98 protein-coding genes, 1 tRNA gene and 2 riboswitches (2 of these 101 only partly in view) are annotated in these 113680 nt (G+C 66.3%); of the genes, 31 read left to right on the top strand and 68 right to left on the bottom strand.

The window, feature by feature from the left end; genetic code table 11:
* Both ACI1V7_RS05580 and ACI1V7_RS05575 read left to right on the top strand, forming a co-directional pair.
* Positions 1 to 400: the 3' portion of a hypothetical protein gene (locus ACI1V7_RS05580; protein ID WP_404530748.1), read on the top strand. Its footprint begins 92 nt before the window's first position; the window shows 400 of its 492 coding nt (coding positions 93-492); the start codon falls outside the window, past its left edge; the stop codon is at positions 398 to 400.
* A 762-nt stretch (positions 401 to 1162) separates the two neighbouring features.
* A complete protein-coding gene (locus ACI1V7_RS05575) occupies positions 1163 to 1768 on the top strand; it encodes a hypothetical protein (protein WP_404530747.1) in 606 nt (201 codons plus the stop codon).
* Between the two features lie 303 nt (positions 1769 to 2071).
* On the opposite strand, the gene guaA is transcribed toward ACI1V7_RS05575, so the two are convergent.
* On the bottom strand, positions 2072 to 3682 hold the full coding sequence (gene guaA, locus ACI1V7_RS05570) for a glutamine-hydrolyzing GMP synthase (RefSeq protein ID WP_404530746.1): 1611 nt from the start codon (positions 3680 to 3682) through the stop codon (positions 2072 to 2074).
* 123 nt (positions 3683 to 3805) lie between these two features.
* Entirely contained in the window at positions 3806 to 5266 is a 1461-nt protein-coding gene (gene guaB / locus ACI1V7_RS05565; RefSeq protein ID WP_404530745.1) for an IMP dehydrogenase, read from the bottom strand.
* A 164-nt stretch (positions 5267 to 5430) separates the two neighbouring features.
* On the opposite strand from guaB, the gene ACI1V7_RS05560 reads away from it, so the two are divergent.
* Positions 5431 to 5934 (top strand): DUF4124 domain-containing protein, encoded by a 504-nt coding sequence (locus tag ACI1V7_RS05560; protein ID WP_404530744.1) that lies wholly within the window; start codon positions 5431 to 5433, stop codon positions 5932 to 5934.
* Between the two features lie 165 nt (positions 5935 to 6099).
* Here the strand turns inward: ACI1V7_RS05560 and ACI1V7_RS05555 are convergent, their stop codons facing one another.
* Both ACI1V7_RS05555 and ACI1V7_RS05550 read right to left on the bottom strand, forming a co-directional pair.
* Entirely contained in the window at positions 6100 to 6399 is a 300-nt protein-coding gene (locus ACI1V7_RS05555) for an RnfH family protein (protein WP_404530743.1), read from the bottom strand.
* The gene (locus ACI1V7_RS05550; protein ID WP_404530742.1) at positions 6392 to 6823 is read right to left on the bottom strand and encodes a type II toxin-antitoxin system RatA family toxin; all 432 of its coding nucleotides are present in this window, start codon (positions 6821 to 6823) and stop codon (positions 6392 to 6394) included. The genes ACI1V7_RS05555 and ACI1V7_RS05550 overlap by 8 nt, the downstream gene beginning before the upstream one ends.
* 88 nt (positions 6824 to 6911) lie before the next feature.
* Here ACI1V7_RS05550 and smpB point away from each other — a divergent pair, with 88 nt between their 5' ends.
* Positions 6912 to 7361 carry an SsrA-binding protein SmpB gene (smpB, locus tag ACI1V7_RS05545; RefSeq protein WP_404530741.1) on the top strand — a complete coding sequence of 150 codons (450 nt, stop codon included), beginning with the start codon at positions 6912 to 6914 and terminating at the stop codon, positions 7359 to 7361.
* A 78-nt stretch (positions 7362 to 7439) separates the two neighbouring features.
* Here smpB and ACI1V7_RS05540 read toward each other — a convergent pair whose 3' ends face one another.
* The 4 genes from ACI1V7_RS05540 to ACI1V7_RS05525 form a co-directional block, all read right to left on the bottom strand.
* The gene (locus ACI1V7_RS05540; RefSeq protein WP_404530740.1) at positions 7440 to 8636 is read right to left on the bottom strand and encodes a multidrug effflux MFS transporter; all 1197 of its coding nucleotides are present in this window, start codon (positions 8634 to 8636) and stop codon (positions 7440 to 7442) included.
* 164 nt (positions 8637 to 8800) lie between these two features.
* Entirely contained in the window at positions 8801 to 9475 is a 675-nt protein-coding gene (gene lepB / locus ACI1V7_RS05535) for a signal peptidase I (RefSeq protein WP_404531548.1), read from the bottom strand.
* Between the two features lie 124 nt (positions 9476 to 9599).
* The gene (locus tag ACI1V7_RS05530; protein WP_404530739.1) at positions 9600 to 9785 is read right to left on the bottom strand and encodes a hypothetical protein; all 186 of its coding nucleotides are present in this window, start codon (positions 9783 to 9785) and stop codon (positions 9600 to 9602) included.
* Positions 9782 to 10957, bottom strand: coding sequence for a PepSY-associated TM helix domain-containing protein (locus ACI1V7_RS05525; RefSeq protein WP_404530738.1), 1176 nt, complete (start codon positions 10955 to 10957; stop codon positions 9782 to 9784). The genes ACI1V7_RS05530 and ACI1V7_RS05525 overlap by 4 nt, the downstream gene beginning before the upstream one ends.
* Before the next feature lie 121 nt (positions 10958 to 11078).
* Between ACI1V7_RS05525 and ACI1V7_RS05520 the strand changes: the two genes are divergently transcribed.
* Positions 11079 to 13292: a TonB-dependent receptor gene (locus ACI1V7_RS05520; RefSeq protein WP_404530737.1), complete on the top strand. Its 2214-nt coding sequence runs from the start codon at positions 11079 to 11081 to the stop codon at positions 13290 to 13292.
* Positions 13293 to 13400: 108 nt separating this feature from the next.
* On the opposite strand, the gene ACI1V7_RS05515 is transcribed toward ACI1V7_RS05520, so the two are convergent.
* From ACI1V7_RS05515 to ACI1V7_RS05505, 3 genes are read right to left on the bottom strand one after another with little or no spacing between them, the layout of a single operon-like run.
* Entirely contained in the window at positions 13401 to 14321 is a 921-nt protein-coding gene (locus ACI1V7_RS05515) for an SPFH domain-containing protein (protein ID WP_404530736.1), read from the bottom strand.
* Between the two features lie 44 nt (positions 14322 to 14365).
* The gene (locus tag ACI1V7_RS05510) at positions 14366 to 14779 is read right to left on the bottom strand and encodes a hypothetical protein (protein ID WP_404530735.1); all 414 of its coding nucleotides are present in this window, start codon (positions 14777 to 14779) and stop codon (positions 14366 to 14368) included.
* A 24-nt stretch (positions 14780 to 14803) separates the two neighbouring features.
* Positions 14804 to 15226: an NfeD family protein gene (locus ACI1V7_RS05505; protein WP_404530734.1), complete on the bottom strand. Its 423-nt coding sequence runs from the start codon at positions 15224 to 15226 to the stop codon at positions 14804 to 14806.
* Positions 15227 to 15578: 352 nt separating this feature from the next.
* On the opposite strand from ACI1V7_RS05505, the gene ACI1V7_RS05500 reads away from it, so the two are divergent.
* Complete coding sequence (locus ACI1V7_RS05500; RefSeq protein WP_404530733.1) at positions 15579 to 17723, top strand: hybrid sensor histidine kinase/response regulator; 2145 nt, start codon at positions 15579 to 15581, stop codon at positions 17721 to 17723.
* A gap of 28 nt (positions 17724 to 17751) precedes the next feature.
* On the opposite strand, the gene ACI1V7_RS05495 is transcribed toward ACI1V7_RS05500, so the two are convergent.
* Both ACI1V7_RS05495 and ppsA read right to left on the bottom strand, forming a co-directional pair.
* A complete protein-coding gene (locus ACI1V7_RS05495; RefSeq protein ID WP_404530732.1) occupies positions 17752 to 18090 on the bottom strand; it encodes a hypothetical protein in 339 nt (112 codons plus the stop codon).
* A 102-nt stretch (positions 18091 to 18192) separates the two neighbouring features.
* The gene (gene ppsA, locus ACI1V7_RS05490; RefSeq protein WP_404531547.1) at positions 18193 to 20547 is read right to left on the bottom strand and encodes a phosphoenolpyruvate synthase; all 2355 of its coding nucleotides are present in this window, start codon (positions 20545 to 20547) and stop codon (positions 18193 to 18195) included.
* A 398-nt stretch (positions 20548 to 20945) separates the two neighbouring features.
* Between ppsA and ppsR the strand changes: the two genes are divergently transcribed.
* On the top strand, positions 20946 to 21794 hold the full coding sequence (ppsR, locus tag ACI1V7_RS05485) for a posphoenolpyruvate synthetase regulatory kinase/phosphorylase PpsR (RefSeq protein WP_404530731.1): 849 nt from the start codon (positions 20946 to 20948) through the stop codon (positions 21792 to 21794).
* 19 nt (positions 21795 to 21813) lie between these two features.
* Here the strand turns inward: ppsR and ACI1V7_RS05480 are convergent, their stop codons facing one another.
* The 17 genes from ACI1V7_RS05480 to rpsB form a co-directional block, all read right to left on the bottom strand.
* The gene (locus ACI1V7_RS05480) at positions 21814 to 23022 is read right to left on the bottom strand and encodes an EAL domain-containing response regulator (RefSeq protein ID WP_404530730.1); all 1209 of its coding nucleotides are present in this window, start codon (positions 23020 to 23022) and stop codon (positions 21814 to 21816) included.
* A gap of 78 nt (positions 23023 to 23100) precedes the next feature.
* Positions 23101 to 23895: a TrmH family RNA methyltransferase gene (locus ACI1V7_RS05475; RefSeq protein ID WP_404530729.1), complete on the bottom strand. Its 795-nt coding sequence runs from the start codon at positions 23893 to 23895 to the stop codon at positions 23101 to 23103.
* A complete protein-coding gene (gene rnhB / locus ACI1V7_RS05470) occupies positions 23892 to 24554 on the bottom strand; it encodes a ribonuclease HII (protein WP_404530728.1) in 663 nt (220 codons plus the stop codon). Before rnhB ends, ACI1V7_RS05475 begins: the two co-directional genes overlap by 4 nt.
* Before the next feature lie 4 nt (positions 24555 to 24558).
* Positions 24559 to 25725, bottom strand: a complete 1167-nt coding sequence (gene lpxB, locus ACI1V7_RS05465; protein WP_404530727.1) for a lipid-A-disaccharide synthase — start codon at positions 25723 to 25725, stop codon at positions 24559 to 24561.
* Positions 25709 to 26497, bottom strand: coding sequence for an acyl-ACP--UDP-N-acetylglucosamine O-acyltransferase (gene lpxA / locus ACI1V7_RS05460; RefSeq protein ID WP_404530726.1), 789 nt, complete (start codon positions 26495 to 26497; stop codon positions 25709 to 25711). Before lpxA ends, lpxB begins: the two co-directional genes overlap by 17 nt.
* 1 nt (position 26498) lies before the next feature.
* On the bottom strand, positions 26499 to 26999 hold the full coding sequence (gene fabZ, locus ACI1V7_RS05455) for a 3-hydroxyacyl-ACP dehydratase FabZ (RefSeq protein ID WP_404530725.1): 501 nt from the start codon (positions 26997 to 26999) through the stop codon (positions 26499 to 26501).
* Positions 26992 to 28053, bottom strand: a complete 1062-nt coding sequence (gene lpxD, locus ACI1V7_RS05450) for a UDP-3-O-(3-hydroxymyristoyl)glucosamine N-acyltransferase (protein ID WP_404530724.1) — start codon at positions 28051 to 28053, stop codon at positions 26992 to 26994. Before lpxD ends, fabZ begins: the two co-directional genes overlap by 8 nt.
* A gap of 145 nt (positions 28054 to 28198) precedes the next feature.
* On the bottom strand, positions 28199 to 28681 hold the full coding sequence (locus tag ACI1V7_RS05445; RefSeq protein ID WP_404530723.1) for an OmpH/Skp family outer membrane protein: 483 nt from the start codon (positions 28679 to 28681) through the stop codon (positions 28199 to 28201).
* 91 nt (positions 28682 to 28772) lie between these two features.
* Positions 28773 to 31121, bottom strand: a complete 2349-nt coding sequence (gene bamA, locus ACI1V7_RS05440) for an outer membrane protein assembly factor BamA (protein WP_404530722.1) — start codon at positions 31119 to 31121, stop codon at positions 28773 to 28775.
* A gap of 90 nt (positions 31122 to 31211) precedes the next feature.
* Entirely contained in the window at positions 31212 to 32552 is a 1341-nt protein-coding gene (rseP, locus tag ACI1V7_RS05435) for an RIP metalloprotease RseP (RefSeq protein ID WP_404530721.1), read from the bottom strand.
* A gap of 1 nt (position 32553) precedes the next feature.
* Complete coding sequence (gene ispC, locus ACI1V7_RS05430; protein WP_404530720.1) at positions 32554 to 33732, bottom strand: 1-deoxy-D-xylulose-5-phosphate reductoisomerase; 1179 nt, start codon at positions 33730 to 33732, stop codon at positions 32554 to 32556.
* A gap of 10 nt (positions 33733 to 33742) precedes the next feature.
* The gene (locus tag ACI1V7_RS05425; RefSeq protein ID WP_290411044.1) at positions 33743 to 34570 is read right to left on the bottom strand and encodes a phosphatidate cytidylyltransferase; all 828 of its coding nucleotides are present in this window, start codon (positions 34568 to 34570) and stop codon (positions 33743 to 33745) included.
* 5 nt (positions 34571 to 34575) lie between these two features.
* On the bottom strand, positions 34576 to 35328 hold the full coding sequence (uppS, locus tag ACI1V7_RS05420) for a polyprenyl diphosphate synthase (protein WP_404530719.1): 753 nt from the start codon (positions 35326 to 35328) through the stop codon (positions 34576 to 34578).
* Between the two features lie 172 nt (positions 35329 to 35500).
* Positions 35501 to 36061, bottom strand: coding sequence for a ribosome recycling factor (gene frr, locus ACI1V7_RS05415; protein WP_404530718.1), 561 nt, complete (start codon positions 36059 to 36061; stop codon positions 35501 to 35503).
* Positions 36062 to 36087: 26 nt separating this feature from the next.
* Positions 36088 to 36804, bottom strand: a complete 717-nt coding sequence (gene pyrH, locus ACI1V7_RS05410) for a UMP kinase (RefSeq protein WP_314545352.1) — start codon at positions 36802 to 36804, stop codon at positions 36088 to 36090.
* A gap of 234 nt (positions 36805 to 37038) precedes the next feature.
* Positions 37039 to 37947 (bottom strand): translation elongation factor Ts, encoded by a 909-nt coding sequence (gene tsf, locus ACI1V7_RS05405; RefSeq protein ID WP_404530717.1) that lies wholly within the window; start codon positions 37945 to 37947, stop codon positions 37039 to 37041.
* Positions 37948 to 38054: 107 nt separating this feature from the next.
* A complete protein-coding gene (gene rpsB, locus ACI1V7_RS05400) occupies positions 38055 to 38801 on the bottom strand; it encodes a 30S ribosomal protein S2 (protein WP_290411048.1) in 747 nt (248 codons plus the stop codon).
* Positions 38802 to 39106: 305 nt separating this feature from the next.
* Between rpsB and map the strand changes: the two genes are divergently transcribed.
* From map to ACI1V7_RS05385, 3 genes are all read left to right on the top strand, one after another.
* Positions 39107 to 39934: a type I methionyl aminopeptidase gene (gene map, locus ACI1V7_RS05395; protein ID WP_404531546.1), complete on the top strand. Its 828-nt coding sequence runs from the start codon at positions 39107 to 39109 to the stop codon at positions 39932 to 39934.
* A 24-nt stretch (positions 39935 to 39958) separates the two neighbouring features.
* Positions 39959 to 42547: a [protein-PII] uridylyltransferase gene (locus tag ACI1V7_RS05390; RefSeq protein WP_404530714.1), complete on the top strand. Its 2589-nt coding sequence runs from the start codon at positions 39959 to 39961 to the stop codon at positions 42545 to 42547.
* Between the two features lie 128 nt (positions 42548 to 42675).
* Positions 42676 to 43422, top strand: a complete 747-nt coding sequence (locus tag ACI1V7_RS05385) for a pseudouridine synthase (protein ID WP_404530713.1) — start codon at positions 42676 to 42678, stop codon at positions 43420 to 43422.
* A 15-nt stretch (positions 43423 to 43437) separates the two neighbouring features.
* Here the strand turns inward: ACI1V7_RS05385 and ACI1V7_RS05380 are convergent, their stop codons facing one another.
* Both ACI1V7_RS05380 and ACI1V7_RS05375 read right to left on the bottom strand, forming a co-directional pair.
* Positions 43438 to 43767 (bottom strand): hypothetical protein, encoded by a 330-nt coding sequence (locus ACI1V7_RS05380; RefSeq protein WP_404530712.1) that lies wholly within the window; start codon positions 43765 to 43767, stop codon positions 43438 to 43440.
* A gap of 126 nt (positions 43768 to 43893) precedes the next feature.
* The gene (locus tag ACI1V7_RS05375; RefSeq protein WP_404530710.1) at positions 43894 to 47289 is read right to left on the bottom strand and encodes a PAS domain-containing hybrid sensor histidine kinase/response regulator; all 3396 of its coding nucleotides are present in this window, start codon (positions 47287 to 47289) and stop codon (positions 43894 to 43896) included.
* Positions 47290 to 47598: 309 nt separating this feature from the next.
* On the opposite strand from ACI1V7_RS05375, the gene ACI1V7_RS05370 reads away from it, so the two are divergent.
* From ACI1V7_RS05370 to ACI1V7_RS05350, 5 genes are all read left to right on the top strand, one after another.
* Positions 47599 to 49110 (top strand): peptide MFS transporter, encoded by a 1512-nt coding sequence (locus ACI1V7_RS05370; protein WP_404530709.1) that lies wholly within the window; start codon positions 47599 to 47601, stop codon positions 49108 to 49110.
* A 72-nt stretch (positions 49111 to 49182) separates the two neighbouring features.
* Complete coding sequence (locus ACI1V7_RS05365) at positions 49183 to 49728, top strand: GNAT family N-acetyltransferase (protein ID WP_404530707.1); 546 nt, start codon at positions 49183 to 49185, stop codon at positions 49726 to 49728.
* 111 nt (positions 49729 to 49839) lie between these two features.
* A complete protein-coding gene (locus tag ACI1V7_RS05360; RefSeq protein WP_404530706.1) occupies positions 49840 to 50709 on the top strand; it encodes a phosphate/phosphite/phosphonate ABC transporter substrate-binding protein in 870 nt (289 codons plus the stop codon).
* A 43-nt stretch (positions 50710 to 50752) separates the two neighbouring features.
* On the top strand, positions 50753 to 53521 hold the full coding sequence (locus tag ACI1V7_RS05355) for a putative bifunctional diguanylate cyclase/phosphodiesterase (protein ID WP_404530705.1): 2769 nt from the start codon (positions 50753 to 50755) through the stop codon (positions 53519 to 53521).
* Positions 53522 to 53576: 55 nt separating this feature from the next.
* The gene (locus ACI1V7_RS05350) at positions 53577 to 54788 is read left to right on the top strand and encodes a pyridoxal phosphate-dependent aminotransferase (RefSeq protein ID WP_404530704.1); all 1212 of its coding nucleotides are present in this window, start codon (positions 53577 to 53579) and stop codon (positions 54786 to 54788) included.
* Between the two features lie 120 nt (positions 54789 to 54908).
* Here ACI1V7_RS05350 and ACI1V7_RS05345 read toward each other — a convergent pair whose 3' ends face one another.
* Genes ACI1V7_RS05345 through ACI1V7_RS05335 form a run of 3 tightly spaced genes read right to left on the bottom strand, consistent with a single transcriptional unit; the run spans position 54909 to position 58124 of the window.
* Positions 54909 to 56234, bottom strand: a complete 1326-nt coding sequence (locus ACI1V7_RS05345) for a hybrid sensor histidine kinase/response regulator (protein ID WP_404530703.1) — start codon at positions 56232 to 56234, stop codon at positions 54909 to 54911.
* A 12-nt stretch (positions 56235 to 56246) separates the two neighbouring features.
* The gene (locus ACI1V7_RS05340; RefSeq protein ID WP_404530702.1) at positions 56247 to 57701 is read right to left on the bottom strand and encodes an ATPase domain-containing protein; all 1455 of its coding nucleotides are present in this window, start codon (positions 57699 to 57701) and stop codon (positions 56247 to 56249) included.
* Positions 57702 to 58124, bottom strand: coding sequence for a hypothetical protein (locus ACI1V7_RS05335; protein ID WP_404530701.1), 423 nt, complete (start codon positions 58122 to 58124; stop codon positions 57702 to 57704). It abuts the gene before it with no gap.
* A gap of 183 nt (positions 58125 to 58307) precedes the next feature.
* On the opposite strand from ACI1V7_RS05335, the gene ACI1V7_RS05330 reads away from it, so the two are divergent.
* Together ACI1V7_RS05330 and ACI1V7_RS05325 are read left to right on the top strand one after the other, a co-directional pair.
* On the top strand, positions 58308 to 59957 hold the full coding sequence (locus ACI1V7_RS05330; RefSeq protein WP_404530700.1) for a M28 family peptidase: 1650 nt from the start codon (positions 58308 to 58310) through the stop codon (positions 59955 to 59957).
* A 109-nt stretch (positions 59958 to 60066) separates the two neighbouring features.
* Positions 60067 to 61848, top strand: coding sequence for a DUF885 domain-containing protein (locus ACI1V7_RS05325; protein WP_404530699.1), 1782 nt, complete (start codon positions 60067 to 60069; stop codon positions 61846 to 61848).
* Positions 61849 to 61918: 70 nt separating this feature from the next.
* On the opposite strand, the gene ACI1V7_RS05320 is transcribed toward ACI1V7_RS05325, so the two are convergent.
* From ACI1V7_RS05320 to smc, 7 genes are all read right to left on the bottom strand, one after another.
* Entirely contained in the window at positions 61919 to 62440 is a 522-nt protein-coding gene (locus tag ACI1V7_RS05320; protein WP_404530698.1) for a hypothetical protein, read from the bottom strand.
* Entirely contained in the window at positions 62437 to 62973 is a 537-nt protein-coding gene (gene def / locus ACI1V7_RS05315; RefSeq protein WP_404530697.1) for a peptide deformylase, read from the bottom strand. Before def ends, ACI1V7_RS05320 begins: the two co-directional genes overlap by 4 nt.
* The gene (galU, locus tag ACI1V7_RS05310; RefSeq protein WP_404530696.1) at positions 62973 to 63860 is read right to left on the bottom strand and encodes a UTP--glucose-1-phosphate uridylyltransferase GalU; all 888 of its coding nucleotides are present in this window, start codon (positions 63858 to 63860) and stop codon (positions 62973 to 62975) included. The genes def and galU overlap by 1 nt, the downstream gene beginning before the upstream one ends.
* 31 nt (positions 63861 to 63891) lie before the next feature.
* Positions 63892 to 66249 carry an NAD-dependent DNA ligase LigA gene (ligA, locus tag ACI1V7_RS05305; protein WP_404530695.1) on the bottom strand — a complete coding sequence of 786 codons (2358 nt, stop codon included), beginning with the start codon at positions 66247 to 66249 and terminating at the stop codon, positions 63892 to 63894.
* 7 nt (positions 66250 to 66256) lie between these two features.
* Positions 66257 to 67486 (bottom strand): cell division protein ZipA C-terminal FtsZ-binding domain-containing protein, encoded by a 1230-nt coding sequence (locus ACI1V7_RS05300; protein WP_404530694.1) that lies wholly within the window; start codon positions 67484 to 67486, stop codon positions 66257 to 66259.
* A 395-nt stretch (positions 67487 to 67881) separates the two neighbouring features.
* A complete protein-coding gene (locus ACI1V7_RS05295; RefSeq protein ID WP_404530693.1) occupies positions 67882 to 69405 on the bottom strand; it encodes a catalase in 1524 nt (507 codons plus the stop codon).
* A 210-nt stretch (positions 69406 to 69615) separates the two neighbouring features.
* Positions 69616 to 73128: a chromosome segregation protein SMC gene (gene smc, locus ACI1V7_RS05290; RefSeq protein ID WP_404530692.1), complete on the bottom strand. Its 3513-nt coding sequence runs from the start codon at positions 73126 to 73128 to the stop codon at positions 69616 to 69618.
* On the opposite strand from smc, the gene ACI1V7_RS05285 reads away from it, so the two are divergent.
* Positions 73076 to 73405 (top strand): hypothetical protein, encoded by a 330-nt coding sequence (locus ACI1V7_RS05285; protein WP_404531575.1) that lies wholly within the window; start codon positions 73076 to 73078, stop codon positions 73403 to 73405. The genes smc and ACI1V7_RS05285 overlap by 53 nt on opposite strands.
* 43 nt (positions 73406 to 73448) lie before the next feature.
* Here the strand turns inward: ACI1V7_RS05285 and ACI1V7_RS05280 are convergent, their stop codons facing one another.
* Positions 73449 to 74117 carry a phosphatase PAP2 family protein gene (locus ACI1V7_RS05280; protein ID WP_404530691.1) on the bottom strand — a complete coding sequence of 223 codons (669 nt, stop codon included), beginning with the start codon at positions 74115 to 74117 and terminating at the stop codon, positions 73449 to 73451.
* A gap of 392 nt (positions 74118 to 74509) precedes the next feature.
* Between ACI1V7_RS05280 and ACI1V7_RS05275 the strand changes: the two genes are divergently transcribed.
* On the top strand, positions 74510 to 74821 hold the full coding sequence (locus ACI1V7_RS05275) for a hypothetical protein (protein ID WP_404530690.1): 312 nt from the start codon (positions 74510 to 74512) through the stop codon (positions 74819 to 74821).
* Positions 74822 to 75010: 189 nt separating this feature from the next.
* Here ACI1V7_RS05275 and ACI1V7_RS05270 read toward each other — a convergent pair whose 3' ends face one another.
* On the bottom strand, positions 75011 to 75568 hold the full coding sequence (locus ACI1V7_RS05270) for a ClpP family protease (protein WP_404530689.1): 558 nt from the start codon (positions 75566 to 75568) through the stop codon (positions 75011 to 75013).
* 185 nt (positions 75569 to 75753) lie between these two features.
* Positions 75754 to 75841, top strand: a riboswitch (glycine riboswitch).
* Positions 75842 to 75859: 18 nt separating this feature from the next.
* A riboswitch (glycine riboswitch) is annotated at positions 75860 to 75952 on the top strand.
* 54 nt (positions 75953 to 76006) lie between these two features.
* On the opposite strand from ACI1V7_RS05270, the gene gcvT reads away from it, so the two are divergent.
* From gcvT to gcvP, 3 genes are all read left to right on the top strand, one after another.
* Positions 76007 to 77128, top strand: coding sequence for a glycine cleavage system aminomethyltransferase GcvT (gcvT, locus tag ACI1V7_RS05265; RefSeq protein WP_404530688.1), 1122 nt, complete (start codon positions 76007 to 76009; stop codon positions 77126 to 77128).
* A 64-nt stretch (positions 77129 to 77192) separates the two neighbouring features.
* Complete coding sequence (gene gcvH, locus ACI1V7_RS05260; RefSeq protein ID WP_404530687.1) at positions 77193 to 77573, top strand: glycine cleavage system protein GcvH; 381 nt, start codon at positions 77193 to 77195, stop codon at positions 77571 to 77573.
* A 178-nt stretch (positions 77574 to 77751) separates the two neighbouring features.
* Positions 77752 to 80658 carry an aminomethyl-transferring glycine dehydrogenase gene (gene gcvP, locus ACI1V7_RS05255; protein WP_404530686.1) on the top strand — a complete coding sequence of 969 codons (2907 nt, stop codon included), beginning with the start codon at positions 77752 to 77754 and terminating at the stop codon, positions 80656 to 80658.
* A gap of 107 nt (positions 80659 to 80765) precedes the next feature.
* Here the strand turns inward: gcvP and ACI1V7_RS05250 are convergent, their stop codons facing one another.
* Positions 80766 to 82370, bottom strand: a complete 1605-nt coding sequence (locus ACI1V7_RS05250) for a methyl-accepting chemotaxis protein (RefSeq protein ID WP_404530685.1) — start codon at positions 82368 to 82370, stop codon at positions 80766 to 80768.
* Between the two features lie 201 nt (positions 82371 to 82571).
* On the opposite strand from ACI1V7_RS05250, the gene ACI1V7_RS05245 reads away from it, so the two are divergent.
* Positions 82572 to 82895 (top strand): hypothetical protein, encoded by a 324-nt coding sequence (locus ACI1V7_RS05245; RefSeq protein ID WP_404530684.1) that lies wholly within the window; start codon positions 82572 to 82574, stop codon positions 82893 to 82895.
* Between the two features lie 144 nt (positions 82896 to 83039).
* Here ACI1V7_RS05245 and ACI1V7_RS05240 read toward each other — a convergent pair whose 3' ends face one another.
* Positions 83040 to 84710 (bottom strand): peptide chain release factor 3, encoded by a 1671-nt coding sequence (locus tag ACI1V7_RS05240; protein WP_404530683.1) that lies wholly within the window; start codon positions 84708 to 84710, stop codon positions 83040 to 83042.
* A 453-nt stretch (positions 84711 to 85163) separates the two neighbouring features.
* On the opposite strand from ACI1V7_RS05240, the gene ACI1V7_RS05235 reads away from it, so the two are divergent.
* Positions 85164 to 85976 (top strand): Crp/Fnr family transcriptional regulator, encoded by an 813-nt coding sequence (locus tag ACI1V7_RS05235; RefSeq protein WP_404530682.1) that lies wholly within the window; start codon positions 85164 to 85166, stop codon positions 85974 to 85976.
* On the opposite strand, the gene ACI1V7_RS05230 is transcribed toward ACI1V7_RS05235, so the two are convergent.
* From ACI1V7_RS05230 to ACI1V7_RS05180, 11 genes are all read right to left on the bottom strand, one after another.
* The gene (locus ACI1V7_RS05230; RefSeq protein ID WP_404530681.1) at positions 85930 to 87606 is read right to left on the bottom strand and encodes a CHASE3 domain-containing protein; all 1677 of its coding nucleotides are present in this window, start codon (positions 87604 to 87606) and stop codon (positions 85930 to 85932) included. The two genes, ACI1V7_RS05235 and ACI1V7_RS05230, sit on opposite strands and share 47 nt — an antisense overlap.
* A gap of 234 nt (positions 87607 to 87840) precedes the next feature.
* Positions 87841 to 88473, bottom strand: coding sequence for a response regulator (locus ACI1V7_RS05225; protein ID WP_036228513.1), 633 nt, complete (start codon positions 88471 to 88473; stop codon positions 87841 to 87843).
* A gap of 175 nt (positions 88474 to 88648) precedes the next feature.
* Positions 88649 to 89059 (bottom strand): MerR family transcriptional regulator, encoded by a 411-nt coding sequence (locus ACI1V7_RS05220; RefSeq protein ID WP_404530680.1) that lies wholly within the window; start codon positions 89057 to 89059, stop codon positions 88649 to 88651.
* Between the two features lie 10 nt (positions 89060 to 89069).
* Positions 89070 to 89438 (bottom strand): integration host factor subunit alpha, encoded by a 369-nt coding sequence (locus ACI1V7_RS05215; protein WP_290411387.1) that lies wholly within the window; start codon positions 89436 to 89438, stop codon positions 89070 to 89072.
* A 156-nt stretch (positions 89439 to 89594) separates the two neighbouring features.
* Positions 89595 to 92018: a phenylalanine--tRNA ligase subunit beta gene (gene pheT / locus ACI1V7_RS05210; protein ID WP_404530679.1), complete on the bottom strand. Its 2424-nt coding sequence runs from the start codon at positions 92016 to 92018 to the stop codon at positions 89595 to 89597.
* Positions 92019 to 92053: 35 nt separating this feature from the next.
* Positions 92054 to 93070, bottom strand: coding sequence for a phenylalanine--tRNA ligase subunit alpha (gene pheS, locus ACI1V7_RS05205; protein ID WP_404530678.1), 1017 nt, complete (start codon positions 93068 to 93070; stop codon positions 92054 to 92056).
* A gap of 139 nt (positions 93071 to 93209) precedes the next feature.
* A complete protein-coding gene (rplT, locus tag ACI1V7_RS05200) occupies positions 93210 to 93569 on the bottom strand; it encodes a 50S ribosomal protein L20 (RefSeq protein WP_047826396.1) in 360 nt (119 codons plus the stop codon).
* 22 nt (positions 93570 to 93591) lie between these two features.
* On the bottom strand, positions 93592 to 93792 hold the full coding sequence (gene rpmI, locus ACI1V7_RS05195; RefSeq protein ID WP_036228503.1) for a 50S ribosomal protein L35: 201 nt from the start codon (positions 93790 to 93792) through the stop codon (positions 93592 to 93594).
* 317 nt (positions 93793 to 94109) lie between these two features.
* Positions 94110 to 94661 (bottom strand): translation initiation factor IF-3, encoded by a 552-nt coding sequence (gene infC, locus ACI1V7_RS05190; RefSeq protein WP_290411388.1) that lies wholly within the window; start codon positions 94659 to 94661, stop codon positions 94110 to 94112.
* Between the two features lie 26 nt (positions 94662 to 94687).
* Positions 94688 to 96598 carry a threonine--tRNA ligase gene (gene thrS / locus ACI1V7_RS05185; protein ID WP_404530677.1) on the bottom strand — a complete coding sequence of 637 codons (1911 nt, stop codon included), beginning with the start codon at positions 96596 to 96598 and terminating at the stop codon, positions 94688 to 94690.
* A gap of 263 nt (positions 96599 to 96861) precedes the next feature.
* Positions 96862 to 96938: transfer RNA gene (locus tag ACI1V7_RS05180), tRNA-Val, on the bottom strand.
* A 128-nt stretch (positions 96939 to 97066) separates the two neighbouring features.
* Here ACI1V7_RS05180 and ACI1V7_RS05175 point away from each other — a divergent pair.
* The 3 genes from ACI1V7_RS05175 to ACI1V7_RS05165 all read left to right on the top strand — a co-directional run bounded on the left by ACI1V7_RS05175 (position 97067) and on the right by ACI1V7_RS05165 (position 99371).
* Entirely contained in the window at positions 97067 to 97981 is a 915-nt protein-coding gene (locus ACI1V7_RS05175; RefSeq protein ID WP_404530676.1) for a cation diffusion facilitator family transporter, read from the top strand.
* A 181-nt stretch (positions 97982 to 98162) separates the two neighbouring features.
* Complete coding sequence (locus tag ACI1V7_RS05170) at positions 98163 to 99137, top strand: NAD(P)/FAD-dependent oxidoreductase (RefSeq protein ID WP_404530675.1); 975 nt, start codon at positions 98163 to 98165, stop codon at positions 99135 to 99137.
* Between the two features lie 42 nt (positions 99138 to 99179).
* Entirely contained in the window at positions 99180 to 99371 is a 192-nt protein-coding gene (locus tag ACI1V7_RS05165) for a hypothetical protein (RefSeq protein ID WP_404530674.1), read from the top strand.
* Positions 99372 to 99413: 42 nt separating this feature from the next.
* Here the strand turns inward: ACI1V7_RS05165 and ACI1V7_RS05160 are convergent, their stop codons facing one another.
* The 8 genes from ACI1V7_RS05160 to ACI1V7_RS05125 form a co-directional block, all read right to left on the bottom strand.
* Positions 99414 to 100217, bottom strand: coding sequence for an alpha/beta fold hydrolase (locus tag ACI1V7_RS05160; RefSeq protein WP_404530673.1), 804 nt, complete (start codon positions 100215 to 100217; stop codon positions 99414 to 99416).
* 106 nt (positions 100218 to 100323) lie between these two features.
* A complete protein-coding gene (locus ACI1V7_RS05155) occupies positions 100324 to 100959 on the bottom strand; it encodes a lipoprotein (protein WP_404530672.1) in 636 nt (211 codons plus the stop codon).
* Positions 100956 to 101885: an MlaD family protein gene (locus ACI1V7_RS05150; RefSeq protein ID WP_404530671.1), complete on the bottom strand. Its 930-nt coding sequence runs from the start codon at positions 101883 to 101885 to the stop codon at positions 100956 to 100958. Before ACI1V7_RS05150 ends, ACI1V7_RS05155 begins: the two co-directional genes overlap by 4 nt.
* Positions 101886 to 101919: 34 nt before the next feature.
* Positions 101920 to 102558, bottom strand: a complete 639-nt coding sequence (locus tag ACI1V7_RS05145; protein WP_404531545.1) for an MlaE family ABC transporter permease — start codon at positions 102556 to 102558, stop codon at positions 101920 to 101922.
* A 6-nt stretch (positions 102559 to 102564) separates the two neighbouring features.
* Entirely contained in the window at positions 102565 to 102702 is a 138-nt protein-coding gene (locus ACI1V7_RS05140; RefSeq protein WP_404530670.1) for a hypothetical protein, read from the bottom strand.
* Positions 102703 to 102847: 145 nt separating this feature from the next.
* Positions 102848 to 105094, bottom strand: coding sequence for a RelA/SpoT family protein (locus ACI1V7_RS05135; RefSeq protein ID WP_404530669.1), 2247 nt, complete (start codon positions 105092 to 105094; stop codon positions 102848 to 102850).
* A gap of 9 nt (positions 105095 to 105103) precedes the next feature.
* A complete protein-coding gene (locus tag ACI1V7_RS05130; protein WP_404530668.1) occupies positions 105104 to 105454 on the bottom strand; it encodes a RidA family protein in 351 nt (116 codons plus the stop codon).
* 62 nt (positions 105455 to 105516) lie between these two features.
* Positions 105517 to 106410: an alpha/beta fold hydrolase gene (locus ACI1V7_RS05125; protein WP_404530667.1), complete on the bottom strand. Its 894-nt coding sequence runs from the start codon at positions 106408 to 106410 to the stop codon at positions 105517 to 105519.
* A 135-nt stretch (positions 106411 to 106545) separates the two neighbouring features.
* Between ACI1V7_RS05125 and ACI1V7_RS05120 the strand changes: the two genes are divergently transcribed.
* Both ACI1V7_RS05120 and ACI1V7_RS05115 read left to right on the top strand, forming a co-directional pair.
* Positions 106546 to 107340, top strand: coding sequence for a 3-hydroxybutyrate dehydrogenase (locus ACI1V7_RS05120; protein ID WP_404530666.1), 795 nt, complete (start codon positions 106546 to 106548; stop codon positions 107338 to 107340).
* A gap of 46 nt (positions 107341 to 107386) precedes the next feature.
* On the top strand, positions 107387 to 107767 hold the full coding sequence (locus ACI1V7_RS05115; RefSeq protein WP_404530665.1) for a hypothetical protein: 381 nt from the start codon (positions 107387 to 107389) through the stop codon (positions 107765 to 107767).
* Positions 107768 to 107773: 6 nt separating this feature from the next.
* Here the strand turns inward: ACI1V7_RS05115 and ACI1V7_RS05110 are convergent, their stop codons facing one another.
* On the bottom strand, positions 107774 to 108331 hold the full coding sequence (locus ACI1V7_RS05110; protein WP_404530664.1) for a hypothetical protein: 558 nt from the start codon (positions 108329 to 108331) through the stop codon (positions 107774 to 107776).
* Positions 108332 to 108416: 85 nt separating this feature from the next.
* Between ACI1V7_RS05110 and ACI1V7_RS05105 the strand changes: the two genes are divergently transcribed.
* Positions 108417 to 109715 carry a metal-dependent hydrolase family protein gene (locus ACI1V7_RS05105; RefSeq protein ID WP_404530663.1) on the top strand — a complete coding sequence of 433 codons (1299 nt, stop codon included), beginning with the start codon at positions 108417 to 108419 and terminating at the stop codon, positions 109713 to 109715.
* A gap of 137 nt (positions 109716 to 109852) precedes the next feature.
* The gene (locus ACI1V7_RS05100) at positions 109853 to 111172 is read left to right on the top strand and encodes a dicarboxylate/amino acid:cation symporter (RefSeq protein WP_404530662.1); all 1320 of its coding nucleotides are present in this window, start codon (positions 109853 to 109855) and stop codon (positions 111170 to 111172) included.
* Between the two features lie 73 nt (positions 111173 to 111245).
* Here ACI1V7_RS05100 and ACI1V7_RS05095 read toward each other — a convergent pair whose 3' ends face one another.
* Positions 111246 to 113042, bottom strand: coding sequence for an ABCB family ABC transporter ATP-binding protein/permease (locus ACI1V7_RS05095; protein ID WP_404530661.1), 1797 nt, complete (start codon positions 113040 to 113042; stop codon positions 111246 to 111248).
* A gap of 114 nt (positions 113043 to 113156) precedes the next feature.
* Positions 113157 to 113680, bottom strand: partial view of an SIMPL domain-containing protein gene (locus ACI1V7_RS05090; RefSeq protein ID WP_404530660.1) — the 3' portion only. It continues 262 nt past the right edge of the window; only the last 524 of its 786 coding nucleotides appear in the window; the start codon falls outside the window, past its right edge; it ends in the stop codon at positions 113157 to 113159.

Here is a 113680-nt window from a genome sequence, read left to right as displayed (position 1 = left end):
GCTGGTCATCAGGCAGTTGCTTGATGCCGGAAAACTGCGCGAAAGCGCAGAGATTGCTGCTGCGTGGAACCTGTATCAAACCCAGCCAGATCAATCATTACTCCAAGTATTCATACGGTCAATGTCTAGTGCGGACAAATATAACCGGGCAAATGCGGCCTTTTATGTTCCTGCCGATGTACTAACGCCAGAGCTCGATGCAGCCTTAAAAGGTATGATCCGCACCGAGACAGAAACACTTCCGCTCGTCAACGCGATAAATAAGCTCTTGGAATGCCACGGCATTACAAGAGAGTCTGTCAGTAAAGACGAGTTTTCTGCTTTTTATCGTGGTTTACGCAGCGATGTCTCGTCTGACAAAGAAAAAACATTTCAGAAACTCGATAAAATAGCCAGCTAAGCCACTTGTTCTTAGTGCCATTAATATCGATGCCCACCGCGCCAACGTTGTAGAAGCACTCCTCGGCATCAAAATGAATGACCGAGTAGTCTCTAGTTTTTGCTGTCAAAGTAGATTAGGCAAGACAGCAGGAGTCGAAGCGATGAACCTGTTGGCGCTGTCAGAAGATGAACGACGAACGCTGCGGGATATGAATTTTTGACCCTCACTCATGGAGCGGAATGCGGGCGCAGGGGATTTTACGGTCGAGTCAAGGCTTGACGTTACACCAGACTGAATCGCCTCGGCTTTTTTTAGCGGCGGGGTCATGCTGGTTGTACTTTTCCGTCCAATGTCTCCGCCAACACACGGGATCAATCGGACGCTGGCAAACGCAGAGGTCCACGGCAATTGTCCAACCCCAGCCGAGTTGAGCGCCGATTTTTGAACCGGCACAAGTTGACCCGCCCCTGAGAGGTCGAGGCTTATGAAAAAGCCCGCCGAAGCGAGCCTTTTCAAATCACAAAAGAAGAGTTTCCAAAAAAAAATCTCACTCCCACTCGAATGTCAACAAGCGCTGTAGGCTATTGATTTTTCTTATTTTTCTTCGCTCTCACAAACTCAATTCCATCCTCGATACCATACGCGAATACCCGGCGATATTAAAGGCGAGGAAAGTTACTTCGATGAATGTGTACAATACGGATGAAGCGGGAAATACACTAGATCATACGAAAATTGACCCACAAAGCGACGCAGCCGAGGCGCTGTTGGAGTGAAAAAATGAGCATCGCATATGAGACGTTCATGAAACAGTATCATGCCACTGGCAGCGAAAAAGCCAATGGCTACAGCCGCAATGCGTTTATTGGATTGGCGCCTGAAGAAAAGGAGGAAGTTTTCCGACTACTCGTCACGGAACTTCCGTGGTCTGTCGAGTGGTTGTTCTTTTTAGACGCGGCGCGCGCTTTGCCGATCGTAACAGAAGCAGAACAGAAAGGCCGTAGCGACCCTTTCGGTGACACATATAAGCTTCAGGCCGCCATCGTCAACCACACGTGCGACCTGACTTTTCAGGAGCACATGATTAAGGATTACCCGGCCTATCACAAACGCAAAAAACCCTTAGTAGTCGATGCAATCAACAGGACGCCGACGAACAACTTTACGATCGATTTCTTTAAGAAACTCATTCTGACTGAAACGAACGAGGATGCCGTCGCGGGCGCAAGCATGTATTTTCTAGACTCCCTCAAAATGCCTAGTTTGACCCTGGACGACCGAGTGAGATATGACCGCTTGCTCAACAAGTTACGCAGTGATGACACATCTGCGAAGTTAGAGGCGATTGCAGAGTCAGAACAAGTCGCAGGATCAGCGCATAGCTAAGTATTTCAATGTACCCAGTTCGACCGCCTCACGTTTTGTTCAAAAGCGAGACGGTCGATCAGCTCAGTCTATACAACCTACGATGGTTTCGGCGGAAGTTTTGTCTGAATCGCCCAGTTTTGTTAGATACACTACGTTAGAACGCTAACTGCGAGTGTGGATTCGATAGCGATTAGCCAGCTTCGATTAGATCAACTGGCAGTCTAGAGCGAACGCAAGCTGATCCTCACCGAATCGTGTAATCTAGAAAAGCTCGCTAAAGCGAGCCTTTTCAAACTATAAAAAAATTTCCATCCTGAAACCCTACTCCCACTCAATCGTCGCCGGCGGCTTCCCCGAAATATCATAGACAACGCGATTCAACCCACGCACCTCGTTGATGATCCGGTTCGACACCCTTCCCAGCAGATCGTGCGGCAGATGCGCCCACTGCGCCGTCATGAAGTCCAGCGTTTGCACGGCGCGCAGCGCGACGACGTATTCGTAGGTGCGGCCGTCGCCCATCACGCCCACCGATTTCACCGGCAGGAACACGGCGAACGCCTGCGACGTTGCTTCGTACCAGTTGGTCGGCGCCTTGCCGGCGTCGATGCCCGGCACCATCGGGGCCACGAATGGCGTGTTGCGCAGTTCCTCGATGAAGATGGCGTCCGCTTCGCGCAGCAGGTCGGCGTATTCGCGTTTCACTTCGCCGAGGATGCGCACGCCCAGGCCCGGGCCCGGGAACGGGTGACGGTAGACCATGTCGTGCGGCAGGCCCAGGGCCACGCCCAGCTTGCGCACTTCGTCCTTGAACAGTTCGCGCAGCGGTTCCAGCAGTTTCAGGTTCAGGGTTTCCGGCAGGCCGCCCACGTTGTGGTGGCTCTTGATCGTCTGGCCCTTCTTGCCCTTGCCGGCCGATTCGATCACGTCCGGGTAGATGGTACCCTGCGCCAGCCAGCGCGCGCTGGTCAGTTGCTTGGCCTGTTCCTGGAACACTTCAACGAATTCGCGGCCGATGATCTTGCGCTTCTGTTCCGGGTCCGTCACGCCGGCCAGGTGGCCCATGAACTGGTCGGACGCGTCGATGCGCAGTACCTTGACGCCGAGGTTCTTCGAGAACATGTCCATGACCATCTTGCCCTCGTCCTTGCGCAGCAGGCCGTGGTCGACGAAGACGCAGGTCAGCTGGTCGCCGATGGCGCGGTGGATCAGGGCGGCGGCCACGCTCGAGTCGACGCCGCCGGACAAGCCGAGGATGACTTCGTCGGTGCCGACTTGCGCGCGGATCTTCTCGACGGCTTCGCCGATGTAGTCCGGCATGTTCCAGTCGCTCTTGCAGCCGCAGATCTCGTGCACGAAGCGGCCGATGATGGCTTCGCCCTGGGTCGTGTGCGTCACTTCCGGGTGGAACTGCAGCGCGTAGAAGCCGCGCTCTTCGTCGGCCATCGCGGCGACCGGGCAGGACGGGGTCGAGCCCATCAGCTTGAAGCCTTCCGGCATTTCCAGGACCTTGTCGCCGTGGCTCATCCAGACTTTCAGCATGCCGTGGCCTTCGTCGGTGATGAAGTCGTTGATGCCGTTCAGCAGCTTGGTGTGGCCGCGGGCACGCACTTCGGCGTAGCCGAATTCGCGCACTTTGCCGTTCTCGACCTTGCCGCCCAGCTGGGCCGCCATGGTCTGCATGCCGTAGCAGATGCCTAGCACGGGCACGCCCAGTTCGAACACGGCTTGCGGAGCGCGCGGGGAGTCGCCTTCGAGCGTCGAGTTGTGGCTGCCGGACAGGATCACGCCGGACGCGCCGTAGTTGCGGACGAACTCTTCGTCGATGTCGTACGGATAGACCTCGGAGAACACGCCGGCGTCGCGGACGCGGCGGGCGATCAGTTGCGTGACCTGGGAACCGAAGTCGAGGATGAGGATTTTGGAGTGCATGTATGGAGCGAAATGGAGGTTCGTCGGCGCCCGTTGGCGCCAACATGATTCACGCGTCATGGCGGGCACGGGGTGCCCACCCTACGATACGACGACGCGGCCGACCAGGCCGCGTCTCGTGGCTTACTCGGTGCGGTAGTTCGGCGCTTCTTTGGTGATCTGCACGTCGTGCACGTGCGACTCGCGCATGCCGGCCGAGGTGATCTCGACGAACTCGGCTTTCGTACGCAGTTCCTCGATGGTCGCGCAGCCGCAGTAGCCCAGCGACTGGCGCACGCCGCCGACCAGCTGATAGATGATCGCCAGCACGCTGCCCTTGTAGGCGACGCGGCCTTCGATACCTTCCGGCACGAACTTCTCGGCCTTCGACTGCGATTCCTGGAAGTAGCGGTCGGCCGAGCCTTCGGCCATCGCGCCCAGCGAACCCATGCCGCGGTAGGACTTGTACGAACGGCCCTGGTACAGGATCACTTCGCCCGGCGCCTCGTCGGTGCCGGCGAACATCGAGCCCATCATGACCGTGTGCGCGCCTGCCGCCAGTGCCTTCGAGATGTCGCCCGAGTAGCGGATGCCGCCGTCGGCGATGCAGGGCACGCCCGTGCCTTCCAGCGCTTCGGCCACGCTCGAGATCGCGTAGATCTGCGGCACGCCGACGCCGGCGACGATACGGGTGGTGCAGATCGAACCCGGGCCGATGCCGACCTTGACCGCATCCGCGCCGGCCTCGACCAGTGCGCGGGCCGCAGCTGCCGTGGCGATATTGCCGCCGATGACGTCGACTTCAGGGTAATTTTCTTTGATCCATTTCACGCGGTCCAGGATGCCTTGCGAGTGGCCGTGGGCGGTGTCGACCACCAGCACGTCCACGCCGGCCTTGACCAGCAGGTCCACGCGTTCCTTGTCCTTTTCGCCCACGCCCACTGCGGCGCCCACCAGCAGCTTGCCCTGCGCATCCTTCGATGCGTTCGGGTGTTCGTGCGACTTTAGGATGTCCTTCACGGTGATCAGGCCGCGCAGCTCGAATTCGTCGTCGACGACCAGCACGCGCTCCAGGCGGTGCTTGTTCATCAGGCGCTTCGCTTCCTCGGTACCGGCGTCTTCCTTCACGTACACCAGCTTCTCGCGCGGGGTCATCTTGGCGCGCGCCTCGGCTTCCAGGTCTTCCTCGAAACGCAGGTCGCGGTTAGTGATGATGCCGACCACCTGCTTGCCTTCCACCACGGGGAAACCGCTGATGCCGTGCTGCTGGGCCAGGGCCAGCACTTCACGGATCTTCATGTCCGGCGGGATCGTGATCGGGTCGCGCAGCACGCCGGCCTCGAAACGCTTGACGCGGGCGACTTCGCGCGCCTGGTCGGCCGGGCGCAGGTTCTTGTGGATGATGCCGATGCCACCCTCTTGCGCCATCGCGATCGCGAGGCGGGCTTCGGTGACGGTGTCCATGGCGGCGGACAGCAGCGGAATGTTCAGCGAGATATTCCGGGTCAGCTTGGTACGCAGGGACGTATTGGCCGGGAGGACGTTGGAGTAGGCCGGGACGAGCAGCACGTCATCGAACGTGAGTGCTTTCTGGAGGAGACGCATAGTTTATTTCCTATAGGCGCAAAAGCGAATTATACAGAAACTCCAGGAAAACGTCGCAACGTTGCCAAAAAAGGCCATAAATAGCAAAAAGTCACTAATTGACAGGGTCGGTCAACCATGGCGAAATCGCGTATGTGATTTAAGGAAATACCGACCCCATCTCGATGACCCCGACCACCTTCCCCAGGCTGCGTACTGGCCTCCCTCTCCTGCTCGCCTTGCTGGCGGCCCCCGCCTTTGCACAGTACTCCTGGATCGACGACAAGGGCACACGCGTGTTCGCCGACCGCCCGCCTCCGCCCGGCACGCCCGAGGCGCGCATCCTGAAACGGCCCCGTACGCTGGATGCGCTTGCACCGGCGCCTGCCGCGACTGTCCCGCCCGCCGAGCCGGCCAAGGCGGCGCCGACGCTGGCCGAGCGGGAAGCGGACTACCGCAAGCGCCAGGCACAGCAGGCCGACATGGAGAACAAGGAGCAGCTGGCCACCCAGAAGCAGGCGGTCCAGGCGGAACGCTGCAAGAGCCTGAAGCGGCGCGAGATGACGTTGACGGCGGGAACGCGCCTGTCGGAGTTCGACGAGAAAGGGCAGCGCAGCTTCGTGTCCGACGAGGAGCGGGCGCGCAGGCTGGCGGAGACGCGCAGGATGCAGGGGGCGGAGTGCCAGTGAGCCGTCTCCCATGACGTGCTCCTGCAAATGACCCGTCATTCCCGCGAAGGCGGGAATCCAAGCTCAAGCACCGAAGTCGCGCTATCCATGAGGCCTCGACATCTCGCCAATATAGGTTTCTGATGCTCGGCATGGGCTCCCGCCTGCGCGGGAGCGACGGCGCATTTACTTCGCCGCTTCTTTCTTCGCCGCCCGCTTCCTCCGCGAATCCTTGGGATCCGCCACCAGCGGCCGGTAGATCTCGATGCGGTCGCGCTCCCTCAGCACCGTGTCGAGCGTCTTCTTCTTGGCGTAGATGCCGACCGGCTGCGTCACCAGGTTGATCTCCGGATGGGCTTGCAGCACCCCGCTCTGCTCGATGGCCTGGCCGATCGTGGTGCCGGGCGCCACGTGCATCCCTTCCAGGTATTCGAACGTGCTGGACGCGTACGCCACCCAGACCTGGACGCTGCCGGCATCAGCCATACACGACCTCGGCGCGCTTGCAGAAGGAATCGACCATCGTGTTGGCGATCATGCCGAACACGGGGCCGACGATCTGTTCCAGGATGATGCTGGAGAACTCGTACTGCATGTCGAAATCGATCTTGCAGGCGTCCTCGCGCAGCGATTTGAAGCTCCAGGTCGCTTCCAGCATCTTGAAAGGACCGTCGACGAGGTGCATCTTCATCTGAGTCGGACGCTGGTTGTGGTTCGCCGTGGTGAAGCTCTGCTTCACGCCATGGAAATTGATTTGCAGGCAGGCGGTCAATTTGTCGTCGCTGCGTTCGATCACCTTGACGCCGCTGCACCAGGGCAGGAACTTGGGATAATCCTCGACCTTTGCGACCAGGTCGAACATCTGCTCGGCGCTATAGCCTAAGAAAACTGATTTGTGCACTACTGCCATTGGTCAACCGTTTGTTATGATGTTGGTAGGTTTGCCCTTGCGAGGGCGACAACCGTAGTTTAACCGACGCGCGCATTTTAGCTATTTCATGAGTATTATTGATAATAAGAAAGCCTTTTTCGACTACTTCATCGAGGACCGCTACGAGGCCGGCCTGGTGCTGGAAGGCTGGGAAGTGAAGGCGATCCGCGAGGGACGCGTGCAGATCAAGGAGGCCTATGTGGTCGTGCGCAACGGCGAGCTGTACCTGTTCGGCGCGCACATCAGCTCCCTGCCCTCGGCCTCCGCCTGGAGCCATCCGGAAGCCATCCGCACCCGCAAGCTGCTGCTGCACAAGGCCGAGATCGACAAGCTGATCGGCAAGGTGGAGCGCTCCGGCTATACGCTGGTGCCGCTGAACCTGCACTTCAAGGCCGGCCGCGTGAAGTGCGAAGTGGGCCTGGCCAAGGGCAAGAAGCAGCACGACAAGCGCGATACCGAGCGCGATCGCGATGCCAAGCGCGAGATCGAGAAGGCGATGAAGAACAACCGCCGTTGACGTGGGGCGATGGTGGGCATGTGATGCCCACCCTTTGTATCGGGCTGTAGGGTGGGCACCACGTGCCCACCATGCCAGTCAAGCCGCTACCGCCCCACGCCTCCCCGCCACGCCCGCCAGCCGGTAGGCCGCGAAGCTGGCCACCATCCCCGCCGCCACGCCGCACGCCAGCTTGAACGCGCTGCCGAACAGCAGCGGCGCCACCAGGCCCGAGATGAGCGCGAACGACATCATCTGCACGAACGCCAGCATCGACGATGCGAGTCCCCGGTTGTCCGGGAACAGCGCCAGCGCGCCGACCTGGATCGCCGGCATCGCCACCGCGAGGCCGAAGGTATAGACCATCAGCGGCAGCACCGCCCACGGCACCGCGACGCGGTCCTGCACGAACGCCGCGTAGCCCACGTTCAGCACGCAGGCCAGCGCCATCAGGCCGTAGCCGATGCGCAGCATGGTGGCCGGCGCAATGCGCGACGCGCGCTTGCCGCCCCAGGCCGAACCGATCACCATGCCGCTGATCAGGGGGATGAACATCCAGGCGAACGCCGTCTCCGGCAGGCCGAGGATGTCCATGACGAAGTTGGCGGCCGAACCGATATAGATCGACAGCCCGCCGAATGCGAGGCCGACGGCCAGCGCCAGCAGCAGGAATTGCGGATGGCCGAGCACCTTGAGGTAGTTGCGGGCGATGGCTCCGCCGTGGAAGGCATGGCGCTGCTCGCGCGGCAGGCTTTCCGGCAGCAGCTTCCACACGGCCGCCACCATCAGCGCGCCGAACAGCGCCAGGAACACGAAGGTCGAGCGCCAGCCGAACGTCACGTGCAGCCAGCCGCCCAGGATGGGGGCGATGGCCGGCGCCAGGCCGAACACCATCATCACGTGCGACATGATGCGCTGGGCGTCGGCACCCTTGAAACGGTCCTGCACGATGGCCTGCCCGATCACGGATCCGGCGCCGGCCGCGCTCCCCTGCAGCGCGCGGAACACGAGCAGCCAGCCGAACGTGGGCGCCATTGCGGCGCCGGCCGACGCCAGCGTGTACACGGCCAGCGCGGCCAGGATCACGGGACGCCGGCCGAAGGAATCGGACAGTGTCCCGTAGAACAGCATCATGAAGGCGAAGGTGAACAGGAAGACGGACAGCGTCTGCTGCACAGCGACGGGGCCGACGCCGAAGTCGCGTCCGATCGCGGGGATCGAGGGAAGGTAGGTGTCGATCGCCAACGCGCCGACCATGCTGAGGCAGGCCAGGATGGCGGTCAGTACTCGTTGCATAGGGATGCCTTTCAAAACTCGGCACTGCACCATGCAAGCGTCCGAAGCGCAGCATTTTACCGCGTCGCCCCCTGCGCATGCAGGGGCCCGATGTCGTGCTTAACGGGGACCGACCCCAGATCGGGTCCCTGCCTGCGCAGGGACGACGGCTCATGCGTACGCTCTCACTGCGGACGGTACAACGACATCCCGAAGCGCTCCGTGCGCGGCATCCAGTTGCCCTGGTAGTCGGCCGACACCAGCACACGTTCGGCACGGCCCACCAGCAGCTTGCGCGGCACCAGGCCGATGACGCGCGAGTCAGCGCTGTTGTCGCGGTTATCGCCCAGCATCAGGTACTGCCCTTGCGGGATCGTGACGGGGCCGAAAGTGCGCGGCGCCATCACGTCCGGGATCAGCTGGATGTGGCGGCGCGCGCCGTTGAACGATTCGGCCAGCTGCACGGCGCGCACGGCGGATCCGCCCACGGAATCCATCGAATGCTCGACCACGCGGTAGTCGGCGCCGCGGCCGTTGATGTAGAGGCGCTCGTTGCGCATCTCGACCACGTCGCCGGGCAGTGCGACGAGGCGCTTGATCAGGAGTTGGCCGTCGCGCGGCGAGCGGAAGGTGACGATGTCGCCGCGCTCCGGTTCGCCCACGCGCGCCAGCACGACGTCGGTGAGCGGCACCTTCAGGTCGAAGGCCACGCGGTTGACGAGCACCACGTCGCCCTCCAGCAGGTTCGGGTGCATCGACGAGGACGGGATCGGATTCCAGTCGGCCACCGCGGTGCGGAACACGCCGAACAGGACGAGAAACGCCAGAAAGCCTTTGTTATTCCGGATCAGGTTCTTCACCGCGTACTCCTTGTTGTCGTTATGGTTCAACAGGATTTATACGCGGCTTCACGTGGCCGAGGCTTAACAGAAAATTAAAGCGTCCATACATACGTTACGCAGGGTGGGCACCATGTGCCCACCGTCAGCGTGAATGCGGAGACTGCGCCGGGCGCGACCAGTACCAGCCGATCGTCAGCACGGGAATCGCCAGCGCGACGACGGACACCATGTCCCACACGCCGTCGCCCAGCAGCGCCGACAGCAGGCCCACGACCGTCACGATGCCCAGCAGGACGGGCGCCAGCCAGATCTGCCTTGCCGTCCTCATCGCGCATCCCCTTCGCGCACCAGGGCCGGGGCGCGCAGCCCGGCGGCGCGGCGCGCTTCCTTCTCCGCCTTCTGCGCCGCGCGGCCGCGCTTGACCCACAGGTACAGGCCGCTGCCCAGCACGATGATGGTGGCGACGTCCAGCAGCGCCCACAGGAATTGCATGCCGGCGCCACCGTAGTCGCCGAAGTGCAGCGGCTGCGACACCAGCAGCGCCGTCAGGTACCACGGCAGGTTGCGGCGGTCCGTGATCTGCGCATTGGTCGCGTCGACCAGCACGGGCTTGTACAGGCGCGACGTGAGGGCCTGGTCGCCGTGCATGTAGACGCCGTAGTGGTGCGGCGTGGCGAACGGCGTGCCGGGGAAGGCGACGAAGCCGACCTTCATGCCCGGCTCCGCGGCTTCCGCGCGCTTGACCGAGGTCTCCATCGACGCCAGCACGGTGGGCGTGGGCTGGCCCTGGTAGGGCTTGGTCATCTCGGCGATCTCGGTGGCCTGCCATACCTTCAGCAGCACGTCGGCCAGGGTGTTGATGACGCCCGTGCAGCCCACCACCAGCGCCCACACGAGGGTGACGATGCCCAGCAGGTTGTGCAGGTCCAGCCACTTCAGGCGCGCCGTGCGGCCATGGCGCACGGCGCCGAAGTCGAGCTTGCGCATGAACGGCGCGTACAGCACCACGCCGGAAATGATGGCGACGACGAGCAGCATGCCCATGAAGCCGAGGAACAGCTTGCCCCACAGGCCTGCGAACAGGTCGACGTGCAGGTGGAACATGACGGACATGAAACCGCCGCCCTCGATCGGCGGCTCGGCCACGTACTTGCCGGTGCGCGCGTCGACGGCCAGCGACACGAATTTCTCGTCGTTCGCATGCGCGCCCATCGTCAGGTACCAGAACGCGGGCTCTTCCGCATCCTGCGACATGTACATCATGACCTTGTCCGGATAGCGCGCCTTGCCCGCCGCGATGACGGTGTCCAGGTTCGCGCGCTGCCGCGCCTGTTCAGGCGAGACGACGGGCGCCTCGATCTCGTTGCCGAGCAGGTGGCCGATTTCGTGGTGGTAGATGAGCGGCAGGCCCGTCAGGCACAGCAGCAGCATGAAGACGGTGCAGACCAGGCTGCTCCACTTGTGGATCCAGGACCACGCGCGCAGGGTTGAATTCGACATGGAAATGCGGACAGGAGCGGGCCTACGTTGAGAACGAGACCAGATAATAATGGTTCTCATTTACGAAGGCAAGGACGGCCGCTATAATGATAATTATTCTCATCCAACAACAAGAGTTTCCATGAAGACGACAGTACGCTCCACCCTGCCCCTGACGCCGAAGTTGACACCGTGCGCCCTCGCCGCCCTGCTCATGACGAGCGGCGCCGCGTTCGCGCAATCGCAGCCGGCCGACGCCAGCCAGCCGCCAGCCGACCAGAAGATGTCGACCGTGGTCATCACCGCCTCGGCCGACGCCTCGGCGCAGGGCCTGCCGGGCGCCTACGCGGGCGGCCAGGTGGCGCGCGGCGGCCGTCTCGGCCTGCTGGGCAACGTCGACATCATGAACACCCCGTTCAACACCACCAACTACACGCTCGCGCTGATCCAGGACCAGCAGGCCCGCAGCGTGGGCGACGTCGTGCAGAACGACCCGTCGGTACGCGTGGCGCGCGGCTTCGGCAACTACCAGGAGCTGTACGTGATCCGCGGCTTCCCGGTCAACTCGGACGACCTGTCGTACAACGGCCTGTACGGCCTGCTGCCGCGCCAGTTCGTCGCCTCCGAACTGCTGGAACGCGTGGAAGTCTTCCATGGCGCGAACACCTTCGTCAACGGCGTCGGCCCGGGCGGCGGCGGCATCGGCGGCATGATCAATCTGGTGCCCAAGCGCGCCCCGAACAAGGACCTGAACCAGGTCACGCTGGGCGTCGAATCGGGCGGCCAGGGCTACGGCGCCTTCGACGTCGCGCGCCGCTTCGACGGCGGCCGTGGCGGCATCCGCATCAACGGCGTACGCCGCGACGGCGATACCTCGGTCGATCGCGAGAAGCGCGAACTGAACGTGCTGTCCATCGGCCTGGACTACCGCGGCGACAACTACCGCCTGTCGGCCGACATCGGCTTCCAGGAACACAACCTGGACGCGCCGCGTCCGAGCGTGACGCCCGGCGCCGGCCTGCCGCTGCCGAGCGCCCCGGACGCCGACAAGAACTTCGCCCAGCCATGGACGAAGTCCGACGAGCGCGACACCTTCGGTAACGTCCGCGCCGAAGTCGACCTGGGACCGGACGCCGTGGCCTGGGCCGCCGCGGGCGCGCGCAACGGCCAGGAATACAATGTGCTGGGCCAGGCCACGAACACCAACACGAGCGGCGGCCTCCTGATGACCCGCTTCGACAACTTCCGCAAGGACCAGAACCGCACCGGCGAGGTCGGCCTGCGCGGCGCGTTCACTACGGGCCCGGTCTGGCACACGATCAGCACCACGGCCTCGTGGCTGGAGCTGAAGTCGCGCAACGCCTACGCGCTGGGCGACTTCTCCGGCTGGACCTCGAACCTGTACAACCCGGTCGACGTCGCGGCCCCATCGAACACCTTCTTCACAGGTGGCTCGATGAGCAACCCGCTGCTCACGTCGAAGACGATCCTGACTAGCTATGCCGTGGCCGACACCATGTCGATGTTCGACGACCGCTTCCTGGCCACCGTCGGCATCCGCCGCCAGACCATCAAGGCCTACGGCTACGACTACAACACGGGCGCGCAGAACGCGGGCTACGACCAGAGCGCCAACACGCCGGTGCTGGGCCTCGTCTACAAGCCGCTGAAGAACGTCTCGGTCTACGCCAACTACATCGAGGCGCTGCAGCAGGGCCCGACGGCATCGGGTCCGGACGTCGTCAACCAGGGCCAGATCTTCGCCCCGTACACCTCGCGCCAGAAGGAAGTGGGCGTGAAGGTCGACAGCGGCAAGCTGGGCGCCAGCCTGTCCTTCTTCACCACCTCGCAGCCGATGGGCTTCGTGCAGGACCGCATCTTCGGCCTGAACGGCGAGCAGCGCAACCGCGGCGCCGAGCTGTCCGTGTTCGGCATCGCCGCGCCGGGCGTGCGCGTACTGGGCGGGCTGACCCTGCTCGACGCCGAACAGCGCCGCACCCAGGGCGGCATCAACGCCGGCAACGACGCGATCGGCGTGCCGGAAACGCAGCTGAACCTGGGCGCCGAGTGGGACGTCCGCCAGGTGCCGGGCCTGTCGCTGAACGCGCGCACCGTCTACACGTCGAAGCAGTACGCCGACGCCGCCAACACGCAGCGCTTGCCGTCGTGGACGCGCGTGGACCTGGGCGCCAACTACGCGACCCGCATCATGGACCGCGACGTGACCTTCCGCGCCCGCGTCGACAATGCCTTCGACCGCAACTACTGGGCCTCGACGGGCGGCTACCCGGGCTCCAGCTACCTGGTGCTGGCGGCGCCGCGCACCTTCACGGTGTCGGCGACGGTCGACTTCTGACCGATCGCCGTTGAACGCGTGGACGGCGAATCGTCCACGCGTCGATCACCCGTGCATCCACGTAGGGTGGGCACCACGTGCCCACCATTGCGCGCACACCCGCGCCGCTCACCGCTGCGACTTCACGATCTGCAAAGCACTCGCGATCAAGCCGCTCATGTCCCCCAGGTCCGCCGGCACGATGATCGAATTGTTCGTCTTGGCCAGCTTGCCGAACGCATCGACATAATGCTCCGCCACGCGCAGGTTGACGGCATCGATGCCGCCCGGCGACCGGATCGCATCCCCCACCTGGCGCAGTGCCGAGGAGCTGGCTTCGGCCAGCGCCACGATTGCTGTCGCCTCGCCCTGCGCGCGGTTGATCGCCGCCTGCTTCTCGCCTTCCGAACGGGCGATCTGCGCTTCCCGTTCGCCGCTGGCGATATTGATCGCTTCCTGGCGCCGGCCTTCCGACGCCGCAATTAATGCGCGCTTCTCGCGCTCCGCCGTGATCTGGCGTTGCATCGCATGCAGGATCTCGGCGGGCGGGGTCAGGTCCTTGATCTCGTAGCGCAGCACCTTCACGCCCCAGTTGGCGGCCGACTCGTCGATGGCGTTGACGATCGTCGTGTTGATGTGGTCGCGCTCCTCGAACGTCTTGTCCAGCTCCATCTTGCCGATGACGGAGCGCAGCGTCGTCTGGGCCAGCTGCGTGATGGCGGCGATGTAGTTCGACGAGCCGTAGGACGCGCGCATCGCGTCCGTCACCTGGAAGTACAGGATGCCGTCCACCTGCAGCTGCGTGTTGTCGCGCGTGATGCACACCTGGGGCGGCACGTCGAGCGGGATCTCCTTCAGGCTGTGCTTGTAGGCGATGCGGTCGATGAAGGGCACGACGATGTTCAGCCCCGGCGCCAGCGTTACGTGGTACTTGCCGAGGCGCTCGACGACCCAGGCATGCTGCTGCGGCACCACGTTGATCGTCTTGAAGACGAAGACCAGCGCGATGATGAAGATCACCAGGGCGAACGTACCGAACGAGAATTGCATGGACATCCCTTCTGTCATTGATGATAAAAAGCGAGCGCGCCGGCTCAGGCCAGCGCGGCGTGGATCAGCAGGCTCGCGGCCAGCGTCGCGGAGAGCAGCAGCATGAAGCCGACGGCGCGCAGCACCGCCCGCCCCTTCTGCCTCCACGGGCGGCTGCGCAGCAGGTAGTACGGCACCGCGACGGTGCCCACGCCGATCACGGCGGCATTCAGCAGCAGCGAGCGCCGGTACTGGCGCGCGTCGCTGTCCAGGCGATACCAGTAGAAGGCCAGGAAGCTGAACGACAGCTCGACGACCATGTCCGAGACGAGGTGCGACACTTGTCCCATCGTCCGCGGATCCGCGAGGCCGGCCACCAGGGCCAGCGCCAGCAGCACGCCGAGCACCTGCTTCTGCGTCAGCGCCGGCCGTACGCCGGGCATTTGCTCGTCCGTTGCCATGCCATGTGCGTGCGTCATGCTCATCCTCGCTTGCCGGGTCGATCAGTGGTCAGCCACCACCAGGCGGCTGCCATGGACTTCGACGATGCGGAAGTCGCCCGCGTGCGGCGTGGCGCCCTTTCCCAGCTCGACGTCCCACAAGGCGCCGCGGTACATGACGCGCGCGCGGCCGTTGTCCCAAGCGGGCACGGTGACGCGCTGGCCGATGTCCAGGTTGACGTTGCGGTCGCGGCTGGCGTCCTGCCTGCCCTGGCGGCCAAAGCGCGAACGGTGCAGCAGTCCCGTCGCCAGCACGCCGGCGATGCCCGCCACGATCGCCTGCACGGACAGGCCGGCCCCCGCGAGCGCGACGATGCCGCCCAGCGCCAGGCCGATGGCGATCATCAAGAGATAAAAGGTCCCGGTGAACAATTCCAGGATCACGAGCAAGCCGGCCGCAACGAGCCAGCCCATCCAGTCAGCCATGGTCGTCTCCTCCATGTAGGCGTTTCAAAAGATAAAACCCTCGCTGCCCGGCCCGGGTAACGAGGGTTCTGCGTGGGTTTCCCGTGCGTCGATGGCGATTTTATTGTTCGTAGGTGAGGTATGTCGGCCTACCCGGCCAGTCTACCGCGTCGGTACGGTGTGTCAATCTGTTAAGCCCGTTTTTTACATTCTTCTTAGCAAGATTGCTCTCCAATCATGTCCGGTGTATGGTGGCCGTTTCGTTTCGACGGCCCGCCCGTTGTTGCCGTCGCCCAGCGTGCCGGCGCAGTCCTTGCGACCCGTTACTGCGCCCTCGGGAAAGGGCGAAAGCTTACATCGGCTGGCATACACTATGAATATGAAATGGCCCATTTCCCATGATGTCGACGCTCAGTCACGACGCGATCCCGTCGGCCGGATGGAAGAGCGGATGATTGCGTTCGATTGGGAAGCGACGTCGCTGGGGGCGCCATCGACGTGGCCGTCCACGCTGAAATCCGCCGTGCGCGTCCTGCTCGATTGCCGCCTTCCCATGTACCTGGCTTGGGGACCGGACTTCACCCAGTTCTACAATGATGCCTACGTACCCATTCTCGGCGACAAAGATAACGCGGCCCTCGGCAACGATGCGCGAGTGACCTGGTCGGAAATCTGGCCGACGATCGGGCCGATGTGGGCGCAAGTACTGGAAGGGCAAGGGATCGGTTCCGAACGCTTCAAGCTGACGATCGAGCGCTACGGTTATCCGGAAGACTGCTATTTCAGCTTTTCCTACAGCCCGGTCCCCGATGAATCGGGCAAGCCCGGCGGCGTACTGGTGACATTCGCGGAAACGACGCGCGAGGTGCTGGCCGAGCGGCGCCAGGCGTTCCAGCTGAACCTGGCCGATGCGCTGCGCCGCCTGGCATCCCCGGTCGAGATCATGGAACGTGCGGCTGCGATGCTCGGCGCGCATGTCGGCGCCGGCCGGGCCGGCTACGGCGAGATCGATCCACTGCTGACGACGGTCAGCGTGGAGCGGGACTGGACCGATGGCGCGATGGAAAGCCTGGGCGGCGAGTCGCGTCCTCTCGACAGCTTCGGTCCGCGGATCATCGACGAACTGAAAGCCGGCCGTACGCTGCGCCTGCACGACATCGGCGCCGACGAGCGTTCCGTTCCCTACGCGGCCGGCTATGCGAGCATCGGCACCCGCAGCCTCCTGGTCGTCCCGCTGATGAAGAACGGCGCGATGGTCGCGATCATGTATCTGCACCATGCTAAGCCGCACTACTGGAGCGACATCGACGTGCAGATCGCCGAGGACGTCGCGCAACGGACCTGGGACGCCGTCGAACGTGCGCGCGCAGAAAACGAACTGGTGCTTGCAAGCCGCCGGAAAGACGAATTCCTCGCGATGCTCGCGCACGAGCTGCGCAACCCACTGGCGCCGATCAGTACGGCGGCGCAATTATTGGGCCGCGGTGGCCTCGATCCGACGCGCGCGCGGGAAGCCAGCAAGATCGTGGCGCGCCAGGTCAACCATATGTCCGCGTTGCTCGATGACTTGCTGGATGTCTCGCGCGTCACGCGGGGAACGATAGAAGTCGACCTGAAACCCGTCGATTTGCGCGCCGTCATCGATGCCGCAATCGAACAGGTCGGCGTGCAATTGCGCGCGAAAAGCCATCGCTTGCACGTCGATCGACAGGACGAGGCCGTCGTCGTCGATGGCGACTTCGTCCGACTCGTGCAGGTCGTCGCCAATGTCTTAAACAATGCGGCGAAGTACAGTCCCGACGGGACCGATATCGCCGTCTCGCTGGCCAGACACGGCACGAGGGCGCGCCTGGTCGTGCGCGACGAGGGCTGCGGCATCGATGCCGACCTCCTGCCCCATGTTTTCGACCTGTTCGTGCAGGGCAGCCGTACCCTGGGGCGCACCCAGGGCGGACTCGGCATCGGCCTTGCCCTGGTCAAAACGCTGGTCGAGCGGCATGGCGGGCACATCCACCTCGACAGCGCCGGTGAACATCGGGGCACCGTCGTGACGATCGAGCTTCCCTGCATCGACGATGTCGCTGTCCAGGCCGCGCCTGCGCCGCTCGAGCCGGATGCGACGAGCACGTCGTCAGCCTTGCGCGTGCTGCTCGTGGACGACAATGTCGACGCTGCGCGGTCCCTGGCCTTCCTGCTGGAAGAGCATGGACACGATGTCACCGTCGTGCACACCGGGCGCGAAGCGCTGGCCGTCGCGCCAGGGCTGCACGCCCAGGTCGTCATCCTGGATATCGGGCTGCCCGATATCGACGGCTACGACGTATTCGACCGGCTTCAGCGCGATGCACGCTGCAGCGCCGCCAAGTTCATCGCGTTGACCGGCTACGGACAAGCGGACGACGTGGCGCGTGCCATGCGCATCGGCTTCTGGCGCCATATGACCAAACCCGCGTCCACGAAGACGCTGTTCGGCTGGCTGAACGAAGCATCGGAACTGGCGCGCGCGGCGGTGCCCTGAGCAAGCAGAAAGGCGTCGACGGTCGCGCCTAGTTCGCCTTGGGCTTGGCCGGCACGCTGCAGGCGCGCCTGCAGCGCTGATACGTATCCTCGCAAGCACCCGTCCGCGACATCCTGCGACGATCATTCCCCGCCTTCTCCAGCGCGCCACCGTCGTCCGACCGCATCTGGACCTGCGCCGTGCGCGCGAACGGATTCTTTTCCGGCACGGGGGTCGGGACCAGGCTTCCGGACGGTTCACTTGCCTGCGCATCGGCACGGCATGCGTTCTTTTCGGAAGCGCACATCGATGTGCAGAGGGCTGGTTCTTCGGCAAAGCTGGCGCTCGACAAGCCGAGCAGGATCGTCACGATGGCAAGGCGTTTCATCTCATCCCCTGGAAAAGAAAAACCCCCGCGGCCCTGCGGCCACGGGGGTTGCATCAAGCATAGTCCATCAGGATGAGATGATGAACAGTTTCCGAAGCAGGCTTACAGCTTCGCCAGCTTCTGCCACGTCTCGATGACCGAATCCGGATTCAGCGACATCGACTCGATACCCTGCTGCATCAGCCACTCGGCGAAGTCCGGGTTGTCCGACGGCCCCTGGCCGCAGATGCCCACGTACTTGCCCTGCTTCTGGCAGGCCTTGATCGCCAGCGACAGCATGGCTTTCACGGCCGGGTCGCGCTCGTCGAAGTCCTTGGCCAGCAGTTCCATGCCGGAGTCGCGGTCCAGGCCCAGGGTCAGCTGGGTCAGGTCGTTCGAGCCGATCGAGAAGCCGTCGAAATATTCCAGGAACTGCTCGGCCAGGATGGCGTTCGACGGGACTTCGCACATCATGATGACGCGCAGGCCGTTTTCGCCGCGCTTCAGGCCGTACTTGGCCAGCAGCTCGATGACCTTCTCGGCCTGGCCCAGCGTGCGCACGAACGGGATCATGATCTCGACGTTGGTCAGGCCCATCTCTTCGCGCACGCGCTTCATGGCCATGCATTCCATCTCGAAGGACTCGGCGAAGTCCTCGGAGATGTAGCGGGCGGCGCCGCGGAAGCCCAGCATCGGGTTTTCCTCGTCCGGCTCGTAGCGCGAGCCGCCGATCAGCTTCTTGTACTCGTTCGACTTGAAGTCGGACAGGCGCACGATGACGGGCTTCGGCCAGAACGCGGCGGCGATGGTCGCCACGCCTTCGGCCAGCTTGTCGACGTAGAAGGCGCGCGGCGACGCGTGGCCGCGGGCCACCGATTCCACGGCCTTCTTGAGGTCGTTGTCGATGTTCGGGTACTCGAGGATGGCCTTCGGGTGCACGCCGATGTTGTTGTTGATGATGAATTCGAGGCGCGCCAGGCCCACGCCGCCGTTCGGGATCGACTGGAAGTCGAAGGCCAGTTGCGGGTTACCCACGTTCATCATGATCTTGGTGGCGATCTTCGGCAGGTCGCCACTCTTCACTTCCGAGATCTCCGTTTCCAGCAAGCCGTCATAGATCTTGCCCTCGTCGCCCTCGGCGCAGGAGACGGTGACGAAGGTACCGTCCTTCAGCGCCTCGGTGGCGTCGCCGCAGCCGACGACGGCCGGCACGCCCAGTTCACGGGCGATGATCGCCGCGTGGCAGGTGCGGCCGCCGCGGTTGGTGACGATCGCCGAGGCGCGCTTCATGACCGGTTCCCAGTTCGGGTCCGTCATGTCGGCGACCAGCACGTCGCCCGGCTGCACGCGTTCCATCTCGGACGGATCGTTGATGACGCGCACGGGGCCGGCGCCGATCTTCTGGCCGATGGCGCGGCCCGAGGTCAGCACGGTGCCGGTGCCCTTCAGCTGGAAGCGCTGCTGGGTGTCGGTGGCCTTCTGCTGCGACTTCACGGTTTCCGGACGGGCCTGCAGGATGTACAGCTTGCCGTCGCGGCCGTCCTTGCCCCACTCGATGTCCATCGGGCGGCCGTAGTGCTTCTCGATGATGACGGCATACTTGGCCAGCTCGACGACCTCGTCGTCGGTCAGCGAGTAGCGGTTGCGCAGCTCGACCGGCACGTCCACGGTCTGCACCGAGCGGCCCGCCTTGGCTTCCGGCGCGAATTCCATCTTGATCAGCTTCGAGCCGATGTTGCGGCGGATGACGGGCTTCTTGCCCTGCTCCAGCATCGGCTTGTGGACGTAGAATTCGTCCGGGTTGACGGCGCCCTGCACGACGGTCTCGCCCAGGCCGTAGCTCGAGGTGACGAAGACGACATCCTTGAAGCCCGATTCCGTGTCGATGGTGAACATGACGCCGGCGGCGCCCAGGTCGGAACGCACCATGCGCTGCACGCCGGCCGACAGCGCCACTTCGGCATGGGTGAAACCTTTATGGACGCGGTAGGAGATCGCGCGGTCGTTGTACAGCGAGGCGAACACGTGCTTCATCGCTTCCAGCACGTTGTCGATGCCGACGACGTTCAGGAAGGTTTCCTGCTGGCCCGCGAACGAAGCGTCCGGCAGGTCTTCCGCTGTCGCCGAGGAACGCACGGCGAACGACATTTCCGTGCTGCTATCGGCCACCAGGCGTTCGTAGTAGTCGCGGATTTCCTGTTCCAGGCGCGGCTGGAACGGGGTGTCGACGATCCACTGGCGGATCTCGGCGCCGGCAGAGGCCAGCGCGCGCACGTCGTCCACGTCCAGGCTTTCCAGGCGGGTGGCGATGCGATCACCGAGAGACGGACCACCGTCCGCGCTGTGGCGCAGGAAGTCGCGGAAGGCATCGGCCGTGGTGGCAAAGCCGCCCGGCACGCGCACGCCGGCCTCGGCCAGCTGGCTGATCATCTCGCCGAGCGAGGCATTCTTGCCGCCGACCGACTCGACGTCGGTCATGCGCAGTTGCTCGAACGGGGCGACGTAGACGCCGTTGCCGGCGCCGGCCGCCGTTAGATCGGCTACCTTCAATGCTGCAGTAGACAGGTTAGTCATGGTAAAACACCTTTTTGATGATGGAAATCTGTGCGGTCGGCGGTACAGCAAAAACGCCGAGAAACCGTCGCGAGCGGCAGCAGGTTTGTCCGAGAAGCGCAGCTGTACGTGATGTACAGCGAGCATCGGAGGACGAACCTGCAACGCGCAGCAGGTTTATCGGGTTTTTGGCGATTTCTTGTTATTCTTGTGAAATGCTGCACGGCACAACCTGAATCTGTTGCAGAGCATTCTACCCCGTACGCCTGATTCTGACAGCGCGGTTGCTGCAACTTTGTTATCTGATTATTGAAAAAGACACCATGACTCCAGCAAGCACCCCATCCAGTCCGAGCGCCGCGCGCACCGTGTTTTTCGTATCCGACGGTACGGGTATCACTGCGGAAACATTCGGCCATGCGGTGCTGAGCCAGTTCGAGATGCGCTTCCGCCAGATCCGCCTTCCGTTCATCGACACCGTCGAGAAGGCCTACGAGGCGGCGCGCCGCATCAACGAGGCGGCCACGGGCGACGGCCAGCGTCCCATCGTGTTCTCGACCCTCGTCAAGCACGACCTGTCGAGCATCATCCGCGCGGCGCAAGGCATGCACATGGACCTGTTCCAGACCTTCGTCGCGCCGCTGGAGCAGGAACTGGGCGTGAAATCGACGCACACGATCGGCCGCATCCACAACACGGTCGATACCGAGGAGTACAAGAACCGCATTGAGGCCATCAACTTCTCGCTGGCGCACGACGACGGCCAGTCGCACAAGAACCTGGCCGAGGCGGACGTGATCCTGGTCGGCGTCTCGCGCTCCGGCAAGACGCCGACGAGCCTTTATCTTGCAATGCAATATGGCATCAAGGCGGCCAACTACCCGCTGATCCCGGACGATTTCGAGCGCGGGCGCCTGCCCTCGGCCTTGCCTCAGTTCAAGCACAAGCTGTTCGGACTGACGATCACGCCCGAGCGCCTGTCCCAGATCCGCAACGAGCGGCGCGCCGGCAGCAAGTACGCGGCGCTGGAGAACTGCCGCTACGAGGTCAACGAGGCGGAGGCGCTGATGCGCCGCGAAGGCATCCGCTGGCTGTCGTCCACGACCAAGTCGATCGAGGAGATCTCGACCACCATCCTGCAGGAGATCAAGCCGGACCGGCGCGAGTACTGACGGTGCCGGCTGGCGGCATTTAAAAGAACTGCCGCCAGTCTTCCAGCCAGCCCGGGAAGGCGTCGGCCGCCATCGGATTGGCAATGTGGTAGCCCTGGGCGTAGGTGCAGCCGAGGGCCTGCAGGAAGTCCCAGTCCTGGCGCGTCTCGACGCCTACCGCCACCGACATGCGGTCCAGGCTGTGCGCCAGGCCCAGGCAGGATTTCAGCACGGTCCCGAGCGGGCGCTTCTTCGAGGCGCCGTCGACGAAGGAGCGGTCGATCTTGAGTTCCGAGAACGGGATCCGCGCCAGCAGCTGCAGGTTCGAGCGTCCGGTGCCGTAGTCGTCGATGGCGAGGCCGAAGCCCAGCATGCGCAGGCGCACCAGGCGCTCGATGAAGTCGGCGTCGAAGTCCAGGATCGACGATTCCGTCATCTCGAACGTCAGGTAGTCGGGCAGCACGCCGTGGCGCTGCATGCAAGACGTCACCTGGCGCAGGAAATTCGGATGCGCCAGCGTGGCCGGCGACAGGTTCAGCGAGATGGAGATCGGGATGCCCTGGTCGTGGTAGCGGCGGCAGCGCTCGACCGACGTCTCGATCATGGTCCAGTCGAGGAAATCGACGCGGCCGTTCTGTTCCAGCGCGTCGATGAAGGAACCCGGGCCCAGCACGCCATGCTCGGGGTGGCGCCAGCGCGCGAACGTCTCCAGTCCCTTCACCTGGCCCGTGGCCAGTTCGATCTTGGGCTGGAAGAAGGGTTCGAACTGGCGCTTCTGCAGGCCCAGGCCGACTTCCGCGAAGCTGAACCGGCGCACGGGCTGGCGGGCGGCGGCCGGGCGCGGCGCCTGATAATGGTCGAGCAGCGCCTTCAGTTTTGCCGTCGTGACGGGCTTGGCGATGGTGCCCAGCAGGTCGACGCCGTACGACTGCGCCAGCGTCTCGACGGAGAACAGCACGCCGGGCGGCTGGTCGCCCACCACGATCAGGCGCACGGCGGACTTCTGCGCGGCGATCGCGCGCAGCAGTTCCAGGCCGTCCATGCCGCCCAGCGCCAGGTCGATGACGGCGACGTCCACCTTGGGGGTGAAGCCGCCCTGCAGCGTGCGCAGCGCCGTCGGGCCGTCGGGCACGTCCGTCACGCGGGTGGCCCCGGCATGGCCGAGCGCCTCGATGAGGGCGCGGCGCTGGACCGGATCGGCCTCGGCGACGAGGAAATGCAGGCTGTGTAACTGCTGGGCGGTGTCCATCGGGGCGGCTCCATGATTCATGCCCGAAGCGTAACCCGGGAACGCAGCCGCGTCCATGCCTCCCGGGTCCGAGGCTCGTCAGCGGGGCGGCGACTGTTGTTGCCTGAGCTGTTCGAAGAAGCACACGGCGGCGCAGGCGGCCACGTTCAGCGACTCCACCTGGCCCGCATGCGGCACGGCGACGCGGCGCGTGGCCAGCGCCAGCAGTTCGTCGGACACGCCCTGCCCCTCGTGGCCGAGGATCCAGGCGACGGGCCCGGCCAGGTCGACGTCGTACAGCCTGTCGGCCGCATAGCCGCTGGTGGCCAGCACGGGCACCGCGGCGGCGCGCACCAGCGCGGGGAGGTCGGCGTGCTCGAAGATCTCCAGCACGAAGTGGGCGCCCATCGCCGCGCGCAGCACCTTGGGCGACCAGATCGATGCCGTGCCGGGGCTGCAATAGACTTGCCTGATCCCGGCCGCGCCGGCGCTGCGCAGGATCGAGCCAGCGTTGCCGGGATCCTGCACGCCGTCCAGCAGCACGGCCGATGTCGTCAGCGCGGGCGCCGATGCCGGCCGCGGGGTCTCGACGAGGAACAGCAGGTGCACGCCGTGCTCGACCTGGCTCAGGGCGCCGAACAGGGCGTCCGGCAGCGCAGTCACGTGGTTCTGCGCCGCTTCGACACGGCCCACGATGGCGACTACCTCCGGATTGCCCAGCGCACCGTCCGACACGACGCAGTGCAAGGGCTGGCCGATGAGGTCCAGGTAAGTCTGGCACAGGTGCACGCCGTCCAGCAGCGACTTGCCCGCCTTGCGCAGCGCCTGCGTGCTGCCGGCCAGGTGTTTGAGCTCTTTGTAGAAGGCGTTGTCGCGCGAGGTGATCGTCTTCATGCCGGCATCCCGGCGAAGAGGTCCGGTTGTTCGATCAAGGCGCGCACGGGCGCGAAGCTGCGCCGGTGCACGGGGCACGGGCCGTGCTCGCGCAGGCGCGCCAGGTGCAGCGCCGTCGAGTAACCCTTGTGCTGGTCGAACGCGTACTGCGGATACGCCGCGTGCAGCGCCACCAGGGCCGCGTCGCGCGCCGTCTTGGCCAGGATCGAGGCGGCCGAAATCGCGTGCACCTTGTCGTCGCCCTCCACCACCGCGTGGGCGCGCACGGACGTCGTAAACTGCGGGCAGCGGTTGCCGTCGATCAGGGCGATGGTCGGCACCGTCGCCAGCATCTCGACGGCGCGGCGCATCGCCAGCATCGTCGCCTGCAGGATGTTGAGCGTGTCGATCTCTTCGTGCGAGCACTCGGCGATGGCCCAGGCCAGTGCCTGTTCCTTGATGATGGGCGCGAGCTCGTCGCGGCGCGCCTCGGTCAGCTTCTTGGAATCGCGCAGGCCCTCGATGGGGCGCGCGGGGTCGAGGATGACCGCGGCCGCGTACACGGGGCCGGCCAGCGGGCCGCGGCCCGCCTCGTCCACGCCGCACACGATGTCCTCGATCGTGAACGGCCGGTTCTTGGCCGGCAGGCCGGGATAGAAATCGAACTTCTTCTTTCTCATGACTTTACTTACCTATCACCTGCAACACGGCGTCGGCACTCTTCGACGCGCTGTCGCGCAGCAGGCTGTGATGCATGTCCGTGAAGCGCTGCTGCAGCCGCTTGCGGTTGTTCTCGTCGGTCAGCTGGAACCACACGGCATCGGCCAGCGCCTGCGGCGTGGCCGCATGCTGCAGGAATTCCGGCACGACGAACTCGCGCGCGAGGATGTTCGGCAGGCCGATCCACGGCAGGTATCCCATATTGCGGATCAGCAGCCACTCGGCCTGCATCACCTTGTACGCGATCACCATCGGTTTCTTGAACAGCGCCACTTCCAGCGTCGCCGTGCCGGACGCGGCCAGCACGGCGTCGGCGGCAGCGATGCAATCATGCGACCGTCCGTCCACCAGCGTCAAGGGCACGTCCTGCAGGCCGGCCCTGGCGGCGATCTGCTGGAATGCCGTCTTCTGGCGCTCTCCGGCCATCGGCGCGACGAAACGGATCGACGGGTCGCGCGCCGCCAGCAGCTTCACCGTGGCCAGGTAAGGCTCGGTCAGGTACTTGATCTCCGACATGCGGCTGCCCGGCATGACGGTGACCACCTTCGCGTCCTCCGGCATGCCCAGCGCGCGGCGCGCGGCGGCCACGTCGGGCACCAGGGGAATCGTCTCGGCCAGCGGGTGCCCGATGTAGGTCACGGGGACGCCGGCTTGCTCGTAGAGTTCCTGCTCGAACGGGAAGATGACCAGCATGTGCGACACGGCCCGCCGGATCTTCTTGATCCGCCCGCCGCGCCAGGCCCAGATCTGCGGGCCGACGAAGTGCACGGTCGGAATGCCGGCCGCCCGCAGCTGCTCTTCGAGTCCCAGGTTGAAGCCCGGGTAGTCGGCGCCGATGAAGGCAGCCGGCCGTTCGGCGAGCAGGCGGTCGCGCAAGCGGTTCTGGATGCCCTTGAGTTCGCGGTAGCGCAGCAGCACGGGCAGCAGGCCCCGTACCGTCAGCGTGTCCATCGGCACGTCGGACGCCAGGCCCTGCTCCAGCATGCGCGGCCCGCCGATGCCGGTGAAGCGCACGTCCGGCAGGCGTGGCTTCAGGCCCGCCATCAGGCGCGCGGCCAGCAGGTCGCCGGAGACCTCGCCGGCCACGAGGGCCAGCGAGGGTGCGGCCGTCGAATCAGCGGACGATGCCACGGGTGCTGGTGTCGAGGAATGCGCGCAGCGCGCGGATGTGCGGCGCCGCTTCGGCCGATGCGGCTTCTTCCTCGGCCAGCTTGGCCTTGGCTTCCTCGAGCGTCAGGCCGGAACGGTACAGGTGCTTGTACGACGCACGCAGGCCGTTGATCTGCTCGCGCGTGAAGCCGCGACGCTTCAGGCCCTCGATATTGATGCCGTGGGCCTCGGCCGGGTTGCCGGAGACGAGCACGAACGGCGGCACGTCCTGGGTGAGGCTCGTGTACATGCCGATGAAGGCATGGGCGCCGATCTTGCAGAACTGGTGCACGCCGCAGTAGCCCGACAGGATCGCCCAGTCGCCCACATGCACGTGGCCGGCCAGCTGCGCATTGTTCGAGAAGATCGTGTTGCTGCCCACGCGGCAGTCGTGCGCCAGGTGGGTATAGGCCGACATCCAGTTGTCGTCGCCCAGGCGCGTCACGCCCTCGTCCTGGACGGTGCCCAGGTTGAAGGTGCAGAACTCGCGGATCGTGTTGCGGTCGCCGATCTCGAGGCGGGTCGGCTCGCCGGCCCACTTCTTGTCCTGCGGCGCGGCGCCCAGCGAGGCGAACTGGAAGATGCGGTTGTCGCGGCCGATCGTCGTGTGGCCCTCGATCACGACGTGCGGACCGACCACGGTGCCGGCGCCGATGCGCACGTTGGGACCGACGATCGAGTACGGGCCGACCTCGACCGAGCTGTCCAGCTCTGCGTGCGGGTCGACGATGGCGGTCGCGTGGATCTTGCTCATGTTACTGCCCTGCGCCGTTGGTCGCCGATTCGTTGGCGCGGATCGTGCACATCAGTTCCGCCTCGACGGCCACCTTGCCGTCGACGCTGGCCTGGGCCTTGTACTTCCAGATGCCGCGCGAGGTGCGCAGGATCTCGACATCCATCTTGAGCTGGTCGCCGGGGCCGACCGGGCGCTTGAAGCGCGCGTTGTCGATGCCGACGAAGTACACGACCGAGTTCTCGTCCGGCTTCACGCCCATGGTCATGAACGACAGGATCGCGGCGGTCTGGGCCAGCGCTTCGATCATCAGCACGCCCGGCATCACGGGCTGGTGCGGGAAGTGGCCGTTGAAGAATTCCTCGTTGACCGTGACGTTCTTAATCGCGGTGATGGTCTTGCCCAGCTCGTAGTCGACGACGCGGTCCACCAGCAGCAGCGGGTAGCGGTGCGGCAGGTAGCTCTTGATCTCGTTGATGCCCAGGACTTTGGAGACGTTGGTGTCGGTGGTGGTGTCAGTCATTTTTGTTGTGTGGTTCCGTCAGGTTTTTAATCTGTTTTTCCAGCGCGCGGATTTTCTCGCGCATCGAGGACAGGTTGCGCACGATTGCGGCGCTCTTTTCCCACTCGGCATTCTTGGCAAGTGGGTAGAAGCCGGTGTACTGCCCCGGCTCGAGCACCGAGCGCGATACCATGCTGCCCGATGAGATATGGACGTTGTCGGCGATTTCCAGGTGGCCCAGCACCATGGCGGCGCCGCCGAAGGTGCAGTTCTTGCCGATCCTGGCGCTACCGGCGACGCCGACGCAGCCCGCCATCGCCGTGTTGGCGCCGATGTGGCAGTTGTGGCCGATCTGGATCTGGTTGTCCAGCTTGACGCCGTCCTCGATGACGGTATCGGCCAGCGCGCCGCGGTCGATCGTCGTGTTGGCGCCGACGTCGACGTCGTCGCCCAGCAGCACGCGGCCCGTCTGCGGGATCTTGATGTAGACGCCGTTCTCGCGCGCGAAGCCGAAGCCGTCGGTGCCGATCACGGCGCCCGAGTGCAGGATGCCGCGCCGGCCGATCTTGCAGCGGGCGTGGAAGGTCACGTTGGCGAACAGGTGGCTGCCTTCGCCGATCTCGGCTTCGCGGCCGATGTAGCAGCCGGCGTCGATCACCACGTGCGCGCCGATGACGGCGCCGGCCTCGATGGTGACGTTGGGTCCCACATGGGCGGTCGGGTCGACCGTCGCCGTCTCGTGCACCACGGCGCTCGGATGGATGCCGGGCGGGGGTACCGCTTCTTCCAGCGCCACGAAGTACTGGGCCGCGCGCGCGAAATAGGCGTACGGGTTGGTGGTGACGATGCGCGCGCCTTCGTAGGTGGCGCCGACGGTGGCGTCGTCCAGCGGCGCCACGATCAGTGCCGCCGCGCGGCTCTGTGCCGCCAGCGCGCGCAGTTTGCTGTTGCTGAGAAAGCTGATGTGCGAAGCATCGGCGCTGTCCAGCGGCGCGATACCCTGGACCTCGAGGTCCGGGTCGCCGATCAGCTGTCCGCCGAAGCGTTCGACCAAATCACCCAGTCGAGTGGCCATCTTGGTCGTCCAATCAAAGTATTAAAAAAAAACCGCCGGCCACGCAGGGCCGGCTTCCGTGTCAGGTAGGGTGGGCACCATGTGCTCGCCATGCACCGGTCAAGCACACGTTCGGTGGGCACGTGGTGCCCACCCTACCACCGACTTACTTGTCGAGCAATTTCAGGATCTTGTCGGTGATGTCGATGCGCGGGCTGGTCCAGACGGACTCCTGCAGCACGACATCGAGGTGTTCCTGTTCCGCGACCTGTTCGATCAGCTTGAACGCCTTCTGGGCGATCGCAGTGCGTTCCTCGTTCTTCCGCTGGATCAGGTCCTCGTTGAACTCGCGCTGCATGCGCTGCACGTCCTTTTCCATATCGAGCAGCTCGCGGGTGCGGCGCACGCGGTCGGCGTCGTTCAGCTTGGGCGCATCCTCGTCGAACTTCTCGCGGCTCGACTTGTAGCGCTTGATCATCTCGTCGACCTGCTTCTGGCGCTTGGAGAATTCGCCCTGGATCTTCTCGTCGGCCACCTTGGCGAGCTTGGACTCGGTCATCAGGCGCTCCGTGTACACGAAGCCGATGCGGCTGGGCGCGTTCTGCGCCTGCGCGCTTGCCATCGCACCGGCGCATGCGGCGGCCAACACCAGATTCCTGGGCAGCGAGGCAATCACATTTTTCAACATAGTTCTCCGCATTCCTTATGGTTGGCGCGCCGGCCAGGGCCGGCGCGGCCGATCAGAAGCCGGTACCCATCTGGAACTGGAAGCGTTCCAGGCGGTCGCCCGGCTTGGAGTTCAAGGGCTTAGCATAACTCAACTTGAGCGGGCCCACCGGCGAAATCCACGACAGGCCGATACCGGCCGAGGTACGCAGCTCGGACGGGCGGATCTTCTGGTTTTCCTGGTAGATCTGGCCGGCGTCGGCGAAGGTGAACCAGCGCAGCGAACGATCCTGGCCGCTGCCCGGGAACGGGAACTGCAGCTCGGCATTGCCGATGATGCGCTTGGAGCCCCCCAGGGCGTCGTAGGTGTACGGGTCGACGATACCCAGCGACGAGCTTTCGTAGCCGCGCACGGAACCGATGCCGCCGCCGTAGAAGTTCTTGAAGACCGGGTAGGCGTGGCCCTGCATGCCCTTGCCGTAATCGAGCTCGCCCTTCAGCGCGAGCGTCATCCAGCGCGTGATCGGACGGTACCACTGGTGTTCGTAGATCGCGCGGTAGTACTTGGCGTCGCCGAAGAAGTCGACTTCCAGGTTGGCGCGCTGGTAGCGGCCGCGGCTCGGGGTTACCGCGCTGTCGCGCGAGTCGCGGCCCCAGGCCACGGTCAGCGGGATCGAGTTGGTGGTCGCCGTGCCCACGCCGGAGGACGGGCCGCCGTTCTGCTGGACGAACTGCTTGTACAGCGTCGGCGAGCTCTCGTCGGTTTCCAGTTCCGTGCGTTCCACGCCGGCGCCGAAGTAGACGGTGTCGATCTCGGAGAACGGCACGCCGAAGGTCATGTTGCCGCCCTGCTGGCGCACCGAGTAGGAACCCAGGTTGATCGCCGGCGGACGCGAAGTGCGCAGGTAGACCTGGAAGGCGCGCGAGATGCCCTCGTCGGTGAAGTACGGGTTGGTCTGCGCGAACGAGATCGTGCGGTTGTACTTGCTGGTGTTCAGCTCGATGCCGACGGTATTGCCCGAGCCGGCGAAGTTGGCCTGGGTGACGGACGCCGTGAAGGTGAACTTCTCGGCCTGCGAGAACGCGCCACCGATCATGAAGTTACCGGTCGGCTTCTCGACCACGGCGATGTTCACGTCGACCTGGTCGGTGGTGCCCTGCGATTCCGGCGTCTCGACGGTCACGTCCTTGAAGTAGCCGAGGCGGTCGACGCGGTCGCGCGACAGCTTCACGCGGTTCGGGTCGTACCACGAGCTCTCGAACTGGCGGAATTCGCGGCGGATCACCTCGTCGCGGGTGATGGTGTTGCCCGAAATGGTCATATGGCGCACGTAGGCGCGCTTGCCCGGGTCGACGAAGAAGGTGAAGGCGACTTCGCGCTTCTCGCGGTTGATCTCCGGGTTGGCGGTGACGTTCGCGAAGGCGTAGCCGAAGCTCGCCAGGCGGTCGGCGATGCGCTTGTTCGACGCTTCCTGCAGGTCGCCGGAATAGGTCTGGCCGGGCTTGAGCAGCACCAGGCTCTTGAGCTCTTGCTCGCGGCCGAACATCTCGCCGTCCATCTTGACGCCGGTGACGGTGTACTTGTCGCCCTCGGTGATGTTGATGGTCAGGTAGATGTCCTTCTTGTCCGGGGTGATCGACACCTGGGTCGATTCCACGTTCACCTCGAGATAGCCATGGTTCAGGTACCACGACTTGATGTTTTCCAGGTCGCCCGTCAGCTTCTGCTTGGAGTACTGGTCGGCCTTCGAGTACCAGGTGAACCAGCCCGAGGTCGACAGCTGCAGCAGCGCGCGCAGCTCCTTGTCGGAGAAGGCCTTGTTGCCGACGATGTTGATCTGGCGGATCTTGGCGACGTCGCCCTCGTCCACGTTGAACATGACGTTCACGCGGTTACGCTCGATCGGGGTGACGGTGGTGGTGATCTTGACGCCATACAGGCCGTGCGACAGGTACTGGCGCTTCAGTTCCTGCTCGGCGCGGTCGACCGATGCCTTGTCGAAGATCTTGGTCTCGCCCACGCCGATCTCGCGCAGGGCCTTGACCAGCATGTCCTTCTCGAATTCCTTGGTGCCCGTGAAATCGACGGAGGCGATGGCCGGACGTTCCTCGACCAGCACCACCAGCACGCCGTTCTCCTCTTCCAGGCGGATGTCCTTGAAGAAGCCGGTCGCGTACAGCGCCTTGATCGCGGCGGTGCCCTTCTCGTCGTCGAAGGTTTCCCCCACGCGCACCGGCAGGTAGCTGAACACCGTGCCCGCCTCGGTCCGCTGGATGCCTTCGACCCGGATGTCCTTCACGACGAAGGGCGTGGCGGCGGCCGCATGGCCGGCGCACAGGGCCAGCACGGCAGCGCCGATCAGGCTACGTCGGGAAGGCAGGACAAAGCTGGGCAGGGCAAGGCGATCAGGTTGTAATTTCATCGATTAATTCAGGTCAGTCATTGGACAACGTTTCGTGTTCTCAGCCCGTACTTATGCCGCTTCGAAGAAAAGACCTCGTGCGAAGTCCCTTCAAAGCAGCCGCACCAGGTCGTTGAAGACGGCGAGCGCCATCAGCATGAACAGCAGGCCTACCCCGGCACGTTGCGCGATCTCGTTGATGCGCGCCGACACGGGACGCCCGGTCAAAACTTCCAGCGAATAATACAGCAAATGGCCCCCATCCAGAACGGGAATTGGTAACAGATTCATTACTCCAAGGGTGATGGAGATGAAGGCGATGAACTCCAGGAAGGGCTGCGCGCCCGCCCTGGCCGTCTGTCCGGCCACGTCGGCGATGGTGATCGGGCCGCTCACGTTCTTCAGCGAGACTTCGCCGACGATCATCTTGCCGACCATCTTGACGGTCATGGAAGCCGTTTCCCAGGTGCGGTGCGCGCCGCGCGCCAGCGCTTCCAGCGGGCCCGATTTCACCTCGACCATCTCCGGCAGCTGGGCCACGTACAGCTTGACGATGCCGTTGCCGGTGGCCGGATCGCGTTCCGGCGCCAGCGCCAGCGTCACCTGCTGGCCGGCGCGCGTCACGCCCAGCTGCAGCGTGCGGCCGGCGGCGCCACGCACGGCCTCGATGAAGCCGATGCCGTCCACGACGGGCTTGCCGTCCACCGTGGCCACCACGTCGCCGGCACGCAGCCCCGCCCTTTCGGCCGGGCCGCCGGGCAGTACCCGCTCGACGATCGCGCGCGGGCGCCACATATGCATGCCCAGCGCGCCCATCACGTCGCCGTCGACGTCCAGCGCCGCCATCGTCGCCTGCGGGAGGACGGCGCGGTAGCTGCTGCCGTCGGCGGCGCGCAGTTCCAGCTCGGCGGCGCGCTTGTCCAGGACAACGCGCACGATCTCCCAGCGCAGTTCGGTCCAGGATTGCACGGGGCGGCCGTCGACGGCGGTGACGACATCGCCGCCGCGCATGCCGGCCTTGTACACGGCCGAGCTCTCGGCCATGCCGCGCAGGCGCGTGCCCGGTTCTTCCTTGCCGCCCATGTAGATGCCGGCCATGACGACGATGGCCAGGATGAAGTTGGCGAGCGGGCCGGCGGCCACGATGGCGATGCGCTTCCACACGTTCTGGCGCGTGAATTCGCGTTCCAGGTCCTTCTCGCTGGCGGGCGCCGTGCTCGGGTCGCGGGCGTCCAGCATCTTGACGTAGCCGCCGATCGGCAGCGCGGAAATCGCCCATTCCGTCTGGTCCGGGCCGAAACGGCGCGACCACACGACGCGGCCCATACCGATCGAGAAGCGCAGCACCTTCACGCCGCACAGGCGCGCGACCCAGTAGTGGCCCAGTTCGTGGAACACGATCAATGGACCGAGCGCCAGCAGGAACGCCAGCACGGTGGTGATCAGGCTCATCTTACCCTCCTCGCAGCCCGCCCACGATGCGCGAGGCCGCGTTGCGGGCGCACGCGTCCTGGGCCAGCACGGCGTCGATGCTCGAGGCGGCGCCGCACGGGTTTTCGTCCATCACCTGGCGCACCACGCGGTCGATGTCGCGGAAGCCGATGTGGCGGTCCAGGAAGGCTTGGACCGCGACTTCGTTGGCCGCGTTCAGCAGCGCCGGCGCGGTACCGCCCGCACGCAGCGCGTCGAACGCCAGCGCCAGGCAGGGGAAGCGGTCGAAGTCCGGATGGTGGAACTGCAGCGCCGCCCACTGGGTCAGGTCGAGCTGCGCCACGCCTGATGCGATGCGCTCCGGGTAGGCAAGCGCGTGGGCGATGGGGGTACGCATGTCCGGGTTGCCGAGCTGGGCCAGCACGGAGCCGTCCGCGTAGGACACCATCGAGTGGATCACGCTCTGCGGGTGGATCAGCACCTCGATGCGGTCGGCCGGCGCGCCGAACAGCCAGTGGGCCTCGATCACTTCCAGGCCCTTGTTCATCATCGTGGCCGAATCGACGGAGATCTTGCGGCCCATCGACCAGTTCGGATGCTTGCACGCCTCTTCCGGCGTGACGGCTTCCAGCGTCTCGACGGCGCGCTGCAGGAACGGGCCGCCGGACGCCGTCAGCACGATCTTCGCCACGCCGGCGGCGTCCGGATCGCGGTCGTAGTGGGCGGGCAGCGACTGGAAGATCGCGTTGTGCTCGCTGTCGATGGGCAGCAGCGTCGCCTTGTGTTCCTTGACGGCGTCCATGAACAGCTGGCCGGACATGACCAGCGCTTCCTTGTTCGCCAGCAGCACTTTCTTGCCCGCACGGGCGGCGGCCAGCGTCGGGGCCAGGCCGGCGGCGCCGACGATGGCGGCCATGACGGTGTCCGTCTCGCTGCTGGACGCGATCTCGCACAGGGCGGCTTCGCCGTGGGCCACGTCGATGTCCAGGCCGGCCAGCAGCGCGCGCAGGCGCGCGGCCGCCTCGGCGGTGCCGACCACGGCGCGCTGCGGGCGATGGGTGCGGCACTGGGCCGCGAGTTCCTCGACGCGGGAATGCGCGCTCAGGGCGTGGACGGCATACTTGTCGGGATGACGCGCGAGCACGTCCAGGGTCGAGGCGCCGATCGAACCGGTGGCGCCCAGGATGGTGATGCGTTGCATGGTGAGACCTTTACAGGCGCGAGCCGATCAGTGCGGCCAGCGGTAGAACCGGGATGAGGGCATCGATCCGGTCGAGCACGCCACCGTGGCCGGGCAGCAGGTTGCTGCTGTCCTTCATGCCGGCACGGCGCTTGAGCTGGGATTCGAACAGGTCGCCGACGATGCTGGCGGCGACCATCAGGACCAGGATGGCCAGCAGCGCCGGCCAGCCGAACGCGGCTTGCACGCGGGCGGCAAAGGTATTGGCGAAGGCCGGGCCGCCGAACGCGACGGACAGCGAGGCCAGCACGAGCACGGCGATGCCGCCGCCGATTGCGCCTTCCCACGATTTACCCGGGGAAATGGAAGGCGCCAGCTTGCGCTTGCCGAAGGCCTTGCCGGCGAAATAGGCGCCGATATCGGCGACCCAGACGATGGCCAGCACGGACAGCAGGAACAGCGGCGAATACGAATACAGGGCGACGATGGCCGTGAAGCAGCCGACGATGCCGAAGCCGTAGACGAGGCTCAGGATCGTGTTCGGCGTCGTGCCCAGCGGCGGCAGGCCCGTCTTCAGCGAGGGGGCGAAGCGGGCGATCCACAGCGCGACGCTGAGTGCCGCCCAGAACGAGGGATTGATGCGGTCCGTGAACACGGCGACGGCGAACGCCGCCGTCCACAGCAGCGCGATGACATGGGCGTTCTGGGTGCCCGGGTTGAACAGCCGGAAGCACTCCCAGATCGCGGCGCCGAAGAACACGGTTGCCACCACCGCGAAGGCCGTGAAGTTGTTGAAGTAAAGAATCGGCAGCAGGACTGCCAACAGCACGACGGCGGTGATGACACGGGTTTTCAGCATGCGTTTTACTTGGCCTTGTTAGCTACTTGCTCTCCGGTACGGCCGAAGCGGCGTTCCCGGCTCTGGTAGGAAGCGATCGCGGTGTCCAGCGACTCGGGCGAGAAATCCGGCCAGAAGGTGTCGGTGAAATAGAGCTCGGAATAGGCGAGCTGCCACAGCAGGAAGTTCGAGATACGCTCTTCCCCGCCGGTGCGGATGAACAGGTCCGGCTCCGGCGCATAGGCCATCGCCAGGTGCGGCGCCAGCATGTCTTCCGTGTAGTCCGTGGTGCCGGGGTTGGCGGCGACCATCTTGCTCGTCGCCTGCATGATATCCCAGCGGCCGCCATAGTTGGCGCACACGGTCACCGTGAGGCGGCTGTTGTTGGCGGTGCGGCGCTCGGCATTGGCGATCATGTCCTGCAGCTTCGGGTCGAAGCGCGACAGGTCGCCCACCACCTTCAGGCGGATGTTATTGGCGTGCATCTTGGACACTTCGCGCTCGAGCGCGGTGACGAACAGGCCCATCAGGTAGGACACTTCGTCGGCCGGGCGGCGCCAGTTTTCCGAGGAAAAGGCGAACAGCGTCAGGTATTCGACGCCGCGCTCCACGCAGGCCTCGACGATCTTGCGCACGGCATCCACGCCCTTGACGTGGCCAGCCACGCGCGGCAACAGGCGCTTAGTGGCCCAGCGGCCATTGCCGTCCATGATGATGGCGATATGGCGGGGCACCGTGGGCGCGTCGGGTACGGCGGTGGTCGAGCTTTTGAAAATCATAAATCAGGCCAGAAGCGGCCGACCGGCTAGCCGGGTCGGTCACGCGGATGCGGCATCAACAATGCAATGAGAATTGCAATTTTACCTTACCGCAAAAACAACGGGAGCGGAGCGGCAAAAGCCGGTCCGCCCTTCCATGACGAATGGCCGGCCGCGAGGGCCGGCGGCGGCGTCACACCGTCATGACTTCCTTTTCCTTCTCGGCGACCAGCTTGTCGATGTCCACGACGGCCTTGTCGGTCATCTTCTGGATGTCGTCCTGGGCGCGGCGCTCGTCGTCTTCCGAGATGGCCTTGTCCTTGACCAGCTTCTTGAGCTGTTCGTTGCCGTCGCGGCGCACGTTGCGCACGGCGATCTTCGCGTCTTCCGCTTCCGACTTGCACAGCTTGACCATTTCCTTGCGGCGCTCTTCGGTCAGCGGCGGGGTCGGCACGCGGATCATTTCGCCGAACGAGGACGGGTTCAGGCCCAGGTCGGAGTCGCGGATGGCTTTCTCGACGGTGTTCAGCATCTTCTTTTCGTAGGGCTGGACACCGATCGTGCGGGCGTCGATCAGGGTCAGGTTGGCGACCTGGGACAGCTGGGTCGGCGAACCGTAATAGTCGACCATGACGGAGTCGAGGATGCCAACGTGGGCGCGGCCGGTACGGACCTTGGCCAGGTTGGCGCGCAGGGTCTCGATGGACTTCGCCATCTTGTCCTGGGCATTTTTCTTGACGTCAGCTACAGACATGCTGCTCTCCTGTATTTCAATTAATGTTAAACGTGTACGAGTGTACCCTCGTCTTCGCCCATGATCACGCGCTTGAGCGCGCCCGGCTTGACGATGGAGAACACCTTGATCGGGAGCTTCTGGTCGCGGCACAGGGCGAACGCGGTGGCGTCCATCACCTGCAGGTGCTTGGCGATCGCTTCGTCGAACGAGATCGACTCGTAGCGGGTCGCGTGCGGATCCTTCTTCGGATCGGCGGTATAGACACCGTCGACCTTGGTTGCCTTCAAAACGATTTCGGCCGAGATTTCGGCGCCGCGCAGCGCGGCGGCCGTGTCGGTGGTGAAGAACGGGTTGCCGGTGCCGGCGGCGAACACGACGACCTTGCCCTCCTCCAGGTACTGCAGCGCCTTCGGGCGCACGTAGGGCTCGACCACCTGGTCGATGCCGATCGCGGACATCACGCGCGCGGTGATGCCTTGCTGGCGCATCGCGTCGGCCAGCGCCAGCGCGTTCATGACCGTGGCCAGCATGCCCATGTAGTCGGCGGTCGCGCGGTCCATGCCCTGCGCGCCCGGGGCCACGCCGCGGAAGATGTTGCCGCCGCCGATCACCACCGCCAGTTCCACCCCCAGCTTCGACACCTCGACCACGTCGGCGACCATGCCTTCGATGGTGGCGCGGTTGATGCCGAACGGATCGTCGCCCATCAGCGCTTCGCCAGACAGTTTGAGGAGGACTCGTTGGTAGGCTGGTTTGGTCATGAATGGGGCTCCTGTATGGTGATGTGTTTCGATTCCGGTTCTGGCACCGGGGAACGCTCCCGGAGCCTCACCCGTCGCTGCGGATGGACGTAGGGTGGGCACCACGTGCCCGCCTGCGGCGCCCGCACGACGTTGGCGCCATGGTGGGCACGGGGTGCCCACCCTACGATGTTGCCACGGCCAGCGGCCGGGGCGTCCCCGTACAAAAACGGGCCTTGCGGCCCGTTTTCTTTATTACTGCTTGACGGCAGCCATCTGGGCTGCGACTTCGGCTGCGAAGTCGTCGACCTTCTTCTCGATGCCTTCGCCGACGACGTACATCGTGAATCCCTTCACGGTGGTGTTGGCGGCCTTCAGCATCTGCTCGATGCTCTGCTTGTCGTTCTTCACGAATGCCTGGTTGAACAGCGACACTTCCTTCAGGTACTTCTGCACCGAACCGTCGATACGCTTGGCGACGATGTCGGCCGATTGCGGCTGCTTGCCTTCGGCGACGGCCTTGTCGGCGTCTTCCTGGGCTTTCAGCTGGGCGACCGAACGCTCTTTCTCGATCAGGTCGGCCGGAACTTGTTCCGACGACAGGGCGACCGGCTTCATCGCGGCGATGTGCATCGCGACGTCCTTGCCCACTTGCTCGTCGGCGCCGTCGTAGTCGACGATCACGCCGATGCGGGCGCCGTGCAGGTACGACGCCAGCTTGCCCGTGGTTTCGAAGCGCTGGAAGCGGCGCACGGTCATATTCTCGCCGATCTTGCCGATCAGTGCGGTACGGATGTCGTCGAAGGTCTTGCCGTCGACCGGCAGGGCTGCCAGGGCGGCGACGTCGGCCGGGTTCTGCTCGGCGACCAGCTTGGCGGCCAGGTTGGCCATGGCCAGGAAGTCATCGTTCTTGGCGACGAAGTCGGTTTCGCTGTTGATTTCGACCAGCGCGCCGATGTTGCCGTTGATGTAAGCCGAGACCACGCCTTCGGCGGTCACGCGCGACGAGGCCTTCGATGCCTTGCCGCCCAGCTTGACGCGCAGGATCTCTTCGGCACGGGCCATGTCGCCTTCGGCTTCGTTCAGTGCCTTCTTGCATTCCATCATCGGGGCATCGGTCTTGGCGCGCAGTTCGCCGACCATCGCTGCAGTAATCGCTGCCATGTGTATTCTCCTAAGTTTTAATCTGGTACCGGATTCGAATTCGCTTGAAAAAAGGGGCGCCCGGCGCCCCTTCTTCCATCGGCGGACACACGCCCGCCGTCATTCAATTACGCTTGCTCGTTGACTTCGACGAAGTCGTCGGCCGACTTGGCCATTTCGACGATTTCGGCGGTCGAGTTGGCACGGCCTTCCAGGATCGCATCGGCGACGCCGCGTGCGTACAGGGTGATGGCCTTCGACGAGTCGTCGTTACCCGGGATCACGTGGGTAACGCCTTCCGGCGAGTGGTTGGTGTCGACCACGCCGATGACCGGGATGCCCAGCTTGCCGGCTTCGGTGACGGCGCCCTTGTGGTAGCCGACGTCGACGACGAAGATCGCGTCCGGCACGCCCTGCAGGTCCTTGATGCCGCCGATCGACTTCTGCAGCTTCTCCAGTTCGCGCGAGAACATCAGCGCTTCTTTCTTGCTCATCTTCTCGACTTCACCCGATTCGATCGCGGCTTCCATGTCCTTCAGGCGCTTGATCGAGGTCTTGATGGTCTTGAAGTTGGTCAGCATGCCGCCCAGCCAGCGCTGGTCGACGTACGGCACGCCTGCGCGTTGCGCTTCGGCGGCGATGATGTCGCGGGCCTGGCGCTTGGTGCCCACCAGCAGGATGGTGCCGCGGTTGGCAGCGATCTGCTTGATGGTCTTCATCGCATCCTGGTACATCGCCATGGTCTTTTCCAGGTTGATGATGTGGATCTTGTTGCGATGACCGAAGATGAACGGGGCCATTTTCGGGTTCCAGAAACGGGTCTGGTGGCCGAAGTGAACACCGGCTTCCAGCATTTCGCGCATAGTGACAGACATATAATTCTCCAGGGTTGGTTTCTTGAACGACGGCCGGTACACCCCTTGGGGCACCCTTGTCGGCCGCATTCGCGATTTAAAAAAGGCTGATTTGCTACTCGGTTTGCTGCTTTTTGCGGCGTTATTTACCGCATCGCTCGATACGAACACGAGCAACCCGAGATTCTAGCGGGATTTGCCGTTGCGCGCAACCGAAACCCATGTCATTTCACTCTCGGAAGCTTGCCGGCGGGAGCGCCGGCCATCGTCCCGCGGCACTCCGGGATCACATATAATGGATGGATCGCAGATTGCAGAACCGTAAAATTATGTCCATCTCCATCAAGACTCCGGAAGAAATCGAAGGCATGCGCGTCGCCGGCCGCCTGGGCGCGGAAGTGCTCGACTACATCACGCCTTTCGTCAAGGCTGGCGTGACCACGGGCGAACTCGACCGTCTGTGCCACGAATACATGATCAAGGAACAAGGCACCGTGCCGGCCCCGCTGAACTACGCGCCGCCCGGCTATCCGCCCTTCCCCAAGGCCGTGTGCACCTCGGTCAACGACGTGATCTGCCACGGCATTCCCGGCGACAAGGTCCTGAAGAATGGCGACGCCGTCAACATCGACGTCACCGTGATCACGAAGGATGGTTTCCATGGCGACAATAGCCGCATGTTCCTGATCGGCGAACCGTCGATCCAGGCCAGGCGCCTGTCCGAGGTCACCTATGAATGCATGTGGCTGGGCATCAGCAAGGTCAAGCCGGGCGCCCACCTGGGCGACATCGGCGCCGTGATCCAGCAGCATGCCGAAAAGAACGGTTTCTCGGTGGTGCGCGAATTCTGCGGCCACGGCATCGGCCGCGTGTTCCACGAAGAACCGCAAGTGCTGCACTACGGCCGCCCGGGCACGGGCGAGGAACTGAAGGCCGGCATGATCTTCACGATCGAGCCGATGATCAACGCGGGCCGCCGCGAGATCCGCGAAATGCCGGACGGCTGGACCATCAAGACGAAGGACCGCAGCCTGTCGGCCCAGTGGGAACACATGATCCTGGTGACGGAGACGGGCTACGAAGTGCTGACCACGTCGGCCGGCACCCCGCCGCCGCCGGCCATCGTCCAGCAGAACGACGCCGTCGCCGCCTGACCCACCAAGCCGTCCACGCCGACCATGACCAGCACCGTCGCCGATTCGCAGCTCGACCAGCAACCCAGCCTGCAGCAGCAGCTGAAGCAACGCCTGAAGGCCGAGCGCCAGCTCGTGATCGCCGAATTCCAGGAATGCGGCAAGCCAGAGAAGCTGCTGCGCGGGCTGCGCCAGAGCGTCGACGGCGTGCTCGAAGACGCCTGGCGCACAGCCGCCCTGCCCGAGGACACGGCGCTGGTCGGCGTCGGCGGCTACGGGCGCGGCGAGCTGTTCCCCTATTCCGACGTCGACCTGCTGGTCCTGCTCGGCCGGCCGGCCGACGCGCTGACCCAGGCGAAGCTGGAGAATTTCGTGCAGCTGCTGTGGGACCTCGGCCTCGAGATCGGCCACAGCATCCGCACCGTGGACGAGTGCCTGGTCGAGTCGAAGGCCGACATCACGGTGCAGACGAGCCTGCTGGAAGCGCGCCTCGTGACTGGCAGCCAGCCGCTGTTCGAGACGCTGCAGTTCCGCTACGACGCGGCGATGGACGCGCAAGCCTTCTTCCACGCCAAGACGGCGGAGATGCGGCTGCGCCACGCCAAGTACGAATTCACCCCGTTCTCGCTGGAGCCGAACGTCAAGGAAAGCCCGGGCGCGCTGCGCGACCTGCAGGTGATCCTGTGGGTGGCCAAGGCGGCGGGCCTGGCCAATTCCTGGAGCCAGCTGGCGATGCGCGGCCTGATCACGCGCGAGGAAGCGCGCCAGCTGATGGAAAAGGAACGCGCGTTCAAGGACATCCGCATCCGCCTGCACCTGCAGACGAAGCGGCGCGAAGACCGGCTCGTGTTCGACGTGCAGACGGCCATCGCCGAGAACCTGGGCCTGGAAGGCACGCCCGAGCGCCGCGTCAGCGAATTCCTGATGCAGCGCTACTACTGGGCCGCCAAGACCGTGACCCAGCTGAACACGATGCTGCTGCAGAACATCGAGGCGCAACTGTTCCCCACCCCGAGCGCACCGGTGCCGATCAACCCGCGCTTCAATGAGGTCGGCGGCTTCATCGACATCGCCGCCGACGACACGTTCGAACGCAACCCCTCGGCCGTGCTCGAGATCTTCGTGCTGATGACGGAGCGCCCCGACATCAAGGGCATGACGGCACGCACGATGCGCGCGATCTGGCATGCGCGCAAGCTGATCGACGAGGAATTCCGCGCGCGTCCCGCCAACCGCGCCCTGTTCCTGCGCATCCTGCAGGCGCCCGTGGGCCTCGTGCACGCGCTGCGCCGCATGAACGACCTGGGCATCCTGGGCCGCTACCTGCCGAACTTCCGCCGCATCATCGGCCAGATGCAGCACGATTTGTTCCACGTGTACACGGTCGACCAGCACATCATGATGGTGGTGCGCAATATGCGCCGCTTCACGATGACGGAACACGCGCACGAATACCCGTTCTGCAGCCAGCTGATCGCCAACTTCCGCGACCGCTGGCTGCTGTACGTGGCCGCCCTGTTCCACGACATCGCCAAGGGCCGCGGCGGCGACCATTCGGAACTGGGCAAGGAAGACGCGCTGCAGTTCTGCCGCGACCATGCCCTGTCGGAGGAAGACACGGAACTGGTCGTGTTCCTCGTCGAGCAGCACCTGACGATGTCGCAGGTGGCGCAGAAGCAGGACCTGTCCGATCCGGACGTCATCGCCGCCTTCGCCGCCCTGGTCAAGGACGAGCGCCACCTGACGGCGCTGTACCTGCTGACCGTGGCCGACATCCGCGGCACCAGCCCGAAGGTGTGGAACGCCTGGAAGGCCAAGCTGCTGGAAGACCTGTACAAGGTCACGCTGCGCGTGCTGGGCGGCGAGCCGCCGTCGGCAGACCGCGAACTGCGCGCGCGCCAGCAGGAGGCGCTGGCCACGCTGCGCCTGTTCGGCCTGGGCCCGACCGAGCACGAGGCGCTGTGGAAGCAGCTCGACATGGCCTATTTCCTGCGCCACGACGCGTCCGACATCGCCTGGCAGACGCGCTGCCTGCACGACAAGCTGGGCCGCGACAAGCCCGTCGTGAAGTCGCGCCTGGCGCCCATCGGCGAAGGCCTGCAGGTGACCGTCTACGTGAAGGACCAGCCGGACCTGTTCGCCCGCATCTGCAGCTACTTCGACCGCAAGAATTTTTCCATCCTCGACGCCAAGATCCACACGACCAAGGGCGGCTACGCGCTCGACACCTTCCTGATCACGGACGAGAACTTCGCCGGCAACTACCGCGACATCATCAACCTGATCGAGCACGAGCTGTGCGACGTGCTGACGCGCCAGGAACCCCTGTCGCCGCCGCTGCGCGCCCGCCTGTCGCGCATGTCGCGCAACTTCCCCGTCACCCCGACGGTGGACCTGCGTCCGGACGAGCGCGGCCAGTTCTGGCTGCTGTCGATCGCCGCCAACGACCGCAACGGCCTGCTGTACGCGATCGCCAGCGTGCTGGCGCGCTACCGCATCAACCTGCACACGGCCAAGGTCATGACGCTGGGCGAACGCGTGGAAGACGTGTTCCTGATCGACGGCGCGGCACTCAACAACCAGCGCGTGCAGGTGCAGCTGGAGACCGAGTTGCTGGATGCGTTGAAGATCTGAGACCACCGTTAACCGCAACACCGTCGCCCCTGCGCAGGCAGGGGCCCAATCCAGCGCTGCCACGATGCGTGCACATTGGGTCCCTGCCTGCGCAGGGACGACGTATTTAATCGTTACTCAACATTACCATGACCGAACCCGTACGCCTGTCCAAACGCATGTCCGAACTGGGACTCTCGTCCCGCCGCGAAGCCGATGAATGGATCGCCCGCGGCTGGGTCCGCGTCGACGGGAAAGTCGTCTCGGAACTCGGCAGCAAGGTGCTGCCGCACCAGAAGATCACCGTGGAGCGCCAGGCCGCGGCCGAGCAGTCCAAGCGCGTGACGGTGCTGATCCACAAGCCTGTCGGCTACGTCAGCGGCCAGGCCGAGGACGGCTACAAGCCGGCCGTCGTGCTCGTCAAGCCGGAGAACCACTGGGCCGACGACCCGTCGCCGGAACTGTTCCACCCCACCCAGCTGCGCTCGCTCGTGCCGGCCGGCCGCCTGGACATCGATTCCGTCGGCCTGCTCGTGCTGACCCAGGACGGCCGCATCGCCAAGCAGCTGATCGGCCAGGACACGTCCATCGAGAAGGAATACCTGGTGCGCGTGCAGTACACGAAGCCGGGCCGCCTGCCGGACGCCGACCTCAAGAAACTCAACCATGGGCTGTGGATGGACGGCAAGCCGCTGCTGCCCGCCAAGGTACGCTGGCAGAACGACGACCAGCTCAGCTTTACCTTGAAGGAAGGCCGCAAGCGCCAGATCCGGCGCATGTGCGATATGGTCGGCCTGAAGGTCGTCGGCCTGAAGCGGGTGCGGATCGGCCGCGTGAAGCTAGGCGATTTGCCCCCAGGACAGTGGCGTTACCTGGGAGCAGACGAAGTGTTCTGAACGGCGGCACGGCCTTCAATGGGGGCCATGCTTGATCTGCATGTTCGTCCACGGGTCGAGCACGCGCAGCTCGTCCAGCACGGCGCGCGGGCCGGCCACGGTCCCGCCGCTTTCCTGGTCCCACTCCAGCTTCAGCTTGGAACGTCCCTTGCGCAAGTCCACGCGCGCGTAATCGACCCAGGCATCCTCGCCCACGTACTCGTAGGTCGTCACCCATCCCTGGCGCCGCAGCGCGTCGTTCGCCTGGCGCAGGGCGAACGGGGGCAAGCCCTCGATGGTTTCCGGCTCCAGCCTGGGATCGCCCAACACGCCCAGGTACCGCACGATATGCGAAATCCACGTCATCGCTGCCTCCCCAACACTCGTCGACGTGATTTCACTCTATCAGCGGGGTGTATGCATTGACGTTAGCTGGCGCACAGAGGGGAACAAAACACTGAACGACCGGTCAGGAATTTGTATCAAGTTGTTTCAGACCGGATCGGCAAGGATGAGGTGCAGGTCTTCCAGCGTGACGGGCTTGGTGAGGTGATGCGAGAACCCCCGGTTGCGGGTCTGGCGCCGGTCGGCGTCCTGGCCCCAGCCCGTCAGGGCGATGATGCGCAGCGCCGCGAAGCGCGCATCCTGGCGCAGACGGCGCGCCACTTCGTAGCCGTCCATGCCGGGCATGCCGATGTCGAGCAGCACGCTGTGCGGCAGGAAATTGTCCGCAGTCGACAGCGCGCTGCGGCCGTCATAGGCGATGCGGACCTCGGCGCCGTCCGCCTCCAGCAGCAAGCCCAGCGTGTCGGCCGCGTCGCGGTTGTCGTCCACGACCAGGATGCGCTGGCCGTGCAGGGGCGCGGCGACGCGTGCCTGGCCAAAGGGCTCGGCGGGCTCCCATTCGCCGTCCGGATCGGCCAGCGGCAGGCGCACGATGAACTCGCTGCCCAGGCCGCCGCCCGCGCTCTTCGCCTCGACCGTGCCATGGTGCATCTCGACGAGGCTGCGTACCATCGTCAGGCCGATGCCCAGCCCGCCCTGCCCCCGTCCCACGTTGCGGTGCGCCTGGGCGAACATGTCGAACACGCGCGGCAGCGCCTCGGCGGGGATGCCGATGCCGGTATCGCGCACGGACGCCACGACCATGCCGTCCACGCGGCGCGCGTCGAACCAGATCCGGCCGCCGGCATCCGTGTACTTGGCGGCATTGTTGAGCAGGTTGGAAAACACTTGTGTCAGGCGCACGCGGTCGGCCTCCAGCACCAGCGGCTCCTGCGGCAGCGCGACGGCGAGCTGGTGGGCGCAGCGGTCGATGGCCGGCTGGCTGGTCTCGATGGCCGCCTGCACGATCTCGGAAAACGGCACCCGTTCCAGCTTCAGGTCGATCTTTCCGCGCGTGATGCGGGACACTTCCATCAGGTCGTCGACCAGGCGCACGATCTGGCGCACCTGGCGTCCCACCATCTCGACCACGCGGTCGGCCTGGCGCCGGCCGTCGGGACGGCGCATCAGCTGCACGGCATTGCTGATCGGCGCCAGCGGGTTGCGCAGTTCGTGCGCCAGCGTGGCCAGGAACTCGTCCTTGCGCCGGTCCGCTTCCCTGAGCGCTTCCTCGGCCTGGACGGCGCCCGTGATGTCGAGCGAGATGCCGACGTAGCCGCGCTGCACGCCCTCGCCGGAGAACCAGGGCGCGACGTGCGCTTCGAACCAGTGGCTGGCGCCACCGGCCACCGGCGTCTCGATGCGGCGGGTGAATGCGCCGTCGGCGCGCACGCCGTCGAACACGGCGCGCAGGTAGGCATCCATGTCGGCCGGTGGCACGATGCCGTTCCAGCCGCGCCCGTCCGGCGCGCCCGGCGCCGCCGGCCCGAACGGGCAGCTGCCGGACGTGCAGCGCTCGTTCAGGTAGATCACGCGTCCGTCCATGTCGAACTGGTAGACCAGCGCCGGCGACGCGTCCGCCAGCGCGCGGAACCGCGCTTCGCTCTCGCGCAGCGCATCCTCGGCGCGCTTTCGCAGCGTGATGTCGTAGAACAGGATCGCCACCCGCGGGCTGGCCCCACCGCCGACGGGGAAGACGAAGAAGTCGTACCATCCCTGCACGCCCGGCGCATAGCACTGGGAGCGGCTGCTCGTGCCCGTCCGTACGACCTCGGCGCAGGCGTCCAGCCAGCACGGCTCGTGCTCCGGCCGCACGCGCAGCCGGCCTGGGCCCACGTAGGAGATATTGGCCATGCGCACTGCCGCCGGATTCGCCTCCGTGTACGACAGGCCCGTCGCGCGGCCGGCGTCGTCCAGCTCGACGGCGGCCAGCAGGAAACCCTCGTCCATCGACTCGAACAGCATGCGGAACCGCCGCTCGCTTTCGATGAGCGCCGCCTGCGTGCGGCGGCGCTCGTCGATGTCGATGTGCATGCCGACCCACTTGCGCACCGAGCCGTCGTCATTGAACAGCGGCGCGGCGCGCGCATTGGTCCAGCGCCAGCCGCCGGCCGCCACCTGCACGCGGAACTCCACGTTCAGCGTGCGCCGCATGCCGACCGCCGCGCGCCACTGGCGCAGCACGGCGGCGCGGTCCTCGGGATGCACGGCGTCCAGCCAGCCCAGTCCCAGCGACGCTTCCTCGCGCTGTCCCGTGTACTGGGTCCAGCTGAGCGAACCCTCCACGATGCGGCCCTGGGCATCGGTTTCCCACACGGCCTGGGCGAACCCCTGGACCATGGCGCGGAAACGCTCCTCGCTCTCGGCCAGGCGCTCCTCCGTTTCCTTGTTGGCGCTGACGTCGATCACGAACAGCACGCAGCGCCCGCGCACCTCGCCGCCGCCGTCGGCGCCCTCACCGCCTTCACTGCCGATGCGCGCCGGCGCGAACAGGCCCCACCAGCGGCTGCCGTCCTTGCGCACCATCTGCTTGGTATAGGGCACGGGACTGGCGCCCGCTTCCAGGTCGCGCAAGGCGCTTTCCGTCACCGCCCAGAATTCGGGCGGGGTCAGGTCGCGCCAGTGCGCCAAGGTGCGCAGCTCCTCGCAGGAATAGCCCGTCATGCGCTCGAACGCGGGATTCACGTCGCGCACTGTGCCGTCGAGGTCGAAATACATGACGCCCACCGTGTCGATGGTGAGGGTGGCGTCGATCAGCGCCTTGTGTTCGCGCAGCACGCGCTCGGCCGCGCGGCTTTCCTCGACCTCGCGCTGCAGGTGTTCCTCGCGTTCCAGCACGGGGCGGATGCGCTCCTCGACGCGCCGTTCCAGTTCCCCGCCGTCGGCCCCGTCCTCCGTCACGGCCGGGTCCGCCTCGTGGCTGGCGGCCTGCCAGCCGGCGGCCGCGAATGCGGCGCAGGCATGCAGGCGGCGCAGGTGGCCGGCATCGAAGCCGCCGCCGCCCTCCAGCCGCATGGCGTTCAGGGAGCCGAGGGCGCGGCCCTGCACGCGCCAGGGAACGCCCAGCGTTTCGCCCAGGGGCACGTCGAGGCCCCGCGCCGACGGGAAATGATCGGCCGGATGCTCGAACAACGTGCTGCCGTCGGCCAGCACGGGCGCGCCACAGGTACATGCACCGATTCCCCAGCGCGCCCCCTCGAGCGGCGCCAGACGGCCCGCCACGGCTTGCCAGCGCACGCTACAGTCGTCCATGCCGCCGCCCGGACCTGGTTCGCAGACGGCCACCACGACGGAGTCCGCGCCGCACAGCGCGCGCGCCAGCTCGGCCACACGCTGCAGCAGCGAGTGCGGGTCGTCGGCCAGTTGCTGGGCCAGCGCCGCGAGCGCCTGCTCGGTGCCAGCATCCTCGCCCGTACCGCGTTCACGCAACAATGCCGCCACCACGGTATCGTCGCGGTAGGCGCCTTCGGCGGCGCCGGGCACGCCTGGAGGCGAATCGGCCATGGATTTATTGTCGGTTGTTTAACGACTGAAACCACAGATTACTTGACATTTCGATCATTGCCAATGGATTTCAATCGTACTCGCCATATTTAATTGCGCGCTGGAATTCCAAAGATTCGGAACACTTCATCAGATTGATTGCGATCGTCACTTTTAATCGGTAAGGCCTCGTGTGGAAGCACTGCTTGGCGTCAGCGTTGCGTCATACCGTAATGACGGCATTTTCCGTTCTTGCATCGATGCTCCCTCTGTCGTAGCATCCACGGCTTGCCGTGCCCACAAGGCGACCGGTCAAGATCCTGGAGTCCCATGAAAAACGAAACACCCACCAATACCGCGCAATATTCGCAAACCCGTTCCTTCCTCACCGTCGCCCTGATCGAACTCTGGGAACGCTTCGGCTACTACGGCATGCAGGCGCTGATCGTGTACTTCATGGTCCAGCGCCTCGGCTTCGACGACAGCCGGGCCAACCTGGTCTGGAGCGCCGCCGCCGCCCTGATCTACGTCTCGCCCGCCATCGGCGGCTGGATCGGCGACAAGGTGCTCGGCACCAAGCGCTCGATGTACCTCGGCACCATCGTGCTGACCCTCGGCTACGCCCTGATGGCCGTCCCGTCCGAGAACACCTGGTTCATGTTCTTCGCCCTCGGCGTCATCGTCGTCGGCAACGGCCTGTTCAAGCCGAATACCGCCAACCTGGTGCGCAAGATCTACGAGGGTGACGATTCCAAGATCGACTCCGCGTTCACGCTGTACTACATGGCCGTCAACGTCGGCTCGACCGTGTCGATGCTGGCCACGCCGTGGATCAAGGACTACGTCAATGCCACCTATGGCAACGAGCTGGGCTGGCACGCCGCGTTCGCCGTGTGCAGCGTCGGCCTGGTGCTGGGCCTGTTGAACGTGCTGGCGATGCGCGCCACCATCGCCCACGTCGGTTCGCCGCCGGACGAGCGCCCGCTCGACGTCGCCAAGCTGCTCATGGTGCTCGCGGGCAGCGTGCTGACCGTCGGCCTGTCCGCCGTGATCCTGGAATACCAGGCGCTGGCCCGCCTGTTCGTCTATGTCGCCGGCTTCGTCGTGCTGGGCATCTTCATCCACCTGATCCGCACCAGCGTGCCGAGCGAACGCGCCGGCCTGACGGCGGCCCTCGTGCTGACGCTGCAGACCGTGTTCTTCTTCATCTTCTACCAGCAGATGTCGACCTCGCTGTCGCTGTTCGCCCTGCGCAACGTCGACCTCGACTTCAGCGTGTTCGGCGCCCACCTGTGGACCTGGTCGCCGGCGCAGTTCCAGGCGCTGAACGCGATCTGGATCATGGTGCTGAGCCCCGTGCTGGCCTGGGTCTACACGGCCGCCGGCAAGGGCGGCAAGGACCTGTCCATCGCCGGCAAGTTCGCCCTCGGCTTCGGTGCCGTCGCCGTCGGCTTCTTCGCCTACGGCGTGGCCGGCGCGTTCGCCGTGAACGGCCTGACCTCGTCCTGGGTGATGATCGCCGGCTACGGCTTCTACTCGCTGGGCGAGCTGCTGGTGTCCGGCCTGGGCCTGGCGATGGTGGCCCGCTACGTGCCGGCGCGCATGACGGGCTTCATGATGGGCGCCTACTTCGTCGCCACCGGCATCTCGCAGTACCTGGGCGGCGTCGTCGCCAACCTGGCCAGCGTGCCGAGCAACATCACCGATCCGGTCCAGACGCTGCCGATCTACACGAGCCTGTTCAACAAGCTGGGCCTGGGCGCCGTCGCCTGCACCGTGATCGCGCTGCTCGTGCTGCCGCTGATGCGCCGCCTGAGCGCCACGCACGCGTCGCACAACTGATCGGCCTGCCGAGGTATCATCCCGACGGCGCGCCCGCTTCCGGCGCGCCGTTCTTCATTCCGGAGTCCCACGATGACGATCCTGACCAGCACCCGGCTACGCTTCGAACCGCTCGACGACGTCCACTTCGACGGCCTGCACGCGATGAACGGCGACCCGGAGGTCATGCGCTGGCTGCACGGCCCTTCGACCGCGGACGAGACGCGCGCCATGATCGGCCGGGTGCGCGCGCGCTGGGCTGCCTGGGGCTATGGCTGGTGGGCGCTGCTGGACGCGGCCAGCGGCGAGATGGTCGGCGCGGCCGGCATCCAGCACCTCGGCTTCGATCGCGCCAACCCGCACGAACTGGGCTGGCGCCTGCGCCGTGCCAGCTGGGGCCAGGGCCTGGCCACGGAGGCCGCGTTCACGCTCGTCCGCCACGGCTTCGAGACGCTGGATGCGCCGCGCCTGTGCGCGATCCGCGATCCCGGCAACGACGCCTCACGCCGCGTCATGGACAAGCTCGGCATGCGCCTCGTGGGCATGCAGGTCTGGAATGGCGAAACGGTGCCCGTGCACGCGCTGGAGCGCACCGACTGGGAAGCGAACCGCGCAGGAAACCACAAGGCCGCACGTTAGTAAATCGCTTTCACCTATTGCATCTCGGAAATATGCTATATTTGAGTGTACGAGCAGGAGAGTGCCGCACTTGGCACCGCCTGCAAGCGCCCATCTACCGATTTCCGCACCATGTTTCGTCAAATTTTCTACCGCTTTCCGCGGCTGGCCGCCCTGCTGGCCTTCGCATCGTTGACCTGCGCCCATCCCGGCGCCGGCGCCGCCGAACCGCCGGTCTACCATTTTTCGCCCGTTAATCAATACAATCTGCAGGTATCGGCCAGCTTCTGGAACCCGATCATGCGCTACGTGTCGCAGAAAAGCGGCGTGCGCCTGACCCTGAAACTGGGCCGCACCTCGGCCGACACCACGAGCTACGTCCTCGCGCGCGAAGTCGATTTCGCATTCACCAACCACCTGTTCGGTCCCGAGCGCGCAAGAATGGGCTGGACCGTGTTCGGCCGCCGCGCCGCGCCGCCCGTCCAGGGCCAGATCGTGGTCCCCGCCGATTCCCCCGTGCGCGACCTGCGCGAACTGGCCGGCGGCGCCGTGGCCTTCCCCGGCCCGGAAGCGCTGATCGCCTACAAGGTGACCTACGCCCAGCTGCTGCGCCGCGAGATTCCCGTCGACGTGGTCTTCGCCGGCAATCAGGACGCCGCCTTCACCCAGCTGTTCGCCGGCAAGGTCAAGGCCGTGGGCGCCAATTCCCAGCTGGTGCAGAGCTACACCGGCCGCGAAGGGAAGCATTTCCGCGTGCTGTGGGCCTCGGCCCCGTTCAACGACCTGGCATTGATGGCGTCGCCGCGCGTGCCGGCCGAGCACCTGCGCGCCGTGGCGCGCGCCTTCCTGGGCATGCGCCAGGATCCGGAAGGCCGCAAGATCCTGGACGCCGCCTCGGAGCTCGTCCATGCCGCCGTGCCGTTGTCCTTCGTTCCCGCGACCGACGCCGACTACGCGTCCTACCGCGCCTTCTATGCCGATGCGCCGGCGGACCTGCGCTGACGCTCGGACTGACCCCAACCGCTGATTTCGACGACCGGCTCCCATGCTCCTTCCGCGCTCCTCCACCTCCAACCCCCAGCGCTGGTCCCTGCTGCCGCGCTCCCTCGTGGGGCGCGTGTTCGCCGTGTTCTCGCTCACCCTGCTGCTGTGCCTGTGCACTGGACTGGGTCTCTTCTACCGCTACCAGTTCCTGCAGCACATCGAGGAAACCCAGGACACGGCCATGACGCTGGTGGAGGTGGCGGCCCAGACCATCGAGGACAGCGCCGTGATCGGCGACTACGACACCGTCAAGCGCACGCTGGGCAAGATGCTGTTCCAGTCGCCGTTCAAGCGCGCCGAGTTCATCGACGTGGCCGGCGGCAGGATCCGCCTCGAGGCCCCGCACGTGACGCGGGCGCCGGCCCCGCAGTGGCTGGTGGCGCTGATCGCCTCCAAGCTGTACGACGTCAACCGCATCGCCAACGTGGGCGGCAAGGACTACGGCGTGGTCCGCCTGTCCTTCGACGAGGACAAGCTCGCCGCCCAATTGTGGAACATGGTGCTGGAGATGGCGCTCGTGGCCGGCATCGTGTTCGCCTGCAGCCTGGCGCTGATGCGCACGCTGCTGCGCCGCTGGCTCGTCAGCCTGGGGCGCCTGCGCAAGTTCGAGAACGACGTGGCGGCCGGCCGCGTCAACGCCGACGCGCCCCTGCTGGACGATGCCCCGACCGAGATCCAGGAAGCGATCGCGGCGGTCAACCGCGGCGCCGCCAGCCTGCGCGTGCAGTTCGGCCAGCGCATCGATTCGCTGATGAATTCCCTCATGCAGCACAAGAGCGCGATGGACCAGGCGGCGATCGTGTCCGAGGTCGACGCGCACGGCGCCATCACGGCGGTGAACGACCTGTTCGTCGCCAGCAGCGGCTTCGCGCGCGCGGCCGTGATCGGCCGTCCGCTCGCCGACGTGGGCCAGTCGGCGGGCGGCGGCGCGTCGTGGCGGCCGTCGGACCAGGTCTGGAACGGCGAGGTCGTCATCCACGGACGCCTCGGCACGCGCCAGTGGTACCGCACCGTCGTGCCGATGCTCGACGACGCCGGCAAGGTCGAGCGCTACATCTGCATCGACATCGACATCAGCGAGCGCAAGGAGTTCGAGCGCGCCATCGTGGAAAACGCGCGGCGCCAGACGCTGGCGGCGGAGCTGGGCCGCAAGGCGCTGGCGGCCAACGACCTCGACGAACTGTTCATGGAAGCGGCCACCGCGGCCGCACACGGCCTCGATGCGGCCGGCGCCGCGCTGTTCGAGACCCCCGCCGGCATCGGCGCGCCCGTGCTGCGTGCGGCCAACGGCCTGATCGGCAGTGCGCCCGGGCTGGAGGAAGCCATCGTCTGCGCCGACCGCAGCGTCGCCCTGCTGGCCGTCTACGACGACGAACACCGCCGCTTCACCGACGACGACGCCAGCTTCCTGCGCGGCCTCGCCAATATCCTGGGCACCGCCGTCGAGCGCCACGATGCCAGGAGCCGCCTGACCTACTTGGCCCAGTACGACGCCCTGACGGAGCTGCCGAACCGGCGCCAACTGAGCGACGCGCTGGAAGAGGCGATTTCCGAGGCGGCGCGCCACGGCGGGCGCGCCGCCGTGATGTTCGTCGACCTGGACCGCTTCAAGAACGTCAACGACATGCTCGGCCACGCCGTCGGCGACCGCCTGCTGGTGCAGGCCGCCCAGCGCCTGCAGGCCTGCGCCCGTCCCGGCGACGTGGTGGCGCGCCTGGGCGGGGACGAGTTCGCGCTGGTGCTGACGGAGCTGTCCGACAATGCCGATGCCGCCCTGGTCGCGCAGCGCGTCGTCGAGGCGCTGGCGCGTCCTTTCCATCTCGAGGGCCAGCAGCTGTTCGTGTCGGCCAGCGTGGGCATCGCCAGCTATCCGGACGACGGCGGCAGCGCCGAGCTGCTGCTCAAGAACGCCGACACGGCAATGTACGATGCCAAGAACGGCGGCAGGAACAACTACCGCTTCTTCCAGGCCCGGATGCACGAGAGCACGACCCGGCGCGTGCAGACCGAGACCCAGCTGCGCCTGGCGCTCGAACGGGGAGAATTCCTGCTCCACTACCAGCCCAAGCTGGACCTGGACGCCGGCACGATCAGCGGCTTCGAGGCGCTGCTGCGCTGGAACCATCCGGAACGGGGCCTGGTCGCGCCGCTGGAATTCATTCCGATCCTGGAAGACACGGGCCTGATCCTGCCCGTCGGCGAATGGGTGATCGGCGAAGTATGCCGCCAGCTCAAGGACTGGGAGTCGCGGGGCATGGCGCTGGCGCCGATCGCCATCAATCTGTCGGCGCGCCAGCTGCAGCAGGGCGACCTGCCGGGCGCCATCGAGCGCATCGTGGCCGGCGCCGGCGTGGCCAGCGCGCTGCTGGAATTCGAGCTGACCGAGTCGATGCTGATGTCGGACCCGGAAGCCGCCGTCGCCACCCTGTCGCGCATCAAGGCGCTGGGCATGCGCCTGTCGGTCGACGACTTCGGCACCGGCTACTCGAGCCTGGCCTACCTGAAGCGCTTCCCGCTGGACGCGCTCAAGATCGACCGCACCTTCGTGCGCGACCTGGCCGACGATCCGGACGATGCCGCCATCACCAAGGCCGTCATCCGCCTGGCGCACAGCCTGAACCTGAAGGTGGTGGCCGAGGGCGTGGAAACCATCGCCCAGCTGCGCGAGCTGGAACGCTACCACTGCGACGAGATCCAGGGCTACTACGTCAGCCGTCCGCTGGCGGCCGACGGCTGCGCGGCGCTGCTGGAAAGCGAGGCGGCGACCTGACGCCGCGCCGCAGCGGCGGTAGAATGGCGGGATCGACCTTTCTCACCCTCCTCGCATGTCATCCAACACCGCTTCCCTCGACGGCGCCGCGCGCGCCCTGCAGCTCGCCGCCCGCGTCGAGGCCATCGAACCGTTCCGCGTGATGGAAATGGTCAAGGCGGCCGCCGCCATGAGCCGCGCCGGCATCGACGTCGTCAGCATGAGCGTCGGCGAGCCGGACTTCACGGCGCCCGACGTCGTCGCACGCGCCGCCGTCGCCGCGATCCAGTCCGGCGCCACCCAGTACACGGAATCGCTCGGCCTGCCCGCCCTGCGCGAGGCGATCGCCGCCTGGTATGCCACGAGCCACGGCCTGGACGTGGACCCGCGCCGCATCGTGATCACGGCCGGCGCCTCGGCCGCCCTGCTGCTGGCCTGCGCGGCCCTGGTGGCCGAGGGCGACGAGGTCCTGATGCCCGACCCCTGCTATCCGTGCAACCGCCACTTCGTCAGCGCCTTCGGCGGCCGCCCGGTGCTGGTGCCGTCCGGCGCCGAGGAGCGCTACCAGCTCACGGTCGCCCAGGTCGACGCGCGCTGGAACGCGCGCACGCGCGGCGTGATCGTGGCCTCGCCGTCGAACCCGACCGGCACCTCGATGACCCCGGAACAGACCCGCGACCTCGTGGCGGCGGTACGCGCGCGTGGCGGCTTCGCCATCGTCGACGAGATCTACCAGGGCCTGTCGTATGGCGAGAAGCCCGTGAGCGCCCTCTCGTTCGGCGACGACGTCATCACCGTCAACAGCTTCTCGAAATACTTCAGCATGACGGGCTGGCGCCTGGGCTGGCTGGTGCTGCCGGACGCGCTGGTACCGGCCGTGGAAAAGCTGGCGCAGAACCTGTTCATCTGCGCTCCCACCGTGGCACAGCGCGCGGCGCTGGCCTGCTTCGCGCCGGAAGCGATCGCCGTGTTCGAGGAACGCCGCCTGGAATTCCAGCGCCGCCGCGACTTCCTCGTGCCGGCGCTGCGCGAACTCGGTTTTTCGATCCCCGTGATGCCGGACGGCGCCTTCTACGTGTACGCGGACATCGCCGGCCTGGCGCATCCGGACGCGGCCGACAGCGCCGCCTTCGGCATGGCCGTGCTGCGCGACGCCCACGTGGCGATCGTGCCGGGCGGCGATTTCGGCTTCGCCGCGCCGGAACGGCACGTGCGCTTTTCGTATGCGACGAAGATCGAGCGGATCGAGGAGGCGGTCGGGCGCATCGCGCGGCTGCTGGGGCGCTAACGCCCTGGCGGCGCAACAACCGTCGCCCCGGCGCAGGCCGGGGTCCAATGCCTCGGCACTGCCTGAACGCGTAAATTGGGCCCCGGCCTGCGCCGGGGCGACGTGGCGAGGAGGAAGGCGCTACGCTGCGCGCGCCGCCCCCGCCACCAGCTCGCACAGCACGCCGGCCGTCACCGGCTTGACCAGGTAGCGGTCGAAACCGGCCTGCAGGCCCCGCTCGCGGTCGCCCGGCTGGCCGTAGCCGCTCAGCGCGACGGCGTATGGCACGGCGCCGTCGGGCGCCGCGCGCAGCGCCTGCATCAGCCCCAGGCCGTCCAGGCCCGGCAGCCCGATGTCGCACACGATCACGTCCCAGGACCCGGACAGCGCCAGCGCCAGTCCGCCGGGACCGTCGTGGGCGACGGCGACGTCGTGGCCGTCGGCCGCCAGGCAGCCGGCCAGCGTCAGGCAGGCGTCGACGTTGTCCTCCACCAGCAGCACGCGGCGCGGACCGCCCGGCGCGGCGACGGCGGGCGGCGGCGCGGCCGCGGGGACGGCCTGTTCGCCGCAGCGCGGCAGGCGCACGACGAAGCGGCTGCCCCGGCCGCTGCCGGCGCTGCTGGCCTCGACCGTCCCGCCATGCATGCCGACCAGGTTGCGCACCACGTTCAGCCCCACCCCGAGGCCGCCCTCGGAGCGCGCCAGCGAGCGCGGCCCCTGCGTGAACAGGTCGAAGATATAGGGCAGGACCTCGGGCGCGATGCCGATGCCGTCGTCCTCGACGTGCACCGTGGCCGTGCCGTCGGCCGCATGGACGGCCAGGTGCAGGCGGCCGCCGTCGCCCGTGTACTTGGACGCGTTGGCCAGCAGGTTGGTGAAGACCTGGGCCAGGCGCACGCGGTCGCCCTCGACCGCCACGTCCTCGGGCGGCAGCGCCAGCTCGAGCGACTGGCGCCGTTCGGCGATGCGCGGCTGCACCGTCTCGACGGCATGGCGCAGCACTTCCGCCAGCGCCAGCGGCTCGGGCGCCAGCGTGATCTTGCCGCTGCTGATGCGCGCCGCGTCGAGCAGGTCGTCCAGCAGGCGCGCCATGTGCTCGACCTGGCGCCCCACCACGCGCGCCAGCCGGGTCTGTTCCGGCGTGGCGCCGCGTTCCAGCAGCGACGCGGCCATCGCGATCGGCGACAGCGGGTTCCTCAGCTCATGCGCGAGCATGGCCAGGAATTCGTTCTGGCGCCGGTTGGCCGCCTCGGCGTCGTCGCGCAGGTGCTGGGCGTTGACGGTGGCAAGGACCAGGTGCTCGTTGGCTTCGCGCAGCTGGGCGACCAGGGCCTCCAGCTCGTCCCGGTCGCGCGCGGCGGCGCGCAGGGCGGCAACCTCGGCTTCCAGTGCGCTCAGCCGTTCCTGCGAGGGGGCGCCGTCCTGCGCCCTGCTGCCGTCCATGCCCGTCACCGCCGCGTCGCTCATCCCATCTCCCGCTCAGCTGCGTGGCCAGCCGGTGAGCACGCCTTCGTACGGCACCGGCCGTTCGTCGACCTCGATGCCGCTGCCCGTGATGTGGTACTCGCGCAGCTCGCTGCTGTGGTCGACGCCGCGGACCTTGACCACCATGAGGAACTTGCGCAGCGCGCCGCCCACCTCGGCGAAGCGCATCGCCACCACGGCATCGGCCAGGAAGGCCAGCTCGTGGGGGCTGGTGCGCAGGCTCGGCCGCGAGTCGTCCATGCCCGCCGTCACCAGCACGGTCACGCCGCGCTTGGCCAGCGCGCTGAGCGTGCGGAACACGGTCTGGCGCAGGTCGGCCCGGGCTTCCGGCGCCAGGTACAGGTCGAACTCGGACAGCGAATCGATCACGACGCGGGTCGCGCCGGTGCGGTCGATCGCGCTCAGTATGCCGTCCAGCAGTTCCTCGACGCTGAGCGACAGCGAGCGGGTCTCGACCACGGCGACGCTGCCTTCCTGCGCCATGCGGGCCAGCGCCGCGTTGCGCAGGCGCGCCGTGCCCTTCTCGAAGAACACGGCCACGCCCTTCTCGCCCAGCCCGACGCCCGCTTCCAGGAAGCGCGTGCCGAGCACCGTCTTGCCGATGCCGGTCGGTCCCGTCACCAGCAGCGCGTGGCCTTGCGGCACGCCGCCCAGCATCAGCTGGTCCAGGCCCGGCACGCCGGTCGGGATGCGGCGCGGCTGGAGGTCGGACTGGGTGCCCGGCAGGCGGTCGTCGGCCAGCGGCGGCAGCTCGCGCGGATACACGCGGATGCCCTCGTCGGTGATGCGCATCGTGTGGGCGCCCGTCATGTGCCCCTGGCCGCGCATCTTGATGATGCGGATCTTGCGCAGCATCGAGTTGTCGTCGCTGGCCTGGGCCAGCGCCACCATGCCGTCGGCGACCGTGATGATCGGGTTGGCCTCGACGTCGGCCTGCGTGTATTCGCCGATCAGGAAGGTGGTCGCCTGCCAGGTCGCCATGCGCGAGCCCAGTTCCTGGATGAAGTGCTGCAGGTGGGTCAGGCCTTCGTTGCCGCCGCGCGCGGTCTGCACGACGGAGCGGAACGAGTCGACGAACACGAGGCCCGGCCCGAAGTCCTCGACCTCGTGCATGATCCGTTCGAGCACGCCGTCGAAGTGGCCCGCGCGCAGGTCGTCGGCCAGGTTCACGTAGCGGACCACGGGACCGACCTTGTCCATGTCGAAGAACGGGAACTGCTGCTGGTAGCGCAGCATCTTCAGCGGCGGCTCGCCGAGCACGGTGAAGAACAGGGCGCGCCGCTGCGGATTGGCCAGGGCAAACATGATCTGGTGCGCCAGCGTCGTCTTGCCGCTGCCGGGGGCGCCCGCGATCAGCGTGAAGGAAAACTCGGTCAGGCCGCCGCCCAGGAGAATGTCGAGTCCCGGCACCCCCGTGCTGAGCATCCCCAAGCGTACTTTGTCGGTCATTTACTTTTGCTCCTGTGCTTCTTGCGGCCCATCCCGGCCGTCCGGTTCCTTCCCCGCGTCGGCCAGCAGCCGTGCCGTCAGCCCCTCTCCGATCAACGCGGCGAGCAGTCTGGTGAACGTCGCCAGCAACTCCGCATTGGCCGCGGCGGCCTGGTCGGCATTCACGCCCGCCAGGTCCCGCTCCAGCGTCGCCAGCAGCGCCTCGATCGAGGAACGCTCGCCGCCGACGCTCAGCCAGCCGTGTCGCGGCGCCAGCATGCGCACGGTACGGCCGAACAGCGCGCAGACGCCGCTTTCGCCGATCAGACCGGCAAGCTGGCCGGTGATGCGGCGCCACGGCTGCAACAGGCGCGTTCCCGCGCCAGGCACAGCCGGCACGGGCGCAATCCCGTCGGGTCGGCGCTGGTTATCATCTCTTTCCATCAGGCTTCGCGAAATTATTATCCTTGGCAATCCGCCATTGCGGTCCAGGCATCCACGGGCATTATAGCTGCAATGTCAACCCAGAAAATGTAATCTTGTGACCATCTTGTCAGTTTTACCACTTTCTGTTCATCGCGGCTGTCGAGCTGCTACCATGGGTGTTTGCCATCACCCCGCGATCCCATGTCCCCACGTCTCCCGCGCTTTACCTTCCGCTCCGCCCACGTCGCCGTCGCATTGAGTTCCGCACTGGTCTCCGCCCATCTCGCCGCTGCTCCGGCCGCCGCCCCTTCCGTGCAGGAAGCGCCGCTGCGCGCCCACCTGTCCATGCTGGCCGACGACCTGTTCGAGGGCCGCGGCACGGGACAGCGCGGTGGCGCCCTCGCCGTGCGCTACCTCGAGACCCAGGCTGCCGCCATCGGCCTCGCGCCTTTGAAAGACGGCACCTACCGCCAGAAGGTCGAGATGGTCGGGCAGAAGACCCTGCCCGGCAGCCGCGTGCAGTTCACGGCCGGCGGCAGGACGCTGGACGCCCGGTTCGGCCGGGACGTCGTGTTCGGCAACGCCAACGGCCGCGCGGAGACGGCCCTGTCCGCGCCCGTCGTCTTCGTCGGTTACGGCATCGATGCGCCGGACGAGCGCTGGAACGATTTCCAGGGCGCCGACGTGAAGGGCAAGCTGATCGTGGCGATGGTCAACGACCCGCGCCCGACCGCCGCCGAGCCGAACCGCTTCGCCGGCAAGTCGCTGACCTGGTACGGCCGCTGGGTCTACAAGTTCGAGGAAGCGCTGCGCCAGGGCGCCGCCGGCATCCTGCTCGTGCACACCACCGAATCCGCGTCGTATCCGTGGACCGTGCCCGTCAACAGCTTCTCGCACGAGCAGTTCCACCTGGCCGGCGCCGGCAACGCGCTGCAGGGCTGGATCAGCGAGGACTTCGCGCGCACGCTGTTCAAGCAGGCCGGCCAGGACCTCGACGCCCTGCGCGCCCGCGCGGAAGTGCGCGGCTTCGCGCCGGTGGCGCTGGACGCCACCGCGCAGGCCGAGGTGAAGAGCGCCGTGCGCCAGGTCGTCGAGTACAACGTGGCGGGCATCGTGCCCGGCGCCGACCCGACGCTGAAGGCCGACGCCGTGATCTATTCGGCGCACTGGGACCACCTGGGCATCGATGTTGAAAACGGGAAGCCGGACCACATCTGGAACGGCGCCATCGACAACGCGTCCGGCAGCGCGGCCCTGCTGGCGATGGCGCAGGCCGCCGTCGCCCATCCGGCCCGGCGCACCCAGATCTTCCTGTGGCCCTGCGCCGAGGAACAGGGCCTGCTGGGCAGCCTGGCCTACGTGCGCGCGCCCCTGTGGCCGCTGGCGCGGACGGCCGCGGACCTGAACCTGGACAGCATGAACTTCGTCGGCCGCACACGCGACATCGGCGTGGCCGGCGCCGAGCGCAGCACCCTCGTCGACACGGCCGGCCAGGTCGCCAGGTCGATGGGCCTGAGCCTGGCCCCGCCGACCCCGGACCTGGGCGGCGCCTACTTCCGCGCCGACCACTTCAACTTCGCCAAGGCCGGCGTGCCCGCGTTCAACGTGGGGTCGGCCGTGTTCTCGGGCGACGGCAAGTTCACCTTCGAGCACGACCACGGCGCCGTGGACAAGATGCGCGCCTTCACCAGGGACTACCACCAGGTCACCGACCAGTACGATCCGTCGTGGGACCTGTCCGGCATGGTGCAGCAGGCGCAGTTCACGCTGAACCTCGGCTACGCGGTCGCGAACGCCCCGGCGCTGCCGCGCTGGAAGGACGGCGAGGCGTACGGCAAGGTCAAGCGCTAAGGTCCTAGTGCTTGTGCTAGCGCTGGCGCTGGACGGTCGACGTCGAACGGGTGGCGCCGGCGTATCGATCGCGGGTAAGATCGCTGCTCCACCACTCAACAGGAAGACCATGAAGCAGACCCTGCTCGCCGCCGCACTGTCCCTCGCCCTGTCGGCTGCCCTCGTTCCCGCCGCCCCTGCATGGGCGGCGCCGGCGGCAGCCAAGGCCGGTCCCGCCGATGGCCGCTTCCAGGCAATCTGGCAGGCGGAATGGAAGTGGCGGCTCGAGCAGGGCCTGGCGTGGGACGAGGACAGCCCGCGCGCGCTGCGCGGCGAACTGGCGCGCGTCGATGCGCGCACCCAGGCGGCGCGCCTGGCCTATTGGCAGGACGTGCTGCGCCGCCTCGATGCGATCCGCCCCGAGCAGCTGTCGGCGCCGCGCAGGATCGATTACGCCGTCTACCGCGCCCAGATCGCGGCGTTCGTGCAAGCCCAGCGCTTCCGCGAATACGAACAGCCCGTGAACGCGGACAGCGCATTCTGGAGCGACATCACCTACATCGCCAGGAAGCCGTTCAAGACGGAGGCCGAATACCGCGCCTACCTGCAGCAGCTAGCCGACCTGCCCCGCTACTTCGCCGAGGAGACGGACAATATGCGCGCCGGCCTGGCGCGCGGCTTCACGCCGCCGAAGGTGACGCTGACGGGCCGCGAGGCCCCGCTCGTGAACGTCGCCGGCGCCAAGACGCCGCAGGACACCGTGTTCTACTCGCCGTTCAAGGAGATGCCGGCGACGATGCCCGCCGCCGTGCAGGAAGAACTGCGCGCGCAGGGGACGCGGCTGATCGCCGAGCGGGTGCAGCCGGCCTACGCGACGGTGCTGAAATTCGTGCAGGCCGAGTACTTCCCCGGGGCGCGCACGACGCTCGCCGCCGAAACCCTCCCGGACGGCAAGGCCTATTACCAGTCGAAGATCGTCGAGTTCACGACGACCGACATGACGGCGCAGCAGATCCACCAGGTCGGCCTGGCGGAGATGGCGAAGATCCGCGCCGAGATGGGGCAGACGATGGACAAGGCGGGCTTCAAGGGCGACCTGCCGGCCTTCCTCGCTTTCCTGCGCAGCGACCCGCAGTTCTATGCGAAGACGCCGGAGGAACTCCTGATGCGCGCGGCCTGGATCGCCAAGAAATTCGACGGCAAGGCCGACCAGTACTTCGGCTACCTGCCGCGCCGCCGCTTCGCCATCGTGCCCGTCCCGCCCGACCAGGCGCCCTACTACACGTCCGCGCGCGGCGGCCCCGGCATCTACCTCGTGAACACCTACAACCTGCCGGCGCGCGCGCTGTACAGCCTGCCGGCGCTGACGCTGCACGAATCGGCCCCGGGCCACGCCTTCCAGATGCCGGTGGCGCTGGAACAGCAGGGCGTGCCGCCGTTCCGCCGCGCCTACATCTCGGCCTATGGCGAAGGCTGGGCGCTGTACTGCGAGCGCCTGGGCAGCGAGATGGGGATCTACGAAACGCCGTACGAGACTTTCGGCATGCTGAGCTACCAGGCCTGGCGCGCCGCCCGCCTCGTCGTCGACACGGGCATCCACGCGATGGGCTGGACGCGGGAACAGGCGCAGGCCTATATGCACGACAACACGGCGCTGTCGGACCACGAGATCGAGACGGAAGTCGACCGCTACATCTCCTGGCCGGGACAGGCGCTGAGCTACTACCTGGGCCAGATGGCGATCATGGAAGCGCGCGCCAGGGCGCAGGCCGCGCTGGGAGAAAAGTTCGACCTCCGCGCCTTCCACGACACGGTGCTGCAACTGGGCTCGGTGCCGCTGCCGGTGCTGAAGGCGCGCATCGACACGTTCATCGCGGAGGGCGGCCAGTCGCCGTATCCTGCGTCGAAATAAGTTGCGGAGGGGTCAGAGCCCGGTGTTGCTGTTCAAAGGGCTCTGACCCCGGTGTTCAGCCGCGCAAGCGTCAGAACAGCTTCAGCTTCAACTGCACCGAAATCCCGCCGTACAAGCGGTCCTTGTAGCTCGGGATAATCCCCACGTTCACCCCCACGCGCTGGTACTCGTAGGTCAGCGTGGGAATCGCCGCCGGGAACCAGCCGCCGTCGCGCATGCGCGGGTAGCCGTCGAACGCCGCCAGCGCGGCGCCCACGCGTACCGGGCCGACGGCCCACGGCTGCCAGATCACGCCCGCGTAGTTCGACCATTCACGGTCGCTGTTGTAGAAGCGCCCGACGGCGGCGGCCATCGTGCCGGAGAAGCGGTATTCGGCGCCCAGGCCCTTGTTGGCGCCGTTCAGGTCCTTGTCGCGGTCGAAGTGCCAGGTGGCGAAGCCGGTGTCGACCCACAGCTCGCTCTTCGGCGCCGGATCGATCCAGCTGTACCACGTGGAGGAGGCCTGTTCCTGGGTCTGTTCCTGGGCCTGGGCGGCGGTGCCGGTCAGCAGGCCCGCCACGGCGAGGGCCTGCAGGATGCGGGAAGCGTTCAATCGTCGGCCTTCGGGTCGAGGTGGGGGAACATCACTTCGGTGAACCCGAAGCGGGAAAAGTCCTTGATGCGCATCGGGTACAGGATGCCCAGCAGGTGGTCGACCTCGTGCTGCACGACGCGCGCGTGGAAGCCATCGACCTCGCGCCTGATCGGCTTGCCGTACTGGTCGACGCCTTCGTAGCGCAGCTTCGTGTAGCGCGGCACGCTGCCGCGCAGGCCCGGCACCGACAGGCAGCCCTCGAAGCCCTCCTCCATCTCGTCGGACAACGGGGTCAGCACGGGATTGAGCAGCACGGTCTCCGGCACCGCGGGCGCATCGGGATAGCGCTGGTTCTTGCCGAAGCCGAAGATCACCAGCTGCAGGTTGACGCCGATCTGCGGCGCGGCCAGTCCCGCGCCGTCCACGCTGTGCATGGTCTCGAACATGTCCGCCACCAGCGCGTGCAGTTCCGGCGTGTCGAATGCGGTCACTTTCTCGGCAACGCGCAACAGGCGCGGGTCGCCCATCCTGAGGATCTCGCGGATGGCCATTACGGGTTCTCCTTGCACAGCTGATGCAGGAATTCGCGGTAGCCGGCGGCCGTTTCCGGGTGCTTCATGCCGATCGCCGCCGTCGCCTTCAGGTAGCCCAGCTTGGAGCCGCAGTCGTAGCGCTGGCCCGCGTAGCGGTAGGCCAGCACGCGCTCGCGCGCCATCAGGGCGGCGATGCCGTCGGTCAGCTGGATCTCGCCACCGGCGCCCGTGCCCAGCGTCGCCAGGTGGTCGAAGATGGCGCCGGACAGCACGTAGCGGCCGACCACGGCCAGCGTCGACGGCGCGTCCTCGGGCTGCGGTTTCTCGACGATGCCGGAAACCAGCTCCAGGTCGGGGCGGTAGGGGCTGGCGCTGACGATGCCGTACTGGCGCGTATGCGCGCGCGGCACGTCCTGCACGGCCAGCACGCTGCATTTCTCGTAGGCGTACAGGTCCGTCATCTGGGCCAGCACGGGCTTGTGGCCGTCGGCCGTGTCCATGAAATCGTCGGCCAGCAGCACGGCGAACGGGTCGCTGCCGATCACCGGGCGGGCGCACAGCACGGCGTGGCCCAGGCCCAGCGGCTCGGACTGGCGGATGTAGATGCAGCTGACGTTCTTGGGGATCACCTGGCGCACCAGCTTGAGCAGCCCTTCCTTGCCGGCCGCCTCCAGCTCGGACTCGAGCTCGTAGGCCTTGTCGAAATGGTCCTCGATGGCGCGCTTGTTGCGGCCCGTGATGAACACCAGTTCGTTGATGCCGGCGGCCACCGCCTCCTCGACCGCGTACTGGATCAGCGGCTTGTCGACGATCGGCAGCATCTCCTTCGGCTGCGCCTTGGTGGCGGGCAGGAAGCGGCTGCCGAGACCGGCGACCGGGAACACGGCTTTCTTAATTGCGGTCATTCTCGTACATCCCTCGTATGGTTTCGTATGATTACTTGGACTGTTCCAGCAGGGCCAGCAGCCCCGCCTCGTCGAGCACCGTGACGCCCAGCGCCTCGGCCTTTTCCAGCTTGCTGCCCGCTTCGGCCCCGGCCACGACGTACGAGGTCTTCTTGGACACGGAACCGGACACCTTGCCGCCGGCCGCCTCGATCAGCGCGCCGGCCTGGTCGCGGCTCATCGTCGGCAGCGTGCCGGTCAGGACGAAGGTCTTGCCCGTCAGCGCTCCGGTGGGTGCCGCCTCTTCCTGCGGCAGCGCGTCCTGCAGCTCGCGGCGCAGCGCCACCAGCGCCGCCAGTGCATCGCGGTTCGCCGGCAAGCCCATCCACTGCTCCAGCGCTGCGGCCACCGTCTCCGGCAGGCCGAACACGTCGAACACGCGCAAATCGACCAGCTTGTCGAGCGTGACGCCGGCCAGCAGCTGGCGCGCGCGCGGCTCCGTCATTTTCGGAATCGCCAGCGCGGCCAGCAACTGCACGTCGTCCAGCTTCTCGCGCAGCGCCGCCCTCGGCGCATGCTCCCCCTGCGGGGCGACGCCGGTCTCCAGCAACGCGTTCAGCGCTTGCTGGTTCTTCTCTTCCGCGAAGAAGTCGGCGATGGCCTCGGCCACCGTGCCGCCGATGTCCGGCAGCACGCGCAGCAGCGCGGCCGGCGCGCGGCGCACGAGGGCCAGGCTGCCCAGCCAGTCGGCCAGCGTCTTCGCCGTCGACTCGCCCACGTGGCGGATGCCCAGCGCGAACAGCAGCCGTTCCAGCGGCGGCGCCTTGCTGGCGGCGATCGCCGCGAGCAGGTTGTCGGCCCACTTGGTGGCCACCTTGCCCTGCTTGACCGTCTCGGGCGTGGTGCCGTCGCGTTCGTCCGCGAGGCGCTTCATCTTGAGCAGGTCGTCGAGGGTCAGCTTGTACAGGTCGGCCACGCCGTGGATCAGGTCCGCCTCGACCAGGCTGTCGATGTAGCGGTCGCCCAGGCCCTCGATGTCCATCATGCGGCGGCCGGCGAAGTGGCGGATCGCTTCCTTGCGCTGGGCCGCGCAGGTCAGCCCGCCGGAACAGCGCGCCACGGCCTCGCCCTCTTCGCGCACCACGTGCGAGCCGCACACGGGGCAGGTGGCCGGCAGCTGGTACACGGGGGGCGCCGGCTGCGGGCGGCGCTCCAGCACCACCGACAGCACTTCCGGGATCACGTCGCCGGCGCGGCGCACGACGACCGTGTCGCCCACGCGCACGTCCTTGCGCCTTACCTCGTCCTCGTTGTGCAGCGTCGCGTTGGTAACCGTGACGCCGCCCACCGACACGGGCACGAGGCGCGCGACGGGGGTGATGGCGCCCGTGCGACCCACCTGCACGTCGATGGCCGCCACCTCGGTCAGCGCTTCCTCGGCCGGGAATTTATGGGCGAGCGCGAAGCGCGGCGCGCGCGACACGAAGCCGAGCTGGCGCTGGTCGGCCACGCGGTCGACCTTGTAGACGACGCCGTCGATCTCGTACGGCAGCGACTTGCGGCGCGCGCCGATGTCGCGGAAATAGCCCAGCATGCCCTCGCAACCCTGCACCACGGCGCGTTCCTTCGACACGGGCAAGCCCAGGCGCTCGAACCAGTCCAGCACGGCCGAATGCGATTCCGGCAGCGGCGCCCCTTCCAGCACGCCGATGCCGTAGGCGAAGAAGCGCAGCTTGCGCTGGGCCGTGATGCGCGCGTCGAGCTGGCGCAGGCTGCCGGCGGCCGCGTTGCGGGGATTGGCGAATTCCTTCTGGCCGGCGTCGCGCTGGCGCGCGTTCAGGCGCTCGAAGTCCTCCTTGAACATCAGCACCTCGCCGCGTACCTCGAGCACGGCGGGAATGTCCTTGCCGTGCAGGCGCAGGGGGATGACCTTCACGGTGCGGATGTTCGCCGTGACGTCCTCGCCCGTGTAGCCGTCGCCGCGCGTGGCGGCCTGCACGAACACGCCGTCCTCGTAGCGCAGGCTCATGGCCAGGCCGTCGAACTTCAGCTCGGCCGCATAGTCCACCGCGCGCGGCGTATCGAGGCCGTCGCGCACGCGGCGGTCGAAGTTGTCGATGTCCTCGTCGGAAAAGCCGTTGTTCAGCGACAGCATGGGCACCGCATGCGTCACCTGCTTGAACTCGGGGATCGGCGCGGCGCCCACGCGCGAGGTCGGGGAATCGACCGACACGGCCTGCGGGTATTGTTCTTCCAGCGCCTGCAGCTCGCGGAACAGCTTGTCGTACTCGGCGTCGGGAATGGTCGGCGCGTCGAGCACGTGGTAGTTGTAGATGTGGCGGTTCAGCTCCTCGACCAGCCACGCCATGCGCCCGAGGTCGTCCCGGGGCGGCTTGATTGCCTCGCTCATCGCCACCTCAGCCGAACAGGCGCAGCGCGCGGGTGGAACCGGCCGGGATGTCAGCCGCGTCCATCTCCTGGTAGAACTCGCGCACCTGGCCCGCGATCTCGTCCAGCGTCTCGTCCGACAGCGGCTGGTCGAAGTCGTCGACGATGGTGGCGTCCAGGCGCTGCACGAGGTCGCGCGCGCAGGCGACCATGCGGCCGAAGCCGTCCTTGGCCGGCGCCACGCATGGCACGTCCAGCAGCAGCGTCAGGCGCGGCGTCGTGTCGGCGCCCATGTTGACGTTGGTCGACAGCGTGAACAAGGGGTGGTTGACGTGGCCGTCGGCGTCCGGCATGGCGAACTTGCCGTCCGCGCGCACGTCGAAGCCGGCCGCCTCCAGGGCGCCGACCAGCGTCGACATCGGCCACGGCGCGCCCTTCGAGGCGAGGTTCACGCCCAGCTGGGCGTCGTGGCCCGCGACGAAGCGCTGCAGCGTCTTCGCCTCGCTCATCACCTCGATCATGTCCGGCACTTCCGGCTCGGCGCCGATCTCGTCGCCGACGGCGCGCAGGCGCGTGACCAGTTCCGAGTATTCCAGTTCGTTCAGCGCCGTGGTGCGGGTGGCCAGCTGCACGCCCGCCTGCAGCTTGGTGTACACGCCGCCGTGCACGACCGGTTCCCAGTCGCCGTTGACGGCCAGGCCCACGTAGTGCACCGGCTTGTTGCCGACGCGGCGCAGCTTCAGCAGCGCAGGCAGCGCGCGGTCGCCGCGCAGCGCGCCTTCCACGTTGAGGGGGATGATGCAGTCGATCAGCGGATCGACGAGGTTCTCGGCCAGCTGGGCCGGCGGCGTATCCGGCTTGGCGCCGGGCAGCACGGCGGCGGCGGCCAGCGCGGGATCGCGCGCGGCGGAAGGCGCGGCTGCGGCGCCCGTCGGGGACGACGCGGCGCCCGCCGGCGCGGACGCCGGCGCGGGCGCCGCGTGCGGCTCGTGCACGACCGGTTCGGCCAGCAGGTCCGGGCCGGGCACCAGCGGCTCGGCCGGAGGGACGCCGTCCAGCACCGGCTCGTGGCGCTCGATGTCGGCGTCGAAGCGGGCCGAGGGCGCGGCGCCGCCTCTCATCAGCACGTCGTCGTGGTCCGTCGAGAAGGCGCGTTCGACGCTCTTCCTGGCCTTGTACTCCTGCCACTTGTTGTAACTAATGACGCCGACGACGAAGATGCCGCCGGCGGCGATCAGGCTCATTTGGAAATCTGTCATGCTGCGTGTGCCTCGAATGCGAAATATGCGGCGTACTGCGCGCCCTGCCCTGCATGGCCAGGCAAGGCGTCACCGGCCCGGGCGCATGGGGCCGGGACGATGCAGCGCACGGTTTGTTGTTGTAAATGGTTCTTCAATATCGTTGTCGGTACCGGCAAGCCCCGGCGCCTTCCCGCAGGCGCCGGCAGCGTGAGGGTAGCATGAACGCCGAAGGTCACGGTGCAGTACAGAAACAGGCACGCCCGCGGCCGGATTTTCCGGCCATTCATGCCAAACTGTCCACAAAAGCGCCATGATACCAATTACGGCGCCCCCACGCCACGCGGCCGGACCGCGAACGGAACGAAAAAAGCCACCCCGCGGGGTGGCTCGTCGCTGGCGGCCGTGGACGGCCGTCAGTCCTGCAGTGCCGCGGCCAGGGCGCCGATCTTGTCGCCGCTCACGCCGACGGCCTTGGCCAGGCGCTTGCCGTAGTCCGTGTCCGCCTTCCAGAAGTAGGACAGCATGGTGTTCAGGCTGTCCTGGTTCTTCACGCGCTTCAGGTCGCCCGAGAGGTTGACGATCAGGTCGTCACGTTCCTGGGCGCTCAGCGAGCGGTAGAACTCGCCGGCCTGGCGGAAGTTCAGCGTCCTGGCGATGCGCTGCTGCTGGGTGGTGCCGGTCAACGGCAGCTGGCTGCTGCGCGCGTTCGTGTCTTCGACCAGCGCGCCGTCGAGCCGGCTCGGCTGGTAGTTGACGCTGCCCTTGCGGCCCGAGATGTTGCCGGCGCCGTCCTGGTGGTTGTTCGCGACGGGGACCAGCGGGCGGTTGATCGGCAGCGACTGGAAGTTGGCGCCGAGGCGGTGGTGCTGGGTGTCGATGTACGAGAACAGGCGGCCCTGCAGCATGCGGTCTTCCGAGGCCTCGATGCCCGGCACCAGGTTACCCGGCGCCATCGCGACCTGCTCCGTCGCTTCGAAGAAGTTGTCCGGCACCTTGTTCAGCACCATCGTGCCGACCTTGCGCTCCGGGACGCCCGGCCAGACCTTGGTCGCATCCAGCGGGTCGAAGTCGAATTTGCCCATGTCCTTCGGTTCGACGACCTGCACGGTCAGGTCCCACATCGGGAACTTGCCGGCCTTGATCGATTCGTACAGGTCCACGGTGGCGTGGCTGGTGCTCTTGCCCTGCACCAGCGGGATCTCCTGCGGGCGCAGGTTGCGCTCGCCCTGGCGCGACTTCCAGGCGAACTTGGCGTACACGTAGTCGCCCTTCGCATTCACGAGCTTGAGCGCGTGCACGCTGCTGCCGTTCATCTCGCGGTAGCTGGCCGGGGTGCCGTAGTTCGAGTACACGCGGGTCAGCATGGCAGTCGATTCGGGAATGTGGGAGAAGAAGTCGAAGACGCGTTCCGGCTCCTGCACGTTGGTGACGGGATCGGGCTTGAGGGCGTGGATCATGTCCGGGAACTTGATCGCGTCGCGGATGAAGAAGATCGGCAGATTATTGCCGACGAGGTCCCAGTTGCCTTCCTGCGTGTAGAACTTGGTGGCGAAACCGCGCGGATCGCGCGTCGTCTCGGCGCCCGAGCGGCTCGGGATCACGGTGGAGAAGCGCACGAACACGGGAGTGACCGTGCCCTTGGCGAACAGCTTCGCCTTGCTCAGGTCCGACAGGTCGTCGGTAGCGGTAAAGGTGCCGTGCGCGCCCGTGCCCGTCGCATGGACGACGCGCTCGGGAATGCGCTCGCGGTCGAAGCGCTGCAGCTTCTGCACCAGGTGCACGTCCTGCAGCAGGGTCGGACCGTTGGGCCCCGCCGTCTGGCTGTTCTGGTTGTCGCCCACCGGGGCGCCGTTGTCCTTCGTCAGGATCTGCTGCGTCTGCGCGCCTTGCGACAACGCGAGCAGGGCGCTCGCGAGCGTCAGTGCGCACAAGCTCATTCGGCCAATCGACATATTGATCACTCCCATAGATTCAATCTATTGTTTTGCTAAAAGAGATAGCAATATAAATAAATTCTATTGATCGGTGAAGTTGATAGTTACTATCGATGCGATAAATTCTGCACCATTATTGTGCAAATATGATGGATGCCATATTTTGGTGCATGCGCGACGCCGCCGGATGGCGGCGTCAGGAGTGAAGAGAGATCAGGCAGCGGCCAGGTCGGCGGCCGTTTCCATGTCGACGGCCACGATGCGCGAGACGCCCTGCTCCTGCATCGTCACGCCGATCAGCTGGCTGGCCATTTCCATCGCAATCTTGTTGTGCGAGATGAAGAGGAATTGCGTGTGGTCCGACATGCGCTTGACCATGCGGCAGAAGCGTTCCGTGTTCGCATCGTCGAGCGGGGCGTCGACTTCGTCCAGCAGGCAGAACGGCGCCGGATTCAGGCGGAACATGGAGAACACGAGCGCCGTCGCCGTCAGCGCCTTTTCGCCGCCGGACAGCAGGTGGATGGTGGCGTTCTTCTTGCCGGGCGGCTGGGCCATGACCTGCACGCCGGAATCGAGGATCTCCTCGCCCGTCATGACGAGCCGCGCGGTGCCGCCGCCGAACAGGATCGGGAACAGTTCGGAGAAGTGTTCGTTGACGCGGTCGAACGTGTCCTGCAGCAGGTCGCGCGATTCGCGGTCGATCTTGCCGATCGCGCCTTCCAGCGTCGTGATGGCTTCGATGAGGTCGTTGTTCTGCGCGTCCAGGAAGCGCTTGCGCTCCGTGGCCTGCGCCAGCTCCTCGACGGCGGCTAGGTTGACGGCGCCCAGCAGGTTGATGGCGTTGGTCAGGCGCGTGACCTCGCCCTGCAGCCAGGACGGCTTCATGTCCGGGTTCAGCTTCTCCGACAGGGCGGCCTCGTCGGCCTCGGTGGACTTCAGCGCCTCGGCGAACTGCTCCTGGTTCAGGCGTGCGGCCTGTTCCTTCAGCTGCATCTCGGTGATGCGCTCGCGCTGCGGCTGCAGGCTGCGCTCGGCGCCCATGCGCGCTTCCTCCGCCTCGCGCAGCTGCTGGGTGAGCTGGTCCAGTTCGTGGCGCGCATCGGCCAGGGCCTGTTCCTGTTCGCTGCGGCGCGCCAGCAGGTCCTGGAGGCCTTCGGCAGCCGTGCCGGATTCCAGCGCTTCCAGCTCCAGCTTCGCCGCGCCGATCGATTCCAGCACCTGGGCCGCCTGCTGGCCCGCCGTCGCGGCCGTGCGGCGCAATTCCTCGATGCGCGTGCGCTGTGTCTTTTCCGCGAACACGGCTTCCTGGGCCGCGCGCTCCAGCTCGCGCAAGCGCTCGCGCGCGTCGGCCAGCGCCCTCTCCTTTTCCTGGAAATCGACCTGGCCGTCCTCGTGCGCGCCCTGCAGCTCGGCCAGCTCCATGTCCAGTTCCTCGAACTGGGCCTCGGCTTCCGCCTGGGCCTGGCGCTGCTCCGCTTCCTGGGCCGCGATCTCGTCGAGGTCGGCGCCGATCTGGCCGCTGCGCTGGTTGAAGCGGGCCTCGACCTCGGCCTGCTTGACCACGTCGATCTGCAGCGCATGCACTTCGCGCTGCAGCGTGGCGACGCGCTGGCGCCCTTCCTGCAGGCGCCGCTGCAGCTCCGTCACGGCGGCTTCCGCGCGCGCGGCGCGGGTGCGGGCCTCGTCGGCCAGCAGCGCCTGGGCGCGCAACTGCTTGCCGATGTTGTCGATCTCGTGCTGGCGCGCCAGCACCCCGTCCTGTTCGGCATCGGCCGCGTAGAAACGCACGCTGGAGCGCGTGATCAGGTGGCCGTTCGGCGTGACGAAGGCGCCGCCTTCCGGCAGGCGTGCGCGCTGGGCCAGCGCCGTGCCGGGGTCGTCGGCCGCGTACACGCCGTGCAGCCAGTCGTCCAGCAGGCCGCGCAGGCCCGGGTCGTTCAGCTTGAGCAACGTGGCGAACGGCTTCAGGCCGTGGTGGTCCGGCTGCACGGCGGCACCGCTGGCGGGCGTGTAGACGGCCATGCGGGCCGGCGGCGCATCGCCGAAGAAGCCGCGCGCCCAGTCCAGGTTCGAGATCTCGAGCGCGCCCGTGCGTTCGCGCAGCACGGATTCCAGCGCCGTCTCCCAGCCCGCCTCGACGTCCAGCTTCTGCCACAGGCGCGGCAGTTTATCCAGCTCGTGCTTCTGCAGCCAGGGCTGCACCTTGCCCTGGGTCTGCACGCGTTCCTGCAGCTGGCGCAGCGCCGCGAGGCGCGCCTCCAGCTTGGCGTTGGCCGCGTTTTCCTGCGTGACCTGGGCCTGGGCGTCGCGCCGCTCCTGCTCGACGGCCTGCTGGCGGCTCGCGGCCTCTTCCAGTATCAGCGTCTGTTCTTCCAGCGTCAGCTGCTTTTCCTCGAGCTGCATGCGCAGGTTGTCGAGGTGGCCGGCATCCGGCAGGTTCAGGCCCGATCGTTCCTGCTGCAGGCGTTCGCGCCGCGTGGCCAGGTTGGCCAGGATCGAACCGGCATTGCGCTGGTGCGCGGACGCGAGCTCGATGCGCTGCTGGACCTGCATGATGCGCGCGCGCGATTCGCCCGCCCGTTCCTGGGCGGCGCGCCAGGCGGCGTCGAGGTCGGGCAGGCGTTCGTTGTGCGCTTCCACGGCGATCTGCGCCCCTTCGACCCGTGCCGCCAGCTCTTCGAGGCGCATCTCCGCTTCCTCGATCTGCTCCTGGGTCTCCATGGCCTGGTTCTGCCACTGTTCGCGCTGGGCCGTGAGGGTGCCGATCTGGTTCTGCAGGCGCGTGCGCGACTCGACCACGAACTTGATCTGCGCTTCCAGGCTGCCGATTTCCGCATTGGTCTGGTACAGGGCGCCCTGCGCGCCGTGCAGGCGGTCGCCGGTGGCGAAGTGGGCCTGGCGCATGCGCTCCAGTTCCAGCTCCAGGTGGCGCAGCTTCGCGTTCTGTTCTTCCAGGCCCGTCTGCGCCTGTTCCATCTCCTGGAACCAGCGCGCCTGCTCGGCCTTGGCCTCGTTGCGGCGCAGGAGCCACAGCAGCTTCTGCTTTTCTTCCTGGTCGGCCTGCAGCTCGCGGAAGCGGTTCGCCACGGCGGCCTGCGCCTCCAGCTTTTCCAGGTTGGCGTTCAGTTCGCGCAGGATGTCCTCCACGCGCGTCAGGTTCTCGCGCGTGTCGGCCAGGCGGTTTTCCGTCTCGCGGCGGCGCTCCTTGTACTTCGAGACGCCGGCCGCTTCTTCCAGGAACACGCGCAGTTCTTCCGGGCGCGATTCGATGATGCGCGCGATCATGCCCTGGCCGATGATCGCGTAGGCGCGCGGCCCCAGGCCCGTGCCGAGGAAGATGTCCTGGATGTCGCGCCGGCGCACCGGCTGGCCGTTGATGTAGTAGGTCGACGTGCCGTCGCGCGTGAGGGTGCGCTTGACGGCGATCTCGGCGTACTGGCCCCACTGCCCGGCCGCCTTGCCCGCGCTGTTGTCGAACACCAGCTCGACGGAGGCGCGCCCCGCCGGCTTCCTGTGCGTGGAGCCGTTGAAGATCACATCCTGCATCGACTCGCCGCGCAGCTCCGACGCCTTCGATTCGCCCAGCACCCAGCGCACGGCATCGATGATGTTCGACTTGCCGCAGCCATTCGGCCCGACGACGCCGACGAGCTGTCCCGGCACCTGGAAATTGGTGGGATCCACGAAAGACTTAAATCCCGACAATTTGATGGAGGAAAGACGCACGTTTGCTCAGGAGGGCAGAAAACAGGAAAGCCGCATCATACCATTTGCCTCTTGCCGTTTGGCCACAACCTGCACCGCCAAAATTCGGGGTCAGAGCACATTTTCCGGCCAATTCGGGGTCAGAGCACATTTCGAGGAAAGTTCCGCCAATACAGGCTTCGGCGGCGCATCGGCCGAAAGATCCCGCAGCATGGTATTTCTCATCGAACCCGCGTGGGACAACGACGAGGTCGTTTATGTCGATACCCCAGCGCCATTGCCACTAAAAGTGCTCTGACCCCGAATTTCGGTGGAAATGTGCTCTGACCCCGAATTGTCGGTCAGGTGCACAGGTAGTCGAAGCGGATGCGGTCCGGCGTGCACGGCGGTACGTAGGGGCCGCGTGCCGGTTGCCAGTCGCTGCGCAGGTACACGCGGTCGCGGCCCGACAGTTTCAGCGTGGCGGCAGTCAGCCACTGGTGCGAGTTGATGGGGTCGGCGAGCGGCAGCAGCAGCGTGGCGGCCAGCAGGCCCAGCAGCAGCGGCCGGGGCGAGCAGTCGCGCGCCTTCTTCGCGTGGCGGATGAACAGCGCGGCCGTGACGAGACCCAGCGCGCAGCCGGCCAGCGCCTCGCTGGCGGAGTGGGCGCCCGTCTTGACCCGTGCCAGCGCCACCAGCACGCCCAGCACCGCGCCGGCCGCCACGGCGATGCGGCGCAGGCGGCCCCCTTCCCGTTCCAGCAGCAGGAACAGCGCGACGGGAAACACGGCTGCGGCCCGCGTCGCGTGGCCGGAAAAGCCCGTGAAGGCGAGCGAACGGATGCCGACGCCCCAGCCGATGAAGGCTGCCTGGCTGGCGGCCGCCACCACGAGCGCGGCGCCGAACAGCAGGCACCACGCCAGCGCCAGGCGCCAGCAGCGGGCGGCCACCAGCCAGGCAGCGACGGCAATCGCCAGCAGCGCCGTGACGTTCAAGCCGCCCAGCGCGGAAAGATTGGACCAGAGGAGCATGGGATTCGATACGGATGAATGCCGCTCGACTATACCGTAGCCATCGCTCTCGCCCAAGCCGTGCACGCTTCCGCCAATGGGTCCTGCGCAGTAGCTGGCCGAAAATGAACATGCTAAGGATGAGTTAACCCGACAGCAAAAACCGCACCCCACGGGTGCAATGGCGACCATTCGCAAAATAAGTAAATGCGCTTTCTACATTACGTAGAAAAAACGTTCCAAAGGAAATGCCCCTAGTCCTACAAGGGTGCAGGGACCGGTCCGATACCCGTTCTACGGCCGGGCTTGCATCATTGCTTCACCGGAAAACGCTGCAGGCATCAACGTCTGGCGGCATCCGGAAGCAGGACACCGAGCAGGACACTTTACCAATCATATTGAAAGGAAAGATCATGGCTTCGAATCAAAATTCGCGTCCCGGCAACCAAGGCGGCACCCACGAGCAACACGTAAAAGCAGGTCAGCAAAGCCACAAGAATTCCGGCAGCCAGCAGTCGGCATCGTCCGGTTCGGGCTCGCGTTCGGGCGGCGTCCAGGGCGGCACCCACGAGCAGCACGTCAAGGCCGGCCAGCAAAGCCACAAGAATTCCGGCAGCCAGCAATCGGCATCGGCCGGCTCGAGCTCGCAGTCGAGCGGCACCCGCGGCGGCACCCCGGAGCAGCACGCTGCCGCCGGCCGCCAGAGCCACAAGAACTCGCGCTGACGACGGCGCGCCGCGCCCGCGCGGTTGAGCGCTTGCGCCGCCAGACGGACACGGAAAATGCATGAAGCCCGCGCGGCCCAGGCTGCGGCGGGCTTCATGCGTTCGTGCGTCGGCGGTGCGTGGACGCACGCGCCACGGGGACACGCACAGCGTCCCATAGGCCGGCACCCCGCGGTGCCGGCACTCTCCTCAGATATTGCGCAGGCTCGCGCCCTTGGGCGGCGAGAAGTCGCGCACGTCGTCGATCAGGCCGGCGGCCTTGGCATCGCGCGCCGTCAGGTGCAGGTCGCCGTACTGGTGGATGCCCCACTGCTCGGGCGTGAGCTCCACGTGCTTGCGCAGGATCGATTCGGTGCGCGCATCGTCGGCACGCAAGCCTTCGACGATGATGTTGAGCGCATCGGGACGCGAGCCGGGCGACGCCGTCGCATGCGATTTGTGGATCATGAAGCGCGCCGTGTCGCTCGCATAGCGGCGCGTGCCGGACAGGTACAGGATCACGGCGATCGACGCCACCGCCCCGCCGTTGTACATGACGAAGTCGATCGGCGAGGCCGCCATGAAGTTGTACAGGCACAGGCCGTCGCTGACGTAGCCGCCGTTCGATTGCAGCAGCACGTGGGCCGTCTCGATGCCGTCCTCGGTCATGTGGGCGACCGCTTCGAACACGCGGTGCACCATGTCGCTGTTGACGTCGCCCGACAGGGTGAACCACGCTTCCTTTTCGTTTGCTTGATCTTCGCTCATCGTGGGATCTCTTATATAGCAAGGGTCATGGGGGAAGTTTAACAAAACACGCCCTTTTGCCGATGCTGACGCACTGCAATAGTGCGCGGGCTGCCGGATGGAAATCATGGCCGGCCCGGCACCCCGAAATCGGCCTGCCAGGCCCGTTCCGGATTGACTTCCCGGGGCCGCTGACATATGCTTCGCAGTCTTGACCGGGAGAGCGCAGCGCACCGCTGCCGCCGAAGGGGCATCACCCGAAAACTCTCAGGCAAACCGGACCGGTCAAGGGACGCTGCGCGAATGCCGCGGCGGACCAACTCTGGAGAGCGGCCTTGCGGCCCACCGAAGGGGCAGGCGGCACCAGGCCGCTATCTCTCAGGTACCGAGGACAGAGGGGTGCGAACAGCATGCGGCCGGCCGCATGCACGACCCCTATTCACTGTTTGAGGATTTCCCATGACGCTCAAAGCGACCCCGCTCAATTCCGCTCACCGCAACGCTGGCGCCAAGATGGTCGACTTCGGCGGCTGGGACATGCCCGTCAACTACGGTTCGCAGATCCAGGAACACGACGCCGTGCGTACCGATGCGGGGATGTTCGACGTCTCGCACATGTGCGTCGTCGACCTCAAGGGCCACAACGTCCGCGCCTTCCTGCGCCACCTGCTGGCCAACAACGTCGACAAGCTGCAGGTCCCGGGCAAGGCGCTGTACTCGTGCATGCTGAACCCGCAGGGCGGCGTCATCGACGACCTCATCGTCTACTTCTTCGACGAGACCTGGTTCCGCCTGGTCGTCAACGCCGGCACGGCCGAGAAGGACATCGCCTGGATCCGCGAGCGCAACGAGACGTCGCAATCGGGCCTGGAAATCACCCCCCGCCGCGCCGACCTGTCGGACGACGGCATCGCCCTCGTCGCCGTACAGGGCCCGAACGCCCGCGCCAAGTTCTGGGACGTCGTGCCCGTCACCCGCGCCGCATCGGAAGGCCTCAAACCCTTCAACGCCGTCATCGTGAAGGACACCCCGTTCGGCGAACTGATGGTCGCGCGCACCGGCTACACGGGCGAGGACGGCTTCGAGATCGGCGTCGCCGCGACCCAGGTCGAAGCGCTGTGGAATGCGCTGGCCGCCGCGGGCGTCAAGCCGGCCGGCCTGGGCGCGCGCGACACGCTGCGCCTGGAAGCGGGCATGAACCTGTACGGCCAGGACATGGACGATACCGTGTCGCCGCTGGACGCGGGCCTGGCCTGGACCGTCGACCTGGTGTCGGAGCGCGACTTCATCGGCAAGGACGCCCTGCAGCGCGGCCAGCACCAGCAATTCGTCGGCCTGATCCTGCGCGAGAAAGGCGGCATCCTGCGCGCCCACCAGAAGGTGGTGGCCGCCTCGGGCAATGCCGGCGAGATCACCAGCGGCACCTTCAGCCCCTCGATGCAGCAGGCGATCGCGCTGGCGCGCGTGCCGATGGACGTGCAGGTGGGCGACACCGTGCACGTGGAGATCCGCGACAAGAAACTGGCCGCTTCCGTGGTCAAGCTGCCGTTCGTGCGTAACGGCAAAATCCTGGCCGTTTGAAGCATCTCGGCCCGAAAAGAACAAACTATACTTACCGCACCATCCCCTCATTAGGAGTCTACGCATGAACATCCCGGCCGACCTGAAGTACACCGAGTCCCACGAGTGGGTCCGTCAAGAAGCCGACGGCACCCTGACCGTCGGCATCACCGAATACGCACAGGATGCGCTGGGCGACATCGTGTTCGTCGAACTGCCGCAGGTCGGCAAGACCTTCACCGCCGGCGACGACGCCGCCGTGGTGGAATCGGTGAAAGCCGCCAGCGACATCTACGCGCCGGTGTCCGGCACCGTGGTCGCCGTCAACCAGCCGACCGCCGACGCGCCGGACTCGATCAACGCCGACGCCTACAGCGCCTGGCTGTTCAAGCTGCAGCCGTCGGACCCGGCCGCGATCAACAACCTGCTGGACGCCGCCGCCTACGGCAAGACCACCGAAGGCTGATCGCCGTGAACGAGCGCGCCTGCGGGCGCGCTTGTCGTTTGTACCACTGAATCTGTAACACCGTAGGGTGGGCATCCTATGCCCACCATGCCAACGTAACGCATACGCCGCAGGTGGGCACGTGGTGCCCACCCTACGCGGTTCGCTCGCCCTCGACTTCTCTTTTTCTGCTGCCACCATGACCCGCACCAGCCTGACCCAACTCGAAGCACGCGACGGCTTCATCCCGCGCCACATCGGCCCGTCCGAATCCGAACAGGCAGCCATGCTGTCCGCCCTCGGCTACGACACGCGCGCCGCGCTGATCGACGCCGTCGTTCCCGCCAACATCCGCCGCAAGGACAAGCTGGATCTGGGCCAGTTCTTCGATCCGCTGCCCGAGCAGTCCGCGCTGGCCAAGCTGAAGGCCATCGCCGCGCAGAACAAGGTCATGAAGTCGATGATCGGCCAGGGCTACTACGGCACCCACACCCCGCCCGTCATCCTGCGCAACATCTTCGAGAACCCGGCCTGGTACACCGCCTACACGCCGTACCAGCCGGAGATCTCGCAGGGCCGCCTGGAAGCGATCCTGAACTTCCAGCAGGTCATCACCGACCTGACCGGCATGGGCATCGCCAACGCCTCGATGCTGGACGAAGGCACCGCCGCCGCCGAAGCCATGACGCTGATCCAGCGCGTGGGCAAGTCGGCCTCGAAGGTGTTCTACGTGGCAGACGACGTGCTGCCGCAGACGCTGGAAGTGGTGCAGACCCGCGCCAAGCCGATCGGCGTCGAAGTACGCACCATCGCCGCCGCCGACATCGAGAACCTGACGGAAACCTGCTTCGGCGTGCTGCTGCAGTACCCGGGCGTGAACGGCGACGTGCGCGACTACCGCGCCGCCTGCGAGAAGCTGCATGCCGCCGGCGCCATGATCGTCGTCGCCGCCGACCTGCTGGCGCTGACCGTCCTGACCCCGCCGGGCGAATGGGGCGCCGACGTCGTCGTCGGCAACAGCCAGCGCTTCGGCGTGCCGCTCGGTTTCGGCGGCCCGCACGCCGGCTACCTGGCTACCCGCGACGAATTCAAGCGCAGCATGGCTGGCCGCCTGGCCGGCGTCACCATCGACGCCCAGGGCAACAAGGCCTTCCGCCTGGCGCTGCAGACCCGCGAACAGCACATCCGCCGCGAAAAGGCGACCTCGAACATCTGCACCGCGCAGGTGCTGCTGGCCGTGATGGCCTCGATGTACGCCATCTACCACGGCCCGAAAGGCCTGGAGCAGATCGCCCGCCGCGTGCACCGCTACACGGGCATCGTCGCCGGCGCGCTGCAGCAGCTGGGCTACCAGCTCGCCAACGAGACCTACTTCGACACGCTGACCGTCGCCGCCGCGAACGCCGACGAGATCCACCGCATCGCGAACGAGCACGGCATCAACCTGCGCCGCATCGACGGCGGCAACGTCGGCCTGTCGCTGGACGAGACCACCACGCGCGACGACGTCGCCACCCTGCTGGCCGTCTTCGCCAAGGCTGCCGGCAAGGATGCCGCGTTCGATATCGACGGCCTGGACAAGGATGCCGCCGACGCCTTCCCGGCTGCCCTGTCGCGCAGCAGCGCCTACCTGACGCACCCGACCTTCCACCGCTACCACGCCGAGCATGAGATGCTGCGCTACCTGCGCGCGCTGGCCGACAAGGACCTGGCGCTGGACCGCACCATGATCCCGCTGGGTTCGTGCACGATGAAGCTGAACTCGACCTCGGAAATGATCCCGGTTACCTGGCCCGAGTTCTCCAGCATCCACCCGTTCGCACCGGAAGACCAGACCGTCGGCTATCGCGAGATGATCGGCCAGCTGGAAGCCATGCTGTGCGCCGTCACCGGCTATGCCGGCGTGTCGCTGCAGCCGAACGCCGGCTCGCAAGGCGAGTACGCGGGCCTGCTGATCATCAAGAAGTACCATGAGTCACGCGGCGAAGGCCACCGCAACATCTGCCTGATCCCGTCGTCGGCGCACGGCACCAACCCCGCATCGGCCAATATGGTCGGCATGCAGGTCGTGGTCACCGCCTGCGACGAGAACGGCAACGTCGACCTGGAGGACCTGAAGAAGAAGGCCGAGCAGCACAGCGCCAACCTGGCCTGCGTGATGGTCACCTACCCGTCCACCCACGGCGTGTTCGAGGAAGGCATCAAGGAACTGTGCGAGATCGTGCATGCGCACGGCGGCCAGGTCTACGTGGACGGCGCCAACATGAACGCGCTGGTCGGCGTGGCCGGTCCGGGCCTGTTCGGCGGCGACGTCAGCCACCTGAACCTGCACAAGACCTTCTGCATCCCGCACGGCGGCGGCGGCCCGGGCGTCGGTCCGGTCGCGGTGGCGGCGCACCTCGTCCCCTTCCTGCCAAACCAGGCATCGACCGGTTACTCGCGCGGTGACGCATTTACCGAAACCGGCATCGGCGCCGTCAGCTCGGCCGCCTACGGCTCGGCCTCGATCCTGCCGATCTCGTGGATGTACATCGCGATGATGGGCGCCGAAGGCCTGACGATGGCGACCGAGATGGCGATCCTGAACGCCAACTACATCGCGCGCCGCCTGGCGCCGCACTACCCGGTGCTGTACACGGGCGAAGGCGGCCTGGTCGCGCACGAGTGCATCATCGACCTGCGCCCGCTGCAGGATGCCACCGGCATCAGCAACGAGGACGTCGCCAAGCGCCTGATGGACTTCGGCTTCCACGCGCCGACCATGAGCTTCCCGGTCCCGGGCACGCTGATGATCGAGCCGACCGAGTCCGAGTCGAAGGCGGAGCTGGACCGCTTTATCGAGGCGATGATCACCATCCACGCCGAGATCGTGAAGGTCGAGCGCGGCGAGTACGACCGCATGGACAACCCGCTGAAGGGCGCGCCGCACACGGCGGAGGTGGTCACCGCCGACGACTGGCAGCACACCTACACCCGTGAAGTCGCCGCCTTCCCGGTGCCGTCGCTGCGCAAGAAGAAGTACTGGCCGCCGGTCGGCCGCGCCGACAACGCCTACGGCGACCGCAACCTGTTCTGCGGTTGCGCGCCGATCAGCGACTACGAGTAATCGTACTGTCGTAGGGTGGGCGCCATGTGCCCACCTTGACGTTGGCGGTCCGCACGCGTTTGGTGGGCACGTGGTGCCCACCCTACGGTTTTCGAGGCCCTTTGCTTTTACGAATCGTCCAGCCCGCGGCTGCTCGCCAGCCGCAGGTAGGGATGTCCGGCCCTGCCGGGACGCCCGTCACCCTCGGGCGTTCCCGGCGGGGCCGTTTCTTTTTCGGGTGGCGGCTGCACCGCTTCGTCCAGGCGGAACGTGGCCACGGCGCGCGACAGCGCCAGCGCCTGCTGCTGCAGGCCGCGCGCGGCCAGCGCCGCCTCTTCCACCAGGCGCGAGCCCTGGCGCGTCATCTCGTCCATGCGCACGATGGCCTGGTTGACCCCGAGCAGGTCGCGCGCGCGCTCGCTGCTCGCGCTGCCGATCCTGCCCACGATGTCCCCCACCTCTTCCACCGAACTGGCCAGGTCGGCCATGCGCGAGCCCGCGTCCAGCGCGCGCGCCGTGCCGTCGTCGATGGCGCCGACGGCGCCGCGGGCAAGGTCGCCCACTTCGCGCGCGGCACGCCGGGCTTCGCCCAGCGCCGGTGCGCCGCCCGCGAGGTCGGCGCGGGCCAGCGCGGACTCGATGCGCGCGCCGACCGTTTCCAGGCGCAGGGCCGTGCGGCGCACGGCTTCCATCGTCGCCACCAGCCCGTGCACGGTGCCGCCGCCGTGCTGGGCCGCCAGCGCGGCGTTCTCCGCCAGGCGCGTGGCCGCATGGGCGCTGTCGGCGTTGTCGTGCATGGTCGCGGCCAGCTCGCGCATCGCGCCGGCCGTGCGCTCGAGCGAATCGCGCACGCCCGCGCGCGGCGGCAGGCTGCCGCGGCCCAGCACGATCTCGCGCGAGGCCGAGCCGATCGAGCGGGCCGACTCCAGGATCGTGCGGAGGGTGCCGTTCAGGTGGCGGATGCTGGCATCGAGCGCGCGCGAGGTGGCGGCGATCTCGTCCTGCCCGTCCAGGCGCGGCCGGATCGTCAGGTCGCCGCTCGCCAGGCCCCGCACGACGGCCTCGATCGCCCCGACCTCGGCCAGCAGCGAGCGGCGCACGGCGATCGTGATCGCCAGCGACGCCGCCACCGCCAGCGCGACCACGAGCGGCATCAGCATCGACATCAGGCGGAAATCGTCCTGGGCGCGTGCCGACGCCTGCTCGGACAGGTCCTGTTCGCGCTGGGCGAGCTCGGTCAGGCGCAGCGCGACGATGGCGAACGCGCGCTCGGCCTTGGACATGGCGTTGGCGCCGATCGACTGGTCGATGGGGACGATCTCGAGCACGTCGCGCACGGCGGCCACGTACAGGCCCCAGGCGGCGCGCGCTTCCTCGACGCTGCGGCGCTCGTCCGGGCTGTCGCCCGTCATCTGCTGCAGGGCAGCGAAGCCGCGGTCGATGGCGGCATGCTGGGCGCGCACGTCGGCAACGAGCGGCTCGATGCGGGCGGGCGCGAAGCTGCCGCCCGTCCAGGTCAGCGCCTGGTAGGCCTGGGCGTGGGCGCGCTGGCTGGAGACCACGAGCTCGGCGGCGGCGCGCAGGTGGACGGCGCGCTGGCCGACGATCGTGTCGAGCGATTCGTTCTGGCGTACCATCGCGTAATAGGCGTCGCTCGACAGCAGCACCAGCGGCACCAGCACGGCGCCGGGCGCGAGCAGCAGCTTGGGACCGATGCGCAGGCGCGCCAGCATGCTAGCGCGCCGCGCCCGGCAGCGCGGCCAGGCAGGAAGGGACTGGGATTGCTGCGAGCGTCATTGGCGTCTCCTGAATGCGGATACCCTGTCGTCTGGATGGCGCAGGGCAATGTTTCAGACGTGCATTGAAGCAATTTACGCGGATGCGTGTTCGCCCCTTTGGGCTAGCGCAAATCCGAGGACATACCAAGGAAGCAGATGAAGAGAAACGTCATTGGCGCGCTGTTGTCGGCCCTCGTTTTCCCGGGCACGGGCCAGTTCTACCTGCACCGGCGCGGCCGCGGCTGGCTGCTGCTGCTCATCGCCGCCGGTGCCGCCATCGTGTATGCGGATTTCGCCGTCGACCAGGCTACCGCCCTGGCCGACCAGGTGCTGGCGGGCAGCGTGCCGCTCGATCCGGCGGCCATCTCGGCGCGCCTGGAAGCGGCGCCCACGCCGCTGCCGGAAACGGTCGCCGGGATCGTGTTCGCCGCCTGCTGGATCGGCGGCATCGTGGAAGCGCTGCTCGTGCGCGAGCGCTGAGCGCACCGGAGGGGCGCCGACGCACGCGCAGGGAGGTTCCGTCGCCGCATCGCGCGGCAGACGGCATCGTTTCGGTGCGGGGAAAAAGTCTGCGGCAGGGTGAACGGCGCAGCCGTCCACCCCAGGCCGACGCTGGCGGCAGGATCAGTCCAGCTTGGCCGCGTGCTCGCGCGTCGCGTGGAACTGCAGTTTCGGCCAGCGCTCCTGCGTCAGGCGCAGGTTCACGCCCGAGGTGGCCAGGTAGGCCAGGTTGCCGGCCGCGTCGTAGGCGACGTTGTGGGCCAGCGCCTGCTCGAAGTCGGCCAGCGACTTCTTGTCGTCGCTGGAGACCCAGCGCGCGCTGCTGATGCTGCTGCCCTCGAACACGGCATCGACGCCATATTCGTTGAGCAGGCGGCTCGCCACCACCTCGAACTGCAGCACGCCGACGGCGCCCAGGATCAGGTCGCTGCCCATGACGGGCTTGAACACCTGCACGGCGCCCTCCTCGCCCAGCTGCTGCAAGCCCTTGTGGAGCTGCTTGGTCTTGAGCGGGTTGCGGATGCGCACGGTGCGGAACAGGTCCGGCGCGAAGTACGGGATGCCCGTGAAGGTCAGCACTTCGCCTTCCGAGAAGCTGTCGCCGATCTGCATGTTGCCGTGGTTGGGGAGGCCGATGATGTCGCCCGCGTAGGCTTCCTCGACCTGCTCGCGCGACGAGGCCATGAAGGTCACGACGGACGAGAGTTTCACTTCACGGCCCAGGCGCAGGTGCTTGACCTTCATGCCCTTCTCGAAGCGTCCCGAGCACACGCGCAGGAAGGCGATGCGGTCGCGGTGGGCCGGGTCCATATTGGCCTGGATCTTGAAGACGAAGCCCGAGAACGGCTGCTCTTCCGGCTTGACGGCGCGCACGGTGGCATCGCGCTCGCGCGGCGCCGGGGCCCATTCGATCAGCGCCGACAGGATCTCGCGCACGCCGAAGTTGTTGATGGCGGAGCCGAAGAACACGGGCGTCTGCACGCCGGACAGGAACCGCTCCAGGTCGAACGGATGCGAGGCGCCGTGCACCAGCTCCACTTCCATCTTGAGCTGTTCCATCTCCAGCGGGAACATCTCGTGCAGCTTCGGATTGTCGATGCCCTTGATGATCTCGTAGGCGCCGTCGGCCTTTTCCTCGCCCGCCTTGAACAGCATCACTTCGTCGTTCAGCAGGTGGTACACGCCGCGGAAGTTCTTGCCCATGCCGATCGGCCAGGTCACGGGCGCGCACTCGATCTTGAGCACCGATTCCACTTCGTCCAGCAGTTCGAGCGGGTCGCGGGTTTCGCGGTCGAGCTTGTTCATGAAGGTGACGATCGGCGTGTCGCGCATGCGGCAGACGTCGAGCAGCTTGATGGTCTGCGATTCGACACCCTTGGCCGCGTCGATCACCATCAGCGCCGAGTCGACGGCGGTGAGCACGCGGTAGGTGTCTTCCGAGAAGTCCTGGTGGCCCGGGGTGTCCAGCAGGTTGATGACGTGGTCGCGGAATTCGAACTGCATCACCGACGACGCGACGGAGATGCCGCGCTGCTTCTCGATGTCCATCCAGTCGGACGTCGCGTGGCGTCCGCTCTTGCGGCCCTTGACGGTGCCGGCCAGCTGGATCGCGCCCGAGAACAGCAGGAGCTTCTCGGTCAGCGTCGTCTTGCCGGCGTCGGGGTGGGAAATGATGCCGAAAGTGCGGCGGCGCGCGACTTCGCGCGCGATGACGGCGGCCGGCTTGGAGGCCGGTACGGCGGCTTCCGCGGCCGCGTCGTCGTCGGGAGGGTATGCTGCGGTTTCGTTGGACATGGTTTCGCCCTGGAGGCGCATTGCAAAACGGTCGATTTTACCGAGTCTCGTGCCCCTTGTGTGAAGGATTTCACCGACCTGAGGTAGGAATGCGCTGTAAGATTATTCGGAGTCGACTGATATCGATGCCCACATCACCCCGCGATTCGGCACCCAAAACGTGCTTGCAATCACCGTCCAGAACCCCCGGTTCTGCCGGAATCGAGCGAATTGATGAGCAGGAAAACGATTTAATTTCTTTCTGCCATTTCTCCCTCTCAAGAAATATCGATTTTTCGGTATTCCTCTCTAGTAGGACTGGACTGACAAAACATCCTACGTCGAACCTACATGGGGGCGACGACTAGTCTTATGTTCGGCAGAACACTATGGCATTAATGTACACACATCGCGATGAGGAAACCCATCCAAGCATTCGCCCCAGTGAAGTAGTCAGAGATAACGAGGAACAAAATGAATAACGCTCAACTCGGTGTGGCCGTCCAAAAGCAAGCGCAATCGAACCAGATCCCCACGACCAGCGAAGACATCAAGCTGGCATCCCGCCCGGTAGTGAGCTACAGTGGTACCCAACAGAACGAACTGCTCGCGGCCCTGCCGCGTCCGGACCTGGAAGCCCTGTTCGAACACCTCGAACTGGTTCCGCTGCCTTTCGGCAAAGAGCTGTTCGAATTCGGCAGCAAGCTCGAATACGTCTACTTCCCGACCACCGCCATCGTTTCCCTGCTGTACGTGATGGAAGACGGTGCGACGACCGAGATCGCCGTGGTCGGCCATGAAGGTGCCGTCGGCGTGTCGCTGTTCATGGGCGAGCGCGCCACCTGCAGCGCCGTCGTCCAGAGCGCCGGCTACGGCTACCGCCTCAAGACCCAGTTCCTGCGTGACGCTTTCAACAAGGGCGGCGCCCTGCCCCAGCTGCTGATGCGCTACACCAATGCGCTGTTCGCCCAGATGGCCCAGAACGCCGTCGGTGGCCGCCACAGCTCGATCGAACAGAAACTGTGCCGCTGGCTGCTGGACCGCCTGGACCGCTCGGCCAGCAACGAACTGAAAGTGACCCAGGAACTGATCTCGATCATGCTGGGTGTGCGTCGCGAAAGCATCACGGCCGCTGCCGGCAAGCTGCAGGACGAAGGCCTGATCCAGTACCGCCGCGGCAACATCACCGTGCTGAACCGCCAGGGCCTGGAAGACTACGCCGGCGAATGCTACAAGGTTGCTAAAAGCGAATATGACCGTCTGCTGATGGACGTTGCACGCGCATAAGTGGCGCCGCGCCGCCCCGGGCCGAGATCGGTGCCGGGGCGACGTCCTGTTCACCCGTCCTCTCGCGATCTCGTTCGTCGCTCAGCTGTTCCTTCAGTTCCTGATGCAGTTCACTGATCAGTTGTTCCCGCAGTAGCTTCTCCTCGGCCGATTCGGCCGGCTCGCCCGATCCCGCCACCAGCGCCGACACTGCAAGCACGTCGGCAGGTACGGTTGCACCAGACAGGGCAGCACCCGGCTCGCCGCCCGGCGCCGCCACCGGCACGGCCGCATGCACGCTGGTCCCGATGCCGTTCACGCCCCGCTCCACGCGCAGGCTGCCGCCCAGCAGCGCCGCCCGTTCGCGCATGCCCAGCAGGCCATGCGACTTGGGCCGGCGCATCGCGTCCGGCGGAATGCCGACGCCATCGTCCGAGACTTCCAGCACATACGCCTCGCCTTCGCGCGCCAGGTGCACGACGACGTGCTTCGCCTTGGCGTACTTGGCCACGTTGTTGAGCGATTCCTGGGTGATGCGGAACAGCGCGATCGCCTGCATCGGGCCGGCATCGTCGACGGTGCCCTCGATCAGGGCTTCGCAATCGATGCCCGTGACGCGGCCGAAGTCCTCGCAATAGCTTTCCAGGGCGGCCTGCAAGCCCATATTGTCCAGCAGGCTGGGGCGCAGGCCTTCGATGATGCGGCGTTTCAGCTCCACCGTCTGCACGAGCGTGCCGCGCGCGTGGGCCAGCATGGCGGCCTGCTCCGGATGGCTGTCCTTCAGGTGGTCGCCCACGCTGGCCAGGTGCATGCCGATGGCTGTCAGGTTGGCGCCCATTTCGTCGTGCAGTTCGCGCGCCAGGCGTGCTTTTTCCTCTTCGGACACGCTGATCAGGTGGCGCGACAGCACGGACAACTGCTCGGTGCGCTCGGCCACGAGGGCTTCCAGGTGGTCGTTGGTCTGCTGCAGCGCGTGCTCGGCGTGCAGGCGCGCCCCGAAGCTGCGGCGGATCAGGTTATAGAACAGCACCAGGACGAACAGCGCGGCGAAATTGATGCCCAGGCCCAGCAGTGTCGCCCGGCGGTACTGGTCGTAGAAGGCCGTGGTGCGGGCGGCCAGCAACTCGTTCTGCTCGCCCGTCATGATCACGACCTGCAGGCGGATCTCGTCCATATTGCCGCGGTCTTCCTGGGTCCGGGCGATGGCGATGATGTCGTCCAGGCCGCCATGGCGGTAGACCTCGAGCCCCTGGTTCATCAAGTCCATGCGGCGCGTGACGAGGGTCTGCAGTTGCGTGAGATTCTTTTGCTGGGAAGAGTTATCGGCCAGCAGTTCCTTGAGGATGGTGAACTGCCCACCCAGTTCGCGCTGGGCCGTGCGCAAGGGACCGAGATAGGTGTCGGAGCCGGACAGGAAATAGCCGCGCAGGCCGCTGTCCGCATCGGTGACGAGCAGGTTCACGTACTGGAGCTTGGCCGACACGCGGTCCGCCTGCGCCTGCCGCGTGTTCGCTGCCTTGAGTCCGTCCAGGTTACGGGCCAGGCTGAACGCATTGAGCACGAGGATCAGGACGCACACGACACACAGCAGGGTCTGATAGAGCGGGAGGCTGCGGCCCGGCCTGAACTTGGGGTCGGTGGTGAAGTACATCCTCGAGCGTTCCTTTCGCACAGCATTGCCTAGGCAAATCATTATAGACGTTGGAAAGTTGCCTCGGAGCTCTATTCACCTTTCTTACAAAAAATTGTGGCGTAATGACGACTAGAAAGTAACAATTCCATAAAGAAAAATTCTTCTCGACAACGACCGTTAGTCAATGCATAAACGAAGGGCGATGACGGTTTCCCATCATCGCCCCCGCGGTCGCTCGCCCGGCAGAACCGGTCAGTCGAGCAGATTGTTCTTCATGGCGTAATAGGTCAGGTCGCTGTTCGACTGCAGACCCATTTTTTCCATGATGCGGGTACGGTAGGTGGACACGGTCTTGATCGACAGCGACAGCGCATTGCCGATGTCGGACACGGTTGCCCCCTTGGCCAGGCGCAGGAACACCTGGAATTCGCGGTCCGACAGCTCCGTGTGCAGGGCCGTGTTGGGATCGCGGTCGAAACTCTGGGCCAGCAGTTCGCCGACCTGGGAACTGACGTAGCGGCGGCCCTGGTAGACGGTACGCACGGCGGTCTTGAGCTCGTCGGCGTCGCATTCCTTGTTCAGGTAGCCGTTGGCGCCCATCTTGAACAGGTTCAGCGCATATTGCTGTGCCGGATAGCCGGACAGGATCAGCACCGGCAGGTTCGGTTGCCCCTGGCGGATGGTACGCAGGATATCGATGCCGCTCTGGTCGGGCATCGCAATATCCAGCAGCAGCACGTCGCAAATCTCGCGGCGTGCGATATCGAGGGCCTCGCGCCCGGTCGCCCCTTCGGCAACGACTTCGAATTCGCCCGAGGACGAAAAAATCTGTTTGAAACCTGCTCGAACTATCTGGTGATCGTCACAAATGGCAACGCGTATCATTGTCTTCCCTTAAATTTTCCTGAGGCAGGAAAGAACCGAAGCTGACGCCGCATTCCCCCTGCAGGCATGCGTTCGAGTCAGCGACATTCGCAAATGACATTCTAGCACCTCCGAGGTGCAGAACAACAGGAGCACACGCCTGAGCCGTACCGTCCCCGCCGAATGGGCGCGAGTCTCAGGTGGCCGTCGCGCCGTGCTTGAGCAGCGCTAGGATGGCGTGCAGTTCCTCGCGCAGTTCGGCCGGATCGACGGTTGGCACCGGCGCCGGGGCCGGTACCGCTTCGGCACCCTCTTCTTGATGGCTGCGGCCGTCGAGCCGGTTGCGCGCGCCGCTGATCGTGAAGCCCTGCTCGTACAGCAGCTCACGGATGCGCCGGATCAGCAGCACTTCATGGTGCTGGTAGTAACGGCGGTTACCTCGGCGTTTGACAGGCTTCAGCTGAGTAAATTCCTGTTCCCAGTAACGCAGGACATGCGGCTTGACCCCACACAAATCGCTGACCTCGCCTATCGTGAAATAGCGCTTGGCCGGAATCGGCGGCAATACGGTCATTTCCATCTTGTTCGGTCGCTCGTTCTGGGTCATCTCGGCTCAATCAGGCTGCACGCGCCAGCGAGGGGCTGCCGGAACCGGCCGGATTCGCCTCCTCGACCATGCCTTTCAGCTTCTGGCTGGCGTGGAAGGTCACGACGCGGCGCGCCGTGATGGGGATTTCTTCCCCGGTTTTCGGATTGCGTCCCGGCCGTTGCGGCTTGTCGCGCAACTGGAAGTTGCCGAAGCCGGACAGCTTGACCGCTTCGCCGCGCTCGAGCGCGTTGCGGATTTCATCGAAGAAGGTTTCGACCATGTCCTTGGCTTCGCGCTTGTTCAAGCCGACCTGCTCGAAGAGCAGCTCGGCCAGCTCGGCCTTGGTCAGGGTCGGGAGTGCCTGCTCCGCTTCCTTGCGCACCTTGGCCACCTGCATTGCACGATGCAGATCGGCGGCCAGCGCTTCCTGGAACACGGCGGTGTCGACGTCGTTGTTGTTAATTTTGCTGCCTCAGACAGTGTTTTGGTGGGGGCGCGGGCGGCTGCCCGCTGCCCCGGTCAGGCACGGTGTCCCTACGAACCCGTGCCCTTGTCAAGCGCGAAGTTTCGCGCCCCGTTGTTGCGCTGCGGTAGCGAGCGCGGCCATGATGGCCTCGACCGCATCGTCCTGCAGCGTCGATTGAGTATCTTGCAAGCCAAAGCGGAAAGCAAGGCTTTTTTCATCCGACTCCAGGCCCTTGCCGCGATATTCATCAAATAAAACAACGGCTTGCACGAGCTTGCCGAGCGGGTTCGCGGCCAGTTCGGCATGGAAGGCGTCGATCAGCGCCTGGGCCGGAACGTCCTGCTTGACCACCAGCGCCAGGTCGCGCGTGGCGCCCGGGAACTTGGAAATCTCGGCATAGGCGGGCACCGCGCGGGCACGCAGGGCGTCCGCATCGACCTCGAACAGCACGGGCGCCTGCGGCAGGTCGTACTTCTGCAGCCAGCGCGGATGCAGTTCGCCGACGATGCCCACGACCTTGCCGTCGACTTCGACGGAGGCGCAGCGTCCCGGGTGCAGCGCCGGATGTTCCGCCTTGGCGAAACGGACGGCGCGCGGCGCGAACAGCGCTTCCAGGTCGCCCTTGACGTCGAAGAAGTCGACGGCGCGGGTGGGCGCGCCCCACTGCTCGTCCACGGCCGGGCCGTAGGCGATGGCGGCGACGCGCTTCGGCTGGTCGAAGCCGGCCACGGACAGCGGACCGTCCTGGGCGTCGCTGTTGCGCAGGTACACGGCGCCCACTTCGAACACGCGCACGCGACCGGCCTTGCGGTTCAGGTTGTAGCGCACGTTGGCGAGCAGGCTGCCGATCAGCGTCGAGCGCATCACGCTCATCTGGCTGGCGATCGGATTCTGCAGGCGGATCGGATTCGTGTTGTCGGCGAAGTCCGCTTCCCACCCCTGCTCGACGAAGCTCATGTTCACCACTTCCTGGTAGCCCAGGTCGGCGAGCTGGCGGCGGATGGCGAACAGCGAACGGGTGTTTTCCGGCTCGATCAGCATGGCGCTCGGCGCGACGGGCGGCAGCGTCGGGATGTTTTCGAAGCCGTACACGCGCGCCACTTCCTCGATCAGGTCTTCCTCGATCTCGATGTCGAAGCGGTACGAGGGCGCCGTCACGCGGAACAGGCCTTCCTCGCGTTCGAACGGCAGGTGCAGGCGCGTGAAGATGTCGGCCACCATGTCGTCGCTGACGGGCACGCCGATCACCTTGGCGGCGCGCGCCGTGCGCAGCGTCACTGGCTGGCGCTGCGGCAGGTTCGGGGCCTGGTCGTCGACGGGGCCGACCTTGGTGTCGGTGGTGCCGCAGATCTCGACGATCAGCGAGGTCAGGCGCTCGATATTCTCGACGGTGCCCGCGAAATCGACGCCGCGCTCGAATCGGTGGGCGGCATCGGTCGAGAAGTTGTAGCGGCGCGCGCGGCCCTGGATGGCGTTCGGCCACCAGAACGCCGCTTCCAGGTAGATGTCGGTCGTATCCAGCGTGACAGCGGTGGCGTCGCCGCCCATGATGCCGGCCAGCGATTCGATCTCCTTGTCGTCGGCGATCACGCCGACCCACTCGTCGACCTCGACGGTGTTGCCGTTCAAGAGCTTCAGCGACTCGCCCTTCTTGCCCCAACGCACGTCGATGCCGCCGTGGATCTTGGCCAGGTCGAACACGTGCGACGGCTGGCCCATCTCGAGCATCACGTAGTTGGAGATGTCGACGAGGGCCGACACCGAGCGCTGGCCGCTACGTTCCAGGCGGCGCTTCATCCATTCCGGCGTCGCGGCGCGGGCATTCAGGCCGCGGATGACGCGGCCCGTGAAACGGCCGCAGAGGTCTGGCGCCGAGACCTTGACCGGCAGCACTTCGTCAGTCGACACGGGGACGGGGCGGAACTGCGCCACCGTCAGCGGCTCGCCCGTCAGGGCCGACACTTCGCGCGCCACGCCCAGCACGGACAGGCAGTCCGCCTTGTTCGGAGTCAGCTTGATGGTGAACTTCAGGTCGTTCAATTGCAGGTAGTCGCGGATGTTCTGGCCGACGGGCGCATCTTCCGGCAGCTCCATCAGGCCGCTGCCCTCTTCCGAGATCTTGAGCTCCTTGGCCGAGCACATCATGCCCTGCGACTCGACGCCGCGCAGCTTGCCGACCTTGATCTCGAACGGCTTGCCGTCCGCGCCCGGCGGCAGGACGGCGCCCGCCATCGCGCAGATCGCCTTCATGCCGGCGCGCACGTTCGGGGCGCCGCACACGATGTTCAGCAGCGTGCCCGTGCCGACGTCGACCTGGCACACGTTCAGGCGGTCCGCGTTCGGGTGCTTGGCCACTTCCTTGACTTCGGCCACGACCACGTTCGAGAACGGCGGCGCGACGGCTTCGACTTCCTCGACCTCCAGGCCGGACATCGTGAGCAGGTGGGCCAGTTCGTCCGAATTCATCTTCGGATCGACCATGGTACGGAGCCAGTTTTCAGAGAATTGCATAATTGTTTGCTTTCGTTTGATCGAACGGTGTCTGCTTAATTGAACTGCTTGAGGAAGCGCAAATCGCCCTCGTAGAACAGTCGCAGGTCGTTGATGCCGTAGCGCAGCATCGTCAGGCGCTCGAGGCCGGAGCCGAACGCGAAGCCGATGAATTTCTCGGGGTCCAGGCCGAAGTTGCGCACGACGGTCGGGTGCACCTGGCCGGCGCCCGACACTTCCAGCCAGCGGCCCTTCAGCGGGCCGGAACCGAAGGCGATGTCGATCTCGGCCGACGGTTCGGTGAACGGGAAGTAGGACGGGCGGAAGCGCACCTGCAGGTCGTCGGTCTCGAAGAAGGCCTTGACGAAATTCAGGTAGACGCCTTTCAGGTCGGCGAAGCTGATGTCCTCGCCGATCCACAGGCCTTCGACCTGGTGGAACATCGGCGAGTGGGTGGCGTCGCTGTCGACGCGGTAGGTGCGGCCCGGCGCGATCACCTTGATCGGCGGGGTATGGGTGCGGGCATAGCGCACCTGCATGGGACTCGTGTGGGTGCGCAGCAGCAGCGGCTTGCCCGTGCTGTCCTGGCCTTCGATGTAGAACGTGTCCTGCATCGAGCGGGCCGGGTGGTTTTCCGGGCTGTTCAGCGCGGTGAAGTTGGTCCAGTCGGTTTCGATCTCGGGGCCGTCGGCCACGTCGAAACCGATCGAGCGGAAGATCTGTTCGACCCGCTCCCAGGTACGCATGACGGGGTGGATGCCGCCCATCGAGCGGCCGCGGCCGGGCAGCGTGACGTCGATCGATTCGGCGTTCAGGCGCGCCATCAGTTGCGCGTTGGCGAGGTCCTCGCGGCGGGCGGTCAATGCCTGTTCGATTTTTTCTTTGGCAGCATTGATCAGGGCGCCCTGGGCCTTGCGCTGCTCCGGGTCGAGCTTGCCGAGGCCCTTCATCAGTTCGGTCACCTGGCCGGTCTTGCCCAGGTACTTCGCTTTTGCGTTTTCGAGCGCGGCAGCGTCCTGGGCGCTACTGAAATCGGATTGGGCCGAGACGACGAGTTCTTCCAGCGAGTTCATGGATATTCTTTTCCTGTTTTGATGGCGGGAGGCGCCAGAAACAAAAACAGGGCATCGGTCTGTTCAACCTTTGCCCCGTCCTTTGTGCAGCGGCGGCCTTGCGGCAGCGCGCTGCTGTAGTGCTTGTTGCTGACGCGTATTAGGCAGCCAGCTTGGTCTTGACGGTGTTCACGATAGCGGCAAAAGCCGGCTTGTCGTTGACAGCCATGTCGGCCAGGACTTTACGGTCCAGTTCAATCGCGGCTTTCTTCAGGCCGTTCATGAAGGCGCTGTAGGTCATGCCGTGCGAACGCGAAGCCGCGTTGATACGGGTGATCCACAGTGCGCGGAAGACGCGCTTCTTGTTGCGACGGTCGCGGTAGGCGTACTGGCCAGCGCGCATGACTGCTTGCTTGGCAATACGGAATACCTTGCTGCGACGGCCACGATAGCCTTTGGCAAGTTCAAGAACTTTCTTGTGACGGGCACGTGCAGTAACCCCACGTTTTACTCGAGGCATGGTAGCTCCTTAAGATGTGAGATTAAACAGCAGACGGCATCATGCGGTAGACGCTTTGGACGTCCGACGCGTTGATGTTACGGGTGCCACGCAGCTGGCGCTTGTTCTTGGTGGTCTTCTTGGTCAGGATGTGACGCTTGAACGCCATACCCGATTTCACGGTACCACCCGGGCGCACGCGAAAACGCTTCTTCGCGGAGCTTTTGGTTTTCATTTTCGGCATAGTCTTCTGCCCTTCTACAGGCAGCCTCATATGTAACAGGATTGCAGGTGGCAGCAACGCTGCTCTTGGATGCCTGCTTTCACTTGTTTCTGCAGCAGAAGCGAGTCCACTACAGTCTTGCTTTCCCGCATCAGCAAACACGGGAACCGCAGATTCTAACACAGGTTTCGCACGAAATGTGCGCCCTCGTCCATGCCTGCGCACCGCACGCGATACAAAGCAGAAAAGGACCAGGCCCGGTCCGGCTTGCGCCGGTCCGGGACCTGGTCCTGCTGACTTGTCACGACGGGCGCGCAGCACGCCCGGGTCACGAAGAATTATTTCTTCTTCTTCGGCGCAACCACCATGATCATCTGGCGGCCTTCCAGTTTCGGGAACTGCTCGACCTGGCCATACGGCTCGAGGTCGCCGCGCAGGCGTTCCAGCATGCGTGCGCCGATGTCCTGGTGGGCCATCTCGCGGCCGCGGAAGCGCAGGGTGATCTTGGTCTTGTCGCCCTCTTCCAGGAACTTGATCAGGTTACGCAGCTTGATGCTGTAGTCGCCTTCGTCCGTACCAGGACGGAACTTGATCTCCTTGACCTGGATGATCTTCTGCTTCAGCTTCGCTTCGTGCGCTTTCTTCTGTTCCGAATACTTGAACTTGCCGTAATCCATCAGGCGGCAGACCGGCGGGACCGCGTTCGGCGCGATCTCGACCAGGTCCACGTTTTTCTCTTCGGCCAGACGAAACGCTTCGGCCAGGCTCACGATGCCCAGAGGCTCATTATCGACACCATTCAGGCGCATTTCCGGATGGGTGATTTCGCCATTGATGCGATTTTGCGACTTGTCAGTAGCTATGTTGTTTCCTTTGAAAGTATGAGTAATCGGGCCGTCTCAAGGCGGATGGTGCTTTACTTCGCCTTGGATGCTACCTCGCTCTGGAGGCGTTCCAGCAGCGCATCGATCGACATCACGCCGAGATCGACATTGCCGCGTGCGCGAACGGCCACGGTGTTTGCATCCCGTTCTTTATCGCCGACAACTAAGATGTACGGCAGTTTTTGGACGGAATGTTCACGGATTTTATAGGTAATCTTCTCGTTTCGCAAATCAGCGTGAACGCGGAGGCCAGCGGCTTTCAGCTTGGCTTCGACCTCCTTCACATAAGATGCTTGCGCATCCGAGATATTCAAGACCGCCACTTGCACCGGCGCCAGCCACAGGGGCAGCGCACCGGCATAGTTCTCGATCAGGATGCCGATGAAGCGCTCCATCGAACCCACGATCGCACGGTGCAGCATCACGGGCACCTTGCGGGTATTGTCTTCCGCGACGTATTCGGCGCCGAGGCGGCCCGGCATCGAGAAGTCGACCTGCATGGTGCCGACCTGCCACGGACGGCCCAGGCTGTCCTTCAGGTGGTACTCGATCTTCGGACCATAGAAGGCGCCCTCGCCCGGCAGCTCGGTCCAGGTCACGCCGCAGCCGCGCAGCGCCGAACGCAGCGCTTCCTCGGCCTGGTCCCAGACTTCGTCGGAGCCGATGCGGTTTTCCGGACGCAGCGCGATCTTGACGTCGATGTTCTCGAAGCCGAAGTCCTCGTACACCTTCATCGCCTGGGCGTGGAAGGCCACGACTTCCGGCGCGATCTGCTCTTCGGTGCAGAACACGTGGCCGTCGTCCTGGGTAAAGCCGCGCACGCGCATCAGGCCGTGCAGCGCGCCCGACGATTCGTTGCGGTGGCACTGGCCGAACTCGCCGTAACGCAGCGGCAGGTCGCGGTAGGAACGCAGGCCGGCGTTATAGATCTGCACGTGGCCCGGGCAGTTCATGGGCTTCAGCGCATAGGTGCGGTTCTCCGACTCGGTCGTGAACATGTTTTCACGATAATTGTCCCAGTGGCCGGTCTTCTTCCACAGCGACACGTCGATGATCTGCGGCGCCTTGACTTCGTCGTAGCCGGTGGTCTGGTAGGTCTTGCGCATGTACTGCTCGACCTGCTGCCAGATCGCCCAGCCCTTCGGGTGCCAGAAGATCAGGCCCGGGGCCTCGTCCTGGAAGTGGAAGAAGTCCAGTTGCTTTCCGAGTTTCCTGTGGTCGCGCTTTTCCGCTTCTTCCAGCATGTGCAGGTACTGCTCCTGGTCTTCCTTCCTGGTCCAGGCGGTGCCGTAGACGCGCTGCAGCATCTCGTTCTTCGAGTCGCCGCGCCAGTAGGCGCCGGCCAGCTTCATCAGCTTGAACACCTTCAGCTTGCCGGTCGACGGCACGTGCGGGCCGCGGCACAGGTCGGTGAACTTGCCTTCCGAATACAGCGACACATCCTCGTTCGCGGGGATCGAGGCAATGATCTCGGCCTTGTAGTCTTCGCCGATCGACTTGAAGTAGGCGACGGCTTCGTCGCGCGGCAGCACCTTGCGGGTCACCGGCTCGTCCTTCTTGGCCAGCTCGACCATTTTCTTTTCGATCGCCTGCAGGTCTTCCGGGGTGAACGGGCGCTTGTACGAGAAGTCGTAATAGAAACCGTTGTCGATGACGGGGCCGATGGTGACTTGCGCTTCCGGGAACAGTTCCTTGACGGCGTAGGCCAGCAGGTGGGCGGTCGAATGGCGGATGACGTCCAGGCCTTCCGGATCCTTGTCCGTGACGATGGCGAGGTCGGCATCGTGGTCGATCAGGAAGGAAGTGTCGACCACCTTGCCGTCGACCTTGCCGGCCAGCGCGGCCTTGGCCAGGCTCGGGGCGATGCTGGACGCCACCTGGGCGACGGTCACCGGGCCTTCGAATTGACGGGTCGAACCATCGGGAAGACGTACATTCAACATTGTGAGCTCCATGTCGGCGCCGTTGCGCCCGTTGATATTACAAAAATTGAAACTAAAATAACCTGGACGAAAAAAAACGCGCACTAGGCGCGTTTCATTCAGTGTTGTCGTGTTTCTCGAGACAAAAGCACACCATACCGCGTCTAGCGATTCCCCCACAACTGCGTTGTAGTTCGCGGTGTCATAACCGTTTTGTGCCTTTCTCGCTCTTACTGACGACAAGAGCGGAAAACCGAAGTTCCCCGCGCTTGCCTTTGGTGTTCTGGTGGGCGGTGCAGAATTCGAATCTGCGACCCCTTGGATGTCGACCAAGTATTCTAACCAGCTGAACTAACCGCCCGTATGCCGCTATTATAGGGAGAACCATGCGATTACGCAAGGTCATGCGCTTCGGGCGGACAAATGGTGGCCACCACGGGGCCACCGGAAGCACGTATACTGCCCGCCTGCCCCACTCTTCGCACCGCCATGTCCGACCATTCCGCCTCCTCCGCCGACTTTCACGCCCACCTCGACGGCGATGCCCGCCACGGCCATACCATCGAAGGGCGCAGCCAGAAGGCGATGGGGCTGGCGCTGGGCCTGACGCTGCTGTTCGCGCTGATCGAGGCGGTCACCGGCGTCATGTCGAATTCGCTGGCGCTGATCTCGGACGCCGGCCACATGGTCACCGATGCGGCCGCCCTCGGCCTGGCGCTGCTGGCCCAGCTGATCGCCAAGCGGCCGCCGTCGGCGCGCCATTCGTTCGGCTTCGTGCGCGCCGAGGCCTTGGCCGCCTTCGTCAACAGCCTGGCCATGCTCCTGCTGGTGGCCTGGATCGTCTACGAGGCGGCGCAGCGCCTCGTGCACCCGGAGCACGTGCAGGGCGGCGTCGTGTTCGTCGTTGCCGCGATCGGCGGCGGCATCAATATCGTGGTCGCCTGGGTGCTGTCGCGCGACGAGCAGAGCATCAATACCCGCGCCGCCCTCGTCAACGTGCTGGGCGACCTGCTCGGCTCGGCCGCCGCGATCGCCGCCGGCGCCATCATCCACTTCACGGGCTGGGTGCGCATCGACCCGATCCTGTCGATCTTCGTGTCGCTGCTGATCCTGCGCTCGACCGTGGGCATCCTGCGCGAGTCCTACCACTTCCTGATGGAAGGCGTGCCGCACCACATCGACTACGTGCAGGTCGGCACCGACCTGGCGGCCGTGCCGGGCGTGTCTTCCGTGCACGACCTGCACGTCTGGGACATGTCGCCGGGCGAGCCGGCCCTGATCGGCCATGTGCAGGTCGCGGACCTGGGGGCCTGGCCTGCCGTGCTGGAAGCGGCCAAGGCCGTGCTGCGCGAAAAGCATGGCATCGACCACGTGACGCTGCAGCCGGAAATACACAACCACTGAAACACCGCCATCGAGGCGCCGCCGCTGCGCGCAAAAGGACTTGTGTAAGCCCGCTCCGACCCGCCTGCGGCGCGCACGCCGATAGCCCGGCCGCCGGACTGCTGCGGATAATCGGTGCATGTCCACACACTCCCACGCCCCTGACTCACATGTGCATGACTCACATGTGCATGACTCACATGTGCATGACTCACATGTCCATGATGTGCTGGTCGTCGGCGGCGGTCCCGGCGGCCTGACCGCCGCGATCTACCTGCGCCGCTTCACCCGCGACGTCGCCCTCGTCGACAAGGGCAACAGCCGCCTGCGTCTGATCCCCGTCTCCCACAACTACCCCGGCTTTCCCGACGGCGTGCCCGGCACCACGCTGCTGGGCAACCTGACGGCCCAGCTGGAACGCTACGGCGGAACGATAACGCACGGCGAGATCCTCGACCTGCGCATCGAGAACGGCGTGTTCGTCGCCGACTGCTTGCCGGAGGGCGCACCGGACGACGCGCGCTGCGAGATCCGCGCCCACACGGTGCTGCTGGCCACCGGCGTGGCCGACGCGGGACTGCCCATCGAAATGTGGCGCGAGGCGATCGCCTTCGGCTCCGTGCGGCTGTGCCCCGTGTGCGACGGCTTCGACGTGATGGACAAGCACATCGCCGTGGCGACGTCGGAAGTGAATCCCGTCGGCCATGCGCTGTTCATGCGCACCTTCAGCGCCGAGGTCACGCTGTTCGAACGCATGTCGCCCACGTCGCTGACGGACGACGACCGCCGCCGCCTGGCCGCCGCCGGCGTGCGCCTGGTCGATTCGCCGCTGCTGTCGGTGACGCTGGACGCGTCGATGAAGCCCGTGCTGCACACGGAAGACGGGCAGGAACACGGCGCCGACGTGTTCTATCCGATGCTGGGAGAGAATGCCCGCTCCGGCCTGGCGGCGAAGCTGGGCGCCGAGACGGCGCAGTGCGAGGAAATCGTCGTCGACGTGCACGGCGCGACCTCGGTGCCGGGCCTGTACGCGATCGGGGACGTCACGGTCGGCCTGAACCAGATCGCCGTCGCGACGGGCCAGGCCGCAAGGGCCGCCACCCATATCCACAACCGCCTGCCGCCGGCGCTGCGCATGGGATCCACCCGCCCACCCTCGCTCGGCACGACGATGTAAGCTAGGGTCATCGACCCGATACGGATACGAAGAAGGAGCACCATGGCGGCATTCGACCTCTCCGACTATACCCTGGGCGAACTGAAAGGCCTGCTGTTCGACGTCGAGCAGGCCATCAAGGCACGCCGGCGCCAGGAACTGCAAGGGGCCCAGGCGCGCATCGCCGAGATCGCGCGCGATGCCGGCATTCCCATCGACGCCCTGCTCGACGCGAAACGCCGGCAGCAGGGCTGACGCCTCACCGACCGGCCTGCATGGCCGGCCCGGTCAGCGAACTTACTTGGCCGTCGCCGCTTCCTCGATCAGCTTCGCCACCTCGGCCGGGTGCGACACCATCACCACGTGCGAGGCGCCGTCGACGGTGACGGTGTGGCGCGATTTCGCGCGCTCGGCCATGAACGCCATCGCCGCCGGCGGGATGTTCTTGTCCTGCTTGCCGTAGATCGACCACGACGGGATCTTCTTCCATGCCGGCTCGCCCGAGGCTTCCTTCAGGGCCGCATCCGTCACCGGGCGCTGGCCGGCGGCCATCAGCACGGCCTTGGCGTGGGGCACGTCGGCGGCGAACTGCGCCGGGAATTTCTGCTGGTCGATGTACAGGTCGGTGCCTCCGCCCGCCAGCGGCACCGGCTTGGCCAGCGCCGGTCCCAGCGTGCTGCCCGGGAACTTGTTGCTCAGGTCGAGCGCGCTCTCGCCCTTGTCCGGCGCGAACGCCGACACGTAGACGAGGGCCTTCACGTTGGCCTGGCCGTTCGCCGCGGCCGTGATGACGGAGCCGCCGTAGGAGTGCCCCACCAGCACGACGGGACCGCCCACGCTCTTGAGCACGGACGCCACGAACTCGGCGTCGCCCTTGACGCTGCGCAGCGGGTTGGCCGCGCCGATCACGCGGTAGCCGTCGGCCTGCAGCTTGGCGGTGACGCCGTCCCAGCTCGACGAATCGGCGAAGGCGCCGTGCACCAGCACGACGGTGGGCTTGGCGGCGGCGTTCTGGGCAGCGGCCGGCGATGCGGCGCCAAGCAGGAGCGGCAGCGCGGCGGCGGCCAGCAGGGTGATGTTCTTGATGTTGTAGGTGTTCATGGAAGGCTCCTGACGATGTCGGCACCGCACGATGCGGCGCCAGCAAGCCATGCTAGCAGCGGATTCCCGCGCTGCCCCCTGCCCTACGGCCAGCCGTTGACGCCTGCTAACGGTCCTGCCCGACGAGCTCAATGCGCCGCCGCACGGCCGCCGCCGCCGCCGTGTCGCCGGCGTCCTGCGCGCGCCGTTCCTGCACGCCGAGCCAGGCCAGCAGCGGCCGGCGCCAGCCCTGGTTCGATGCCGTCTCGACGGCGGCGCCGATGTCGGCCGGGGTCAGCCTGCCCGCCTTCAGCAGCGCGCCGGCGGCCACGAGGAGCCCCAGCGGATCGGCCACGCCCGCGATGCCGGCGCCGGCGACGACGGGGCGGTGCTGCGCGGGCAGGCTGGCCGCGTCCAGGCCGCTCCAGCGGCCGTCGAGATAGGCGGCGTAGGCGCGCTGCGCGGCCGTCGCATCGGACGCCAGCGCGGCGAAGCCCGGGCAGGCATAGTCGAGCGCCGCGACGTGCGCGGCGCAGCGCACGAGCTCAACCTGCGCCACCTGGTCGAAACGGCCCGTGTCGGCCGCCGCGCGCCGGGCGCGGGCGAAGTCGGCCTCGGCGGCCGCGCTGTCGCCGTGCAGCCAGGCATCGGTAAAGCCTTCCAGCGCGCCGTGGGCATCCTGCTGCCAGGCGGGCGGCTGGGGCTTGCTGGCGCAGCCGGCCAGGACGGCGGCGGCGAGGATCGTCAGGAAGGTCCTGTTCATGGCAGCTTGATCTCCGTATCGCGCTTGAACGGCCACTTGCGGTCGATCTCGTCGACGAGGCGGTTCACCTTGCGCAGGCTGGCGTCGACCTCGCCGCGCAGGCGGCCCAGGTCCTCGGTGGCGGTGCGGGTATTGGCGCCGATGGCCTGGGCTTCGACCAGCACCGCGTCGACCTTCTGCAGCGTCGTGCGTGCATCCTTCAGCACGCCGTTCAGTTGCTGCAGCGCGGCCTGGGTGTCGTCCATCACGCCGTCCTTGCCGAACACGCGGCGGTCGGCCTTGGCGAGGATCGTGTCGACCCGGCGCAGCGTCTGCAGCAGCTGCTGCGCCTCGGCGTCGCCGCCCAGCGCCGTGCCCAGCACGCCATAGCGGCCGTTGAGCTTTCCGGTCAGCGTCTCGACGTTGTTCAGCGTGTTGCCGATGGCGGAATCGGAACGGGTCAGCGCCTCCAGGTTTTCCAGCAGCGTGCGCGCCGTGCCCAGCAGGCGCGGGATCTCGGCCGTGGCGTCGCCGCGCAGCACGGGACGCTGCGACTTGTCGGGCAGCGGCGGATCGGTCAGGATGCCGCTGTAGGCGCGCAGCCGGGTCTCGCCGACGATGCTGCGCTCGAGCGTGAACACGCTCGTGGTACGCAGCCATTTCGCATCGTCGCGGGCGATGTCGACCAGGATGTTGACCTTGCCGTCCGCGCCCAGGTCGACCTGGCGCACGCGGCCGATCGGAAAGCCCGCGAAGGTCATGTCCATGCCGGGGATGACGCCCTCGGAATCGTCGGCGACGAGGGTCAGGCGCTGGGTCTCCTGGAACACGCCGCGCGCGTACATCACGTACAGGAAGAAGGCGACGATCAGGGCGCCGATGACGACCAGCAGGATCAGGGCCTTGGTCTCGACGTGTTTCGGTTCGTCCGGGAGCGGTTCCGCCATGCGTGGTCCTTTACTTGTTCGTTTACTTGTTCAATCAGACGTATTTCAGTGCCAGCGAACTGGCTTCGATGAGCAGCAGCACGAACAACAGGCGCAGCGCGCCCGGCTGCACGTTGGAGCGCTGGCGCCAGCCGTGGCGCAGCGACTCGAGGATCGCCGCGCTGGGGATCACGGCCACGGCCAGGCCGAACAGCACGGTCTTGCACACGAAGCCCACGGTGACGGTCGGATCGAACACCCGTCCGACCGTGCGCGTATAGTCGCCCAGCCCCCACGGCGACAGCCCGTACACGTTCAGGTAGGCCAGCACGAGGACGACGACGCTGCTCGCCATGGCCAGGCTGAGCACGGAAAAGGCATTGGCCAGCAGCTGGGGCACGAGGTCGCGGCGCAGGCGCTGCAGCGCTTCGCCGGCGGCGGCATCGACGGGAACGCCGCTCCTGGCCAGGCCCAGCGCGGCCGCGTCGAAGGCCATGCTGGAGCGCAGCGCCGCGAACAGCGCCGCCGACAGGGGAATCAGTTCCAGCACCAGCACGCGCACCACCATCTCCAGCGCGAAGCGCGACAGCCCGTAGCTCTGCGCCGTCACCAGCACGATGCGGATGATGACGAGGCTTACCAGGGCCGTGAGCAGCGTGAACCAGGGCAGCACCTGCCAGGCGCTGGCGTAGATGTGGCGCTAGGTCGCCAGGCGGTTGGCGCGGTTCCATGTCGACGGCGACAGCGCCATCACGAGGGCCACCGCGCCCAGGTGCAGCATGTTCCACCAGCTGCGCAGGTAGCGCGCGGCGTGGACGCCCCAGCGGGAGGGCTTCATGTACAGGAGCGATGAGAGCGGCATGGTGAGATGATACAGTCAATACTATTGTCGCTGCGATACGGTTGGGCTGGGGCGACGGTGCAGTGGCGTTGGGTGGGCACGTGGTGCCCACCCTACGTGGATGCAACGCACCGGCGACGCATCACGTACGTTTGGCTTCGATCACGCCCTGGACCTCGCCGATGGCGGCGATCGCCTTCTGCAACTGGCCGGTGGCCCCGATCTCGGCCGTGAACACCATGCGCGCCTGGCCCTTGGCGCTTTGCGTGTTCACGCCGATCACGTTGATCTTCTCGCGCGTGAGCACTTCGGAGATGTCGCGCAGCAGGCCCTGGCGGTCCTGGGCGAGGATGAAGATGTCGATCGGGTAGACGGTATCCGATCCGGCGCGGCCCCAGTCCGTATCGAGCACGCGCTCGGGCGCCTTGGCCGCCATCTCGGCGAAGTTCTTGCAGCTGGCGCGGTGGATCGAGACGCCCTTGCCGCGCGTGACGAAGCCGACGATCGGGTCCGGCGGCGCCGGCTTGCAGCACCGTGCCAGCTGCGTCATGAGACCCTCGGTGCCCACCACCAGCACGCCCGACTTGGCGCCCTGCTCCACGCTCGAGGCGCGGCTCTTGTTGACGACGTCGACGTCCTGCAGCTCCGGCGCGGCCACGGGTTCGTGCAGCGCCGCTTCCACGTGGCGCAGGCTGAACTTGTCCTTGCCGACGGCGATGAACAGGTCGTCGACCTTGGCGAAGCCCAGCTTGTTCCCGAGCGCGTCGAGGTTGACGGCCGTCTTGCCCTCGCGCTGCAGCGTCTTTTCCACCAGCGCGCGCCCGTTGGCGAGCGTCTCGGCCAGTTCCTGGGCGTGGAACCAGGCGCGGATCTTGGTGCGCGTGCGGCTGCTCACCGTGTAGTCGTTGCCCAGCCAGTCGCGCGACGGGCCGGCGCTGCCGGGCGCCCCCTTGGCGGTGATGATCTCGCAGGTCTGGCCGTTCTTCAGCGGCGTGTTCAGCGGCACCATGATGCCGTCGACCTTGGCGCCGCGGCAGCGGTGCCCGACCTCGCTGTGCAGGTGGTAGGCGAAGTCGATCGGCGTCGCGCCCACGGGCAGCTCCAGCACGCGGGCCTGCGGCGTGAGCACGAAGATGCGGTCGTCCAGCGTCGTCGACTTCAGCTTCTCGACCCACTCGCGCTGCAGTTCCTCGTCGCCCGCGCCCGTGACGGCATCGGCGACCTCGCTCTTCCACGCCAGCAGCTGGCGCAGCCAGGCGATCTTCTCGTCGTACTGCTGGCTCTTGAAGTTGGAGCCGCCCTCTTCCTTGTAGCGCCAGTGCGCCGCCACGCCGTACTCGGCGAAGCCGTGCATTTCCTGGGTGCGGATCTGGACCTCGAGGGGGCGGCCGTCGTCGGCGTTCACGACCGTGTGCAGGGACTGGTAGCCGTTCGGCTTGGGACGCGAGATGTAGTCGTCGAATTCCTTCGGGATCGGCGTCCAGATATTGTGCACGACGCCCAGCACCGTGTAGCAGGTCTTGACGTCGGCGACGATGACGCGGAACGCGCGCACGTCGTACAGCTCGGTGAAGTCGAGGTCCTTGCCGCGCATCTTCTTCCAGATGCTGTAGATGTGCTTGGGCCGGCCGCTGACCTCGGCCTTGATGCCGGCCGCCGCCAGTTCCTTCTGCAGGCGCTCGATCGACGAGGCCACGAAGCTCTCGCGCAGCATGCGCTTCTCTTCGAGCATCTTGGCGATGCGCTTGTAGTTCTCCGGCTCGATCATGCGGAAGGCCAGGTCTTCCAGCTCCCACTTCAGCTGGAAGATGCCGAGGCGGTTCGCCAGCGGCGCATACAGGTCCAGCACTTCGCGGCCGTAGTTGCTGGTGACCTCGTCGAAGCGCTTCTTTTCCGCAAAGTAGCGCAGCGTCGTCACGCAGGACGCCAGGCGCACCAGCACCACGCGCATGTCGCTGGCCATCGCCAGCAGCATCTTGCGCAGTGTCTCGATCTGGGCCAGCGCTTCCTGGGCCGCGTTCTTGCCGCGGCCGACGGGCACCGGGGCGGCCGTCAGGTCGCGCAGGCGGATCAGCTGGTGCACGCCGCGCACCATGTCCGCGACTTCCTTGCCGAAGCGTTCCTCGATCTGCTCGGCCAGCTGCGGCTGCATGATGCACAGCTCGAACAGCAGGCCGGCGATACGCGTCTCGGCATCGCTGCGCAGCATGGCCAGCGTGCCGGCCACGCCGACCGAGAACTCGCCGGCGGACTGGCCGGACGTGGCCAGGCGCTCGCCGTAGCCGGCCAGCGCGAAGTCGAGGGCGGCCTGCACGCGCGCGCAATCGTCCGGCCCGAGGCCGTGCACGAGCTGGGTGGTGGCGTCGCCGAGCGCTGCTGTCGAAACCATGCGCCGGTCTTAGGCCTGGGCCGCGACGATGACGACTTCGACCAGGCAGGCCGGATTGGCCAGCTTCGCCTCCACGGTCGCGCGCGGCGGCGTATGGCCCTGGGCGACCCATTCGTCCCACACGCTGTTCATGCCGGGAAAGTCGGCCATGGTGGCGATGTAGATCTGGGCCGACAGGATGCGCGTCTTGTCGCTGCCCGCTTCCTGCAGCAGGCGGTCGACGTGGCCCAGCACCTCGCGGGTCTGGCCCACGATGTCCTGGCTCGTGTCCTCGGCGATCTGGCCGGCCAGGTACACGGTGCCGTTGTGGATGGCGGTTTCGGACAGGCGCTTGCCTACGTGCAGTCGTTTGATTTCCATACGCTCTTTCATCAGTAAAAAACGGGTCCGGCCATGGCCGGACGAACAATCGGTGCCGGCCTTCAGCCGGTCAGGAATTCCCGTGCGATCGCGATCTGCTCCGGCTGCACGAAGGTCGGCGCATGGCCGACGCCCGCGATCTCGACCAGCCGCGGCCGCGGCCCGCGCCGCGTCATTTCCTCGGCCGTGGCGCGCGACAGCAGGTCGGACAACGCGCCCCGCACCAGCAGCGTCGGGCAGCGGATCGCATCGAACGCCTGCCACAGGCGCGCCTCGTCCGCACGCGCCTGCTGCGCCGTGAGCGCGGCGAACGGGGCGGCCAGCTTCGGGTCGTAGTGGCGCGTCCACTGCCCGTCGGGCAGCCGCACCAGCACGTCGCGCGCCAGCTTGTCCCACTCGGCATCGCTGTGCGGGCCGAACGCGCCCGACACGGTGCGCACGTAGGCGGCGCCCGCCTCGTAGCTGGCGAAGCGCAGGTCCTGGCCGATGTACTCGCCGATGCGCGCCAGCGCGGCCGGGTCCAGCACGGGGCCGATGTCGTTCAGCACCAGGCGCTTGACGGGGCTGTCCGCGAACGAGGCGAGGATCATGCCGACCAGGCCGCCCATCGAGGTGCCGAACCAGTGCACGCCCTCATCGCCATCCGCGCCGTCCGCGCTGCCCTGCGTCACGCGGGCGATCAGCGTGACCATGTCGGCGACGTACTGGGGCACGGCATAGTCGGCGGCGTCGCGCAGGCGCTCGGAGCGGCCGCGTCCGGCAACGTCCGGGCACACGACGCGATAGCGATCCGACAAGGCGGCTGCCAGCGCGTCGAAGTCGTCGGCGACGCGCGTCACCCCGTGCACGCACACGAGCACGCGCGGGTTGGCCGGGTCGCCCCACTCCTTGTATGCCATGCGGTGCAGGCCGGCCGGCGAACTGCACTGCACGGACTTCAGCCTCGCTTCGCTCATGTCCTGGTCTTCCGTCTAGACGCGCCGCCAACATTTTAAACGGCGATACGATTAGAATTCTACCAAGTCTGGCCAATAAAGGCCCAGGCGCTCCAGCCTGGCGCACCGTTCAACCTGTCCATCGAAGGAGATGTCATGCAATCCACCATGTTAAGCGGCAAGACAGCGCTCGTTACCGGCTCGACGTCCGGTATCGGCCTGGGCATCGCCCGCGCGCTCGCCGAACAGGGCGCGAACATCGTGTTCAACGGCTTCGGCGACGCCCAGCAGATCGAGAAGCTGTACACCGACATCGGCCAGGAGTTCGGCGTCCGCACGGCCTATCACAACGCCGACATGTCCAAGCCCGACCAGATCGAGGCGATGATGCGCTTTGCAAGCGATAAATTCGGCGGCGTCGACGTCCTCGTCAACAATGCCGGCATCCAGTACGTGGCCAACGTCGAGGACTTCCCCGTCGAGAAGTGGGATGCCATCATCGCCATCAACCTGACCTCGGCCTTCCACACGAGCCGCCTCGCCCTGCCCTACATGAAGCAGAAGAACTGGGGCCGCATCATCAACCTGGCCTCGGCCCACGGCCTGGTGGCGTCGGCCCAGAAATCGGCCTACGTGGCGGCCAAGCACGGCCTGGTGGGCCTGACCAAGTCGACGGCGCTGGAAACGGCGACGACGGGCGTCACCGCCAACGCCATCTGCCCGGGCTGGGTGCTGACCCCGCTGGTGCAGAAGCAGGTCGACGACCGCGCCGCGCGCGAAGGCATCAGCGGCGAGCAGGCCAAGAAGGACCTGCTGCTGGAAAAACAGCCGTCCGGCGAATTCGTCACTCCGGAAGAACTGGGCGCGCTGGCCGTGTTCTTCTGCAGCCCGGCCGCCAACCAGGTGCGCGGCGCCGCCTGGAACATGGACGGCGGCTGGGTCGCCCAGTAGTCGCCGCTGGCGCTGCAATGGCGCCGCCTCGTCTACAATGGCGCCCATGAACGAAGATCCCATCGAAGTCCGCGGCCTGCACGAGGCCTGCATCGAACTGGCCCACGTCGTCCTGGCGGCGGGCCAGCCGGAGGTGTCGCGCGACATCCTCGAGACGCTCGCGTCCCGGTTCGAGCGCGAAGCCGCCGACTTCGCCCTGATGGTCGCGAACGGCGGCCGCGACACGGCCCTGCTGACACGCGCCGTCCACTACCTGATCGACGCGCACGCGCTGCCGCTGATGGGTACCGACATGGAATGGTTCCGCCAGGCGCTCGCCTGCCTGGTCGAGCTGGCCGTGCCGAACATCGCGCTGTCGGCACGGGGCGGCGCCTTCCTTGCCGACGTCGAGGAAGGCATCCGGCAATCCATGCAGGACATGGAGTAACGACAGTCAAGGCGTCCGGCCAGACTCCGTCTTGCCCAGTTCCTCGATGGCCAGCCTGTACTGGCGCGAGGCCTTGAGACGCTTCAGGTAGCGGATCGGCCGCTTCTTGTCCATGCCGATATCGTAGGTCAGACTGCCACGCACGCCGCAATGGAAGGAACAGCTCGACTCGGCATCTGGCGTGGCTCGGTCGGTCAGCTTCAACCTGCCATGTGATACCCCCACCTTCAATGCGCACGGCGCACGCCCCGGGAGCGGCGGATCCGGGTCGTGGTAGACGAATTCGCCACCTTCGTAGCGCGCCATGCCCGAGATGCCGCAGGTGTGGCCATTGTAGAAATCGAGATGGGCGCGGACGTACGCGTGGTCGGCGTCGAACGGCACGATTTCGACGATGTTCTCAGCCTGGTACGGTTCGTCCGGCTTGCCGGGCACGATGATGCCGCTGCTAAAGCGTTCCTTGTAGACGCCCGCCATCTGCTGCATAAGGCGCACAGGCTCCTGCGCAGCGGCATGCAGGGACAGCATGGACAGGCATATCAGCATCGCGCGCGTCGTTTTCATCACGGTTTCGTAAGGAAAGGATACTCGTCCATCATAGATCATTCTTCGCTATGATTGCGCCTCCATAACGATAAGGAAGACAAGCATGCGGACCTGGGCCAGCTCACTCGCACTCGCCACCCTCACCCTCTTCGGCACCGCGGCCTATGCCGCCGATGCGGCCACGCCGGCCCGCCCCGTACTGATCAGCGCCGAGCGCGTCTGGACCGGGCACGGCGCCGCGCACCAGGGCTGGAGCGTGCTGGTCGCCCAGGGCCGCATCCAGGCCGTCGGCCCGGCATCCGGCATGGCGGTCCCGGCCGACGCCGAGCGCGTCGACCTGCCGGGCAAGACCCTGATCCCCGGCCTGATCGACCTGCACTCGCACGTGCTGCTGCACCCCTATAACGAGACCACCTGGGACGACCAGGTGATCAAGGAAGCGCCCGCCTACCGCATCGCCCTGGCCGTGCGCCACGCGGCCGACACGCTGCAGGCCGGTTTCACGACGCTGCGCGACCTGGGCACCGAGGGCGCCGACTATGCCGACGTCGGCATCAAGCGCGCCATCGACGAAGGCCAGGTCCCGGGCCCGCGCCTGCTCGTCGCCACCCGTGCCATCGTCGCCACGGCCAGCTACGGCCCGGCCGAGCGCAGCTACCGCCCCGACATGGACATTCCCTACGGCGCCCAGCAGGCGACGGGCGTCGACGAGGTCACGAAGGCCGTGCGCGAGCAGGCGTCGCATGGCGCCGACTGGATCAAGTTCTATGCCGACTACCGCACCGGCGTCGACGGCAGCACCCGCCCCACGTTCACGCTGGAGGAAATGAAGGCGATCGTGGCCGCGGCCCACGTCAGCGGCCGCAAGGTGGCGGCCCATGCCAGCAGCGACGACGCGATTCGCCTGGCCGTGCTGGCCGGCGTCGATTCCATCGAACACGGCTACGGCGCCAGCGAGGCCACCTTCAGGCTGATGCTGGAACGCCATACCGCCTATGTGCCGACGCTGACGGCGCCGGAAGCGATCGGCGAATACTTCCAGAAGCACCAGCGCGGCGGCGCCCCGACCCCGGCGATGCAGCAGGCGGCACGCGCCTTCCAGCTGGCGCGCAAGCTGGGCGTCACGATCGGTAACGGCAGCGACGTCGGCGTCTTCACCCACGGCACCAACGAACGCGAACTGGAATGGATGGTGCGCCTGGGCATGAGCCCGACGGATGCGCTGCGGGCCGCCACCGTCGTCGCGGCCGGCATCCTGGCCAAGCCGGAGCTGGGCGCCATCCGCAACGGCAACCTCGCCGACCTCGTCGCCGTCGACGGCGATCCGACGGCGGACATTGGCGCGCTGCGCAAGGTGGGTTTCGTCATGAAAGGAGGCGTTATTCACCGCAGGCAGCAATGATTCTACGCAGCAACTTCTTTCGTTATATGTTGAACGGATATCCTGATATCAACACAAAGCCTGCGGTTTTCCACAATAGCTGCGGCAGATATTTTTTGTGATGATGACCGTGTTATCAATCGCGTATGACCCCAGTCATGAAAAAACCATTCTATAAAGTCTTGTATATCCAGGTGCTGTTCGCCATTATCGTCGGCGTCCTCCTCGGTATCTTCGACCCTGCACTCGGCGAAAAGATGAAGCCTTTGGGAGACGGCTTCATCAAGCTTATCAAGATGATCATCGCGCCCGTGATTTTCTGTACGGTCGTCGCCGGTATCGCCGGCATGCAGGACATGAAGAAGGTCGGCCGCGTCGGCGGCAAGGCCCTGCTCTACTTCGAGATCGTGTCCACCTTCGCGCTGGCGATCGGCCTGATCGTCGCCAACCTGGTCAAGCCGGGCGCCGGCTTCAACGTCGACCCGGCCACGCTGGACACCCACGCGATTGCCCAGTACACGGACAAGACCAAGTCGCTGTCGACCATCGACTTCCTGCTGAACATCATCCCGACCACCTTCGTGGACGCGTTCGCCAAGGGCGAGATCCTGCAGGTGCTTCTGGTCGCGCTGCTGTTCGGCTTCTCGCTGTCGATGCTGGGTGAGCGCGGCCGCCCCGTCGCCCGCCTGATCGAAGAGCTGTCGCACGCCATCTTCGGCGTCGTGAACATCGTCATGAAGGCCGCCCCGATCGGCGCCTTCGGTGCCATGGCCTTCACCATCGGCAAATACGGCGTCAAGTCGCTGATCCCGCTGGCTTCGCTGGTCGGTTCGTTCTACCTGACCTGCGCGCTGTTCGTCGTCATCGTGCTGGGCACCATCGCCAAGATGACGGGCTTCTCGATCTTCCGCTTCCTGTCCTACATCCGCGAAGAACTGCTGATCGTGCTGGGTACCAGCTCGTCGGAAAGCGCACTGCCGGCCATCATGCGCAAGCTGGAAAAACTGGGCTGCCCGAAATCGGTCGTCGGCCTGGTGGTCCCGACCGGCTACTCGTTCAACCTGGACGGCACCAATATCTACATGACGATGGCCGCGCTGTTCGTTGCCCAGGCAACCAACACCGACCTGACCCTGACCCAGGAACTGACCATCCTGCTGGTGGCGATGCTGACCTCGAAGGGCGCATCGGGCATCACCGGCGCCGGCTTCATCACGCTGGCCGCGACCCTGGCCGTCGTCCCGACGATTCCGGTGGCCGGCATGGCGCTGATCCTGGGCATCGACAAGTTCATGAGCGAATGCCGCGCCCTGACCAACATCATCGGCAACGGCGTCGCGACCATCGTCGTGTCGAAGTGGGAAGGCGAACTGGACAAGGATCGCCTGACCGCCGAGCTGAAGCACCCGACCCCGGACAATCCGGCCAACGACCCGACGCCGGAAGTCGATCCGCGTCCGGTGCGCGAAGCGGCATAAGTTCGCACCACCCAGGAAAAACGCCGGGCTCGTCCCGGCGTTTTTCATTGGCGCACCGGCGCCGCGCGGCATCCTAGTCCCGGTCGCGGTCCATGCGTTGCTGCAGCAGCCACAGCCGCGCGTACATCCCCTTGGCACGCAGGAGTTCCGCATGCGTGCCCTGCTCGGCGACACGGCCCCGCTCCATGACGACGATGCGGTCCGCGTTCACGATGGTCGACAGGCGGTGCGCGATGACGAGCGTGGTGCGGTTCTTCGCCAGCCGTTCCAGCTCCTCGACGATCGCGTGTTCCGACACCGAATCGAGCGCCGACGTCGCCTCGTCGAAGATCAGGATCGCCGGGTCCTTCAGGATGGCGCGCGCGATGCCGATGCGCTGGCGCTCACCGCCGGAAAAATTCACCCCGCGCTCGCCCGCCGGGCTGGCATAGCCTTCCGGCAACGCGGCGATGGTGTCGTGCAGCTGGGCAGCGCGTGCCGCGGCCTCGACCGCCGCCGCATCCGCCCCGGGCCGCGCATAGGCGATATTGTTGCCGACGCTGTCGTTGAACAGGGGAGCATCCTGCGGCACGACGCCGATTGCGCGGCGCACGCTGGACGGGCTGTGCAGGCGGATGTCCTGGCCGTCCACGAGGATGCGTCCGTCGTCCGGATCGTAGAAGCGCAGCAGCAGGCGCGCCAGCGTCGACTTGCCCGATCCGCTCCTGCCCACGACGGCCAGCGTCGTCCCCGGCGCGATGCGCAGGCTGACCCCGTCGAGCACGGGCCGGCCCGGTTCGTAGCCGAAGCGCACGTCCTCGAACACGACTTCCCCCGCCTGGACCCGCAGCGGCGGCAGGCGCTCGGCGTCGGGCATGTCGGGCGGCACGCGCAGCAGCGCGAACAGGCGCTCGGCGTTCACCCAGGCGTCGCGCGATTCGCGGTAGACGAAGCCCAGCGCATTCAGCGGCAGGCAGACCTGCAGCGCATAGGCATTGATCAGCACCAGGTCGCCCACGCTGAGGCGCCGTTCCAGCACGGCCATGCCCGCCAGCACCATGATCGCCGCCACGCCGATCCCGATGACGAAGCTCTGGCCGACGTGCAGGATGAACAGGGCGCGCTGGTTGCCGAGTCCTGCCTCTTGCCACTGGGCCATGATCCTCGAAAACTTGTCCAGCTCCACCGCTTCATTGGTGAAATACTTGACCGTATCCAGGTTCAGCAGGCTGTCCGTCAGCTGCCCCTTGGCGCGCGCGTCGAGCTTGTTGACGCGGCGCTGGTACACCACGCGGCGCGCCGTGAACACGAGGGTGAAGCCGCAATACAGGAGGAAGGTGGCGAGGATGATCAGGGCAAAGCCGCCCGGATAGCGGCGCAGCATGACGGCCAGCACGAGGCCGATCTCGACCAGCGTGGGCACGATGGTGAACAGCCCCACGCCGAGCAGGAAGGCGATGCCGCCCGTGCCGCGGTCGATGTCCGGCAGCAGGCTGCCGACCTGGCGCTGGGCGTGGAAGCGCGGGCCCAGCGCGAACAGGTGGGCGAACGTCTGGCGCGCATAGTCCTGCACGGCGCTCAGCGTGACGCGCGCGAACAGCAGGTCGCGCCATTCGTTGAACAGCGTCGCGGCGAAGCGCAGCACGGCATAGCCGACCAGCAGGTAGAGCGGCAGGCGCGCTGGTAGCGTCGGCTGGGAAAAGGCGTCGATGATGCGCTTGAGCAGCAGCGGCACGGCCACCGTGGCGACCTTGGCGACCAGCAGCAGGCCGATGGAGGCGAGGATGCGCCAGCGCCACGCGCGCATCACGGCCCACAACGCGCGGACGAAGCGGCGCCTTGCCGCTTGGCTGGCGGCGGCGTCCTCTGGGGGCGGGGCTGGCGTGTCCACGGATCGTCGGCATGGCGGCTATCCTGCTTGGACATGCGAAACCGCGCGAGTGCACGGACAAACGGCGCTTGCCCGGCCCGGGCAGCGCTCGTCTCCTAGCATTATCTCCTGGCCTTATTTTCTGGCGGCGCGCGCGGCCGGCAGGTTCTCGAGCCGGAACACCACGTCCACGGGCTGGCGCAGCCTCAGCGCGGGAATGACCAGCAGCTGCTCGCGGTCCGTCTGGCTGGCGCGGCCGCCGTCCGCGCGCCGCGCCGTCTCGCGGAAGTCGCCCCGCTCGAGGCCCATGGCCGTCGTCAGGTTCTTCAGCTGGTCCGGCGTGGCGCCCATCACGGCGCCGACCCGGCGTCCCGCCGCGGCCGCCATCACGTCGGCGCGGCGGCGCGCGTCGCGGATGGCTTCGGTGACGAGCTCGTCGTTGAGCTGGTCCATCGTCGACAGGCCGAACGACGCGGCGAAGCTGTCCAGGTTGGGCTTGCCGAGCAGGCCGCCGGCCAGCGCGGGCCACACGGTGAGGTTCCTGACGTTGACGTGCACGTCGCAGCGAATTTCGTACAGCGGCTCGCCCGCCGCCCCCTGCTCGCCCTTGCGCACGGACTGGCGCACCTCGCGCGCCTGGGCGTCTTCCGGGTCCAGCC

The organism is Massilia paldalensis, from assembly GCF_044901715.1.
GTDB lineage: Bacteria > Pseudomonadota > Gammaproteobacteria > Burkholderiales > Burkholderiaceae_D > Telluria > Telluria paldalensis.
The sequence above is the reverse complement of the archived record's forward strand: the minus strand, read 5'-3'. Positions and strand labels throughout refer to the sequence as shown.

What these genes read in the sequence shown, in the direction of transcription:
- thrS (WP_404530677.1), bottom strand. Translation starts at nt 96,598, where the DNA reads ATGTTGAATGTACGTCTTCCCGATGGTTCGACCCGTCAATTCGAAGGC.
- ACI1V7_RS05345 (WP_404530703.1), bottom strand. Translation starts at nt 56,234, where the DNA reads ATGAGCGACGCGGCGGTGACGGGCATGGACGGCAGCAGGGCGCAGGAC.
- ACI1V7_RS05355 (WP_404530705.1), top strand. Translation starts at nt 50,753, where the DNA reads ATGCTCCTTCCGCGCTCCTCCACCTCCAACCCCCAGCGCTGGTCCCTG.
- bamA (WP_404530722.1), bottom strand. Translation starts at nt 31,121, where the DNA reads ATGAAATTACAACCTGATCGCCTTGCCCTGCCCAGCTTTGTCCTGCCT.
- ACI1V7_RS05505 (WP_404530734.1), bottom strand. Translation starts at nt 15,226, where the DNA reads ATGGCTGACTGGATGGGCTGGCTCGTTGCGGCCGGCTTGCTCGTGATC.
- fabZ (WP_404530725.1), bottom strand. Translation starts at nt 26,999, where the DNA reads ATGACTGACACCACCACCGACACCAACGTCTCCAAAGTCCTGGGCATC.
- ACI1V7_RS05225 (WP_036228513.1), bottom strand. Translation starts at nt 88,473, where the DNA reads ATGATACGCGTTGCCATTTGTGACGATCACCAGATAGTTCGAGCAGGT.
- ACI1V7_RS05560 (WP_404530744.1), top strand. Translation starts at nt 5,431, where the DNA reads ATGACCCCGACCACCTTCCCCAGGCTGCGTACTGGCCTCCCTCTCCTG.
- def (WP_404530697.1), bottom strand. Translation starts at nt 62,973, where the DNA reads ATGGCCATCCGCGAGATCCTCAGGATGGGCGACCCGCGCCTGTTGCGC.
- ACI1V7_RS05250 (WP_404530685.1), bottom strand. Translation starts at nt 82,370, where the DNA reads ATGCTGGCGCGCCTGCGCATCGGTCCCAAGCTGCTGCTCGCGCCCGGC.
- gcvT (WP_404530688.1), top strand. Translation starts at nt 76,007, where the DNA reads ATGACGCTCAAAGCGACCCCGCTCAATTCCGCTCACCGCAACGCTGGC.
- ACI1V7_RS05240 (WP_404530683.1), bottom strand. Translation starts at nt 84,710, where the DNA reads ATGTCCAACGAAACCGCAGCATACCCTCCCGACGACGACGCGGCCGCG.
- ppsR (WP_404530731.1), top strand. Translation starts at nt 20,946, where the DNA reads ATGACTCCAGCAAGCACCCCATCCAGTCCGAGCGCCGCGCGCACCGTG.
- ACI1V7_RS05495 (WP_404530732.1), bottom strand. Translation starts at nt 18,090, where the DNA reads ATGAAACGCCTTGCCATCGTGACGATCCTGCTCGGCTTGTCGAGCGCC.
- ACI1V7_RS05280 (WP_404530691.1), bottom strand. Translation starts at nt 74,117, where the DNA reads ATGCTCCTCTGGTCCAATCTTTCCGCGCTGGGCGGCTTGAACGTCACG.
- ACI1V7_RS05525 (WP_404530738.1), bottom strand. Translation starts at nt 10,957, where the DNA reads ATGTCGAATTCAACCCTGCGCGCGTGGTCCTGGATCCACAAGTGGAGC.
- ACI1V7_RS05365 (WP_404530707.1), top strand. Translation starts at nt 49,183, where the DNA reads ATGACGATCCTGACCAGCACCCGGCTACGCTTCGAACCGCTCGACGAC.
- ACI1V7_RS05275 (WP_404530690.1), top strand. Translation starts at nt 74,510, where the DNA reads ATGGCTTCGAATCAAAATTCGCGTCCCGGCAACCAAGGCGGCACCCAC.
- ACI1V7_RS05215 (WP_290411387.1), bottom strand. Translation starts at nt 89,438, where the DNA reads ATGCAGGTGGCCAAGGTGCGCAAGGAAGCGGAGCAGGCACTCCCGACC.
- ACI1V7_RS05130 (WP_404530668.1), bottom strand. Translation starts at nt 105,454, where the DNA reads ATGGAAATCAAACGACTGCACGTAGGCAAGCGCCTGTCCGAAACCGCC.
- ligA (WP_404530695.1), bottom strand. Translation starts at nt 66,249, where the DNA reads ATGAGCGAGGCAATCAAGCCGCCCCGGGACGACCTCGGGCGCATGGCG.
- tsf (WP_404530717.1), bottom strand. Translation starts at nt 37,947, where the DNA reads ATGGCAGCGATTACTGCAGCGATGGTCGGCGAACTGCGCGCCAAGACC.
- ACI1V7_RS05500 (WP_404530733.1), top strand. Translation starts at nt 15,579, where the DNA reads ATGAATATGAAATGGCCCATTTCCCATGATGTCGACGCTCAGTCACGA.
- ACI1V7_RS05135 (WP_404530669.1), bottom strand. Translation starts at nt 105,094, where the DNA reads ATGGTTTCGACAGCAGCGCTCGGCGACGCCACCACCCAGCTCGTGCAC.
- frr (WP_404530718.1), bottom strand. Translation starts at nt 36,061, where the DNA reads ATGTCTGTAGCTGACGTCAAGAAAAATGCCCAGGACAAGATGGCGAAG.
- pyrH (WP_314545352.1), bottom strand. Translation starts at nt 36,804, where the DNA reads ATGACCAAACCAGCCTACCAACGAGTCCTCCTCAAACTGTCTGGCGAA.
- ACI1V7_RS05540 (WP_404530740.1), bottom strand. Translation starts at nt 8,636, where the DNA reads ATGCAACGAGTACTGACCGCCATCCTGGCCTGCCTCAGCATGGTCGGC.
- ACI1V7_RS05350 (WP_404530704.1), top strand. Translation starts at nt 53,577, where the DNA reads ATGTCATCCAACACCGCTTCCCTCGACGGCGCCGCGCGCGCCCTGCAG.
- ACI1V7_RS05245 (WP_404530684.1), top strand. Translation starts at nt 82,572, where the DNA reads ATGAAGAGAAACGTCATTGGCGCGCTGTTGTCGGCCCTCGTTTTCCCG.
- ACI1V7_RS05385 (WP_404530713.1), top strand. Translation starts at nt 42,676, where the DNA reads ATGACCGAACCCGTACGCCTGTCCAAACGCATGTCCGAACTGGGACTC.
- pheS (WP_404530678.1), bottom strand. Translation starts at nt 93,070, where the DNA reads ATGAACTCGCTGGAAGAACTCGTCGTCTCGGCCCAATCCGATTTCAGT.
- ACI1V7_RS05115 (WP_404530665.1), top strand. Translation starts at nt 107,387, where the DNA reads ATGAACGAAGATCCCATCGAAGTCCGCGGCCTGCACGAGGCCTGCATC.
- ACI1V7_RS05295 (WP_404530693.1), bottom strand. Translation starts at nt 69,405, where the DNA reads ATGAGCTTGTGCGCACTGACGCTCGCGAGCGCCCTGCTCGCGTTGTCG.
- ACI1V7_RS05175 (WP_404530676.1), top strand. Translation starts at nt 97,067, where the DNA reads ATGTCCGACCATTCCGCCTCCTCCGCCGACTTTCACGCCCACCTCGAC.
- ACI1V7_RS05100 (WP_404530662.1), top strand. Translation starts at nt 109,853, where the DNA reads ATGAAAAAACCATTCTATAAAGTCTTGTATATCCAGGTGCTGTTCGCC.
- ACI1V7_RS05390 (WP_404530714.1), top strand. Translation starts at nt 39,959, where the DNA reads ATGACCAGCACCGTCGCCGATTCGCAGCTCGACCAGCAACCCAGCCTG.
- ACI1V7_RS05110 (WP_404530664.1), bottom strand. Translation starts at nt 108,331, where the DNA reads ATGAAAACGACGCGCGCGATGCTGATATGCCTGTCCATGCTGTCCCTG.
- lpxA (WP_404530726.1), bottom strand. Translation starts at nt 26,497, where the DNA reads ATGAGCAAGATCCACGCGACCGCCATCGTCGACCCGCACGCAGAGCTG.
- uppS (WP_404530719.1), bottom strand. Translation starts at nt 35,328, where the DNA reads ATGATTTTCAAAAGCTCGACCACCGCCGTACCCGACGCGCCCACGGTG.
- ACI1V7_RS05125 (WP_404530667.1), bottom strand. Translation starts at nt 106,410, where the DNA reads ATGAGCGAAGCGAGGCTGAAGTCCGTGCAGTGCAGTTCGCCGGCCGGC.
- ACI1V7_RS05510 (WP_404530735.1), bottom strand. Translation starts at nt 14,779, where the DNA reads ATGACGCACGCACATGGCATGGCAACGGACGAGCAAATGCCCGGCGTA.
- ACI1V7_RS05335 (WP_404530701.1), bottom strand. Translation starts at nt 58,124, where the DNA reads ATGGAAAGAGATGATAACCAGCGCCGACCCGACGGGATTGCGCCCGTG.
- galU (WP_404530696.1), bottom strand. Translation starts at nt 63,860, where the DNA reads ATGACCGCAATTAAGAAAGCCGTGTTCCCGGTCGCCGGTCTCGGCAGC.
- ACI1V7_RS05550 (WP_404530742.1), bottom strand. Translation starts at nt 6,823, where the DNA reads ATGGCAGTAGTGCACAAATCAGTTTTCTTAGGCTATAGCGCCGAGCAG.
- ACI1V7_RS05575 (WP_404530747.1), top strand. Translation starts at nt 1,163, where the DNA reads ATGAGCATCGCATATGAGACGTTCATGAAACAGTATCATGCCACTGGC.
- pheT (WP_404530679.1), bottom strand. Translation starts at nt 92,018, where the DNA reads ATGCAATTCTCTGAAAACTGGCTCCGTACCATGGTCGATCCGAAGATG.
- rseP (WP_404530721.1), bottom strand. Translation starts at nt 32,552, where the DNA reads ATGAGCCTGATCACCACCGTGCTGGCGTTCCTGCTGGCGCTCGGTCCA.
- rplT (WP_047826396.1), bottom strand. Translation starts at nt 93,569, where the DNA reads ATGCCTCGAGTAAAACGTGGGGTTACTGCACGTGCCCGTCACAAGAAA.
- ACI1V7_RS05515 (WP_404530736.1), bottom strand. Translation starts at nt 14,321, where the DNA reads ATGCAATTCTCGTTCGGTACGTTCGCCCTGGTGATCTTCATCATCGCG.
- rpsB (WP_290411048.1), bottom strand. Translation starts at nt 38,801, where the DNA reads ATGTCTGTCACTATGCGCGAAATGCTGGAAGCCGGTGTTCACTTCGGC.
- ACI1V7_RS05530 (WP_404530739.1), bottom strand. Translation starts at nt 9,785, where the DNA reads ATGAGGACGGCAAGGCAGATCTGGCTGGCGCCCGTCCTGCTGGGCATC.
- ACI1V7_RS05360 (WP_404530706.1), top strand. Translation starts at nt 49,840, where the DNA reads ATGTTTCGTCAAATTTTCTACCGCTTTCCGCGGCTGGCCGCCCTGCTG.
- rnhB (WP_404530728.1), bottom strand. Translation starts at nt 24,554, where the DNA reads ATGAGAAAGAAGAAGTTCGATTTCTATCCCGGCCTGCCGGCCAAGAAC.
- ACI1V7_RS05270 (WP_404530689.1), bottom strand. Translation starts at nt 75,568, where the DNA reads ATGAGCGAAGATCAAGCAAACGAAAAGGAAGCGTGGTTCACCCTGTCG.
- ACI1V7_RS05475 (WP_404530729.1), bottom strand. Translation starts at nt 23,895, where the DNA reads ATGAAGACGATCACCTCGCGCGACAACGCCTTCTACAAAGAGCTCAAA.
- ACI1V7_RS05165 (WP_404530674.1), top strand. Translation starts at nt 99,180, where the DNA reads ATGGCGGCATTCGACCTCTCCGACTATACCCTGGGCGAACTGAAAGGC.
- rpmI (WP_036228503.1), bottom strand. Translation starts at nt 93,792, where the DNA reads ATGCCGAAAATGAAAACCAAAAGCTCCGCGAAGAAGCGTTTTCGCGTG.
- ACI1V7_RS05330 (WP_404530700.1), top strand. Translation starts at nt 58,308, where the DNA reads ATGTCCCCACGTCTCCCGCGCTTTACCTTCCGCTCCGCCCACGTCGCC.
- ACI1V7_RS05120 (WP_404530666.1), top strand. Translation starts at nt 106,546, where the DNA reads ATGCAATCCACCATGTTAAGCGGCAAGACAGCGCTCGTTACCGGCTCG.
- ACI1V7_RS05480 (WP_404530730.1), bottom strand. Translation starts at nt 23,022, where the DNA reads ATGGACACCGCCCAGCAGTTACACAGCCTGCATTTCCTCGTCGCCGAG.
- ACI1V7_RS05370 (WP_404530709.1), top strand. Translation starts at nt 47,599, where the DNA reads ATGAAAAACGAAACACCCACCAATACCGCGCAATATTCGCAAACCCGT.
- ACI1V7_RS05325 (WP_404530699.1), top strand. Translation starts at nt 60,067, where the DNA reads ATGAAGCAGACCCTGCTCGCCGCCGCACTGTCCCTCGCCCTGTCGGCT.
- smpB (WP_404530741.1), top strand. Translation starts at nt 6,912, where the DNA reads ATGAGTATTATTGATAATAAGAAAGCCTTTTTCGACTACTTCATCGAG.
- ACI1V7_RS05140 (WP_404530670.1), bottom strand. Translation starts at nt 102,702, where the DNA reads ATGAAGCCCTCCCGCTGGGGCGTCCACGCCGCGCGCTACCTGCGCAGC.
- guaA (WP_404530746.1), bottom strand. Translation starts at nt 3,682, where the DNA reads ATGCACTCCAAAATCCTCATCCTCGACTTCGGTTCCCAGGTCACGCAA.
- ACI1V7_RS05150 (WP_404530671.1), bottom strand. Translation starts at nt 101,885, where the DNA reads ATGGCGGAACCGCTCCCGGACGAACCGAAACACGTCGAGACCAAGGCC.
- ACI1V7_RS05235 (WP_404530682.1), top strand. Translation starts at nt 85,164, where the DNA reads ATGAATAACGCTCAACTCGGTGTGGCCGTCCAAAAGCAAGCGCAATCG.
- ppsA (WP_404531547.1), bottom strand. Translation starts at nt 20,547, where the DNA reads ATGACCGACGTCGAGTCGGTCGGCGGCAAGAATGCCTCGCTCGGCGAG.
- ACI1V7_RS05340 (WP_404530702.1), bottom strand. Translation starts at nt 57,701, where the DNA reads ATGACCGACAAAGTACGCTTGGGGATGCTCAGCACGGGGGTGCCGGGA.
- ACI1V7_RS05105 (WP_404530663.1), top strand. Translation starts at nt 108,417, where the DNA reads ATGCGGACCTGGGCCAGCTCACTCGCACTCGCCACCCTCACCCTCTTC.
- ACI1V7_RS05160 (WP_404530673.1), bottom strand. Translation starts at nt 100,217, where the DNA reads ATGAACACCTACAACATCAAGAACATCACCCTGCTGGCCGCCGCCGCG.
- gcvH (WP_404530687.1), top strand. Translation starts at nt 77,193, where the DNA reads ATGAACATCCCGGCCGACCTGAAGTACACCGAGTCCCACGAGTGGGTC.
- ACI1V7_RS05555 (WP_404530743.1), bottom strand. Translation starts at nt 6,399, where the DNA reads ATGGCTGATGCCGGCAGCGTCCAGGTCTGGGTGGCGTACGCGTCCAGC.
- gcvP (WP_404530686.1), top strand. Translation starts at nt 77,752, where the DNA reads ATGACCCGCACCAGCCTGACCCAACTCGAAGCACGCGACGGCTTCATC.
- guaB (WP_404530745.1), bottom strand. Translation starts at nt 5,266, where the DNA reads ATGCGTCTCCTCCAGAAAGCACTCACGTTCGATGACGTGCTGCTCGTC.
- ACI1V7_RS05230 (WP_404530681.1), bottom strand. Translation starts at nt 87,606, where the DNA reads ATGTACTTCACCACCGACCCCAAGTTCAGGCCGGGCCGCAGCCTCCCG.
- ACI1V7_RS05220 (WP_404530680.1), bottom strand. Translation starts at nt 89,059, where the DNA reads ATGACCCAGAACGAGCGACCGAACAAGATGGAAATGACCGTATTGCCG.
- ACI1V7_RS05380 (WP_404530712.1), bottom strand. Translation starts at nt 43,767, where the DNA reads ATGACGTGGATTTCGCATATCGTGCGGTACCTGGGCGTGTTGGGCGAT.
- ACI1V7_RS05300 (WP_404530694.1), bottom strand. Translation starts at nt 67,486, where the DNA reads ATGACAGATTTCCAAATGAGCCTGATCGCCGCCGGCGGCATCTTCGTC.
- lpxD (WP_404530724.1), bottom strand. Translation starts at nt 28,053, where the DNA reads ATGGCCACTCGACTGGGTGATTTGGTCGAACGCTTCGGCGGACAGCTG.
- ACI1V7_RS05155 (WP_404530672.1), bottom strand. Translation starts at nt 100,959, where the DNA reads ATGAACAGGACCTTCCTGACGATCCTCGCCGCCGCCGTCCTGGCCGGC.
- ACI1V7_RS05520 (WP_404530737.1), top strand. Translation starts at nt 11,079, where the DNA reads ATGAAGACGACAGTACGCTCCACCCTGCCCCTGACGCCGAAGTTGACA.
- ACI1V7_RS05425 (WP_290411044.1), bottom strand. Translation starts at nt 34,570, where the DNA reads ATGCTGAAAACCCGTGTCATCACCGCCGTCGTGCTGTTGGCAGTCCTG.
- ACI1V7_RS05375 (WP_404530710.1), bottom strand. Translation starts at nt 47,289, where the DNA reads ATGGCCGATTCGCCTCCAGGCGTGCCCGGCGCCGCCGAAGGCGCCTAC.
- ispC (WP_404530720.1), bottom strand. Translation starts at nt 33,732, where the DNA reads ATGCAACGCATCACCATCCTGGGCGCCACCGGTTCGATCGGCGCCTCG.